Source organism: Erwinia sp. HDF1-3R (assembly GCF_039621855.1).
In the GTDB taxonomy this organism is placed as follows: domain Bacteria; phylum Pseudomonadota; class Gammaproteobacteria; order Enterobacterales; family Enterobacteriaceae; genus Erwinia.
Genome location: NZ_CP155071.1, coordinates 2,931,064 through 3,046,406, shown reverse-complemented (window position 1 = coordinate 3,046,406; position 115,343 = coordinate 2,931,064). Strand labels below are relative to the sequence as shown.

The following is a 115,343-nucleotide window of genomic DNA, read 5'->3' as shown; positions in this document are numbered from 1 at the left end:
CTGGCAGGCCTCAGTCACCCTACGCGATCTGGTGGGTGAAATTCTGGATCTCTCGCGTATTGAGGCAGGAGAATTGCAACTTCAGCCAGACGTGCACAATCTCAATCAATTTCTATCCGCTACCGATGCTATTTTTAACGCGAGTGCTCAGGCTAAAGGGCTACTGTGGCATAGAGAAATTCAGGTAGCGGAGAATACATTTTGCCAGTTCGATCACGTACGCCTGAATCAGGTCCTCGCCAATTTATTAGGTAATGCTATCAAATATACCGAGAAAGGCAGTGTGACGTTCCAGGCCCGCTATGTGGCGCGAAATCTTCACCTGACCATTATCGATACCGGAATTGGTATTCCTCCCGAAAGGTACGAAAACATTTTCCAGCCCTGGTTCCAGCTGGATGCGAACACGCCATACAGCAGTGGGTTGGGGCTGGCTATCTGCAGGCAGTTAATTACTCTGATGCAGGGCACGCTGGAAGTGAAGAGTGAGCCGGGTAAGGGGACGCGTGTAATGCTTTGCCTGCCGCTGGATACGAGCACGCCACCACGGGCCGCGATAACAGAAAAGGGAGAGGCCCGGTCAGATGCACTTACCGGATATCGTGTCATCCTTGTGGATGATTTCCCACCCAACCTTACAGTAATGAGCATGCAGCTTATCCGATTGGGCCATCAGGTCACCGCATGTTCAACGCCAACAGAGGCGCTTGATTTTCTGCGTTATAATCAGGCCGATGTGCTGATAACGGACAGTCAGATGCCAGAAATGGACGGCTATAAACTGGTAGAAAAGCTGATACTGCAAAGCCTGACTGGCGATATCCACTGTCCGGTATTACTGCTGGGATGTACGGCAAATGCTCTGCGTCGCGAAGAGGAGCGTGCGCTCCATGCCGGAATGGATGCTCTGTTGCGCAAACCGCTAAGTGAAGATCGTTTACATCAGGCGCTGTCCCGTTTCCCCCAAGTGGCACGCGAAGAAGCTGATTTACAGGAAATTTACGCACTGGCGGGCCAGCAGCAGGAGATGGTTGAACTGATGTTGCAGCAGCTTATCCATTCGCTGGATGAGGATCTTGAGCAACTTTGCGCCACGCCCGCTGATACTGAAAGCATGGCGCGAGTCGCTCATCGGTTAAAAGCATCCTGGAGTCTTCTGCAGCTGCATCGTGCAGAACGTTATTGTCTCGCGATAGAGAAGCTTCCTTCTATGCTGGCAGCGGGTGAAGTTGACGCAGGTGAAGTACCACGAATACTCACCCACTTTATTGCAGAAATGCGCCACTCTCAGAGGCAATTGCTAAATTCTGACAGGATGAAAGACGCGTAAAAAATCTTAACTTCAGCCAGGTAACATTCACTCCGATATTCTTAACACCCTGTAGATAATCCTTATCTCATTTGATTCCGCAATATTACACTCTAGTCACGTGGCATAAAACATGCTCACTTCAGGTGACTGTGCTGTATAAGCTGATTATTGAAAGTTAGTCAGATGGTCAGTTTGCAATCCTAACCCTGAATAATTTTATAACTGCCAGGATCATAAGATTTATGAAGCTGAATAAAATTGCTATCGCTATTGCCTCACTCGTGGTAAGTAGTGCGGCCTGGTCGCACGGTTTTGTGATGGATCCACCTTCCCGCGCTTTGCTTTGCGATAAAATCACAATGCATAATCCAGGTTATGCGGGCGAAAAAAATAAAAACTGTGGCAATATTCAATATGAGCCTCAGAGCCTGGAAGCTCCGAAAGGTTATCCGGCGTCGGGTCCAAAAGATGGCCAAATTGGTAGCGCGAATAATACTCGTGGGCCTGAGCTGGATGCCGCAGGGAAAGATCGCTGGGTTAAAACAGAAATTTCTGCGGGCAAAAACCAGTTTCACTGGTATTTTACCGCGCCACATCCTACCACTAAATATGAGTATTTCATCACTAAAAATAACTGGAATCCTGAGCAGCCTCTGACACGAGCGAGTTTTGAAAATAAACCTTTCTGTACTATTCAGGCTGACGGCAGCCGCCCTGGTGCGGGAGCATCTGTAACCCATATCTGTGATGTGCCAGAGCGTGAGGGTTATCAGGAAATTCTGGCGGTCTGGACCGTTGATGATACCTCTAATGCGTTTTACAATGTTATCGATGTGGAGTTCGCTGGTCATAATACGCCTGATGAATCCACTCCGGATGTACCAACACCGGATGAAACATTACCAGCACCACCGCCTGTAGAGCCACCATTAAATGACGATGAGGAGGTTGTCAACGCAGCACCCGCTATCCATATTGTTCAGGATCACCTGGCTGTGAATAAGTCTTCAATTAACGCAGGCTATGAAATGGATGCCTCTGGGACTCAGGGTGCGACACTGTATAAATGGGAACGTGTTGAAGGTACTGCTGAATTCCAGTTACAGTCAAAACAGGGATCGCCAACTCACACCAGCCCGCAGATCGGCAAAGAGCTGAAAACCATGCGCGCCTGGGTAAAAGCTGGCGCTACAGGTAAAGCTAAATATCGTTTGACTGCAAGCAATGCTCATGGGAGTACGACGAAGTATATTACCATTGAAGTAAAAGATAATGATGTTGCACAAGACTCATCCGTGCCTGCTTTTGCCGCTAATACCGCTTACAGTATTGGCGACAAAGTAAGTTATAAAGGCCATATCTATATTTGCCTGAACGTTCACACTGGCGCTAACCACTGGAGCCCAGATGTTGCCGTCTCACTATGGAAAATGGTGAAATAGGAATATAAGAAATTATATTTGCGGCCTCCGGCAGGGAGGCTGCAAAATTTCCATTGTATTTGCCTCCTCATTTTTAATTTTGGTGATGACTCCAATCAGGAGTAAATGTATTTTCGATAAAGGATCCGATCGCTGTTTCATGCAATTCTACAGAATGTAAGAAGCAAATGGCTTTACCACTTTTCGGGGCATTATGGAAGTATCCATACCGCTAAAGCATGAGCGCCACTGATAGAAACTGGCATTGCTTATGTCATATTCGCGGCACAATTCAGTTGACCTGCCTCACACAGATCCCCAGGCATTCGCGAGTGTACAGGTCGTTAACCATCAGCAGGCGCAGTCGTCGTCCGTCAAACAGCGCATCAGAGACAAAATCCATGCCCCAGACGTGATTCGGATACAGGCCCTGAGGCTGAGCTTGTCGGCGCTGTGCTGATTTATTGCGGCGTGGCCGTTTAAGCCGCAGCAACAGCCCCTGTTTGCTATATAGCCGGTAAATCCTTTTGTGGTTATCGCGCCAGCCTTCCCGCCTGAGCATCACGTGTACGCGTATGTTTGAGTTCAGAAGGGGAAATTCCGCCGTATTTCTTACGCCACGTGTAAAAAGTGGCATCGGAGATACCGAGTTTGCGGCAGACGTCAGGTACGGACGTCCCCAGCCCGGCCTGCTTCAGGGCAAAGACAATCTGCTCTTCGGTGAATCGTGACTTTTTCATCGGCACCACCTCCGTTCAGGGGAGTGTTTATCATGCCGGAATTCTGTTTCTGAATGGATCAGGGTCAACTGATTTTCAAGCCAGTGCGATGACATTGACCACGATGACACTCAGCGCCACTCCAATAAGAATGACTCCTGAGATACGTTCCAGCCAGGGTAATAACTGCGAAAAGTATTGCAGTACCAGACGATTGCCAATGAAGAGAGCTATCAGTAAATCCCACAACAGCACGATGCTAAACATCCACACCCCATATAAGACCTTCAAACTCATCGTGGTATGAGAACCTTCAATCAGCGTAGCCAGGCTGACATAGAACAGTGCGTTTTTTGGATTGAGAATACCCGACAAAAAGCCCAGGCTGAATACACGGCAGAGACGCAATACATCGGCAGATTCTGTTATAACGTCATGGGTTTTAACATTATTTTCGGCGATGGGACTCGTGCCGGCGAAACGGATGAAAAGTATACCGAGATACAGTAAATAGGCACAGCCTGCGAGCTGAATGGCAACAAAGCTTATGCTGCCAGAGCGAAAAAGCGTAAGACCGCTGAAAGCAGCGAGAATAAACACACCGTTAGCTATCGCTATTCCGAGACAAGCTTGCGCTGCGTGACGCCAGCCAGCTTTGATTGATGTTCGGGCAACCAGAAAGAAATCCGGGCCGGGTGACAGTAGCGCCAGAAAATGCGCTGCTGCCACGATAAAAAATTGTTGCATCATGATATCACCCTTTTAAAAGATATATTTAACAGGGTGTAGATCTGGACCAGCGTTGTATTGAATAAAATTGCATTATTTTCAGGCCCGATAGCAGCCCGGCGTTACGCCAGTATAAGCCTTAAACACGCGCTGAAAGTGGCTTTGATCGGCAAAACCCAGTCGATAAGCAATATCGGTAATTTCATGCCCGGACTGAAGCCAGCGGCGTGCCTGATTAATGCGCACATTGAGTTGGTAAGAATGCGGTGTCATTCCGGTAGCAGCGCGAAACCCCCTGATGAGCTGATATCGACTCATGCCTGCGATATTTGCCAACTCTGCTAATGCCCACGGCTGCCGGTCAGTCTGTTGTAAAACATCGATAACGCTTTGTAGCGCCAACCTGACGCAAGGCGATAATACAGGAAATGTTTCCACCAGTTTAATGCCATAATCACAGTCGCCAATAAACTCTATCAACGCCGTATTTTTGTCTTCTGCACTGGACGTCGAAAACAGGGTGGTATTGAGTTCACAAAACCGGCCATACATATCTTCATTATCAAAGATTCGAATTTCACTTTCACTGATGAAGCCACATGGCGTGGGGCTTATTTCGGCCACTAAAGCAGTTAACCATGCAGCATCGAGATGCAGCATCTGGTAGCTCCAGCACCGGTCGGGCAATGGATTACAGGCATGAACGCAGCCGGCAGGAATGAAAACCATCATTCCCGGCCGTAAAGCGCAAGGGCCACCTGAGGCTCCTGAAAACGTGCTACCGCCTGCATCAACTGCGCCAATTGAAAAGGTCGGGTGACTGTGTGGTTTATAACACGCGCGGCTGTTACAGGCGCGACGACTTTCCACATAACCCGTAGTCGAGTCACGCCAGAAGTCTGCCTGGCTGGGGGAGGTGTTATTGTAACTGCAGTTGAGCAAATCCATAGAGACTGGAGCGGGCCTGATAAACATGTCTGCTTTCATCCTGATGAAAATTGACGTTATCATGCCAGCATGGCGTAAAGTCAAACACGTTGCCATTAATTAAAAAAGAGAAACCTGTGCTAACCACTTTTTATCAGCTTACCGCCACCAGCCCTGGCGGCCAGCTTATCTCTATGGTCGACTACGCTGGTAAGGTCGTTCTTGTAGTGAATACCGCCAGCCATTGTGGCTTCACGCCACAATACGGCGGCCTTGAAGCACTCTACAAGAAATACGCCGGCCAGGGTTTGGTAGTGCTTGGTTTCCCCTGCAACCAGTTCGGTAAGCAGGAACCGGGCGATGCCGACGAAATCGCGCAGACCTGTCACATTAACTTCGGTGTGAGCTTCCCGATGTTCGGGAAAGTAGAGGTCAACGGAGCCGCAGCGCACCCGGTGTTTCGTTATCTGAAAAACGAATTGCCCGGCGTGCTGGGTGGGCGGATCAAGTGGAACTTCACTAAGTTCCTGATCGGACGCGACGGTAAACCGCTCAGGCGTTTTGCACCGATCACCACCCCGGAGAAAATGGAAGCCGCCATCCTTGCTGCACTTGAAATCTAAGTTTTTCGGTAATTCGAACCTTTCATTCTGTAGGATAGGGATGTCTACCCTTGCTGGGGGTTACGGATCCGCCTGTGAAAAACTGCTCAGTGCGGCTCGGATCTTTTTTTACAACCATAGCCTCAAGGGTACCGGCATTGATGGCATCGTGAAACGCGCAGGTGTGGCCAATAAGAACCTGTACGGGCTGTGTTTGGTGCCTGCGGGGGCCAGGCAGCATCTCACGCGCCGGTCTGGAAGGTAACAGTGACTGTGTAACCCAGGCCGACGTCATAGCCGGTAAAATAATGGAGGCATACTGATAGTGGCATCAGGACAACAGTTGAGCGGCATGGCTGGCGTACTTGTCGCGGCAATTCTCTGGGGAACCACCGGTACCGCTGCCACCTATGCGCCCGACCTGAGCCCGCTGGCCGTGGGGGCGGTGGCGATGGGGGTTGGCGGGCTGCTTCAGGGGTTGATTGCCGCAACCACCATCATTCGTCAGCGCCGGCTGATTGCGCGGCACTGGCCTGGTTTGTTGACTGGCGCACTCTCGGTGGCTATCTATCCTCTCGCCTTCTATACCTCGATGCGCTATGCCGGGGTGACGGTTGGCACCGTTATCTCTATCGGCTCGGCGCCACTGTTGTCCGCGCTGATCGAGATCCGTCTTGACGGGCTGCGCCTGACAAAGCAGTGGGCGAGTGGTGCATTGGTTGGCGTAGCCGGAATGGCATTGCTGTGCATTGCAAAAAGCGGTGGCCACAGTTCAGGAAGCGGATCGGCGATGGCCGGCATTGCCCTCGGCCTGCTGGCTGGCTTCACCTATGCCCTTTACTCGTGGTCAGCCAGGCGATTAATGCAGGGCGGTGTGCGCCCACGCGCGGCGATGGGTGCCACGTTTGGGGCAGGTGGTCTGATGCTGATGCCCGTGTTGCTGATGACGGGCGCGCCGCTGCTGGCCGCCTGGAATAATGCCGCCACAGGAATTTACATGGCGCTGGTACCGATGTTTGTAGGGTATGTCTGCTATGGCTTCGGGCTGGCACGCATCCCGGCCAGCATGGCAACGACAATCACCCTGCTGGAACCGGTCATTGCTGCGCTGCTGGCGGTAATGCTGGTGGGAGAAAGGTTGCCGACGTATGGATGGGCCGGCGTTGCCCTGATAGTCGCCAGTCTGGCGGTGATCACCGCGCCTGCCGACATGCTGCGTTTCCTGTCCGGCAGATGCAAATCGGGCACTTATTAAGCGGCTAATAAGAAAACATAAAACAGATAAAGTGTTGATCGCTTCATGGTCAGGGAGTGGGGATAAACATTTCGATTCATCGTGAATTCACGGCCCGGATACATAATTTTGTGCCCAAAAAATTGGATGATGTAGTGGATAAGTGGAAGCGTAAACGGGGACGGTAAGAAGTGTATATCAGTGCCTCGCTCTGCGCCTGACGTGCTCCTGCGCAATGCTGCTTCTTCACAAACGGCCCTGACATATACTACTTTTACCCTGGCAAATCACTGCTATTTCCCTGACCGAAAACAGCGAGTTCCTCCTTCAAATAGCAGCTAATATAATGCTGAAAACGACAGGAGGTATTATGAAATACAGAATTTCCGGGCTGAGTGCCGAGCCGTTTACCCATCTTTATGGACAGAGCGATGCCTATCTAAAAAGATACGGTGCAATCAGACAAACTGTAGTTAGCTGCCCCGGCTTTCCCGACAGAATCTCGTTGTGTGATATACCTGCTGGCGAAACCGCTCTTCTTATCAACCACATCTATCAACCCGCAGAGACACCCTATTTCGGCTCTCATGCAATATATATATGGGAAGGATGTACCAAACAAGGCATTTACATCAACGAATTACCTGAAGTTATGAAAGCCAGAGTTTTGTCATTGCGGGCATATGACGAGACACACTTATTAAGACAGGCAGATATCTGTGAGGGACATTTGGCTGAAAATCTTTTAGGTCTTTTTTTCGCCGATCCGCTGATTAGTTATATCCAGATACATAATGCGAAACAGGGATGCTATGCCTGTTGCGCCGAGCGTTCTGAATGAACCTTCAGAGATAAGCAGGATGCCTCAGGCATATCTGTATCTGTTAACGAACATCACAACTTAACGTCCGCCAGTCGTCGATAAATCGCGCGTAAAAGCAAAAAGCCCGCTTAGTTTCCTAAGCGGGCTTTTCTATGTATGGCTCCTCTGACTGGACTCGAACCAGTGACATACGGATTAACAGTCCGCCGTTCTACCGACTGAACTACAGAGGAATTGTTTCAACGGGGCGCATGTTATCGACCCGGGCGGGGGATGTCAAAGCCTGTTTTCACCTTTTTGATCAACTGCTGAATAAAACAGCATTTTGCTGAATTTTCACGGGTTGACGGGCAAGGACGGGCTTCTGAAGCTATTCGGGCGTTTTCACATTCACTGCTGGCGCTCTCGCAAAGCGGTATTAAGAAACAGCATCCGTTACAGTAACTTTCGCCAGAATGGTCACGTTTATTTCATTTGTTGATTGCTGAGGCTGTTTTTGAAATATACATTCCAGTTTACCCCTTATTAATGCGCAGGAAACTCCGATGGTAAAGGTCAGAATTGGGTTGATTGGTACAGGCTATATTGGACGCTGTCATGCGATAGCCTATGCTCAGGCCCCCACCGTTTTTGCGCTGAAAGGGGAGGTCGTTCGTGAAATGGTCGCGGAGATCGACCCGGAAGTAGCAAAGGCTCAGGCCGCCGCGCTGGGTTTTAACCGTTCCACGGGAGACTGGCACGAGCTGGTGGCCGACCCGAATATTGACGTGGTAGATATCTGTGCGCCTAATTTTCTGCATAAGGAGATGGCGCTGGAGGCGATCCGTCACGGTAAGCATGTTTACTCAGAAAAGCCGCTGGCGCTGAATGCCGCAGATGCGGAAGAGATGACGCGCGCCGCGGAACAGGCCGGTGTGAAAACGCTGGTGGGCTTCAACTATATGAAGAATCCCACCAGCCAGCTGGCAAAAGAGATCATAGCGCGGGGGGAGATCGGGGAGGTGGTGCACTTTTATGGCACCCATAACGAAGATCATCTGGCCAGCCCGCTCACGCCGCTGGACTGGCACTGCCTTAAATCACGGGCGGGACTGGGGGCGCTGGGGGATCTGGCTGCCCATATCGTGAATATGGCGCACTATCTGGTGGGAAGCATCAGCGAAGTTTCCGGCGATATGCAGACGGTGATTAAGCAGCGACCCGACGCTGCTAACCCCTCCCTGATGCGTGAGGTGGAAAATGAGGATCAGGCCAGTGCGCTGCTGCGTTTTGCGAACGGTGCGCACGGCGTGATTGAAACATCGCGTATCGCCTGCGGCAGCAAAATGGGGCTGACCTACGTGGTTACCGGTACACGTGGCGCTTTGCGCTATACCCAGGAGCGTATGGCGGAGCTGGCTGTCTACCGACACGACGATCCGGTCGGGCGGCAGGGGTTCAAAACGCTGCTGACCGGCCCGGCGCATCCGGACTATGCCGCCTTTTGCATTACGGCGGGTCATGGAATTGGCTTTAACGATCAGAAGACGGTGGAAATTCGCGACCTGATTAATGGCGTTGCGGCTAACGATCGCATGTGGCCGGATTTCGCCGAGGGTTTACAGGTATCGCGGGTGCTGGAAGCCATCGCCCTGTCCGCGCAGCAGCGACGCTGGATGAGCGTGTGATAACTTGTGCCGGATATAGCACGAGGGGTATCAAGGCGATGGCTTAAGGGATTAATCCTCTATCCGATTAGAGGATATTATCAAGGAGTATTACCATGAAATTTTTCTGGCCGCTGGTCGCATGCATGGCTGTTATCATTGCATCGGGTTTTTTAAAGGGCGCAGGTGTGGGGTATGGTGCACTGTTCTCATTTCCGCAGGCGCTCTCCAACTTTATTGTCACCCTGTCCACTTTCTACGCTTTCACGCATGTGTCCGTAACGATTATTGCGCTGTTAGCTAAAAAGAGGGGCCTGCACAGGGAGTAAGCGTTGGCAGATGTTCTTGTCTTCATGCAGCCGCGCCGCGGTTGCTAAGCTTACCGAAATCCGCTGACGCTTTGATGTCATTTTGGGATATATTGGTGCACTACGAAAATTTTCTTGATCACAGGTAACATCGTCAATGGCTCTGATCCCTAAAAACTACACGCGTTTGGAAAGCGGATACCGTGAGAAAGCGCTTAAAATCTATCCGTGGGTGTGTGGGCGCTGCTCGCGAGAGTTTGTTTATTCAAACCTGCGGGAATTGACGGTTCACCATATCGATCATGACCATACCAATAATCCAGCAGACGGCAGTAACTGGGAGCTGTTGTGTCTGTATTGCCATGACCACGAACACTCGAAGTACACAGAAGCAGACCAGTACGGCAGTACCGTTGTGGCAGGGGAGGATGCGCAAAACGATGTTGAGGCCGCCACCTACAGTCCCTTTGCCGATTTAAAGTCGATGCTGAATAAGAAGAAATAGCGTTAGAAGGCTGTCCGCTTCTGGGGAAAATCTCGTAGCAACAGTCGCTTAGATTAGCTACGAGCAAGGAGCGGAAGTTATATTAGAGGAGAGATCCAGGATTGAACTGGTTCGCAAGTGTCATGGTTGACCATTACGGTATATTCAGGTTCACCGATTATCACTGACCCTCTCTGTTGTACAGGGCTAGAAAAACTGCATATTTTCATAAGGATGCTGCATGCAAGCATTAAGACGGCTATCTAAATCGCCGGCATGCACTTCCAGCTTATGTCCATCGGGATCTAAAAAGTAAAATGATTTTCCTTCGCTCTGGTTTGTTTTCCACTCCGTAACGCCCGAGGATTTCAGGTGATTAACAAACACATCGAAATCTTCGCTTCGGATGCTGAATGCGTAATGAGTGTAATCTTCTCGTCTATCGACTGAGTCAGCAGAGAGGCACAGCCACAGATTACCCAGAAAAAGGTAAGCCCCACGGCTCCATCTGGCCTTAGGTGTGAAACCAAGTGTTTTGGAGTAAAAAATAAAGCTTCTTGAAACGTCATTTACAGCGATTGTTATGTGGTTCAGCCCGTTCAACATACAGCGTCACCTCAGCAGACTCTATGAAATTACACGTTATCATATTTATACTTTTGCTTACTGCCTGTGCGAGCCGAAAGCGTTATTGTCCGGTTTCGCACTGAGCAGTCTTCATATCCTCCCGGACGACTGAAGGCATCGCGCGATTCATGATATTAAGAATTGGGGCGAACAAAAAGTGTTCACTTTAATAGTAGGCGTATTCCCAGGAATTCAGTAATCGCATCCGTGACGGACTGCGCTGCTTCAGTCGGTGGATGGTGGCCGGCTCCAGCAAGAATGAGCAAATCGGCTTCAGGCATCAGGTCTGCTATCTCCTGACTTAACCCGATAGGTGTTGCCTTGTCCAGCTCTCCGCAAATGATTAATTATACCCTTTTATCAACGCATGCTTACCCACAGTATGCGAACCCGCACATAACCGCTGCATCACATGCGATCCTCCTCGCACTTTTGCACCAGCCGGGTGCGCACCCGGGTAAAGGTGCAACTATGTTGATTATGCGGTCGGCACGGATGCTGGATTTCTCCCTTCGCCACGCAGTGGCAACGTTATTCCCACCGGCTCTGCGCTTACTGCGGGCTGCGGGTTAATTCGGTGCTGGGACGTCACTGCGGTGTGAGCCTGGTCATCAATCGACAATAAAAAGCGCCTGCTGTTAACGACTGGCGGGTTTTTTGCTTAATAAAAGCGTCCCTGGCGCAGCTTATGCCTGTGCAGGGGAAAATAATGACAATGATCTCTCCCATGCCACCCGGTGGCTCAAGGTTTTTTACCGCTGAGGATTATCGCAATGTCTTTTAAATTTAACAGGTTGTCTCTTTCTGTTTTGTTGGCAAGCAGCCTGAGCACGGCGTTTTATGCTCAGGCGGATGTGGTGATTGGCGTGGGAGGCCCCTTTACCGGGCCTAACGCCACGTACGGTGCGCAGTACTGGAAAGGTGCATCGCAGGCGGCGGCGGATATCAACGCTGCGGGCGGTATTAAGGGAGAGAAAATTGTACTGGTACAGGGCGATGACGCCTGTGAACCCAAGCAGGCGGTAGCGGTGGCAAACCGCCTGGTCGATCAGTCAAAAGTCTCTGCCGTGGTCGGCCACTTCTGCTCCTCATCCACCATGCCAGCCTCAGAAGTGTATGACGAGGCGGGCGTGTTAAGCATTACGCCGGGCTCCACCAACCCGCAAATTACCGAACGCGGGATGAAAACGCTGTTTCGCATGTGTGGCCGTGACGACCAGCAGGGAGACGTTGCCGCAAACTATATGCTGGACGTGCTGAAAGCGAAGAAAATCGCGGTGATCCACGATAAGGATACCTACGGCCAGGGCCTGGCGGATGCGACGAAGGCCGCACTGGAAAAGCGCGGTACGAAGGAAGTGCTGTATGAGGGGCTGTCCCGTGGCGAGAAGGACTTTAATGCGCTGGTCACTAAAATCGGCTCCCTGAAGCCGGACGTCGTCTACTTTGGCGGCTGCCACCCCGAGGCTGGGCCGCTGGTACGGCAGATGCGCGAGCAGGGCGTGCAGGCGAAATTCTTCTCCGGCGACTGCGTGGTCACCGAAGAGCTGGTCACGGCAGCGGGCGGCCCGCAGTACACCAACGGCGTGCTGATGACCTTCGGTAAGGATCCCCGCACGCTGCCCAGCGGTAAAGCGGTAATTGATAAATTCCGCGCCTCGGGCTTTGAACCGGAAGGTTACACCCTCTACGCCTATGCATCCATTCAGGCCATCGCGGCGGCCTATAACGGCGCCGGTAAAGACAATGAAAAAGCCAGCGAATGGCTGAAAAGCCACAGCGTGGACACCGTGATGGGGCCGAAGTCATGGGACGGCAAGGGCGACCTGAAGGTCTCTGATTACGTGGTCTATCAGTGGGATGACAAGGGTAAATACCACGCGCTCTGAGCAGGCAAAGGCGATGCGGTATTAATGCTTCAATCAACGTTCCGCCCGTAAAGGGCGGGATATGGCACCCTTTCAGGTGATGCGCTGGAACAGATTTCCGGCGCGGCCTGGCCTTCGGCGAGACCCTTTAAAATGGAAGCATTCTTTCTGCAACAGCTGATCAATGGCCTGACGCTGGGGGCCGTCTACGGCCTCATCGCCATCGGCTATACCATGGTGTACGGCATTATCGGCATGATTAACTTCGCTCACGGCGAGGTCTATATGATCTCGGCCTATCTCTGCGCCATCGGTCTGGCGCTGCTCTCTTACTTTGGCATCCACTCCTTTCCGCTGCTGATCTTCGGGACGCTGCTGTTTACCATCGTTGTGACCAGCGTCTATGGCTGGGCGATTGAGCGCATTGCTTACCGGCCGCTGCGCAACTCCACCCGGCTGGCCCCGCTGATTTCAGCCATTGGTATGTCGCTGATCCTGCAAAACTACGTGCAGATAAGCCAGGGTCCTAACCAGCAGGGGATCCCGACGCTGCTCACCGGCGTGCTGCGCCTGCACGTCGGCGAGGGTCTGGTGCAGATAACCTGGACCAAAGTCTTTATTCTGGCGGCGGCCATCATCGGCATGGCGGTTCTCACCTGGATAATTCAGTACACCCGGCTGGGGCGCATCTGTCGTGCCACGCAGCAGGACCGCCGTATGGCAGCCATCCTGGGAATAAATACCGATCGGGTTATCTCGCTGGTGTTTGTCATCGGTGCGGCGATGGCGGGGCTGGCTGGCGTACTGGTCACCATGAACTATGGCACCTTTGATTTTTATGCCGGATTTATTATCGGCATCAAGGCGTTCACCGCTGCGGTGCTGGGCGGAATTGGATCGCTGCCGGGGGCTATGCTGGGCGGCCTGCTGTTAGGGGTGGCGGAAGCGCAGTTCGCCGGGCTGGTCAACTCTGATTATAAGGATGTGTTCTCATTTGCTCTGCTGGTGGCGATCCTGATATTCCGCCCTCAGGGGCTGCTGGGCCGTCCACTGGTCGCTAAGGTGTAAGGGGATGAGCATGTCTGACGCTTCAATGCATCCAGGGCTGGCCGTCAGGCAGATCCTGACGGAGTCCGTGCTGGCCGGTCTTTGCGCGCTGGTGGTATTTGGTCCGATCGTGGGGATTGTCCTGAAAGGCTACAGCTTCACCCTTGCACCGGGACGCGTGGCGCTGCTGGTCGCCATCGTTATGGCGGGTCGGCTGCTGCTCAGCCTGCTGCTGCAAAGCGCGGCGGGACGTAAATTTGTTATGCGCTTTGAAGGGACAAACGACGGCGTCTACGTGCGTCCGGCCAGCCACCGATCGCCGCTGCGCTGGGCACTACCGCTGCTGCTGGTACTGGCGCTGCTGTTCCCGTTTGTTGCCACAAAGTATCTGCTGACCGTGGCGATCCTGGGGCTTATCTACGTGCTGCTGGGCCTGGGCCTGAATATTGTGGTGGGCCTGGCCGGGTTGCTTGACCTGGGTTACGTGGCCTTTTATGCCATCGGGGCCTACGGGCTGGCGCTGGGCTACCAGTATCTGGGGCTGGGGTTCTGGTCAATGCTGCCGCTGGGGGCTTTAATGGCGGCGCTGGCGGGCGCGCTGCTTGGGTTCCCGGTACTGCGCATGCACGGAGATTATCTGGCAATTGTCACCCTGGGATTTGGTGAAATTATCCGTCTGGTGCTGACCAACTGGGTAAGTTTCACCGGCGGACCAAACGGCGTCTCCGTTCCCGCCCCGACGCTTTTCGGGCTGGAGTTTGGCCGACGGGCGAAGGAGGGCGGTACGCCGATCCATGAATTTCTGCATATTGCGTTTAACCCTAACCTGAAGTTTATCTTCCTCTACACGGTGCTGATTCTGGTGGTACTGCTGGTGTTGTTTATTAAGCACCGACTGACGCGCATGCCGATTGGTCGTGCCTGGGAAGCGCTGCGGGAGGATGAAATTGCCTGTCGGTCGCTGGGGCTGAATCACGTACTGGTGAAGCTGTCGGCCTTTATGATCGGTGCCTCTACCGCCGGTATTGCCGGAGTATTTTTTGCCAGCTATCAGGGGTTTGTTAACCCGACCTCCTTTACCTTTTTTGAGTCGGCGCTGATCCTCGCCATTGTGGTGTTGGGCGGTATGGGATCAACGCTCGGCGTGGTGCTGGCGGCCTTCGTGCTGACCGTGGCACCGGAGCTGCTGCGCAGCTTTGCTGAGTATCGCGTGCTGCTGTTTGGCATCCTGATGGTGCTGATGATGATCTGGCGACCACGCGGGCTGGTGCGCACCAGCCGGGCGGGCGTAGCCGTGCGCAAAGGGGAGGCACCATGAGCAATGCGATTTTGCAGGTGTCGCACCTGAAGATGCACTTTGGCGGGATCAAAGCGCTAAACGACGTCAGCCTTGAGGTGGAGCGGGGGTCGATAACCGCCCTGATTGGCCCGAACGGGGCCGGAAAGACCACGGTATTTAACTGCCTGACCGGTTTTTACCGCGCTTCCGGCGGTTCAATTCGGCTCAACGCGCAGGCAAAGCTGACCGATGTGGTCCAGGTTCTGGGTCAGAAAATCCGTCCGGCCGACCTGATTAATCCGGCACGGCTGGGGTCGCGCATCTGGTACAAAATGTTTGGCGGTGCGCATCTGGTTAATCGCGCTGGCCTGGCGCGAACCTTCCAGAATATCCGCCTGTTTCGCGAGATGACGGTGATTGAAAACCTGCTGGTTGCGCAGCATATGCAGGCCAATCGCAATTTGATCGCCGGTATCTTCAATACCCCCGGCTATCGTCAGGCGGAAAGCCAGGCGCTGGATCGGGCATTTTACTGGCTGGAGGTGGTGGGGCTGGAGGATTGCGCAAACCGGCTGGCGGGCACCCTCTCTTATGGGCAGCAGCGCAGGCTGGAGATCGCGCGCGCCATGTGTACCGGGCCAGAGATTATCTGTCTTGATGAACCCGCCGCCGGGCTGAATCCGATTGAAACCGAGGCGCTCGCCCGTATCGTACGCTTTTTGCGCCAGCAGCATGGCGTAACGGTACTGCTGATTGAGCATGATATGGGGATGGTGATGACGATCTCCGATCGGGTGATTGTGCTTGACCATGGCGAGGTGATTGCCAGCGGCGCGCCGCGTGAAATCCAGGCTGATACTCGGGTCATTGCCGCCTATCTGGGTGCCGATGAAGAGGATCTCAATCCATGAGTCAGACGCTGCTCGAATTCCGCCAGGTGGATGTGTTTTATGGCCAGATTCAGGCGCTGAACGCCGTTTCCCTGACGGTAAACGAAGGGGAAACGGTAGCGCTGATTGGGGCGAACGGGGCCGGAAAATCCACGCTGCTGATGTCGATCTTTGGTCAGCCGCGGATTGCTGGCGGTCAGATCCTCTATCGCGGTGAAGATATCAGCCGCAAATCGACCCACTTTATCGCCAGTAACGGTATTGCTCAGGCGCCGGAAGGGCGGCGGATATTCCCGGATATGACGGTAGAGGAGAACCTGCTGATGGGTACTATCCCGATTGGTAGCCGCTACCAGAACGCCGACAAGGCCCGAATGTATGGGCTGTTTCCCCGGCTGGAGGAGCGGCGCGCCCAGCGGGCGATGACGCTCTCCGGCGGCGAACAGCAGATGCTGGCGATAGCCCGCGCGCTGATGAGCCGACCCAAACTGCTGCTTTTGGATGAGCCGAGCCTGGGGCTGGCACCGATTGTGGTAAAGCAGATTTTCCAGATACTGCGCGATCTCACCCGCGAAGGCATGACGCTGTTTCTGGTGGAACAGAACGCCAGCCACGCGCTGAAGCTCTCCGATCGTGGCTACGTGATGGTTAACGGCCAGATCCAGCTAAGCGGCAGCGGTCAGGCGCTGCTGATGGATCCGGCGGTGCGCAGCGCTTATCTTGGCGGAGTATAGGGGACGCCGCCCGACGTAAAGTCGGGTCGGCACCGCGATCATCAGGTCGGCAGCCAGCCGCCCTGAGCGCCGTTAGCGGAAGGGCGGTTCGTTAAAGGTGCGCAGCTTGCGGGAGTGCAGCTTGTCACCCTCGGCGCGCAGCAGATCGATAGCGTAGATACCGATCTGTAAGTGCTCTGAGATGGCGCCCTCATAGAAGCGATTCGCCTGGCCCGGCAGTTTGATCTCGCCGTGAATTGGCTTATCGGAGACGCAAAGCAGCGTGCCGTAAGGCACGCGGAAGCGATAGCCCTGGGCGGCGATCGTTGCGCTCTCCATATCCACTGCCACCGCGCGGCTAAGGTTAAAGCGCCGCGCCGAAGCCGCATAGCGCAGCTCCCAGTTGCGGTCGTCGGTGGTCACTACCGTGCCGGTGCGCAGCCGCTGCTTAACCTCTTCGCCCGGCCTGCCGCTGACGTGCCGGGTAGCGTCATACAGCGCGCGCTGCACTTCAGCAATGCTTGGGATCGGGATATCCGGCGGCAGCACTGCATCAAGAACGTGGTCATCGCGCAGGTAGGCGTGTGCCAGCACGTAATCGCCCATGCTCTGGCTCTCGCGCAGCCCACCGCAGTGGCCGATCATCAGCCAGGCATGCGGGCGCAGCACCGCCAGATGGTCGCAGATGGTCTTGGCGTTAGACGGGCCAACGCCAATATTGATCAGCGTAATTCCTTTACCCTCCTTCGCAATCAGGTGCCAGGCGGGCATCTGATGATTCTTCCAGGCAAGGCCGGAGAGCGTCTCCTGGGGGTTCGGCGTGTCGGCGGTGAGGTAAACCGTACCCGCGCAGGAGAGCGCCTCATAGGGAGAGTTCGGGTCGGCAATCTGCTCGCAGCTCCAGCGCACAAATTCGTCCACGTAGCGCGTGTAGTTGGTAAACAGCACCCATGGCTGGAAGTGTTCTACCGGCGTACCGGTATAGTGGCGCAGCCGGGCCAGTGAAAAGTCGGTGCGCAGCGCATCGAAATGCGACAGCGGAAACTGTTCGCCGGGCTGATAGAGGCCATCGGCATTTTCATCACCGATCTGTGCCAGCTCGGTATTCGGGAAGTGTCTGGCCAGCCCGGCGCTCATGGATCGATCCAGCGTCATACTGGAGCCATCAATCACATAGGGGTAGGGGATCTCCTGCTGTGAGGGGCGAACGTCAAGCGTGATCGGGTATTCGCTGGCCAGCATTTCCAGCTGTTCGGTCAGATAGTGACGAAACAGCGCCGGACGGGTGACGGTGGTGGTATAGCGGCCTGGCTGGGTAAAGCGGCCAAAGGCGCGCGACAGTCGGTGTCCGGGGCCGTCGCCGTGCCAGCTGACGCGCAGTTCGGGGTAGACAAACAGTCCGCTGGCACGCTGCGCCTCATCCGGCAGCGTGCCGCTGCTGACGTAGTCAACAATCGCCTCGCGCAGCGCGGTTACCGCCTGTTCATAGAGTGAATCGAGTTTATCCAGCGCCTCGTGAACGCTAAGGCCCTGTGGAGCAACAGGCTGAGTCATGGTTTTGTCCCGCTCTTAATTGGTGGCTTTACAGTATGTTAGCTGATAACAGACAGAAACGCCTGACGGATACCGGCTCAGAGAGGGAATTTCAGACAGTACGCCATCCGCCGCTGCCTGCTTAATGAACACCACCTCAACCGCGATCCTGCCTGTGTTATGGTCTACTGGTGCCGGGGGAAAGCGTAGCGCTGAACGGCTCACCCATTCCTGGCTTACCCTCTACACGCCTCGCTTGATGTTTAAAAAGTATGCTATATACTCAATATACACAACATCATCAGGCTATCAGGAGTGGGTTATGCCAGCGAAAGAGAAGAGGGTCGCGCCGACCGTGCGCTATCAGTGGCCCGTACTGGTGGATGCACGCGCCATGCGGATGCTTGAAACCGATACTGACGTGCAGTACCTGGTTATCCCGGTAAGGAACCGTTCCGGGCGTAAGCCTGACGCGCAACTGCCGGATGAAAAGGGTGTTGAAGATAAAACTAACGCCTTCCTGGCCTCGCTGGGGCTGAGCAATGCCTTTGCCAGCGTGAAAGAGGGTGAGGTCAAGGCGACCCCTGACGCGAAGCAAGACGCCGCCTTTGATATTTTTGCCGGGTTTGAGGAGTACCGCGCTGAGAATAACCAGCGTAAGGAGAACCTGAGAAACCAGATCGTCGCGGAAACAGAGTGGCTGGATGCCAGCCAGCTTTCTGATGCCGTGGGGTTTGAAAACAAAAACCGCAGCGCCGGACCGAATACCTGGAAGCGTCGAAACAAAATCTTTGCTATCTCGTGGCGGGGGAAAAACCTGTATCCCCGGTACTGTCTTGACGATGCCTATCAGCCGCTGCCGGTGGTAAAAGAGATACTGGATATTTTTGGCGATGAGAAAAGTGGCTGGTCGCTGGCATACTGGTTCAGCAGCGGTAACAGCTGGCTGGGCGGGCAGGAGCCCAGGGATCTGCTAACCCGCGACAAAGGTCAGGTTATACGTGCAGCCCTGGCGGCTAAGGATGGCATCCAGCATGGCTAAAAAGGGTCTGCCCACACCCTTTCCCAAACCCCATGGCAACCTGGAGATTGAAAGGAAAACTCTTGATGCAGGGAGGCATCTGTTTCGGCTCCATCCCTCCCTCTATCAGGGAAACGGCTTCAATAATACGCTCCACGGCGATGCGCGTTTCAGCCCAATCGGCAACAGCGTTACGCAGCGCGTTATCCCCACCCTCTACGCCGGCGAAAGCACCGCGGTCGCCATCTGTGAAGTCCTCTTTCATGATGTCGACGTCTCACAAAGCAAGATCGTCTTTGCGCAGAAAAACCTGATCGATAAAAGCCACAGCGAGCTTATCCTCCAGCAGGATCTGGTCGTGGCTCGTATTGATCACACCTCGGTGGTGAAAATGCGCGCCGGTAAGAAGCTGATCCACTGTGAGGCCGATGAATATGCCTTTACCCGGGAGTGGGCTGAACACATTTATCAGCAGCATGCGGATATTCAGGGGCTGGAGTGGCCATCACGCCAGCATCAGGGCAATGCCTGGGTGTTCTTTGGCGATCGCATTCAACACGGCGCGCTGGCGATAGTGGACACCCGGGCCGTTATTCATGACCGAAAGACGCTTGAGATCCTCCTGCGCCTGGCCGCCCGCATGAATATCGTCATTGATTAATGCGGCCTGAAGGGGGAACGGGTCTATCCCATTTCACCGCAGAGCGGCTGGCAGACTATCCCAACGTTGATGGGATGGTGTTGCCGACGTATTACTTAGCCGGAACCTGTTCCTTCGGAAACGAGCGTTCTCTATAATGATTCGCATGAATACGAAAACCGCACTGACTCTTCGCCCTGGCCGTCCCCGTGAATTTGACGGGGACGCGGTACTGGATAAAGCCATCATTCGCTTTAGCGAATATGGCTACCATGGCTCGTCCATCTCGGATCTCAATGGCGCGCTGGGGCTGACGTCCGGCAGCATCTATAAGGCCTGGGGCGACAAGCGCGGGCTGTTTCTGGCGGCGCTGGACCGCTATATGCTGCTGCGGGCGGAGGCAATCCGCACCTGCCTGGCGGAGCAAAGCAGCGGCCGTAACAAAATCGAGGCGCTGTTGCAGCACTACTCCCGGGACAGTACCGGGCCGGCGGGCCGGACGGGCTGCATGGTGGTTGAAACCGCCGCTGAGCTGGCCGTGGCCGATGAAGAGATCGCCGGGCGCATTGCGGCCCAGCATCGCAAACGTGAAGCACAGCTCTGCGAACTGGCGGCGGAAGCGCAGCGCGACGGTTCGCTGCACACCGGATTGGAGGCGGCCGTTATCGCTAAGCTGCTGCTCACGCTCCAGCAGGGAATGCGGGTGCTGGGGAAAACGGGCGCGACGCCCGAAGAGATGCAGCCGATGATCGCCGGGCTGATGCAGCTGCTTAGCTAACACGCCACGCTTTGCAGGCGATCACAGAATCCCCTCCTGTCCCTTGTAAAACCCGGCTCGCTTATTACTCTGCATACAGACAGGGGCTGTTTATGCCGCTTTTTCTGTTGCCTGCCGTGAATGTCCGGCATACCCGTAAGCCCCGCAGGAGAGTCCAGCGTGAATCAGAGCCAGCGCGACCATATTGCCACCGTCGTAGACAGCCTCAGCAATACCGCCCTGCGGCGGGGCGGTTTTCAGCAGGATCCTACCATCCGGGAGTCCTGGCAGCGCTGCGTCGAGTCACACGGCCTTGACCCGAGCCGGATGCAGGATGTCCGCATTCTGCCGTGGCATGAGCTGCGCGAGCACCGTGACGATCTCGACGAGTTTCGGCGTATTGCGCATCACGGGCTGAGCGTGCTCTATAAGCAAATCGCCGGGGCCGGGTATGTGGTGTTGCTGAACGATGCCCGGGGCGTCACGGTTGATTACCTTGGCGATTCCGCGGCGGAGGACGGCCTGCGTCGCGCCGGGCTGTACCTCGGGGCGCACTGGTCAGAGGCCTGGGCGGGAACCTGCGCAGTCGGCACCGCGCTGGCAACCGGCAAGGCGCTAACCGTGCATCAGGCCGATCACTTCGACGCCACGCATATTCCTCTGACCTGTAGCGCGGTGCCGCTGTTCGATCCGCAGGGGCAGCTCAACGCCATCCTGGATATCTCCGCGCTTAGCTCGCCGCAGCCAAAAGCGAGCCAGCAGCTGGCGTTGCAGATCGCCAAACTCTACGCTCATCAGATAGAGAACGCCTGGTTCGGGCATCGACACCGCTCAGACTGGGTGTTACAACTCAGCCCGGCCTCACCCTTTGTCGAGGTCAGCCCGGATTTCCTGATCGCCTTTGACGCCAGCGGTCGGGTGGCCGGTCATAATCATCGCGCCCAGCGTATGTTGGAAAAAGAGCTGGGGATCGCGGCGCCATCGCCTCACGCCCGCAGTACGCTACTGGGCATGCCGATTGAGCAGCTGTTTAATACCACCCTTGACTGCCTCCCGGACTGGCTGGCCAGCGCCAGGGGTCAGCAGGGCACGCTGGAGAGGATTAACAGCGGTGAACGGCTCTATGTCACGGCACAGCAGCCTGCGCGACGACCTGCACGACAGGTGATTACCGCGCCAGCACGGCTGCCTGCCCCGCTGGCAGCGCTGAGCGGGGGCGATATGTTGCTGGAGCAGCAGCTACAGCGCGCGGCTCGGCTGCTCGCGGCGCCGCTGAATCTGGTGGTGCACGGCGAAACCGGCTGCGGTAAAGAGGTGTTTGCCCGGGCGTATCACCAGGCCAGCGACCGCCGCGACAGGCCGTTCATTGCGGTCAACTGCGCGGCCATCCCGGCGGCGCTGATCGAAAGCGAGCTTTTCGGCCACCTGCCCGGCAGCTTTACCGGGGCGGGCAGTAAGGCGCGGCGCGGGCTGATCCGCGAGGCCGACGGCGGTACCCTGTTTCTCGATGAGATTGGCGATATGCCGCTGGAGATGCAAACGCGGCTGCTGCGGGTGCTGGCCGAACGGGAAGTGCTGTCCGTGGGTGCCTCACAGCCGGTGGCGGTGGATATCCGGGTATTATCCGCTTCGCATCACGCGCTGGAGAAGCGGGTCGAAGAGGGGCGCTTTCGTGCCGATCTCTACTATCGCCTGCAGGGGGCGCTTATCTCCCTTCCGCCGCTGCGCCAGCGCAGCGATCTTGACTGGCTGATCGACAAAATGCTCGGCGGGAAGGTGCAGCTCAGTGCGGCGGCCCGGGAATGTCTGCGTCAGCACCGCTGGCCCGGCAACCTGCGTGAACTGAGCAACGCGCTTGATTACGCCACGGCGATCTGCGATGGCGAACGTATTGAAGTCCATGATCTGCCGGAAAGCCTCCTCAATCGCGGAGCGAATGCCCCGTCGATAGTGAATGCCCCGTCGATAGCGAGTCATGAGATGGCCTTACGGCATCCGCCTTATCCACTACCGCCCGATATCGCTCCCGCCCCGCTGCCTGAGAAACAGCTGCTGATGCAGTATCTGCGCGCCGCGCGCTGGAACCTCAGCGCGGTTGCCCGCCAGATGGGCATCAGCCGGATGACGCTCTATCGTCGTATGCAGCGTTTTGGCATCCGCTCTCCCAATCGTAACGACGCTCTGCATTAATCCCAGGGTTAACACCTGTCCCGCACATTGTAATCGCAGGCTGTATCAGTCCCGCGGTTAATACCCGTTCAGCACATTGTAACCGCAGGCTGTATCAGTCCCGCGGTTAACACCCGTTCAGCACATTGTAACCGCAGGCTGTATCAGTCCCGCGATTAACACCCGTTCAGCACATTGTAACCGCAGGCTGTATCAGTCCCTGGGGTGACACCTGTCCCTGGGGTGACACCTGTCCCGCTGTGACAGCCTGTACCCGGTGACACCTGTAACACTTCTCGCTGACCCCCTGGTGATGCCCGGTCGATAACCTTCTTATAAACATATATTTAACATGTTATTTACAGTATTGGCACATCCTTTGCGTTGTCTCTGACAGATAACCCCGGAGGAAAGCCGATGACCGCGCCAGATACAGCCCCTTCCGCCCCCTGGGTCGGCATCATTGCCAACCCGGTATCCGCCCGCGATATTCGCCGCGTTACCGGTCATGCGGGCTCGCTGCCGCTGGCCGAGCGGGTCAATCTGCTGCTGCGTATGATGGTCGCGCTGGCAGGCTGCGGCATCCGGGAAGTGCGCATGATGCCGGATCGCGAAGGGCTGCGCGCGCTGCTGCTGCGTGAGCAGGCGCAGCGGCCTGACCGGCGGCTGCCGCAGCTTAGCTGGCTGCCGATGGCGGTCAGCGCCACGGTGCACGACAGCTTCCAGGCCGCCGCAATGCTGTGCGAAACAGGCGCGGCGGCGATTGTGGTGCTGGGGGGCGACGGCACGCTGCGGGCCGTGGCGCGACACTGCGGCAGCGTGCCGATTGTCGGGCTTTCTACCGGCACCAACAACGCCTGGCCGGAGCTGCGCGAGCCGACGGTGCTGGGCCTGGCGCTTGGGCTGTACGCCAGCGGACGCATTCCTGCCGCGCAGGCGCTGGTGTGGAATAAGTGGCTGGATATCACCCTGAGCGATGGCCAGGGTGCCACACAGCGCGATATTGCCCTGGTGGACGCCGCCATCACTGACGAACGGTTTATTGGCGCGCGATCGGTGTGGGGCAGCGGCGGCCTGTCACAGCTGTTCCTTAGCTTTGCCGAACCGCACGCGGTGGGGCTGTCGGCTATCGGTGGCCTGTTACAGCCGGTTGGGCGACGGGAAGCGGGCGGCCTGCAGATCACCTTTGGGCCCGGCGGCGGAGAGCTGCTGGCACCCGTTGCGCCCGGCATCGTCGATCGCGTGGCGATCCGCAGCTGGCAGCGCCTGAATGTGGCGCAGCCTCAGCGCCCCCTGCTCCGTGAGGGCACCCTCGCCGTGGACGGCGAGCGCGAGCTGACCTTCGGCCCGCAGCACCACCTTACGATCGCCCTGCGCGAAAGGGCATTTCGCTCCCTTGATATCAACGCCTGCCTGCATTTCGCCGCCGCGGCCGGATTACTGCGTGCAGGGTTTGGCCCTGCACCCTCTTTACCCTGACCGATCTGGAGACAACGATGAACAACAGAGACGCGAGCAATACCAGCAGCCTGCTCAGTGGTGACCAGCTCCTGAGCGTTTACCGTCGGATGCGCACCATCCGTGATTTTGAGGAGCGCCTGCACGTGGACTTTTCCCGTGGCGATATCCCCGGCTTTGTTCATCTGTATGCCGGAGAGGAGGCCACGGCGGTAGGCATTATCTCGCACCTGAACGACGGTGATCGCATCGCCAGTACTCACCGGGGCCACGGGCACTGCATCGCCAAAGGGGTGGATGTTGTCGCGATGATGAAAGAGATCTACGGCAAAAGCGGCGGGGCCTGCAACGGCAAGGGCGGCTCCATGCATATTGCCGACCTGAGCAAAGGCATGATGGGGGCAAACGGCATTCTCGGGGCGGGTGCACCGCTGATCTGCGGCGCGGCGCTGGCGGCTAAATTTCGCGGCCGGGGGGAGGTGGGGATCACCTTTGCTGGCGATGGTGCCGCCAACCAGGGCACCTTTCTGGAGAGTCTCAATCTGGCGGCGGTGTGGAACCTGCCGGTCATTTTTGTCATTGAAAACAACGGCTACGCCGAGGCCACCTCGCGCAGCTACGGCACGGCGGTGGACAGCTACATTGACCGCGCGGCCGGTTTCGGCCTGCCCGGCGTCACCGTGGACGGCACCGACTTCTTTGCGGTGTATGAAACGGCGGGCGAACTGATCCGCCGGGCGCGGGAAGGCGGCGGCCCCGCGCTGCTGGAGTGCAAAATGGTGCGCTTCTACGGCCATTTCGAGGGCGACGCTCAGACCTACCGTGCGGCGGATGAGCTGGCGTCTGTCCGCGAAAATCAGGACTGCCTGACGCTGTTTCGTTCGCAGGTGGAACGGCGCGGCGTTCTCAGCGCGGCGGCGCTTAACGACGTCGATCGGGAGGTCGCGGCGCTGATCGAGCAGGCGGTCGCCGCGGCAAAAGCCGCGCCGGAACCGGCCGCAGCCGAACTGCTATCCGATGTTTATGTCAGCTACTGAGGGGAACGATGATGGCGAGAAAATTAAGCATGAAAATGGCGATCAACGAAGCGATCGATCAGGAGATGACCCGCGACCCCAGCGTCATCATGCTGGGCGAGGACATTGTGGGCGGTATGGGCGCGGAGGGGGAAAAAGATGCCTGGGGAGGGGTACTCGGCGTCACCAAAGGGCTGTATGCCAAACACGGCGACCGCCTGCTCGACACGCCGCTGTCGGAGTCGGCCTACGTGGGCGCAGCGATTGGCGCAGCGGCCTGTGGCATGCGACCGATTGCTGAACTGATGTTTATCGACTTTATGGGGGTCTGCTTCGATCAGATTTTCAACCAGGCGGCAAAGTTTCGCTATATGTTCGGGGGCAAGGCGGAAACGCCGGTGGTGATCCGGGCGATGGTCGGTGCAGGCTTTCGCGCCGCCGCGCAGCATTCACAGATGCTCACCCCGATATTTACGCATATTCCCGGTCTGAAAGTGGTCTGCCCGAGCACGCCGTACGACACCAAAGGCATGCTGATTCAGGCGATCCGCGACAACGATCCGGTGATCTTCTGCGAGCATAAAAACCTCTATGGTCTGGAGGGGGAGGTGCCGGAAAGCCCTTACGCCATCCCCTTTGGCGAGGCCAGCATCGTACGCGATGGCCGCGATGTTTCCATTGTCACCTACGGCCTGATGGTGCACCGCGCGCTGGATGCCGCACAGCAGCTGGCAAAACAGGGCATTGACGTGGAGGTGGTCGATCTGCGTTCACTCTCGCCGCTCGATCTCGACACGGTACTGGAAACCGTGGAGAACACCGGACGCCTGGTGGTGGTCGATGAGGCGCATCCGCGCTGCAACATCGCCACCGACATTGCCGCGCAGGTCGCGCAGCATGCGTTTGCGGCCTTAAAAGCCCCGATCGAAATGGTCTGCGCGCCGCACACCCCGGTGCCGTTCTCGCCGACGCTGGAGGACCAGTATATTCCCAGCGCCGCCCGCATTATTGAGGCGGTAAAACGTACCATCAGCTACAGGGGGAAACAGTGATGAGCGAAGCCAGGATCATTCCGGTAGTGATGCCCAAATGGGGGCTGTCAATGCGTGAAGGTACGGTCAATGAATGGCTGGTAGCAGAGGGAGCGACTATCGTGCCGGGTATGCCGGTGCTGAATGTGGAAACCGATAAAATCGCCAACGCGGTGGAGGCGACAGACGGCGGCGTGCTGCGGCGCAGGGTGGCGGAAGAGGGGGATGTGCTGCCGGTGAAAGCGCTGCTCGGCGTCCTGGCCGCTGACAGCGTTAGCGAGCAGGAGATTGACCAGTTTATTCAGGCCTGGGTGTTGCCGGTGGGGGAGGAGGAGGAGGACGAGGCGGTTTCCGCCGACCAGTTTGTTGAGGTCAACGGCCTGCGGATACGCTACCAGCGCAAGGGAGAGGGCGAGGAGGTGGTGCTGTTTATCCACGGCTTTGGTGGCGATCTGGATAACTGGCTGTTTAATCTGGATGCCTTTCCCACCTCGACGGTTATCGCGCTGGATCTGCCCGCGCACGGCCAGTCGCAAACCCGGCTGGCGGGCAGTGGACTGGACGAGCTGGCGGATTTTATTGCGGCGTTTATGGATGCGCTGGCGCTGCCCGCCGCGCATCTGGTGGGGCATTCGCTGGGCGGGGCCATTGCTGCCCGGCTGGCGCTGGATGCGCCCCAGCGCGTGCGCACGCTGTCGCTGATTGGCAGCGCCGGGTTTGGGCCGCAGATTAATCAGGCTTACACTCAGGGCTTTATTGATGCGCAGTCGCGGCGTGAGCTGAAACCGGTGATTGAACTGCTTTTCGCCGATCGCAGCCTGGTGAGTCGCCAGATGCTGGATGATTTGCTTAAATATAAGCGGCTGGACGGTGTGACGGAGAGCCTGAACGCGCTTCATCAGGGCCTGTTTGCCGCGGGTCAGCAGTCTGCTCTGCCCGGGCGCGAGCTGGATGGCTGCTCGCCACCGCTGCTGGTGATCTGGGGGGAGGAGGATGCGATTATCCCTGCCGGTGACGCGCAGCATGCGCCTTCCGGCAGTCAGGTCGAGATCCTCAGCGCCGCAGGGCATATGCCACAGATGGAAAAATCTCAGCAGGTTAACCGGCTGCTCCAGCAGCATATCGGGGCCGGATAAGGAACGGAATGGAAAATGATGTCATGGCCGCCGCTCAGGGCGGCCAGTTTTCGCTGCGGCCACCGCAGTTAGGGTTTTATGCCGATCCGACGCTGGCGGAAGCCGGGCTGTTTCAACCCGCCGCTGCGGGCCAGCCGGTGGCACAGGTCTGGCAGGGGCCACAGTCGCTGGTGGTGCCCGCCAGCTACAAACGCTATGCCTCGCTGGCCCCGGTACGTGAGCAATTTGCGGCGGCGGGCTGCCCGGTATTTATGCGCAAATCGGGCGGCGGGCTGGTGCCCCAGGGACCGGGGATCCTCAACCTCAGCCTGGCCTGGTCCACGGATCGCACCCTGGGCGAAGCGGCAGAGGGCGTTTATCACCAACTGTGCGGCGTGCTCAGTGGGGCGCTGGCCGATTCAGGCGTGGCAACCCATTTTCAGGCCGTAGAAGGCTCCTTCTGCGACGGACGCTTTAACCTTGCCTGTGGCGAGGGTGAGCAGGCGCGAAAAATCGCCGGTACCGCCCAGTACTGGCAGGCGATCCCGGGCCAGCCGGTCGGAGAGCCGCGCCGCCACGTGGTGCTGGCGCATGCGGTACTGCTGGTCGACTGCGATCTGGATGCTGTGCATCGCCTCGCCAATCAGTTTGAGGCGGCGATCGGCAGCGGACGCCTGTATCAGGCAGCGAAAACGGTCAGCGTTGCGCAAATGCTGACCCGGCGAAATGACCGTCTGGTCGATAATATCGCCAGGGCATTATTGCGCGCCGTCGCAGCCAGCGGGGTAGATGCCGCCTGACCGGTCCCGGTCAGGCGTTTATTCCCATATTCAACAAAACGATTGTCATTATTGTCGGTTTACATTCATTTCGCCGAATTCTAATAATTTAGCGGTGATGAATTAAGGAAGCGGCAGCTATGAGTCAATCTGTTCAGGTGGCAAAACCCGACGACGCGGAAGAAATATTCGCTTTATTACAACGCGCCTATGCATCACTCCTGCGTGAGAATATCCATTTCACCATTACGCAGGGGACGGTGGCCGAGGTACGCGCCACCATCGAGCAGGAGACGGTGCTGGTATTGCGCAAATGGCAGCGCGCGGTCGCCACCGTAACCGTGCGCCTGCCCTGGGCGCAGGACGCCAGCGCGCCTGCGGCACTGCCGTTTATTCACTGGTTTGCCGTCGACCCGGATTATAAAGGTCAGGGCTATGGCCGAAAAATAATTGACTGGGCCGAACGCCGTTTATTGCAGGAGACACTAAAAGCTCCGGGCGTCTATTTAGCCACGGCCATTAAGCATCCCTGGCTTAGCGAACTTTATTTACGTCGTGGCTACCAGCCTTTCTGTTATCGCACCAATAAATTAGGCGAGGAACTGGTTTTTCTGAAAAAAGAGTTTATCGCCATTGCGCCCCCAGAGGTCGCTGAAATTATACAGCCTGCCTGATTCAGGGCCTTAAAAATAACACCTGCAACGACCGGGAATAATATGAAAGTGAATTCGCTCGCCCTTGCGCTGAGTTTTACCTGCCTGCTGGGCAGTGTCTCTGCCCTTGCCGCCGCACAGCCTCACCGTGGCGGCAGCCTGACCTGGGGCGTCGAGACCGAGCCCGTTCCGTTTAACCCGCAGCTTAACGGCCAGTCGAAGGCGGAAGTGGTGCTGCGCAACGTCTGGGAATCGCTGCTGGCGCGCCGCCCGGACGGCAGCTACGTTCCCTGGCTGGCACAGGGCTATCAGGCCTCGCCGGACGGCAAAAGCTTCACCTTCACCCTGCGCCCCGACGTCACCTTTTCCAACGGCGAGAAGCTGACCGCCAGCGCGGTAGCTGAAAATTTCCGCCATTTGCAGGATGCACAATACTGTGCCGGCAGCAGCCTGTGCGCGATGGGCGTGCGCATTGCCCGCATCGACACGCCGGATGACCACAGCGTGACCATTACGCTGAAACAGGGCTTTGCCCCGTTCCTCGCCTTCGCCGCGAAATTACCGATCCTGGCCCCCGCCAGCTGGCATTCATCGCAGCTCAGGTCGGGAGGTACGGAGATTGCCGGCACCGGGCCATTTATCCTCGAAAGTTATGAGAAAGGCCAGCAGGCGACCTTCGTGCGCAACCCGAACTATCACTGGGCACCGGCCACTGCACAGCATCAGGGACCAGCCTATCTCGACAGCGTGACCTATCGCTTTCTGCCGGAGTCTTCGGTGCGCACCGGCGCGCTGCTTTCGGGACAGGTCGACGTGATTGAAGGGATATCCGGCAACGATGCCGGGGAATTTAAGGACAACGCCGACTTTACCTATCAGCATGCGCTTAACACCGGAACCCCTTACTCGCTGTTCCTGAACGTCGACTACGGCCCGACCCGCGAGCTGAAAGTGCGCCAGGCGCTGCTACAGGGACTGGATATCGATCCGATCCTGAAATCGGTCTATCGCGGCGAGCGCACCCGCGCCTGGGGCATTACCTCACCCGTTGATCCGCTCTATAACAAGGAGCTGGAGGGCAAATATGGCAACCAGCCCGCGCTCGCTAACTCACTGCTGGATGAGGCAGGCTGGACCACGCGCGACAGCCAGGGCTTTCGCAGCAAAAACGGTCAGCGGCTGAGCATCGAGGTGATCCAGGCCCAGGCGACGGTGCGCGATCAGCGCGACGTGCTGCTCCAGGCGCTTCAGGCTCAGGCGCGGCAGCGTCTTGGCGTGGAGCTTAAGCTGCGCTACGTCGACGCAGGCACCTACGTTGAGGTACGCAACAGCGGAAAATTTGGCTCGATAGCCAACTCGAACACCGATACCGACGGCATTGATATTGAAAATCACTATCGCCCGGTCAACGCGGGCGGGGCAATCAACTACAGCCGCGTCAACAGCCCGGAGATCAATGGCTGGCTGGACCGCGCGGCGGCGACGCTCGATGCGGCGCAGCAGCGGCAGAACTACAGCGATCTTCAGCAATACGCACTCATTAAGCAGGCGCTGGCGGTGCCGCTCTATGAGCCGGAAGATCAGATTGCGGCGGCCAGCTATGTCCACGGCGTCGGTTTCCGCAGCTTTAAGCAGATGCCGGAAAATAGCTACGACATCTGGCTGAGCGAACACTAACCGGGAGAGGCGAGCATGAGTCTTGAGAGCATCTTAACCCATCCGCCGCGCGCGCCGCGTCCCGCGCTGTGGCGCAGCCTGCTGGTGCGTCGTATCGCCGGGCGTCTCTCCGGCGGCGTGCTGGTGCTGTGGGCGGCGGTGACGCTGGCGTTTCTTGGCATCCATCTGGCACCGGGCGATACGGTCAGCCTGCTGATTGGTGAACAGGCGCGCACGCCGGCCATTGAGGCGGCTATCCGCAGTGAATGGGGGCTGAATGAGCCGCTGGCGTGGCAGTATCTGCACTATCTGTGGCGCGCGGTGCACGGCGATTTTGGCCGCTCTTACGTCCTGAATACCGAAGTAAGCCAGCTGCTGACCACCCAGCTGTGGCCGACGCTGAAGCTGACCGCGGCGGCGCTGCTGGTCAGCATCCTCTTCGCCGTGGTAATGGCAGTCGCGACGGCAAACCGCCGCTGGGGTCGGCGCGTGGCGGGTGGGCTGGAGCTGCTGCTGGCTTCCACGCCGTCGTTCTGGCTGGGCATCGTGCTGCTGTTTATCTTCAGTTTTAGCCTGCGCTGGTTCCCGGTGGCGGGCGACCGGCATCTCTCTTCGCTGGTGCTGCCGGCGCTGTCGCTTGGGCTTGCCCAGGGTGCGGTGCTGGCACAGGTGCTGCGGCGCGAGCTGGAAAGCGCGCTGGCGGCACCCTTTACCCTGACGCTGCGCGCGTGGGGCGTGGGCGAAACCACGATTCGCCTGCGTCACGCTCTGCGCCATGCCGCCCTGCCGGTCGTCACCCTGACCGGCTGGCTGGTGGGCGGGCTGCTGAGCGGGGCGGTGATCACCGAGCAGGTGTTTGGCCGTCCGGGTCTGGGCAAGCTGACGGTGGATGCGGTGCTGGCGAAGGATCTGCCGGTGGTGCTGGCGGTAGCGATCCTTTCGGCGCTGATCTACGTGGTGATGAGCACGCTGGTGGATATTCTGGCGCTGTGGCTCGACCCACGCCTGCGGGAGGAGAGCCGATGATGAAAGCTCTCTCCGCACGTTTCTCCCCGACGCTGCCCGCCTCCGTCTGGAGCGCCAGCCTGTTTCTGCTGCTGGTCGCGCTGGCCGTGGTGGCGCCTGAGTGGCTGACGCACGGCGATCCGCTACTGGCCGACCCGGTTAACGCCCAGCTACCCCCTTCGGCGCAGCACTGGCTGGGGACCGATCAGCTGGGGCGCGACCTGCTGACGCGGATTATCTATGGCAGCCGCTACTCGCTGCTGATAAGCGTGGCGGCGATGGCGCTGGCGGTGATCTTCGGCACGCTGCTGGGGCTGAGCGCGGCGCTGGCGCGCGGCGTGGTCGATGAGCTGCTGAGCCGCGCGGTAGACGTTATCTCGGCGTTTCCCGACCTGCTGTTGGCGCTGATGCTGATCGCCTTTACCGGTCCCGGCACCGCTAACCTGATTATTGCGCTGGGCGTGGCGTCGGTGCCGCGCTTTGCCCGCGTGGTGCGGGTGCAGACGCGCAGCGTGATGACCTCCGGCTACGTTGAACAGGCCCGCACCTTTGGCCTGTCGCGCTTCCGGCTAACGGTGCGGCATATTCTGCCCCACGCGATGGCGCAGGTTCCGGCGCTGGCGACGCTCGGGCTGGGCACCGTGATTATCGGCACCGCCGGGCTGAGCTTTCTCGGCATGGGGCCGCAGCCGCCTACCGCCGAATGGGGGCTGATGCTGGCGGAAGGGCGTAACTACCTGCGCAACGCCTGGTGGATCGCCGCCTGGCCGGGGGTGTTTATTACCCTGACGGTGGTGGCGGTGAGCACGCTGGGCCGCTACTGGCAGACGCGCTTTGCCGGGAGGTCGCAATGAGTCAGCCGGTAATTGATATTCGCAACCTCTCCATCCGCTTTGGCCCTCAGCAGGTGGTAAAAAACCTCAGTCTACAGGTGTGGCCGGGCGAATCCGTGGCGCTGGTTGGCGAGTCCGGCTCCGGCAAAACCCTTACGGCGCGCAGCCTGCTGGGGCTGCTGCCGGAGGGGGCCACCTTCAGTGCCGATCGCTTTGTTATTGACGGGTGCGACATGTTGCAGGCCAGCCGTCGCGACTGGCAGGCGCTGCGCGGGCGTCGCATCGGCTATGTGCTACAGGATGCGCTGGTCTCGCTCGATCCGCTACGGCGCATTGGGCAGCAGCTGGCCGATGCGCTAACCGCCTCCGGCTACCGGCCGGGCGCCCCGCTGCGGGAGAAAAGCGTGGCGCTGCTCCAGGCGGCGGGCATCGACGATGCCGAAAGCCGCCTCGATCGCTACCCCCATCAGCTTTCCGGCGGCCAGCGCCAGCGCGCGCTGATTGCCACCGCCCTGGCGGGCAGTCCGGCGCTGCTGATCGCCGATGAGCCGACCACGGCGCTGGATATGACGGTACAGCGGCAAATCCTCCAGCTGCTGGCGCAGCGACGGCGCGACGGCCAGGCGCTGCTGCTGATCAGTCACGATCTGGCGGTGGTCTCGGCGCTGGCGGATCGCGTGCTGGTGATGCGCGATGGCGAAGTGGTGGAGCAGGGCCACTGCGGGCCGCTGCTCAGCCAGCCGCAGCATGCCTGGACGCAGCGGCTGCTGCGTGCGGTGCCGACACCCGCCACGCGCGGTCTGCGCCTCAGTTCAGCCGAACCGGTGCCTCTGCCGACGCGACCCCAGCCTGGCGGGGCGCCGCTGCTGGAGGCGATCGGGCTGCATAAGGCTTACGGTGAGCGGCAGGTGCTGAATAACATCAACTTTACCCTGCACGCCGGGGAAACTCTCGGCGTGGTGGGGGAGTCCGGCTCCGGCAAAACCTCGCTGGTCAAACTGGTGATGGGCATCAGCGAGCCGGACAGCGGTACGCTGCTGCTGGAGGGGAGCCGCTGGGATCGCCTCCCGGAGAAAGCACGCCGTGACCGACGGGCGCGTTTACAGCTGATCGCCCAGGACCCGTACAGCTCTTTTGATCCGCGCTACACGGTGGAAAAAATTATTGGTGAAAGCCTGGACTGCGTCGGTATTTACGGCGACGCACGTCGCCAGCGGGTATGCCAACTGCTGGACGAGGTGCAGCTCGGCGACCGCTTTCTTAATCGCTACCCGCAGCAACTCTCAGGCGGTCAGCGCCAGCGCGTCGCTATCGCCCGCGCCTTTGCACCCAATCCGGCGCTGCTGGTGGCCGATGAGCCGGTCAGCGCACTCGACGTCTCGGTGCAGGCGCAGGTGCTCGATCTGCTGGCCGATATGCAGGCCGCGCACGGCACTGCACTGCTGTTTATCTCGCACGATCTTGGCGTGATCCAGCATCTCGCCGACCGCGTACTGGTAATGCAAAACGGTCAGGTGGTGGAGAGCGGCGAACTGTGCCAGGTCTTTACCGCACCGCAGCACCCGTGGACGCAAAAACTGTTACAGGCGCTGCCGGTCCTTCCCGGTCTGCACCCCACAATCGCACAGTAAGGAGTACAGAATGAGTCAGACACAACGCCAGCTGCGGCTGGGCGCGATTATCCAGGGCGTTTCCGGCAATATGTCAGCATGGCGCCACCCGGATGCGGTCGCGGATGCCAGCATCAACGTGGACTATGTCATCGAACTGGCGCGCAGGGCGGAACAGGCGAAAATCGACTTTCTTTTTGTCGCCGATGGCCTGTACATCACGCCGCAGTCGATTCCGCACTTTCTGAACCGCTTTGAACCTGTCACGCTGCTCTCTGCGCTGGCGCTGGTCACCCGGAACATCGGCCTGGTGGGGACGCTTTCAACCTCTTACAGCGAGCCGTTTACCGTGGCGAGACAGTTCGCCAGCCTGGACCACCTGAGCGGCGGTCGGGGAGGCTGGAACGTGGTGACCTCGCCGCTGGAGGGCTCGGCGAAAAACTTCTCGCGCGCCGCGCACCCGGAACATGATGAGCGTTACCGCGTCGCCAGTGAATATCTGCGCGTGGTAACCGGGCTGTGGGACTCCTGGGAGAAAGACGCGTTCGTGCGCGACAAGGCCAGCGGTGAATTCTTCGCTGCCGATAAGCTGCATACCCTTAACCATAAAGGGCAGTACTTCTCGGTGCAGGGACCGCTTAACGTGGGGCGTTCGCCGCAGGGCAGGCCGGTTATCTTCCAGGCGGGCGCATCGGAAGCGGGTAAAGCCTTCGCCGCCGAAGCGGCCGATGCCATCTACACCCGGCATAACAGTCTGGAGCAGGCGAGAGCATTTCGCGAAGACGTTCGCCGCCGCCTGGAAGCGCGCGGACGCAATGCCGACGATATTCGCGTTTTCCAGGGCATCAGCGTGATTATCGGCAATACCCCAGAAGAGGCTGAACGCCGCTATCAGCAGACCGCCGAACTGGTCACCATCGACAAGGCGCTGGAGTACCTTGGCCGCTACTTTGAACACCATGATTTCAGCCAGTACGTGCTGGATGATCCCTTCCCGCAGATTGGCGAGCTGGGGGAAAACAGCTTCCGCAGCACCACTGACAATATCAAGCGCTACGCCCGCGAGCGGGGCCTGACGCTGCGTCAGGTGGCGCTGGAGGAGGCAACGCCGCGGCCCAGCTTTATCGGCACCGCCGCAGAGGTGGCGGACGGCCTGGCGCAGTGGTTCCTCGACGGGGCCGCCGACGGCTTTATCGTGCGCGGCGGCACGCCGACCGCCTTTGAAGACTTTGTGGATCAGGTGATCCCGCTGCTTCAGGCGCGCGGCCTCTACCGTCAGGAGTACGAAGGGAAGACCCTGCGTGAAAACCTCGGGCTGGCTGAGCCGGAGAATCAGTTTGCCCAGCGCCGCCAGCAGGTCGCGTAATGTGTCGCGCAGCTAAGGTGATTTTCAGTGAGCAGCAGGCCCTGGCCGCCGCGCGTGCCGTGGCCGCACTGGCGGTAAGCGATGCGGCAACCCGCGATCGCGATCGTCTCTACCCGCTTGAGGCGCTGTCGCTGTTCAGCCGCTCCGGTCTGGGGAGCATATCAATACCCACGGCCTGCGGCGGTGGCGGCCTGCCCTGGCGTACGGTGGCAGAGGTGTTTCGCCTGATCTCGGCGGCCGACCCGTCGCTGGGGCAGATCCCGCAGAACCACTTCGGCATTATTCAGTTTGTGCGGGATGAGGGTACCCCGGCACAGCAGCGCGCGCTGTTCAGCGCGGTGGTCGCGGGCCAGCGGCTGGGAAACGGTGGCCCGGAGAAAAACAGTCGGCACACCCGCGACGTGCAGGCCCGCCTGCGCCTGCGCGAGGGCGGTCTGTGGCTTACGGGGGAGAAGTTCTACTCCACCGGGGCGCTGTTTGCACACATTGTGGTGACCACCGCCATCACCGATGAGGGTCAGGCGGTCATGGCATTTATTCCGCGCCCGGCCGACGGGCTGGAGGTGATTGATGACTGGTCGGGAATGGGCCAGCGCACCACCGCCAGCGGCACCGTGCGGCTGGAGAATGTTGCGGTTGCGCCGGACCGGGTGATCCCCCTGCCATCGGCAGATAAGCCCACGCTGCGCGGACCGGTGTCGCAGCTGATTCAGGCGGCCATTGACGCGGGCATTGCGCGCGGGGCCTTTGATGAAGCCTGCGAGTTTACCCGTCGCCACGCCCGTCCGTGGATAGATGCGGGCGTGGATCGCCAGGCTGATGACCCCCATTTGCAGGCCGACGTCGGGCGCGTTTATATCGAGCTGCTGGCGGCAGAGGCCCTGCTGCGTAAAGCCGCCCGGGTGCTGGATGAGATTGACCCGGCGGCGCTGAGCGCTGAGCAGGCCGCGCGCGCGTCCATTGCGGTGGCTGAGGCCAAGGTTCTTACCACCCAGGTGGCGCTTAAAGCCAGCGAAAAGCTGCTGGAGTGGGGCGGCAGCCGGGCAACGCTGGCCGAACACGGGCTTGACCGGCACTGGCGTAATGCCCGAACCCACACGCTTCACGACCCGGTGCGCTGGAAATATCATGCGATCGGCAACTATTACCTCAACGGCATCTTCCCGGCGCGCCATGCCTGGATTTAAGGAGGCCAGCATGACCCTGAGCCAGGTTTTCGCCAAAAGAGCGGCCACGATTATTCACTCCCCCCAGCAGGCCCTCAGCGTCGCCCGCGAGCTGGCGCAGACGTTCCGCGCCGAAGCGGCCCGGCGCGACCGCCTGCGCGAACTGCCGTTTGAGCCGCTGGCCTCGCTATTCGCCTCCGGCCTTGGAGCGATAACCGTACCGGCCGCCTTTGGCGGGGCAGACGTTTCCACGCCGGTGCTGGCAGAGGTTATCAGCCTGCTCAGCGAGGCGGATGCGGCGATAGGGCAGATCCCGCAGAACCACTTCTATGCGCTACACGTGCTGCGGGTCAACGGCAGCGAGGCGCAGCAGCGGCGTTTCTTTCAGGAGGTGCTGGAAGGGGTGCATCTGGGTAACGCGCTGGCTGAATTCAGCTCATCCGCCGCGCATCATCGCACCACCTCGCTGCTGCCCGACGGCGAGGGCCTGGTGCTGACGGGCCAGAAATTTTACGCCACCGGCGCGCTGTACGCTGACCGCATTCCCACCGCCGCGCGTGACGCTGAGGGCCGCGAGCAGCTGGTGTTCGTGCCGCGCCATCAGGCAGGCGTCAGCGTGATTGACGACTGGACCGGCTTCGGCCAGCGCACCACTGGCAGCGGCACGGTTATCTTTAACGCGGTGAAGGTGGCGGCGGACGATATCGTGCCGTTTCAAAGCGCCTTTGAGCGCCCGACCACCCTCGGTCCTTTTGCGCAAATAATGCACGCTGCCATTGACCAGGGTATCGCGCGTGCGGCCTTCAGCGACATGCTGGCGTTTATCAACCAGCGCGCACGGCCCTGGCCTGATTCAGGCGTGGAGCGGGCGAATGAGGATCCGCTGATCCTCGATCGGGTGGGGCAGATAGCGGCGCGGCTGGCGGCGGGCGACGCCCTGCTGAGCGAGGCAGGCGAAGCCATAGATGCCGCCGGGCATCACCCTGATGCGGAGGGGGTCGCTGCCGCCTCGGTACAGGTAGCCTGCGCCCGCGCGTGGACCACCGAACTGGCGCTGGAGGCGTCCAGCCTGCTGTTTGAGCTGTCCGGCACCCGCTCGGCGCTGCGGGAGCATAATCTGGATCGCCACTGGCGTAACGCCCGCACCCATACCCTGCATGATCCGGTTCGCTGGAAATATCCGGTTATCGGTAACTACGTGCTGAACGGCGTTCTGCCACCGAGAAGGGGAACGCTGTGAAACCTGCAAAGACGATCCTGCTTAACGCCTTCAATATGAACTGCGTCGGCCATATTCATCACGGTATGTGGACCCATCCCGACGATCGCTCAATCGAGTTTAACCGCCTGGGTTACTGGCTGGATCTGGCGCGAACGCTGGAGCGCGGGCTGTTTGATGGCCTGTTTATCGCCGATATCCTTGGCGTGTATGACGTCTATCAGCAGGGGATTGGCCTGACGGCCAGCGAAGCCATCCAGCTGCCGGTCAACGATCCACTGATGCTGGTCTCGGCGATGGCCAGCGTGACGGAGCATCTGGGCTTTGGTCTGACCGCCAACCTCAGCTATGAGGCGCCTTATCCCTTTGCCCGCCGCTTCTCCACGCTCGATCATCTCACCGGGGGCCGGGTGGGGTGGAACGTTGTTACCGGCTATCTGGACAGCGCCGCCCGGGCGATGGGGCAGACGGAACTCTCCGGCCATGATCGCCGTTACGATCGGGCCGATGAGTTTCTCGACGTCAGCTATCAGCTATGGGAAGGGAGCTGGGAAGAGGATGCGGTGCTGGCCGACCGCCAGCGGCGTATCTACGCCGACGCCAGCAAAATTCACCCCATCCGCCACCGGGGCGAATTCTATCAGCTGGAAGGGGTGCATCTCTCTTCACCTTCCCCCCAGCGCACGCCGCTGCTGTTCCAGGCGGGCAGCTCCGCGCGGGGCATCCGCTTTGCCGCACGCCATGCGGAATGCACCTTTGTGAATGGCAGTACGCCGCAGGCCATGCGGGCGCAGGTGGACAAGCTGCGCCAGGCGGCGCGTGAAGCCGGGCGCGCACCGGAGGATCTGAAAATATTGATGGGCGTGTCGGTGATTGTCGCGGCAACCGAAAAAGAGGCCAGAGAAAAGCATCAGGCCTATCTGCGCTACGCCAGCCCGGAGGCGGGGATTGCTCACTTCTCCAGCTCCACCGGTATTGACCTGTCGCAGTTCGGCCTCGATGAGCCGATCCACACCGGCAGCACCCGGGCGATAGAGTCCGTAACGCAGGCCTACAGCGGCTGGACCCGCCGCCAGCTTCTGGAGCAGCATGCCCTCGGCGGACGCTACGCGCTGATCGTCGGTTCCCCGTCGCAGGTGGCGGAAGCGCTGATCGCCTGGGTGGACGAAGCCGGTATAGATGGCTTTAACCTCACCCGGATCCTGAACCCGCAAAGCTACATCGACTTTATCGACTGGGTGGTGCCGGAGCTACAGCAGCGCGGACGTTATAAAACTGCCTATCAGCCGGGCACGCTCCGGAAAAAACTGTTTAACCATGACCGGCTCCCGTCGCGGCATCCGGCAGCCCGCTGGCGCGTTCAGGGCGCCGATGCTGCACCCTAACAACGCTGAAACCTTAAGGAACTCGCATGCATTTGACGCACCCTTTTAAACATCTGCTGCTGGCCGGGGCGCTGGCGCTTTCCGCTGCCGCTACGGCGGCAGACTACACAGGACCGCTGAAGGTGGGCACCACCTCCGCCTTCGCGCCACCGCTGGAAACCGCCGTGGCAGAAGCAAAAAAGCAGGGCCTGGCGGTGGAACTGATTGAATTTAACGACTGGACCGCGCCCAACGTCAGCCTGGAGAACGGCGATATTGACGTGAACCTGTTCCAGCACCAGCCCTTCCTCGACAATGCCAATCAGCAGGGCGGCTTTCACCTGGTAAAATATGCCCCGGCGATCATCAATAACGTCGGGCTTTATTCTAAAAAACATACCCGCCTGGATCAGATCCCCCAGGGCGGCACCGTCGCCATTGCCAATGACCCGATCAACGGCGCGCGGGGGCTGTTGCTGCTGCAAAAGGCCGGGCTGATAAAGCTGAAATCCGGCACCGGTCTGAAATCGACCGTTGATGACATCGTGGATAACCCGAAAAAGCTGAAGATTATTGAGGTAGAGGCCGTGCAGCTCTCCCGATCGCTGGAAGAGGTCGACCTGGCGGAGGGGTATCCCCACTATTTGCGCCTGTCCGGGGTGATTGATCCGAATAACGCCCTGCTGTTCGACGGGCTGGAGCATCCTGAGTATGTGATTCAGTTTGTGATCCGCGATGGCCATCAGGACGATCCGCGCCTGAAGAAATTTGTCGATATCTATCAGCATTCGCCGGTGGTACGGGCCAGCCTGGATAAATTCTACGGCAAGCTGTATCAGCCCGGCTGGCGTCAGTAAGCATGGTGACGCTCGCCTGGCCTGAACAGGAAACATCACCCGCCGCCGGAACGCTACCCGAGGCCGCCGCGCTGCACATCGTTATTTCCGGGCTGACCAAACGCTATCCGGGGCAGCAGAGCGACGCGCTGCACAACGTCGGGTTGCAGATCGAGCGGGGGGCCATTTTTGGCATTATTGGCCGCAGCGGTGCCGGTAAATCGTCCCTGATCCGCTGCCTGAACCGTCTGGAAGAGCCCACCAGCGGCAGCGTGTGGGTCGATAACGTTGACCTGAGCACCCTTTCTCCCCACAAGCTGGTGAGCTGGCGGCGGACCACCGGGATGATCTTTCAGCACTTCAACCTGCTGTCGGCAAAAACGGTGCGCGAGAATATCGAGCTGCCCATGCGGGTGGCCGGCATTCCCGCTCCGCAGCGGCAGCGTAAAGTCGATGAGCTGCTGGCGCTGGTGGGGCTGCTGGAGCATCAGCACGCCTGGCCTGCCCAGCTCTCCGGCGGCCAAAAGCAGCGGGTAGGCATTGCCCGTGCGCTAGTGCACGATCCGCAACTGCTGCTGTGCGATGAGGCCACCTCGGCGCTGGATCCGGAAACCACGCGCGCCATCCTCGACCTGCTACGCGATATCAACCGGCAGAAGGGCATTACCATTGTGCTGATCACGCATGAGATGAATGTGATCCATGATCTGTGCCATCAGGTGGCCGTGCTGGAGCGGGGAAGGGTGATTGAATCCGGCCCGGTCTGGCAGGTGTATGGCGACCCACAGCAGGCCACCAGCCGCGTGCTGCTCAGGCCCGATCCTGACGGGCTGCCAGCGCGTCTGACGGACCGGCTGCGCGCCCATCCGCTCTCTGCTCAGTCACGGCCGCTGCTGGCACTCAGCTATACCGGCAGAACGGAGGTGCCGCCGCTGACGACCTTAATCCGCCAGCTGGGCGAAGAGGTGCAGCTGCTACAGAGTACGCTGGAATGGGTTCAGGGGCGGCAAATTGGTCAACTGCTGCTGCTGGCGGCGGCCAGTCGGCTGCCCTTTCGCGTGGAGAAGATGCCAGCAGGTCTGGCTGACCGGGTGGAGGTGAGAGGCTATGTTACCGATTGATCGACTCTGGCAGGGGCTGCTGGACACGCTCATGATGGTGGGCTGCTCTTCGCTGGCCGCGCTGCTGCTGGGGCTGCCGCTGGCGGTGGTCCTGGTGATCACCGGTGGTGAGAATCTGTTTGCCAGCCCGCTGCTTAACCGCGTACTGGGCTGGCTGGTTAACCTGTTCCGGTCAATCCCCTTTTTGATCCTGATGGTGGCGCTGATCCCTTTTACCCGGCTGATCGTTGGCACCACCTATGGCGTCTGGGCCGCCGTGGTGCCGCTGACGCTGGCGGCCACGCCGTTCTTCGCCCGCATTGCCGAAGTGAGCCTGCGCGAGGTGGATAAGGGGCTGGTGGAGGCCGCCCAGGCAATGGGATTTCATCGGCGGCATATTATCTGGCACGTCCTGTTGCCCGAGGCGCGTCCCGGCATTGTCAGTGGCTTCACCATTACCCTGGTCACCATGATCAACGCCTCGGCGATGGCCGGTGCCATCGGGGCGGGTGGGCTGGGGGATCTGGCCTACCGCTACGGCTATCAGCGCTTCGATACCCAGGTAATGCTTACAGTGATAGTGGTGCTGGTCGCGCTGGTAACGCTGCTTCAGCTATTTGGCGACAGGCTGTCCCGCCGCCTGAATCATCGCTAGCGCGTCAGCCTTTAGGGCAGTGGAAATTTATAGATAAACCAGGGCGCGGCGGTTTTGTTGACGCCCTGATTCGAGGAGGGGAGATATTCAAGCTGCGGCGCGGGAATATAGATATTCCGGCTGCGGTCAATAAACAGCGCGTCGGCAGAGATCAGGCGGTCATCCTGAATTAACACCTGGCGTTTGCCGCCGGGCAGCAGCCGCTCGACCGAACGGCTTTCGGTGTTGGAGAGATAAAAGTTACCCTGGCTATCCATCGCGGTGCCGCCGATTGAGGGGATATCCGCGTACTTTTCAATGTGCCCCTGCAAGGTCGCGTCATCCAGCGCATCATCCAGCAGGTAGCGCGTGGCAATGCGGCGCATCGGGCCGGTGGGAGTAGAGAAATAGAGCCATTTGCCATCGGGGCTGACCTCCAGCATATCGCTCTCGACCTCGGGCCGTTTGCCCTTTTCATCGCTCAGGATGCGGCCGCCAAACCCCTTTTGCGCCAGCTGCGGCGGCTTTTTCAGCTCGGGCAGAGCGGAAAGTTTTCTTTTGGTCACCCCGGTTTTCAGGTTATGGATGATGATGCCGCCCAGGCCCGAATCGGTGACAAATATCAGGTCGCCATACAGCCGCAAATCGTTGGGCGCACCGCCCGGCGGCAGGCTTTGTGCATCAAAGCGTACGATTTTGCTGACGCGTCCGGTGGCGATTTCAAAGGCGACCAGCTTCGCCGCGCCCGGCGCGGGAGTGCCATCCTCAGGTGCCCCCTGATCAACCACCCATACCAGGTCATCATTGAATATATGCACCGCATTAATATTCACCAGCTGGTCCACGCCGCTGTCGCCCGCCCGCCACTGGTTCCAGGCGTTACCGGGGAAGGGCACCGGGCCGTTTATTGTGACCTTCGCCAGCGCAGGGGAGTTTTCATGGCCTTTAAAACGCGGCAGGTTAATAAATATTGTTCCCTGCGAGGAGACCGCCGCGCCGTTGGTCAGCCAGGGGGAGGTAACCGCGACCTCAAGTGGGGAGGCCGACTTCACTGCCGCCAGGCTTTGACGCGCCAGCGCCGCCGCAGCGAGCCCGCTAATAATGAAATTTCTTCTGTTCAACAGCGACTCCTTAATACCGGGATATAAAACAGAGGAGGTAAAGCAAATTAATGCTCAGCCTGCGTGAAGCGCATTGATTTTCTGGGTATTATTAACTAAACCTTTATTAGGTTTAGATGAATTACTCCATAATGACAAAAAATATTTCACTGGTCACTTTGCGTTATTAATTAATTCAGACCCGTAATAAAAAGGAGAAAAGAATGAGCGGCGATAACGCACCGCAGAATAATGCCGATCAGATTAAAAGCGAGGTGCTGCTGGCGTGTAACGGCGCATGGAATGGGCATCCTTATGACCCCTATCCGGCTGGCAAGCCTCAGCTCTCAATGATAAAGCTCTCGCTTCCGGCTCACACTTCATTACCCTGGCATATTCATCCCATGCCTAATATTGCCTATCTGGTCTCCGGCTCGCTGACCGTTGAGGATAAAGAGAGCGGTGAATGCCATACCTTCTACGCCGGGCAGGTAATCAACGAAACGGTTAACAGCGCTCATCGTGGCTACACCACCGATGAACCGGCCGAGCTGTTAATTACCTATGCGGGCGTTGAGGGGCAGGAATTATCAGAATCGCTGCCGGGTGAACCCGACGAATTCTGACGATTTTAAACGCGTGAATCCTGGCTCCCAGGAAAAGATAAGTGTATTTAAAGGCGAGCTGTCCGGTAAAACAAGTGGGGAGATCATCGCTTTCGCAGGTCGGCTTGTAAAAGAGAAGAACGAGCAACTGGCGCGGCAGGAAAGCTTACTCCGATCGCCTGCCTTACAGTGGACCATCGGAGAGAGCAGGTAATTCACTTAACCTTGCCGCGACAGGGCCAGGTTATTTAGCCAGCAGTTCTCTGCGAACGATTTCTGCCCCTGCGCTTAACGCATTGAGCTTGCCTCTCGCAACCTGACGGGAGAGCGGGATCATGCCACAGTTAGTTGACGGATAGAGCTTATCGGCATCGACAAACTGAAGCGCCTTGCGCAGGGTATTGGCGACCTCCTCGGGGGTTTCAATGGTATTGGTTGCCACGTCAATGGCCCCAACCATCACTTTTTTACCCCGGATCAGTTCAATCAGCTCCATTGGAACATGCGAGTTTTGACATTCCAGGGAGATGATATCGATATCAGAGGCCTGCAGCTTCGGGAAAATCTCTTCATATTGCCGCCACTCTGAACCCAGCGTCTTTTTCCAGTCCGTATTGGCTTTGATGCCGTAGCCATAGCAAATATGTACGGCGGTTTCACACTTAAGCCCTTCGATGGCTCTCTCTAAAGCGGCAATCCCCCAGTCATTCACCTCATCGAAAAATACGTTAAAGGCAGGTTCATCAAACTGGATAATATCAACGCCGGCCGCCTCAAGTTCTTTGGCTTCCTGATTGAGAATTTTAGCGAATTCCCAGGCGAGTTTTTCGCGACTTTTATAGTGGCTGTCATACAGCGTATCAATCATCGTCATAGGACCGGGCAGGGCCCACTTAATGGGTTTATCGGTTTGCTGACGTAAAAAACGGGCATCTTCCACGAAAACGGGCTTTTGGCGACTCACCGGCCCCACAACCGTTGGGACACTCGCATCATAGCGATTACGGATTTTCACGATCTCACGCTTCTCGAAATCCACGCCGCTGAGGTGCTCAATAAAGGTGGTGACAAAATGTTGGCGCGTTTGCTCGCCATCACTGACAATATCGATACCGGCCTGCTGCTGATCTTCCAGACACAAACGCAGAGCATCCTGTTTGCCATCAATCAGTTCCTGACCCTGCAATTTCCAGGGTGACCACAGTGTCTCAGGCTGCGCAAGCCAGGAGGGTTTAGGTAAACTGCCCGCGGTCGACGTAGGTAACAATATTTTCATAACAGATGCCTTGTATTTTTAGTTAATCAAAGAACGTAATTAGCAGACCACTGCTCAAGAATAGTTCGATAAGGTTTAATGAAGTGCTCTTCAGTAAACTTACCCTGCTCAATAGCTAACCGGCTACGCTCTTCTCGATCATAAACAATTTTGGTTAATGCATAATCCTGCTGATCCAAATTCGGCTGATACGCTTTTCCTGCAACAGCATGCGCATTGTAAATCTCAGGTCGGTAAATCTTTTGGAACGTCTCCATCGTACTGATGGTGCTGATAAGCTCAAGATCGGTATAATCACCCGTCAAATCACCCGCAAAATAGAAAGCTAAAGGGGCAACGCTGTTTGCTGGCATAAAATAGCGTGCCTGTAACCCCATTTTATTGAAGTAGTGATCGGTCATGGAGGGTTCATTTTGCTGGTATTCAATGCCCAGGACAGGATGCTGATAATCCGTACGGTGATAGACATTTTTGCTGGAAACGCTCAGGCATATCACCGGCGCTTTAGTAAAGTTTTCTTTGTAAGTTGCTGAGTTAACAAAGCATTTAAATAGTTTTCCGTGCAAATCGCCAAAGTTCTCCGGCGTGCTGAAGGTGGATTTATTCCTGTTGTGCTCTAACAGTACGACGCTAAAGTCATAATCCCGCACGTAAGAAGAAAAATTATTGCCGACAATACCTTCAATGCGTTCATTGGTCTTTTTATCGACGATATTCGTCTTCAGTATTTCAATCACCGGGAAGGTATTACCCTTGCCCTCAACATCCATCTCAACGGAAACGATTTCAAGCTCAACCGAATAACGATCCCCTTTCGGGTTATCCCAATGCGCCAGCGTGTTGAAGCGATTGTCAATCATCGCCAGAGCATTGCGCAGGTTCTCCTGACGTTTTTCGCCTCTGGCTAAATTAGCAAAGTTGGTCGTGATGCGCGTACTTTCTGATGGGTTATAGTTTTCATCAAAATTAATGCTTTTTACAGCAAAGGTGAAATCGTTATTCGTCATAATCTGTGATCCTAATGTCTGATATAAGAACCTGAATTTTTATTATTTCTTCGCTATTTCCCAGCTTCCTTTTCCGGTTTTCTCATTCAGTGGTCTTTATATTGTTGATAATCAATAATGCATATTTTATGCCATCAACACTGGACGAGGGGAAGTGATTTAATTTCACTGCAACATGAGTCATCTTCATGATCTGCCTCGCGCGCAGTACGCCTTTTGCTGCATAAATTTTCTTTTTTCTAGATTATTGATTTAAATCAACATGTTATGTGTTGACGCTCAGGGCGGGCTATTTTATGCAACGCCCGCTTTATGCTCATTGCTGCCTTCGGGTATAGCCGAAAATGGCTTAGCTCAAGCAGCCGACAGGATAGCTAAGCGGTAGCAACATGATCGGTCGCTCTGAGGTGATGTCAGGCCGATAGAAAATGAAAGGGAGCGAATACGCTTAAAGTGACTGTTGTCGCTTATGATCAGCCCTGGCCTGACAGTGCGCTATCGCGACATTTTTAAGAGGGTTGACGCTGCTTTTACCGTCGCCTGTCGCCTTTTTTCAATAAATGCCGCCGTCTGTTCTTTTGCTTTTTGCAGCTGGGCCGGAGATGCCGTCCGGGGGGAGCCACAGGAAAAAGGTGGCGCGGGGTCGTACTCCATGTGTAATTGAATATTCTGAGCAATCTCAATGCCATACAGCTCGGCCACAACGGTAAGCGCAAAATCAATGCCGGATGTTACGCCCGCGCCAGTAATACGATTGCGATCCCGGACGACACGCTCGTTTACGGGTTCTGCCCCCAACAGAGAGAGTTGATCCAGCGAAGCCCAATGCGTCGTTGCCCGATATCCTTTCAGAAGCCCGGCGGCGGCAAGTATCAACGAGCCCGTGCATACGGAAGTCACGAGTCGGGCCTGGTGACTCTGGGCGCGTATAAACGAAAGCACATTCTCATCCGCCATCAGGTCTATCTGTCCGGGTCCTCCGGGAATGCAGATGACATCAAGTTTCGGGCATGTGCTGAAAGTGGTAGTCGGCAGAATTGCCATTCCCCGGTCCGATACGACAGGATCCCGCGTTTTCCAAATGAGATGGACGTTGGTGTCAGGGGCTCTGACAAAAACTTCATACGGACCGGTGAGATCAAGCTGTGTCAGTGCCGGAAACAGTAGCAGCCCGATTGATATGCAAGCGGAATCACTCATGACAGACCCTTTTTGATTTATAGGTGTAAAATGACTTTTTCTCACCCAGAGCAAATTTGCGCGCTGCGGCAGGGTGATCCTCAGGCATCTAAAGGGATAGGTTATCTGGCTGCCCCTCGCATAGCAGAGATTTATCATCCAGACTTAAACCAAAACGTAGTCTACACAGCCGTTGTGCTTTACACTGCGCGCTGTAAAAACTGAGTAGATTAACGATAAAGTAGGCGGTAAAGGCGATGAACGGAACGATCACAACCTGGTTTAAAGAAAAAGGTTTTGGATTTATCAAAGATGAGAACGGTGATAACCGTTATTTTCATGTGATCAAGGTCGCCAACCCCGAGCTGATTGACAAAAATGCGTCGGTGACTTTCGAACCTGGCACCAATAGCAAAGGTTTGTCAGCCTACGCAGTCAAGGTGCTACCGGAAAGCAACTATATTTATATCGCAGGCGAGCGTCTCAAGCTCACGGCGATCAAGTCCTGGCTGGTTTACAGTGAAGAAGTCCCTGTCGATGCCCGCATTGACAAAGAAAATGCAGTGCTCTCTGTGGGCCTGTTGATGAACAGCATCAGGCCGAAATCCTCCACTGAGCCGGGTGAAATGCGCTCGCTGAAAAAACTGGCGATCACCACCTTCCAGGGTACGACATTAATCTTCTCAGAAGATGAGATTGACGTGGATGCCACGGTGAAGATGCTTAAAGTCTGAGTGCGGGCAGCCCATAAGGCTGCCTGATTATTGCTGCGAATGCAGGCAACCACAGCGTTGCCTGGAGTTTTCCGGTTAGCGCAGGCGTCTACAGTACTGCCTCGTTTCTTCCTGCGCTCGCAGTCGCACGGCAATCTATTATGCTTACTGATAATCACCCGCCAGTGGAGAATGTCATGTATACGCTTTATGGCTCGGACCATTCCGGATCGGCCGCAATAGAAATGGCGCTTATCCGCTGTGGCGTGGAATATTGCGTGGTCAAAGCCAGCTCCTGGGAAAAAAACACCGCCGAAGAAGCGTTAAGCCGTCTCAATCCGTTGGTCCAGATACCCACATTAATCCTTCCCGATGGTTCTGTCCTGACCGAAAGCGCAGCAATTATGATCTTCCTCGGGCTTGAATACCCGGACGCGGGAATTTTATCGACGAATGCCTCAGTACGCTCGCAACAACTGCGCGGTCTGATTTATATAGTGACTAACTGTTATGCGTCCATCGGAATGATTGATTATCCAGAGCGATGGCTGGGCTCCAACCAGAAAGCGTCCCTTAAGGCACTGGCTGAAGGCGCAACCCACAAGCTTTATCAGCAGTGGGAGACGTTCAGCGACATTTTCCATGCATCAGCGGCCTGGTGCCCGCAAGCACCGGGTGGTCTCGAAATGCTGGCCTGTGTTGTTACCCGATGGAGTGCGGCGCGTGATTATTTGCGTACCGCCAGAGCAGATTTTTACGCATCGCTGTTAGAGATAGACCATTACCCCCTCATCAATCATGTTGTGCAGAATCACTGGCCGTCAACCTGCTCCGGGCAGCAATAAAGACCGGACAGCCGTGGCTGCAAAAGCGGAGTATGGTTTCGGGAATTGGGGAGAAGAAGGCACAAAAGCAGTGGGCAGAAAGACTACAAAAAATATATACGAAAATGGCTCGTGACAGAATTTTACCAGATGATTTCATTGACTGGTAATGAGCAGTCATAATAATCTATCTTCATCAAGAAACGGAGATAGCTATGGGCTTTGAACTTCACATAATAAGAACAGAAAATTAGTTTGATAGCGCAAGTAACCCAATAAGTAGTGGTGAATGGCTTCAGGTTATTAATGATGATGTAGAACTTTCAGTAGATAAAATGAATGGTGATTTTTTTGCTGTATGGAGCGGTAAGAGTGAACATGATGGACCCTGGCTTGAGTGGAGTGATGGAAGGATCTCAACCAAGCATCCAGACCAGGCGCTTTATTGTAAGATGTTGCAGATAGCTAAAAAGCTAAATGCCGTAGTCGTTGATGATGATGATCATAAATATATATTATCAACCGATCTTTTGAATCCATCATGGGCGAATCAGTCAACTGTTGTTGAAAAATATTCTTTTTGGGGAAAGTTAATATCAAAAGTAAGGGGTTAAAATAAATTATAAAATGGTTATTGGAAATTGCTATAAATAATTTTCATTTCAGTAAAATCTCCTTGAGAAAGCCATTTTTTGATGAGTGACTGAAGAACGCAATCACACTATAATGTCTTTACTTGGTTGAGGATTATTCTATTATTCTAATGTGAAATGATCACAGCTCAATTTCAAATCTATATATTATGCTAAATTAAAAATATAACCTCATGATGTTTTAAACCAGAACCAGATGGCAAAACCAATCATGAACAACCCGAGTAGAATGTTTTCTAGTATTTTGGGGGTGAATGATTTGTCTTTTTTGTAATGGTAAATAAATGGAGCCATCTTGCGATATTCTTTAAATACACCTTTCTTATACGAAGAATAACTATCATAAAGAGTATACAAGCCCAATGCTACAGTAATTACTATTATGCTCATAACACCCATTTTACATCCCTGTAATAAATCTTGTTATGAAAATCATTTTATCAAGTTTTTATTTTATAACCAGAAAAAAATAGAAAATGCTTAAAACAAGGGCGGGTAAATATTTTGGGCAAACTCAAACGGCCTGATCCTACCCAGCAATAGTGGACACGCGACTAAGTGAGTAAACTCTCAACCAGAGGTGACTCATGACAAAACCAACATCGACCAGCAAAAAGCCCCGTAAGCAGCACACGTATGAATTTCGCAACGAAGCGCTGAAGCTTGCTGAGCAAATTGGTGTTGCTGCCGCGGCCCGCGAACTCAGCCTGTATGAATCACAGCTTTATACCTGGCGCAGCAAACAACAGCAGATAGTGACCGCGTCAGAGCGTGAAAGTGAACTGGCCGCTGAAAATGCCCGCCTTAAGCGGCAACTGGCTGAGCAGGCGGAAGAGATTGCCATTCTCCAAAAGGCCGCGACATACTTCGCGAAGCGCCTGAAATGAAGTATGTCTTTGTCGAAAAGTATCAGGCTGAGTTCAGCATTAAAGCCATGTGCCGGGTGCTGCGGGTTGCCCGCAGCGGCTGGTATGCCTGGCGTAACCGGCGCACCGTGATGAATGCCCGGCAGGAGTTCCGGCAGCGCTGCGACCCGGCGGTTATATGAAGCATGAGAATTACCCTGTGTTTTTTATAAGGGTTCGACACCTATATCAAAACCGGTAACTCTCAACCATTCATGGACATGTGTCAGATCAAGTCGCAACTAATACAAATTAGAATTGATATTTAACGCCACCATCGCGCGTGCGCCAGATCATCATAATAATTTTTTTATCAATACAGTTTTTTGGTGGTTTTATATCTGTGAAGCAAAGTCTGTCTTCTTTACCTTCTACTTGATAGCCATCACCAAAGGCATAGACAACAATAAGAAAGGGTGTTTTATCACCAGTTGGAATGTCGTATTTTTTAAGGATTTCATTTTGGTTTCTTTGCCACCAATTAATCTTGTTTGAGTCGGTTAAAGGTAATTTATCAACAATAATTTGTGCTGTACTACCATCATAATGTGCACCAATAACAGAAATATTAGGTTTTCCTGGAAACAGATAACCAATAATACATAAAACCACTGCCAGTGAGAAAATTACTAGTTTACGCATTATCGTTTTCCTTCTATGTCAATCACAGCTTCCATATTTGTCAGAAATGGACGAAAACCAAATTTATCCAACCGTTGAAGAACAAACCATATTCTGAAGAATTGAAACTGATTGAATTTACGCTTGCGTATATCACCGACATCCAGGCCGAAATGATCCTGGCCTGTAAATCTGACACTTGCTTTCCAGCCATGATCATTAACATCAAGACCAAGAATTTCTATTCTAGTTGCATAAAAATCGTGGAAAGTAATTCCCATTCCATTAATTTTATCAAGTATTAAAGAGTCAGATTTTGGAAGTATAGAGAGTTTGATGGCAGAAGTTAAACTTTCCAGTCGTTCATGAGGAAATCCTTTGCTGGTATAATCAATGAATAATCCAATCGTTTCTTGCATGATAGACGTTGTTTTCTTAGCAGCATAATCAGAATGCAGTTTATTCCGATAAGCTCTATCTAATTGAGGATTGTGAAAATCTAATCCCCGTGAAAACCGAAAATTCCTTAGCATCTGATTGATTAAATATCTATGCGGGCCAACGAAAGAAAAAGGTAGCGATGTAACCTGCATTTCCTCGAACAATAGCTGCGTACCTTGCTGGACACTCAGTTTATCGCCACGGTGAATGCTACCATAAGCTCCTGCGAATCTTGATTGCGGATTATCAAATGTTGTCAGTCGGGTTAGGGTATAGGGATCAACCACATTCGATATGTTGTTAAGTCCGAACTCTCTTCTCAGCCTGTCTTCCGGAATGTCGCCATAACGCATATCGTCCGTAGAAAAATCATTGAAACGGCGCTGGGTCGTGAAGATCGTTAAAGGAAATAATGCATTGCTCACTGGGTGGTACTCCGTTACCTGGGTTATCGCAATTGAATTTACAAACCGCCTTTCTAACAAAGCATATCGTAAAACTATGTCGTTGCTAGAGATATCGTCCCGTCATGGACAGAACACTTAGTTGATGCCTTTACCCTATCCGTAATGACAGCATGACTCAACATCATAGTAAGGTGCTTCGGACTCAATGTGTTCAAAGTGCGAGCTTTTTAGGAAAAAATCAGTCAATTAATCACACATTTCATTAACTTATTGATCTGCAAAATCGATCTATATATCTATTTTGATAGATATTAACGATTAAAGGGTCGCCAATCGATCGGTGATTAATTGTTTATATCGATGTATATTAATTATTTGATAGATTATAGCTATTTTTTTGCATATCAATTTGGTCGATAAAAACGGTATGACAGCCTCATTCTTTAGGTCAATAATATCAATTACTTAGAGTGTTCGGGTTGATAAGAAGAATATGTTTGAATATCCGTTTTGCGGTACAGATGTCCAGGAGCATGTTTCGGTATGCAGGGGCTGTGGTGCTGAGAGAGTTAACGGCTACGTCAGTCAGCAGACCATGAAGGGGCTGGTAGCCGTTGGAACGATTATTGGCATTCCTGCGGGATTTTTTATGGCTTATTTGACCAAATCCACGCCGGTAATGGTGATTACTTTGCCCGCTTTAATGCTTGGCCTATTGCTAATTTTGAAATTTAAAACCAAAGATAAAATCAGTTGGGTTCGTCCGACCGCACGTTAATGGCTACGCCAACATCAGGGGAAAAACACCATCACTCACTGTTCTGAATGAAGATATCAGTTCAGTGAGTATTTTATGATCCTGTACAGGTTATTTAAAATGAAAAAAACGATTAAGGCTCTATACGTCTCTGCCACTTTCACCCTCGCAGGCTGTCAGCAACTGAACGACATAACAGGGAAGGTGGGGCAGTCGATTAATTCCTCATTATCTTCTCTGAGTGGGGTTCTAAGCCCATCCAACAGCAAAAGCACAACTCTGACCTCGGATAATCTTGACGTGAACACCGTTACTGGTATTGTCCATAACGATTTTTCAAAATCAATTTCTGACCATCTTGCAAAACGGAGTTCCCTGGAACGAATAAAGGTCAGCAGGGTAAGTTTCACTGCCAGCCGGGTAAGTAATCTTCCACGGCAATTGTCAATGCGTTCTGAAAACTCGTGGTATCCTTCAAATAACCGGAAAAAGATATATTTCCAGAGCGCCGAGGATTTTATTTTTGTACTCTTCTGACCATTTCTAATTGCCCGCATGCCATTGTCTGGCAACTGCTTCAAATAAAAAGGCCCCGCTGTTTTCGCACTTCTCGTCCTGCTTCCTAACCAAAGGGTCGGAACCTTTCGTTTCGCCAGCAGTTTTTTTCGCCACGTCACGGTGTTACATGGCATCAGATAGAGAGAGGGCAGGATGTACGCCTGACGCCAGGGTTTTTTGCTTACCGGCAAAAAGATATTGCATACGCCAGTATTTTGAGCCGTTGGGATGAACAAGCAGGTACATACCAGAACCATCCGTGCGCTTGATGGCTTTCCCGTAATGCTTTGCATTTCTTATTTTTTATATCAGTGAGCGCCACACAGGACCGTTCTCCGTATGAGTGTACAAAACGGAGAACCGGAAGTGCCAGCAAATGCGGGTGGATGGTGCCGCGCTTTGAAGGACGTTGTCGAACAAGGGAGAGAGAATAACTGCCTGACTAAAAAGCAAAAAACCAGACGTCAGTAGACATCTGGTTTCTTTAATATGGCTCCTCTGACTGGACTCGAACCAGTGACATACGGATTAACAGTCCGCCGTTCTACCGACTGAACTACAGAGGAATTGTTTCAACGGGGCGCATATTAACGATGGCCCAGGGGAATGTCAAAGCCCGATTTCACCTTTATGGTGCGTTTGCTGGCAAAATCAACGATCTGCTCTCTTTCTCATCCGTTAGCCCCTTCCTGCCTTCAGGATAACGCGCAATCTCTTGCGCCAGATCTCAATTTAAATCAATTACCGCGCCGATGTTAGAGGTATGTCAAAATTTTGTTGTTTGATTATTTTAAAACGCGCGTTCCAGTGTTTTGATGGTGAAAATTTCAAATAGTCAATTTATGAAATAAATAAACTTATCTTGCTATTAATACCGCGGGTTAACTCGTTAGGTGTCCGCAGATTTGGTTTAACCTTCTAATTCAACAGAAGATGAGGTATGAATGGTTTAAAGAAAACGTGCTGTTTTTCCAGATAGTTTTGGCTGTGAAATTAACTAATGCCGTTGGTGAAGTTGTGTGAATGTAAAAGATATTTTTCATTCGACGTCCGACCCGCCTGCGCATACTAACGATAAAAGGGCTGAGTTATGAAAGTGAAAAAAACGATTTTAGCGTCGCTGTTAGTGTGTATGTTACCGGTCGCGGGCTTTGCCAAAGACCTGCAGATTGGGGTCTCGATGGCGTTATTTGATGACAACTTCCTGACCATCGTGCGCACCGCGATGCAGAAAGAGTTGCAGAAGGATAACGTTAAGGCGCAAATCGAAGATGCCAAAGGCGATGTTTCCCAGCAGCTTCAGCAGGTGCAGAACTTTATCGGCCAGGGGGTAGACGCCATCATCGTTAATCCGGTCGACACCAATGCCGTTAAGCCGATTATGGACCAGGCCAGCAAAGCGGGCGTTCCGCTGATTTTCGTTAACCGCCGTCCCTCCGCAGAGCTAACCGGAAAAATGGCCTATGTCGGCTCTGACTCCGAGCTTGCAGGCCGTCTGCAAATGGAGGCGCTCGCTAAGGACCTGAATTTCAAAGGCAACGTCGCCATTCTGATGGGCGACCTGGCTAATGAATCCACCCGTGAACGCACCAAAGGCGTTAAAGCCGTGATAGCGAAGTATCCCGGCCTGAAGGTGGTGCAGGCGCAGACGGCGAAATTTATGCGCAACGATGCGGTGGACGTGGTCAGCAACTGGCTAACCGCCGGAGACGATATCCAGGCTATCGCCTCAAACAACGATGAAATGGCGATTGGCGCGCTCCAGGCGCTCGGTAAAAATGCCAACCATATCCTTATCGCCGGCGTCGACGGCACCCCCGATGCGCTACAGATGATCAAAAATGGAAAAATGGTGGCGACGGTCTTCCAGGATGCCAAAGGTCAGGGTGAGGGCGCAGTAAAAACGGCTATCAGCCTCGCAAACGGCGAGAAGGTGCAGAAGGTGGTCGACATTCCCTACCAGCTGATCACCAAAGACAATATGGCCAAATTTATCAGCCTCAATCAGAAATAACCCTGTTGTCCGGAGGTGAAAAATGTCCGCATATGCGCTTGAGGCCGAAGGCATCAGCAAGTTTTTCCCCGGCGTGAGGGCGTTAGATAATGTCTCTCTGCGCGTTAAACCGGGAAGCGTCCATGCACTGATGGGCGAAAATGGCGCGGGGAAATCCACCTTAATGAAATGCCTGATCGGGATATATCGTCCCGATAACGGGATTATCCGCGTCAAAGGGGAGCCGGTGCAGTTCAACGATACGCTCGACGCGCTGCGTTCGGGTATTTCGATGATCCATCAGGAGCTAAACCTGGTGCCGCATATGACGGTGGCAGAAAACATCTGGCTGGGCCGTGAACCGATGAAGTATGGCTTCGTCAATCATCGCCAGCTCAATAAGCTGACCCGCGATCTGTTGAGCAAGCTGAATATCCGCCTGACGCCGGAAAAGATGGTGGGTGATTTGAGTATTGCCTCACAGCAGATGGTGGAGATTGCCAGGGCCGTTTCATGGAATGCCGACGTGGTGATTATGGACGAACCCACTTCGGCCTTAACCGAAACGGAGGTGTCGCACCTGTTCACCATCATTCGCGACCTTCGGGCACAGGGTAAGGCCATCATCTATATCAGCCATAAAATGGATGAGATTTTTTCCATTACCGATGAGGTCAGCGTCTTTCGCGATGGCGCCTGGGTGGGCAGCGATACGACCGCCAGCTACAGCCGCCAGTCGCTGATTACGCAGATGGTAGGAAGAGAACTTACCCAGCTCTTTCCAAAATTCAATAACGACATCGGTCAGGATGTGCTGACGGTGCGCAATCTGCAACGTAAAGGCGTGTTTCAGGAGATCAGCTTTAGCGTCCGACGCGGTGAGATCCTCGGCGTTGCCGGGCTGGTAGGGGCAGGGCGCAGCGAGGTGATGGAGAGTCTGTTCGGCATGACGCACATTGACGGCGGCGAAATTCTGATTGATGGCGTACCCGTCACCATTGATTCCCCCTCAACCGCGATTGACAAAGGCCTGGCGTTTCTGACTGAGGATCGCAAAAAATCCGGGCTGTTTTTGGTGCTGTCGGTAATGGAGAACATGAGCATCGTCAATATGCCGGAGTACAGCAGTCGGGGAGGCTTTGTCAGCCATATGCAGATGGCGAAGGACTGTATGGAGCAGATTCGTCGTCTGAATATCAAAACGCCGACGATGGATCAGATTATCAATAACCTCAGCGGAGGCAACCAGCAGAAGGTGCTGATTGCGCGCTGGCTGCTGGCACAGCCAAAGGTGCTGATCCTTGACGAGCCTACGCGCGGCATTGACGTGGGGGCCAAGGCGGAAATTTACCGACTGATCAGTGAACTGGCTAACCGCGGCGTGGCGATTGTCATGGTGTCCTCGGAGCTGCCTGAAATTCTGGGTATGAGTGACCGGGTGATGGTGATGCACGCCGGTCGGATCACCGGCATCCTCAGTAAAGAAGACGCCGATCAGGAAACCATTCTGTCGCTGGCATCCGAATAAGGGTTCAAATTATGAGTGACGTAAAAATGACAACTCCCCGGCTTACTCTGCCCGCGCAGCTCTCCAGGTTCACCTCCCGGCTGCCGAAGGATACCGGCATCTTTATCGTGATGGTGGGGATTGCGCTGATCTTTGAGGGATTCGGCTGGTACGTGCGCGATCAGTCGTTCCTTCTGAATCCAAACCGCCTGGTGCTGATTATTTTACAGGTGGCGATTATTGGCATTATTGCGGTGGGGGTCACGCAGGTGATCATCACTACCGGGATTGATCTCTCTTCCGGCTCGGTGATTGCGCTGACGGCGGTGGTGGCGGCCAGTCTGGCACAAACCTCCGACAGCCTGTCGCCGGTGTATCCTTCGCTGGTGAATTTACCGGCCGTGGTGCCCATCGTTGCCGGGGTGGCGGTCGGGCTGCTTTGCGGGGCGGTAAACGGATTTTTGATCACCAAAACCGGTATTCCACCCTTTATTGCCACCCTGGGGATGATGGTGTCGGCGCGCGGTCTGGCGCAGTATTACACCCAGGGGAATCCAATCAGCTTTCTGTCCGATGGTTTTACTTCGATCGGGCAGGGCGGCATGCCGGTGATTATTTTTCTGGTGGTGGCGTTTGTTTTCCATATTGCGCTGAAGTACACGCGCTACGGAAAGTATGTGTATGCGATTGGCGGCAATATGATTTCGGCAAAGGTGTCGGGGATCAACGTTAATAAGTATCTGGTGATCGTTTATACCTTTGCGGGTGGGCTGTCCGGGCTGGCGGGGGTGGTGTTGGCGGCCCGCGTGAGTAGCGGTCAGTCGAGCATGGGGGTTTCCTACGAGCTGGATGCGATTGCCGCCGCGGTGATCGGTGGCAGCAGTCTGATGGGCGGGGTGGGGCGCATTACCGGGACGCTGATAGGTGCGGTGATATTGGGGCTGATTAAGAGCGGCTTTACCTTTGTTGGCGTCGATGCCTATGTGCAGGACATTATCAAAGGGATCATTATTGTGAGTGCCGTTTCGATTGATATGTACCGTAATCGTAAGAAGCGCTGAGGGGGATGCCTGGTGCGGTAAAGGCTGGTGATGTCGTCAGGGGTTGGTGCGCGGTGCGGCAGGGGCTAGTGATGTCACCAACGGACGGCACCCGGCTAGCTAAAAGGTCTGATGCCGTCGCCAACGGGTGGTGCCCGGTGCCTGGCGGTCCTCGCGCCGCGCGTGGCGCGGTTCCTTCGCTGCGCTCGTCGACTTTCCGGACCGGGCATGACGTGACATCCCTGTCCCGGCATGCCCTTGTGCCAGCCTCCCTGCTGGCCCATCCGGGTCTTCCTCCCTGCGCTCAGCGCTGCGGATTGCCTGTCACCGGGCCCCACCCGCCTGCTCCTTTTACATTGTGCGGGCTGCGGGCAAAGGCGGTTCAAAGAGTGACGGGGGTGTATTGCTATGCTTCAGAACGAACATAAGCATGTCAATACGAAGCCCGCTTTGTTTAGCAGCGGCTCATGTACCTGCGGCCAGATTTACGCGTTTACTAAAAACAACTCGAAAGCCAGAGAGGTGGATAATCCCTGCGGATGACGGGCAATCCGCAGCGCTGCGGCGAAGACGGAAGGCCAGGCGAGGGCAGCAGGGATGCTGCACTCAGGGAGCGGCGGGCAGGGATGCCCGCTCGCGACCGGGCCGTCTGGCCTGGAGTCGGAGCCAAAGGCACCAGGCAAAGCCTGGCGCGAGGACGCCCGGCACCCGCAGGGATTATCCACCGACACAGCAGATGTTGCAGCCCGGACAACTCACCGTCACCCGCAGGGATTATCCACCGACACAGCAGATGTTGCAGCCCGGACAACTCACCGTCACCCGCAGGGATTATCCACCGACACAGCAGATGTTGCAGCCCGGACAACTCACCGGCAACCGCAGGGATTATCCACCGGCTCGTCAGATATCGCAGCCCGGCACCCGCAGGGATTATCCACCCCCACAGCAGATATCGCAGCCCATACAACCCACCAGAAAATAAAGGGCAGCCAACCGATAACGGCCACAATGCCCCCACTCCGTGACGCAGGCTACATTGGAAACGGTTACATGCACACTGATACAGCATATTCCGCACCATTGCAGTGCGTCAGTAAGCAACGCTGCTGCTGGCACTCTATAAATAAAATTGATTAACCCTAAAGGGGTAATCAGATTCTCTTATTTAACCGCCTCTTAGCCAACGTCCATCACAGGGGACAAAGACTAAGACCATTCTGGCATGACGCTTGCAACACCCCCTCGCACCAGAGTGAAAACTTATATTTCTCGCCAGTGACTCTGGCATTCGGGGATCCGTGACGGAGGCAACATGAACTTAAGACGACTCAAATACTTCGTAAAAATCGTCGATATCGGCAGCCTGACCCAGGCGGCTGAAGTCCTGCACATTGCGCAGCCCGCGCTCAGTCAGCAGGTCGCCACGCTGGAGGGCGAACTGGACCAGCAGCTCCTCATCCGCACCAAGCGCGGCGTGACGCCCACGGAAGCCGGGAAAATCCTTTACTCCCACGCCTGCACCATCCTGCGCCAGTGCGAACAGGCTCAGGCGGCGGTGATCAATGCCGGGCAGATGCTCACCGGGCAGGTCTCGATTGGCCTGGCACCGGGAACGGCAGCCTCATCGCTGACCATGCCTCTGCTACAAAGCGTGCGCGAGCAATTCCCCGAGGTGCTGGTCTATCTGCATGAAAACAGCGGGGCTTCACTAAACGAAAAAGTGATGAATGGCCAGCTTGACATGGCGGTACTCTATGACCGTGCGCCAACGGCCGGGATAACCAGCATGCCGCTGATGAAAGAAGAACTCTATCTGGTGGGGGCGACAACCTGTCCGGGGCAAAACATCGATCTTGCCGATGTGGCCCTGATGAATCTGTTCCTGCCGCGAGACTACAGCGCTATTCGTATGCGCGTAGATGAAGCCTTCTCCCTGCGCCGCCTCAGCGCGCGGATAATCGGCGAAATCGAATCCATTGCCACGCTTAGCTCTGCCGTCTCCAGCGGAATGGGCGTCACCGTGCTGCCGGAATCCGCCGCGCGCGCGCTGGTCAGTTCAACCAATGCGTGGATGTCGCGCATCACCAGCCCAACCCTCAATCTGCCGCTGTCGCTGAACGTCTCTGCCCGCCGTCCCCTCTCGCCATCGGCCCAGGCGGTGAAAAATATCCTGCTGTCGCTACTCAATAAACCGATGATTGAAGACCGCGAACTGATGCTGGTGAGCTAATTTCCCGTTAAGGCGCGCGGCTGCGCGCCTGACGCCAGTGATACATCCGCCTGGAGATTACTTCTCAACCAGCGCAATGGAAAATCCGTCCCATCCCTTGGCGCCGACCGTCTGTAGCGCCGTAACCGTCAGGCGGTCGTCCTGCGCCTGCAGCTGCAAAAAGTGACGCAGCCCCTGCAAATGCTCATCATCTGCGGCCGGGTCGGCAATTCTTCCGCTACGCACCACGTTGTCACCGATAATCACCGTCCCCTTACGCGACAGCTTTAACGCCCACTCCAGATAGTGCGGATTATTCTTTTTATCGGCATCAATAAAAATCAGATCGAAAGGCGCGATCGCGGCAAGCGCAGGCAGACTTTCCAGCGCGGCACCGATGCGAATCTCCACCCGATCCTCCAGCCCGGCCCGGCGGATATTTTGTCTGGCGATCTCCGCATGGCGCGGCTCATACTCCAGCGTCACCACCAGGCCGTCGGCGGGCAGGGCGCGCGCCAGCCACAGGGTGCTGTAGCCACCCAGCGTACCAATTTCAAGGATGCGCCTGGCACCGATCATCCGGGCAAAAATATGCAGCATCTTCCCCAGGTTTGGCGTCACATCAATGGCGGGTAACCCCGCCGCTTTATTGTTTTCCAGCGCGGCCAGCAGCGCCTCATCCTGTTCAACCAGGGTATCCACAAAAAAATTATCCACATCGGTCCAGCTAATCTGGCTCATCGCTACGTCCTCTTTGCGGGCAGGTGAAAAAAAGTCTGCCGGAGCATACCAGTCGCCCATTAAGTGGACCGCGAGACGCTGCACAAAAGCATATTTTCCCGAAACGAAATCCTTTTTTGCCCTCCCGAGTAAAAAGGTCGGAGGGAAGTGCAAAAAAACCGCAAGGCCCAGGTTGATTACCCTATTTGATGTTTCGAGCTTGACGCTGTTCTATTGTCCGACTACGCAATTGCATAAAGCTTCCTTCTGACTTAATGGGAATTTAAGCGGGAATATAAAAACAGCCACCTCTGGACCTGAATAAAATAAATACGCCTGGCGAGCGCGCTCTGGGTAAATTCCTAAGGCCCAGGACAAAATATGACGTATCCAGTGGAATGAAAAGAATTTGTTGGCGGCGCTAAGTCAGATACGCAACGGGGAATGAGGATTTTAACTCCCCATATGCCTTGTTAACTCGCCAGGAAAGATCCCATTCAGGCCAGTAATAATAAGGTTTTTTTTAGAATTAAATTTTTATCCTGGCTCTCAAATGTAAAGGAATCGTCAGTTTTTCTTCATTTTTCTTCTTGAAGTTTTCCTGTCCCAGTGCATAATGTGCGCATAAAAGCACACAATACACATTTGTTTACATTTTTTCACAGCCGGGAAGTGTCATGCAGGGAAACAAAATCAGCCGCCTGTCTGCACGGGGTGTCGCCATCCTGATTGCAGCGATCTCCAGCGCCGTCAGCGCCGCGCCGGGCGACGAGCAGATCCAGCATCAGCAGGAACAGCAAAAAGCGCGTAATGAGACCCTGATGCCGCAGGCGCCAGACGTGCGCTTGTCTGAACCGGTGCCTGCTCCCTCGCATCTGGCCTTTCCCGACGAAAAGCCCTGCTTTGTTATTCATCAGGTTACCCTTGAAGGACGGGACGCGCTGCCGCACTGGGTTCCCTTACCGCGACTTGCAAACCAGGCGGTCGGCCACTGTCTGGGCGTTCAGGGCATCAACCTGCTGATGAGTACGCTGCAAAACCGGCTGATAAACCACGGCTGGGTCACCACGCGGGTGCTGGCCCCCCAGCAGGATCTGCGTCAGGGCGAACTGAAGCTGCTGATCGTGCCTGGCAGGGTGCGCAGGGTGATGCTCACGCCTGAATCCTCCTCCTGGGTCAGTCTCTACCCGACCATGCCTGCACATGCAGGCGCGCTGCTGGATACCCTGAAGGTACAGGATGCCGCCCAGGGCCAGACGCTGGCGATAAACAACCTCCAGGGCGTAATGATCAGCGGCAGGGAGGGGCAAATCAACGCCGCCTCGCTGAGCGGCGACGGGCAGGTGCTGTCGCAGGGTGACCTTGGCATCACGCTGGCGAAGGACTTCCACAATCTTGCGGAGGTCAAAGCTAACGGGTCGCTGCGGCTGACCACGCCGGGTACTGTCACCAACGACGGCATTATCACCGGGCAGCAGGCGCTCTGGCTGACCGCGCAGAACGTCAATAACCAGGCCACGGGCGAAATCAGCGGGCAGAGCACTCATATCACCGCGGGCGATACCCTCAACAATACCGGCCTGATTGACGGCGGGCTGACGCATCTGGTCGCCGGGGTACTTAACAACACCGGCACCGGACGCATCTACGGCGACCATATCGCCATTGCGGCGGCGGTGCTGAATAATCTGAGCGAGAATGGCAAAGCGGCGGTGATTGCCGCTCGCGACCGGCTCGACATCGCCGCCGACACGGTCAATAACCGCGATCACGCGCTGATCTACAGCGCCGGGGAGATGCGCTTTGGCGGCCAGCTGGACGAAAACGACCAGGCCACAGGGCAGGGCCGTCAGCTTAATAACCACGGGGCGACCATCGAGGCCGGAGGCAATGCGACCATCGCTATGGCGGAGGTGAACAACACCAACCGCCAGCTTACTACCGAGACGGTGATGACGGAAAACGCCCAGCACCATGAGGCGGTTCTGAAGGGTAAGACCACCCGCTACGACTGGGATAAGGTCGATACCAGCCATAAAAACAAATATGGCGTGCATAGCGCTACCATGCCGGACGGCACCAGCGGCAGCGAATTCTACGAATACAACTACAAGCGCGTGGTCAACGAAACCCAGATCAAAGAGAGCGATCCGGGCAAAATCCTCTCCGGCGGCAACATGACCTTTACCGCCAACCGGCTGGCTAACCAGGATAGCCAGATTGTGGCGGGCGCGACGCTGGGCGGTCAGATAGGCGAACTGGATAACCAGGCGACCAAAGGCGTGCGGGTCACCACCGATGACGGCAAGGTCGTACGCTGGTATTCAAAGAAAAAGAAAAAGAAACTCGGTGGCACCAAGACGTCGCAGGGCAAAAGCAGCAGCAACTATCGCCCGGCGGTGGTCACCGAAACTATCGATCTGAAAACCCTCGCCTGGCAGGCTAACGCGGCCCCGCAGGGGAGCGGCTATCAGACCGGCAGTCGACAACAGCAGACGGTTACCACCCAGGCCAGCGCGGTCGGCGCGGCGGGTGGGCAGCAGGCAACCCAGGCGGTGACGCTGGCGTCTCATGACGTCACGGACGCGGCGCTTCCCGGCGACGGGCTGCGCTACAGCGGCACCATCACCCTAGAAAATCTGGGCAGCATCAAGGATCATCCGCTGGTTCTGCCGCCCGGGCAGCAGTTCACACTGACGCTTCCCGCCACGGTGGTCAACGGGCAGAGCATCACGCCGGTGATCCGCGCGGTTTCGCCGGACACCCGACTGCCGGACAACAGCCTGTTTGCCCTGCAGCCCGCCAGCGACAGCCGTTATCTGGTGGAGACCGATCCGCGCTTCACCAACCAGAAGCAGTGGCTAAGCAGCGACTACATGCAGACGGCCCTGCCGTCGTCCAGCGGGCAGACGCTCAAACGGCTGGGCGATGGCTACTACGAACAGCGCGTGGTGCGCGACCAGATTATTCAGATGACCGGTAATCGCTATATCAGCGGCTACAACAATGATGAAGAGCAGTACCGTGCGCTGATGAATAACGGCGTGGCCTTTGGTCAGCAGTATCAGCTGGAACTGGGCGTGGCGCTGACACCTGCCCAGATGGCGCTGCTGACCAGCGACATTGTCTGGCTGGTTAATCAGACGGTGACGCTGCCGGACGGCACGCAGCAGACGGTGCTGGTGCCGCAGGTCTATGCGAAGGTTAAAGAGGGCGATCTGACCGGTGACGGCGCGCTGATGGGCGGCAATAACGTGGCGCTCAGCGCACAGAACGACATTACCAACAGCGGCACCATTCAGGGTCGCGAGGTGACGCAGCTGACGGCGCAAACGCTGACCAACAGTGGCTATATTAACGGCAACCAGGTCGCGCTGACCGCCCGTCAGGACATCAATAACCTCGGCGGCCAGATTACCGGTGGTGATAGCGTATCGCTGCTGGCCGGGCGCGATATCACCAGCCAGACGACGCTGCGCAGCGACGGTACTGACCGCTGGGTGGATCGTGCCGCCGGGATCTATGTGCAGAACCCGGACGGTGCGCTGACGCTCAGTGCGATGAACAATATCACTCTGAGCGGGAGCGACATCGGTAACGCCGGGAAAAACGGTATCACGCAGCTACAGGCAGGGAACGATCTGACCCTGGGCACCGTTGCCACCCGGCACAGTGAAAACGATAGCTGGGGACGCGACAACTATCGCCACCTCTCTGAGCAGACCGACGTCGGCACCCGTATCACGACCGCAGGCGACCTGCAGCTCAGCGCCGGGCAGGATATCCGCGCCAGCGCGGCGGACGTGGCCGCGGGTGGCGCGCTCACCGCCAGCGCCGGGCGCGATATTGCGCTTAGCACCGGCAGCAGCAGCAGCGATCTGACTGAACACAGTAAGCAGAGCAGCAAAGGGTTTATGTCGGGCAGCAGCGTGGAAACCCACGATGAGGCGCACGACCAGCAGGCGCTCAGCACCACGCTGAGCGGCGACAGCGTGCAGCTACAGGCCGGACGTGATGTCACCATTAGCGGCAGTAACGTCGCGGGTACGCAGGACGTTAACCTCTCGGCGGGTCGCGATCTGACCGTGACCACCGCCGCTGAGGCGCATGATGAAACGCATCTCGTTGACGAGAGAAAGACCGGCCTGATGGGCACCGGCGGCATCGGCCTTACTTACGGCCAGGCGCAGCAGAAGACGACCACCGATACCACCGGCTCGCTCAGTAAAGGCAGCACGGTGGGCAGCAGCGACGGCAGCGTGACCCTGACCGCCAATAACCAGGTGCAGCTGCACGGCAGCGATATTATCGCCGGGAAAGATCTGACGGTCACCGGCAGCGATGTCTCGATCACCGCGGCGGAAAACAGCCACACCGCGCTGACTAAAACCGAACAGAAGCAGAGCGGCTTTACGCTGGCGCTCTCCGGCGCGGCCGGTTCGGCAGTCAACACGGCGGTCCAAACCGCGCATCAGGCCCAGGATACCGACGACAGCCGCCTGCAGGCTCTGCAGGCGACCAAAGCGGCCCTGAGTGGCGTTCAGGCGGCACAGGCCGTGGCGCTGGATGCCGCAAAAGGCGCGGGCGACAATAAAAATAATGACACCGTGGGGATCAGTCTTACCTATGGCAGTCAGTCCTCGCGCAGCGAAACCCTGACGCAGAGCACCCAGGCACAGGGCAGCACCCTGAACGCCGGGAATAATCTGCAAATCACCGCGACCGGCCAGGCAGCGGGCAGCCAGGGGGATATCGCGGTCACCGGCAGCCAGCTGAAAGCCGGGCAGAATCTGGGCCTGGATGCGAAGCGCGATATCACCCTGCTGTCAGCCCAGAACACCGAACGTACCGACGGGAAAAATGAAAGCCACGGCAGCAGCGCGGGCGTCGGGCTGGGTATAGGCTCCGGCGGTGCCAGCGTCAGCGTCTCAGCCAGCATCAACCAGGGGCGGGGCAGTGAGAAGGGCAACGGCCTGACCCACACCAACACCACGCTGGATGCGGGGCAGGCCGTTACGCTCAACAGCGGCCGCGACACCACGCTGAAAGGGGCGCAGGTCAGCGGCGAGAAAGTGACGGCGGACGTCGGGCGCAACCTGACGCTGCAGAGCGAACAGGACAGCGACCGCTATGACAGCAAACAGCAGAGCGTCAGCGCCGGTGGGCAGGTGGGCATCGGGCTGGGCTCAACGGGCGCGGGCCTGAACGGCTCGGTCAACGTCAACCTGAGCCGTGACAAACTGCACAGCAACTACGACAGCGTGACGGACCAGACCGGTCTGTTTGCCGGTCAGGGCGGCTTCGACGTGACGGTGGGCAACCATACGCAGCTGGACGGGGCGGTTATCGGGTCGACGGCTGCGGCAGATAAAAATAAACTTGATACCGGCACGCTGGGCTGGAGCGATATCGACAACAGGGCGGACTTTAAAGCCGAACACCAGAGCGTGGGTATCAGCACCGGCGGTGGCGTTGCCGGGATGCTGGCGGGAAATATGGCGAGCGCGCTGCTGACCGGCGCAAACAACAGCGGCCACGATTCCAGCACCACAAAGGCCGCGATCTCGGACGGCACGGTAGCGATCCGCGATCGGCAGAACCAGCAGCAGGACGTGGCAAACCTCAGCCGTGATGCGGAGAATGCCAATCCGGGCCTGAAGCAAATCTTCGACAAAGAGAAAGAGCAGAAGCGGCTACAGCAGGCGCAGCTGATAGGTGAGATAGGGAGTCAGGTTGGGGATATCGCGCGGACGCAGGGTGAGATAGCCGGTGAGAAAGCGAAGAAAGACCCGTCTGCCCTCCAGTCTGCGAGAGAAAAGCTGGCGAGCGAGGGCAACCTGCGTCCCAGCGCCGATGAAATAGCCAAACAGGCCTATATAACGGCAACGGCTCAATTCGGCACGGGAAGCAGCCTGCAACAGGGTATTCAGGCCGCCACGGCGGCGGTGCAGGGCCTGGCGGGCGGTAACCTGAATGCGGCGATAGCGGGTGCAGCGGCACCGTATCTGGCAGAAGTTATCCATAAAGAAACGATGACAAAGGGCCCTGACGGCAAGGACGTGATAAACGTCGAGGCGAATCTGATAGCGCACGCGGTACTGGGCGCGGTGGTGGCGCAGGCGCAGGGTAACTCAGCGCTGGCGGGCGCCGCAGGTGCAGCGGCGGGAGAATATATTGCCCAGCAGCTTTACCCGGGCGTCCCACATGATAAACTAACCGAAGATGAGAAGCAGAAGATAAGCGCCCTGGGCACGCTGGCCGCAGCACTGGCCGGCGGTATAGCCGGAGACAGTACATCGGCCGCGGTGGCTGGCGGCCAGGCAGGGAAGAATGCGGTTGAGAATAATGCGCTGTCGTCAAAAGATGAGAAACAGCGGCAGGATGCGAAGTGGTCGCTGCCTTATCTTGAGGGTGAGAAAAAGCAGCAGGCTGAGAAACTTATTAGCGACCTGAACGCGAAGGATAAGGCGTTCGATGCGAAGCTGAATGCGGCCTGTCAGGGGCTGTCCTCAGCGGCCTGCCAGGGAATGCGGCAGGAACTGGCGGCGATGGCGAAGAGCTATGATGAGCAGCTTGACGGCCAGTATGTCGGCAATATGGGTAGCGTCTATAAAGAAGGAAAAGGGCAGGTTGACGCCCTGATGTGGCAGTATGCCAGTGCGGATGCAAAAGCGGAGCGTGAAGCGAACGTTAACCGCATTGCTGCAAACTGGGGCGTGAGTAAGGAAACGGCGGACAACCTTTATACCGCGATGGCTGGCGTTCATACCACGGCAGCGATAGGTGGTGCAGTTTATGGAATGAAGGGTGAGAATATCCCAGTAGCTAAGGGGAATGCATCAGAAACTTACTTCAGGGTTGAAGGTGGTGGTAGTGGCACAAAAACTAGCCAAAATAGAATTAGCGCTAATGCTGATGGTAGTGTAACTATCAACTCAGGGTGCAGTGGGCAATTATGCGTCAGTACAAATGGTCCCAATCATGCTTCATATTATCTTACTAATAAAAGAGCTGATGGATCAGTGGTCGTTTTTGAGGTCGATGCTGCATTACATAAACAAATAATGGATGCTGCTGTTCCACAGAAACCTATCCCTGGTATCCCTAAAGACCCAAATGCACCTAAGATAGTAGATCCAAATAAAGGTGAGCCTAGCGTATCGCTGGAGTTACCGAAAGTGTGGGACAGACTCATAGAGCAGAACTCATCAAAATCTCGTGTGCTAACAAAAGAGGAGTTCATGAATGAATTTGGAAAATAATTACCAGGATTTGCTCAGAGAACTTTTTGATGGTGAAAAAGCAATAGCTGTTTTTGTGGTTAAAGGGGTTCATTATTATGTTATTGATAATAAAGAAAACTATTGTATTGATGTGAGGCCGGAATATAAGGCTTACATTGAAAATGGGTTTATGGATAAATCTCTTTATGATGAAGCAATAAGATTGTTTAGGAATGGATTCCCTATTCTGACAGAAGATAATTTTCATGAATATACTATTAAAAATAATGTCGAAACTTATTCAGTTGAAGATATGAAAAGGTTTTTTACACTAGATCGCTCAGCATCTTATTTATATGATTTTTATGATTATGTTGAGAGGTTTTTATCAGTATTAACAGAACCTGTTTCTGATGAGTGGGATCAGTGGAAAATGCGATTGCCTAAGTTCTATATTAATTTTGATAAAAAAATATATCGCCATACTGATTGGGATCGAAGTCATGAAACATCTGTGCCACCAGATTGGAATGCTCAGGCTAATAGTGATTTTGGTTTATTCATTCCAGATAAGGAACAATATTGGTTGATTAATGGTATGAATTTTTGGAAATTACAAATGTAGTAGAATCCCGGCCATAGCGCCGGGATTTTTTGTCTGTCGTTCAGTCAGTTACCGTCCTATCGCTGCGGCTTACTGATCACCTCAATCAGCTCCGTCACCTGCCGCTGCTTGCGGGCTGACAGCTTACAGACCTTCCTCAGCGTCTGCATAATCTCCGGTTCCTGCGGTGTGGCCGGTGCGCGTGCGGTCAGTACCAGACAGCCCGGCATCACCCGGATATCAACCGGCGTGCCGGTCTCAAATCCTGCCTCAGCCAGCCAGCGGCCCTTCAGGGTGACCGACGGTGACGGCTCAAATGTCCGCGAATCCCGGACGTACCCCACAGTATAAGCTCTTGATGTTGAGGATATACCTGTTCCTGACTTATGATGTTGCTCAGCCATAATAACTACCTCTGTTAGTTGCTGTGGTTAGCGGTGATAAAGGGGTGCAACCCGATATCACCGCGTTAAATAATCGCTTCGTTACCCTTCCTTAACTGCCTTCCTTGCCGAATCCCAGCGCCGTGACTGGTACTTGATGATCAGGCTCTCCAGTACTTCACGCACAATCGCTTGTTCGTTCTCCGGCAACTGGCTGACCGCCTCAAACTGAAGTGCCAGCGCATCGCCCGGTCCACGTTCATGTTCATCAAACAGCAGAAAGTCGGTACTGACATGCAGCGTGGTGGCTATCTTCTTCAGCGCATCCAGCGAAGGCATGGCCTGGCCGCTCTCATACTTCTTCCAGCTGTTCACATGCAGGCCAATAGCATCAGCCATTGCCTGCTGTGACAGGCCAAGTTCTTTACGCAGTGAGTTAAGTCTTGCAGGTAATGACATGGTGAGCAGATACCAGTGTGATGATGTACGCATGATATTACTCCCTGTAAAAATCAACCCTTGCTAATAATACATCATGATGTACCATATTAAAACATTATAGTGGTCTTGACAGGTTTTTGACAGGAGTCTGTGATATGCCCCGCATCCCACAAAAGGAACTGGACGAGCTGAAGCGCAGCGTGCCGTTAGCGGCACTCGCTGAATCGCAGGGGCATACGCTGCGTAAACAGGGACGTGACCTTGTGCTGCTGTGCCCGTTCCACGATGAGAAAACCCCCTCACTGGTCATCAGCCCGGATAAAAATCTGTTCCACTGCTTCGGCTGCGGGGCTGCGGGGCTGCGGGGTCGGTGGTTGACTGGATGATGAAAACCGAAGGCTTCTCCCTGCCAAAGGCGGTGCTGCGGCTGCGTGCGTTCGCCGGTTCCTGCTCTTCTTCAGCCGCCGCCGTTCCTTCTTCGCCGCCGTTCCTTCTTCGCCGCCGGTCCGTCAGACGCTCACCGACCTGGACGACGACGGCCAGGCGCTGCTGCATCAGGTGGCGGACTGGTATCATCACAACCTGTTGAACAGCCCGGATGCGCTGGCCTGGCTGGAAAAACGCGGCCTGTCGCATCCTGAACTGGTGAGTCACTTTAAGCTGGGGTTCGCCGGGCCGCACGGCGTGGCGGGGGCGCTGCCGTCCACGTCGTCAAAGGAAGGTAAAGCACTGCGCGCCCGTCTGACCGCGCTGGGCGTGGTGCGGGAAAGCAACCGGCAGGACCACTTCCGGGGCTGTCTGGTGGTGCCGGTTACGGGCTGGTCAGAGAGCTACGATCCGGTACAGCGTGGCCGGGTGTTGCAGCTCTACGGACGGCGAACCATGCCGGATCATCAGATCAAAAAAGGATCGGCCAGACACCTTTACCTGCCGTCACCGCTGACGGGGATCTGGAATGAAGCCGCGCTGAAAGCCTCGTCTGTGGTGATCCTGTGCGAAGCGCTGATCGATGCCATGACCTTCTGGTGTGCCGGGTTCCGCAACGTGATCGCGGCTTACGGGGTGAACGGCTTTACCGGCGGGCATCTGGCGGCGTTGCAGTATCACGGGGTAAAGCGGGTGCTGATCGCCTTCGATCGGGACGACGCCGGGGACAGGGGGGCAGACGCTGTTGCCGTTCAGCTGGCCGGAGCGGAGATCGATGCCTGGCGGGTACGGTTCCCGCAGGGGCTGGATGCGAATGCCTATGCGCTGAAAAGCGGCAGCCCTGAATCCGCGTTCGCGCTGGCGCTGGAACAGGCGGTGCGGATGGGGTCCGGCAGCGACACCGTTGCTGCTGTTGAAACGGTAACGGCCGGCGGTGAAAACTTCCCTTCTTTAGCTGCCCTGCCGGACGTTCAGGCGGCACCGGTGCCAGCGGAAACGTCCCTTATCGCCAGCGACGTGACGCCGTCCGGTGACCTGCTGTTACGTTCCGGTCCGCGTATGTGGCGGGTGCGGGGCTGGCAGAAGAACGCACTGCCGGAGGTGATGAAGGTGAACGTGCAGGTGCTGGATGACAGTACCGGCGCGTTCCACGTGGACAGCTTCGATATGTATCACGCGAAACAGCGGCAGGCGTATATCAGCACGGCGGCAAACGAGCTGGCCTGTGACATCGCAGTGATAAAGCGCGAGTGTGGCCGGGTACTGCTGGCGCTGGAGCAGCAGCAGACGCAGCGGCTGAAAGCGGCGGAAGCAGAGCAGGCATCCGCCGCGGTGACGGTATCGGGTGAGGATGCACAGGCGGCGCTTGCGCTGCTGAAATCCCCGGACCTTGCGGAGCGTATCGTCAGTGACCTGGCGGCCTGTGGCTTGGTGGGTGAGGCGACCAACCTGCTGACCGGGTATCTGGCGGCGACGTCGAGAAAGCTGGATAAGCCGTTAGCGGTACTGATACAGAGCAGCAGCGCGGCGGGCAAGTCGTCGCTGATGGACGCGGTGCTGGGTCTGATACCGGAGGAAGAGCGGGTGCAGTACTCAGCGATGACGGGGCAGAGCCTGTACTACCTGGGCGAAACCTCGCTCTCGCATAAAATCCTGGCAATAGCAGAGGAAGAAGGGGTACGGCAGGCGGCGTATGCGCTGAAACTGTTGCAGTCGGACGGTGAACTGAAAATCGCCTCAACCGGTAAGGATGAATCCTCCGGCGAACTGGTGACGCGGGAGTACCGGGTGCAGGGGCCGGTGATGCTGATGCTGACCACCACGGCGTCGGACGTGGACGAAGAGCTGCTGAACCGCTGTCTGGTGCTGACGGTGAACGAGAGCCGGGAGCAGACGCAGGCGATACATGCGATGCAGCGTAAAGCGCAGACGCTGGAAGGGCTGCTGGCGCAGTCGGAAAAAGGGTATCTGACGCGGTTACATCAGAACGCACAAAGGCTGCTGCGGCCGCTGAAGGTGGTGAACCCGTATGCGGAACAGCTGACGTTCCTGAGCGACAAAACCCGGACGCGGCGCGACCATATGAAATACCTGACGCTGATACAGGCGGTGGCGCTGCTGCATCAGTATCAGCGGGAGGTGAAGCGGGCGGAACATCGTGGGGCGGTGATGGAGTATATCGAGGTACAGCCGCTGGATATCGCGCTGGCAAACCGTCTTGCTCATGAGGTGCTGGGCCGGACGCTGGACGAGATGCCGCCGCAGACGCGCAAGCTGTTACTGCTGATACAGGAGATGGTGAGGGAGAGGGTACAGCGTGAAAGCTGTAAGCCTTGTGAAGTACGCTTCACCCGGCGTGATATCCGTGCCCGGACGAACTGGAGTGACAGCCAGCTGAAGCATCACTGTATCCGCCTGAGTGAAATGGAATATCTGTTAACCCACGGTGGCAGTCGTGGCCACCTGCTGCGCTATGAGCTGCTGTGGGACGGCGGCAGTGGTGATGAAAACCACCTGTGCGGGCTGCTGAACGTGGATGAAAACGAGGGCAGTGAAGGTAAGTTCGGGTCTGAAGGAGGCAGGTCTGCCTCAGGTTCGGGTCAGGTTCGGGCTAATTTCGGGCAGGAAAAACCGGCTTCAGGCCAGATGGCAGAAGGCTCAGAGGGCGAAGTGGTTCGGGTTGATGAAACCGCAGTAATAAGGGCACAAAATAAAACGGTGCTGCTGCCTTCGCCCCCGTCAGTAAACCTCTCTTCTTAGCAGCCGGTTACAGGCAGCGCCAGTCATGACAACGGAGTGTCACCATGAGCAACCGCAGACCCCCGTCAAACCGTAAACCGGGTTCAAACCGTCTGTTAACTGTCGATGATATCTACCGGCAGCCGGTGGGACCGGCCTCCCATCCTAAGAGCCTGTATGCACTGCTGCTGCGGTTCGTACGGTGGCGGCAGGAGCGCAACTGGTCGGAAACGACGCTGAAGGTGCAGACGCATCACAGCTACCGCTTTATCTGCTGGGCGGCAGAGCGGGGTCTGTATCATGCCGGAGATATCACGCGCCCGGTGCTGGAAAGTTACCAGCGGCATCTGTACCACTACCGGAAAGCGAACGGTGAGCCACTGAGCAGCCGGACGCAGCGGAGCACGCTGGCCCCGCTTCAGGTGTGGTTCAGCTGGATGACAAAACAGGGGGCTGTCCTGGCGAATCCGGCGGCCGACCTGGAGCTGCCGAGGCTGGAGAAGCGCCTGCCACGCACCATCCTGAGTGTGGAACAGGTGGAAGAGATAGTGAACCTGTGCGACCTGAGCACGTTGCAGGGCATCCGTGACCGGGCACTGCTGGAATTGCTGTGGTCAACGGGTATCCGGCGCGGTGAGGTGGAAAAACTGGAGATATACAGCGCGGACTTCAGCAGAAAGATACTGACCATCGTACAGGGGAAGGGGAAGAATGACCGGGTTATCCCGGTGGGTGAGCGTGCGCTGTGGTGGTTAGAACGCTATATCGTTCATGTTCGCCCGGAAATCCTGGTCACGCCGGACTGCAAAGCGCTGTTCCTGGCAATGGACGGCGTGGCGGGACTGACGGCGAATGGTATCACGATGGCGGTGGTGCCGTACCTGCGTGCTGCCGGGGTAGAGAAAGGGAGCTGTCACCTGTTCCGACATGCGATGGCGACGCAGATGCTGGAGAACGGCGCGGACCTCAGATGGATACAGGCGATGCTGGGGCACCGGAGCGTGGAGAGCACGCAGATATACACGCAGGTGAGCATAAGGGCGTTACAGGCGGTGCATGCCTCCACACATCCGGCAGAGCAGCGGGAGCCGGAAACCTCAGAGCCGGACGCCGCAGGGGAGCCGCCGGTCAGTCCGCAGAGTTAGCCGGCTCCCTGTGAGTGCGGCCGTTCCGTGCGCGGCAGAGCGCCGCGTCCCTGCGGCGATCTGCCTTCATCACGTTCAGTGGGCGCGGGGGTTAATGGCCGCGCACCAGGCCTTACCGCCAGCGTTCTCTGTAAGCCGGCTCCCGGTGCCCGGCCATTAAACATAATGTGCGGGTATTATACGCAGTCGTCCCGCAGAGCCCCTCAGCCCGGCCCGCCCTCAACGAGCGGGCCGTCTTCGTATAATACACATTATGTCGTGCGCCCCCGCGTTGTACGGCGGGGTGGGGCCGCCATCCCTGGCGGCATCAGCAGCAGTGCAAACCCTCAGCAAACAGCAATAAGGCAGGTCGGCCCCAGGGCCTCCGCTAAAAAGAAGTTCATGCCCGCCCGGCTGCGTCTGGCTGCACGGGGTCGCACTGCGCTTCGCTCCGTTGCTCCTTCCCCGTTCGCCCGCTTCCGCTGCCCGCCCCGGTCCGGTGTGGTCATGCAAAACCGTGCGTTCCCTCCAGCATCGGCGCTTCAGAGCGCTGTCCAGCGCTGCGGGCCTCGCCAGCCCGCGCCCGGCAGACGGTTCACCGGGCCACAGGCAAGCTGTGACCCGGCTCCCGCCGCAATGTAAAAGCGGTAATGACAGACGGTCTGAAGTTGTTAAAATACGCGGGTGCAGGCGTGATGCCACGGCGTGGCGGTAGCGTGTCCGGGGCTGAAAAAGCGCGTCGGGGCAAAAATAGTTGGTTCGGTAAGTGTAGCAGGAAAAATGGGTTGTAACTCACGGAAAGCACAGGGAAAAATGGTGTACGCTGGCTAAGTGAACGTCGGAAAGAGTTGTTGTTGAGAATAACTTCCTGCTCTCGCTGCTGACGCCACCGCCGCCAGTGGCCGGACAGACGACGCCGCAGACGGAAGCCAATGCGGCCATCGCGCAGAAGCTGGATGCAGCGGTGAAAGAGTTCGGTGAGCAGCAGGTGAAGCAGTGTCTGTCCGGGGGAGAGTGCCCGCTGGCCGCGCAGGTTGCGATAACGGCCATCGCTGCGATGATGGGAACCGGAGAGAGTGGCCCTTCGCATACGGGGAACAATAGCGGAAAGGTTGACACCGGATCAAACCATACAGGAAATACTGATGCTGTTAATGTCGGGCCGAATCATACCGGAAATGAAAGCCAGATAAACACCGGTCCGAATCATACAGGCGGAGATCAGTCTGTAGAACAATTACCGAACAATACCGGTAATACTGAAGGTGCTCCTGATTTACCGAATTACATGGAAAGTCAGGGTTATGAGCCAAATAAAAATTCCGTTGGGAATATGGGTGAGTTCTTTAAAAAGCCTGGTTTTGGAAGTGAAATTAAAGATATATCTAAAAAAACCAGTAAGCAATATCAGGGGCAAAGCGTTTACCAGGCAAATAAACCTGTAGGTGATTATATTCAGAAAGGTGATCAATTCTATTTAGATGCTAAACATAAAGACCATATCGAAGTTTTTGATAGTACAGGGACAAAGGTAAGGGCGGTTCTTAATCTTGACGGTTCCTTTAATGACTCAAAAACCAAGGCCGCTAAAGCTGAAGGTAGAAGGTTGCCAAAATGATAGATATTAGTATGTTAGATAAATTTAAAGATGCTTACTTGGAGCTGTTAAAGCAGCGGTCGGGTAAAGAGCTTGATATGGATGACCTTTATTTGGAGAAAGATTATTCAATAGTAGATAGCATCCAAGAGAGCATGAGAAATCTTAATTTAACAATCGAGTTGTTTTTTGATGCGCAAGAAAATAACGATGAATTAGCAATGCAAGCAGCCTTGCTACGTATATCAGCTTTTTTATCTGGGATATACGGGGTTTTTTCTCAGACGACCGAGGATATTGACCGTTTTTTCAAGCTTCCTGATGATATATCTTTCCCGGAAGATTATAAAATCCCTGAGTATTACAACTATCCTATTAAATAGAACCAATCCCGCCCCTGTCGGCGGGATTTTACTATGTAGGCCAGTTACTTATCACTCTTCAGCCAGCCGGATGATCAGCTGTCCCGGTTCCGGGAACACCTCGATCTTCTGCCCGGTCTCAAAGCCAAAATCTGCCATCCAGTGCCCTTTAAGAGTGATCGACGGTGACGGCTGAAACTTCCGCTGATCCCGGATATAGCCCACGGTATAACGCCGGGCTTTGGTTGAAACCTGTTCTGACTTATGAAGCAGCGCCAGGCGTATATCAGCTGTGCGGCAAACGAGCTGGCCTGTGAACTGGCGGTGATAAAACGGGAATGTGGCCGGGTACTGCTGGCGCTGGAGCAGCAGCAGGATGAGCAGCGGCGGACGGCGGACGCGGAGCTGGCTTCCGGGGCGGTCACCGTGTCGGGTGATGACGAACAGGCGGCGCTGGCCCTGCTGCAATCCCCTGAGCTGGCAGAGCGCATCGTCAGTGACCTGGCATCCTGTGGCGTGGTGGGGGAAGCGACCAACCTGCTGACCGGCTATCTGGCGACCACCTCGCGCAAGCTGGATAAGCCGCTGGCGGTGCTTATCCAGTCGTCGTCTGCGGCGGGCAAGTCCTCGCTGATGGATGCCGTGCTGGGTCTGATGCCGGAGGAAGAGCGGGTGCAGTACTCGGCCATGACCGGCCAGAGCCTCTACTATCTAGGCGAAACCAGCCTTCATCACAAAATCCTGGCGATAGCGGAGGAAGAAGGCGTTCGCCAGGCGGCCTATGCGCTGAAGATGTTGCAGTCGGACGGGGAGCTTAAAATCGCCTCAACCGGCAAGGACGAGTCCAGCGGCGACCTGGTGACGCGCGAGTACAGCGTACAGGGGCCGGTGATGCTGATGCTGACCACCACCGCTTCTGACGTGGACGAAGAGCTGCTGAACCGCGGCCTGGTGCTGACGGTCAACGAGTCGCAGGCGCAGACAGAGGCGATACATGCCGCGCAGCGTAAAAGCCAGACGCTGGCCGGGTTGCTGGCATCCAGCGAGAAGCAGTATCTGACCCGCTTACACCAGAACGCCCAGCGGCTGTTACGCCCACTGAAGATGGTCAACCCGTATGCCGAACAACTGACGTTCCTGTCGGACAAGACGCGCACCCGCCGCGACCATATGAAATACCTCGCGCTGATACAGGCCGTGGCGCTGCTGCACCTGTATCAGCGCGAGGTGAAACGGGCGGAGCATCGCGGCCAGGTCATTGAGTATATCGAAGTACATCCGTCCGATATCACCCTGGCCAATCGGCTGGCCCATGAGGTGCTGGGGAGAACGCTGGACGAGATGCCGCCGCAGACGCGGAAGTTACTGGTGCTGCTGCATGACCAGGTGAAGACGTGGGCCGGAAAGCAGGCGGTGAAGCCGGACGAACTGCACTTCACGCGGCGCGAGGTGCGGGCAGCGCTGGGATGGGGAGACACCCAGCTGAAAATCCACCTGGCCCGTCTGCTGGAGATGGAATATCTGCTGCTGCACCGGCGCGGCTTAACGTATGAATATGCGCTGCTGTGGGACGGCGGCGACGGTGACGAGGCGCACCTGTGCGGCCTGCTGGACGTGGCCACATCCGAAACACAGGCGACGGATGACAAAGGCAAAGCGTCCCAGCCGGGGTCTGAGGCTGACCGGTCGGACAAGACAGCCCCTCAGTCGGCCCCCGGTCGGGGTCAGGTCGGGGGGCGGTCGGGCAGCAGAAAAGCCGCTTCAGGCCATGCAGCACAGGGCCCGGAGAGCAAACTAGTCGGAGCTGAACCGGGCGCAGTAATCAGGAAGAAAAAGAAAACGCTGCTGCTGCCTTCGCCTTCGTTACCGCAACCGGCTTCCTCTTAGCCGCCTGAACTCACCCGCCACACCGCCGTCAGGGAGATGACATTATGGCCAGCCGTTACAACCGCAAACTCCGTTCAAACCGCCTGCTTACCGTTGATGAAGTCTACCGCCAGCCGGTCGGTCCGGCAATGCAGCCGAAAAGCCTGTACGCGCAGCTGCTGCGGTTCGTGAAGTGGCGGCGTGAGCGGAACTGGTCGGAGACCACGCTGAAGACCCAGACGCATCACAGCTACCGCTTTATCCTGTGGGCCGCCGAGCGTGGTATCCACTACGCGGCAGAGGTGACGCGCCCGGTGCTGGAGCGTTACCAGCGTTATCTGTACGGCTATCGCAAAACCAACGGTAAGCCGCTCTCCAGCCGGAGGCAGCGCACCACGCTCCAGCCGCTTCAGGTGTGGTTCTCCTGGATGGTAAAACAGGGGCTGATACTGGCGAACCCGGCGGCAGACCTGGAGTTACCGAGACTGGAAAAACGCCTGCCGCGTACCATCCTGAGCGTGAGCGCGGAACAGGTGGAAGAGATAGTGAACCTGTGCGACCTGACCACGCTTTAGGGAATCCGTGACCGGGCGCTGCTTGAGCTGCTGTGGTCAACGGGTATCCGGCGGGGTGAAGTGGCCAGCTTTGAGATATACAGCGTGGACTTCAGCCGGAAGATACTGACCATCGTGCAGGGCAAAGGAAAGCAGGACAGAGTGATACCGGTGGGTGAGTGGGCGCTGTGGTGGCTTAACCGCTGGCTGCATCATGTGCGGCCAGAGCTGCTGGCGGCAGCGGACTGTAAGGCGCTGTTCCTGGCCATGGTCGGTCTGGCAGGTCTGACGGCACACGGCATTACCGGCGCGGTGGTGCCATACCTGAGAGCGGCGGGCATCGACAAAGGGAGCTGCCACCTGTTCCGCCATGCGATGGCGACGCAGATGCTGGAGAACGGCGCGGACCTGCGCTGGATACAGGCGATGCTGGGCCACCGGAGCGCTGAATCAACCCAAATCTACACGCAGGTGAGTATCCGGGCGTTGCAGGCGGTGCATGCGGGTACGCATCCTGCGGAGCAGGGGGAGGCAGATAAACCGAAAGTTGATGGAGAAGAGTAACTCTGAAATACTAACAGTTATTAACTGATAGTAATCCGGGTGGAGAAACGACCATGCCAACCAGCGTAGCACTCAGTCCTTACTTCGAAGCGTTCATCCGCGAACAGATAGAAAGCGGGCGTTACAACAACACCAGTGAAGTGATCCGTGCGGGACTCAGAGCACTGGAAGAACGGGAGCAGCAGATGAAACTTGAAACACTGCAAAAAGCGGTCAGCGCAGGGATAAACAGCGGTGAAAGCAAAAGTGCTGAAGAGGTGTTCGGGCGTCTGTCACGCAAATACCAACGCATGGGCGAAGGTGAGCAGACGAAATGAAACTGGGTATATCACCACTGGCAGAGCAGGATATGGAAGCCATAGGTGACTATATCGCGCAGGATAACCCGGTACGGGCAGTGAGCTTCACGGAAGAGCTGTATCAGCAGTGCCTGCTGATAGGGGAATCACCGGGCATCTACAGAGAAAGACCCGAGCTGGGGCAGTGCGTCAGAAGCTGTGCCTACGGGCGCTATCTCATCGTGTTCAGGGTGCTTGATACTGAAGTGCGTATAGAGAGGCTGCTGCATGGCTCACGGGATATTATAACGCTGTTCACAGAACCGGACGGAGCATCAGAGCCACCGGACAGCCCGTAAAGTTAGCGGAGCCGTCTGTGAGCTGAGTTGTTCGCTGTGCGGCAAAGCGCCGCGTCCGTGCGGGGCTCTGCCTTCATCGCGTCCCGTGTGCGCGAGGGTAAATGGCCATACAGCGGTACAGGCGGCGCACAATATGGCGGTTCAGGCGTGGCCGCTGCCCGGCCATTAAACATGATGTGTGGGTATTATACGCACCCGTCCCGCTCAGCCTCAGCGCCCGGCCCCCGGCCCGCCGTTATCGTGAGGGCCGTATGCTTATAATACACATTATGACGTGCGCCCCCCGTTCCGCGGCGGGGTGGGGCCGCCATCCCTGGTGGCGCTGGCCTGATCATCGTGTTCAGGCAACAGCAATAAGGCAGGCCGGCCTGACGGCCTCCGCTTAAAGGGCTTTATGCTCCCCCGGCTGCGTCTGTCTGCGGCGGCCAGACAAATGTATTCAATCAGTTAAACAGTGGGGGGCTTTTCAGTGCTACGGATGCGCTTATAGCCACAGGTATCAGCGGACTAACTCAGGGTAAAGGATACCGGTTGACTGAAGTAGCAAGTGTTACTGGTGCTTATACAGGCGCTAAATTGCAGGGGAAAGATGCTACAGCTCCGATCCCCGATGCAGGCTTGGGAACCCTGGAGGTGCTACCATAGGAAAAGGTGTGGAGCGACTACAAGCTACAATTCCTCAATTCACTATACCTAAAATAACAGGGGCAGTCGCTGAATCTGCCGGTTCTGAATATCCTGGAAGTTCCGCAAAGAATCCAGCCGAAAAAGTTCAGCAAAAATTGGAGAAAAAGAGTGATGCAAAATAAGAAAATTAAGCCCTTATTATTATTGGTCACTTCGTGGATAGTTGGTCTTTTCATTACTCTTGTAGGTGGTCGATTACTTATATCTCTGGCATCCTATTTTTTAGTGAGTGATTTTGATTTTGATCGAAATCACTTAATCAGAGGCACTGAAATATCAATCGGATGCGGGATTATTATTGGTGTGGGGCAATGCCTCATGTCGAAAGAGAAACCGGCCTCGCCTTTAAATCCCCGGTAACATACGCAAACCCAGGCCACCAGGCCGGGATAGTTTTACCTGCCGCTTACTCCTCAGCCAGCCGGATGATCAACTCGCCCTGCTCACAAATCACCTCAATCTTCCTGCCCGTATCAAAACCCAACGCCCCCATCCAGTGGCCCCGCAGCGTGATCGACGGTGACGGCTGGAGCTTAATGCGAACCCGGCCATAACCCATGGCATAACGGCGGGCTTTGGTTGAAACCTGTTCAGATTTATGATGTTGCGCAGCCATGATAACTATCTCGTAAAGTTGTTGTGGTAAGCGGCGGGATGAGGTGCGAACTCACTCCTGCCGCGTTCAGCCAACGTCTGTTACTGTTAAACCCGAATTATTACCCTAAACTTAAACCACTTCTCAGGCGCTGAGATAAGCACCTTCCTTGTGAAAATGATCTTACCGGGGGCTTCAAACGATGGATAATCGAATAGAAATCATCCAGGGGGATATCACTCGAATTCCCGTTGATGCGATTGTTAATGCAGCTAACAGTTCTCTCCTGGGAGGTGGGGGAGTGGATGGGGCAATCCATCGCGCGGGAGGGAAACAAATACTTGAAGCCTGTCAGGCTATACGGGCCAAACAGGGGGGCTGTAACGTGGGCGACGCCGTGATTACGGTCGCGGGGCACCTGCCTGCCAAATATGTCATTCATACCGTCGGGCCCCACTGGAGTCAGGGTGGAAATAACGAGGATGCACTTTTAGCAAACTGTTATATCAATTGCCTCCGGCTGGCAGAGGATAATCATATAAAGACCCTCTCTTTTCCGAATATCAGCACCGGGATTTACAGATTCCCGAAACAGAAAGCCGCAGAAATCGCCTTAAAAACGATCGCCAGCGGCCTGATAAATTATCATAATATTGAAAAAATAATTATCGTCTGCTTTGAAAGGGAGAATTACGCTATTTATAAGGCATTAGAAAAAAATCATTATTGTTGAGAACGGTATCTCTGCAGGTGGCCCGCCGAAAGCGGCGTAAAAGCGCCTGATACTGCTCCAGCTTATGCATCCTCCCGCCCCACGTGCAGGTTATCGGTATCTCTCCACCAGTCTCTTTACCCACTCCCTTAGCACTAAAAAGCATATAAAACCTCTTTTTATTATTTGTTGCTATGAGTATGCCTCCTTAACATGATGTGAAATATCAGTTAACAGAGGGAGGGACGCGCGTGAATTTTCAACAGCTTAAAATTATTAAGGAAGCGGCACGCTGCGAGTTTAATCTTACCGAAGTGGCAAACGCGCTGTTCACCTCCCAGTCCGGTGTCAGCCGCCATATCCGCGATCTGGAAGATGAACTGGGCGTTGAGATTTTTATCCGGCGCGGCAAGCGCCTGCTGGGCATGACCGAACCGGGTAAGGCGCTGCTTACCATCGCCGAGCGCATCCTGGATGAGGCGGGCAAGGTGCGCCGGCTGGCCGATGTCTTTACCAATGAGTCCAGCGGCGTGTTGACCATCGCCACCACCCATACCCAGGCGCGCTACAGCCTGCCCAGGGTAATTAAAGCTTTCCGTGTGCTCTATCCCAACGTCAGGCTCGAACTGAATCAGGGATCGCCACAGGAAATCGTCTCGATGCTGGTGGCAGGTGAGGCCGATGTGGGGATCGCCAGCGAACAGGTGGTTAATAATCCGTCGCTGGCTGCCTTCCCCTGGTTTAGCTGGCACCATGCGCTGCTGGTACCTAAGGGGCATGAGCTTGAGCAGCAGCAGCCGGTGTCCCTGGCCGCGCTGAGCCGCTATCCACTGATCACCTATCGCCAGGGCATCACCGGGCGTTCCCGGGTTGACCGCGCTTTCCACGGGGCGGGCCTTAAGCCTGATATCGTATTAAGCGCCCAGGATTCAGACGTGGTGAAAACCTATGTGGAGCTGGGTCTGGGCGTCGGCGTGCTGGCCGATCAGGCCTGTCAGCTGGATGAGCATTCGTCCCTGACGCGGCTGGAAGCGAAGCATCTGTTCGAGTCGAATACCGTCTGGCTGGGGCTGAAGCGCGGGCAGCTACAGCGTAACTATGTCTGGCAGTTCCTCGAACTCTGTAATGCCAACCTTTCCCTGGAAGAGATCAAGCGTCAGGCGCTTTCCGCCAGCGAGGAGGAGCCGGTTATAGATTTCCAGATCTGACCCTCACGGCATAAAATTTTGTTTGGGGCTGAAAATGGGCGTTTAGCCCGTTGACCGCCCTGTACATAGCGCAGCATTCGTTCCCGGTCCTCCGCTAGAGTGGAAATAACACTTATAAGGGGACGACATGCTTACTCAACGTTTAAACGATCCATTGCTGCTGCGCCAGCAGGCCTTCTTTGCGGGCGGCTGGCGCGACGCCGATAACGGTGAAACGCTGCCCGTTATTAACCCCTCCACCGGCGAGCGAATAGCTATCATCCCGGCTCTGGGTGCGGAGGAGACTGCCCGCGCCATCGCCTTTGCCGAGGCCGCCCGGCACGAGTGGGCGAAAACGCCCAACGCCCAGCGCGCGCAGCGGCTGGAAGCCTGGCACCAGCTGATCCTCGACCATGCCGATGACCTGGCGGTGATTATGACCGCTGAACAGGGTAAACCGCTGGCCGAAGCGAAAGGGGAGGTGCTGTACGGCGCCAGCTTTGTGAAGTGGTTTGCCGAAGAGGCCCGACGTATCTACGGCGAAACCCTCCCCGCGCCGGGAAACGATCGCCGCATCCTGGTCATCAAGCAGCCGGTCGGCGTGGCGGCGGCCATCACCCCCTGGAACTTCCCGATTGCGATGATTACCCGGAAAGTCGCCCCGGCGCTGGCGGCTGGCTGTCCCATTCTGGTTAAACCCTCTGAACTGACGCCTCTCTCAGCGCTGGCGCTAATGGAGCTGGCCACCCGCGCGGGCATCCCGCCCGGCGTTCTGCAAATCCTTACCGGCCTGCCGCAGGGCATTGGTGGCGAACTCACCGCCAGCCGCACCGTGCGTAAAATCTCCTTTACCGGATCCACCCGCGTGGGCCAGCTGCTGATGCAGCAAAGCGCAGACAGCATTAAGCGTCTCAGCCTTGAGCTGGGCGGTAATGCGCCGCTGATCGTCTTCGATGACGCCGACCTGGAGATTGCCGTCGCCGGAGTGATGGTCAGCAAATTTCGCAACGCCGGACAAACCTGCGTCTGCGCCAACCGGATACTGGTTCAGCGCGGCATCTATCCCCGCTTTGTCCGGCGCCTGCTGGAAGAGGTCAGCCGCCTTACCGTCGGTGATGGCTTTAAGGCAGGCACCACCCTTGGGCCACTGATCAATGCGGCGGCGGTGTGCAAGGTTAATGCCCATATTGAAAATGCTCTCGGCCTGGGTGCCACGCTCCTGACGGGCGGCGTCAGTCATGGGCCTGGCACCTTTGTTGCCCCCACGGTGCTTGGTAACGTCACTCCCGACATGCGCATCGCCAGTGAAGAAACTTTTGGTCCGGTCGCCCCGCTGTTTATTTTTGACACGGAAGATCAGGCGATCGCCATGGCCAATGATACGCCTTATGGGCTGGGGGCCTACTTCTTCACTGAAGATCTGCGCCGCGCGTGGCGCGTGGGTGAGGCGCTGGAATTTGGCATGGTGGGCTATAACACCGGCGCCATCTCCCTGGAAGTGGCGCCCTTTGGCGGCATAAAAATGTCCGGCGTGGGGCGCGAAGGCGCACATCATGGTCTGGACGAATATCTTGAAATTAAGGCCTTTCATTTCGGGAGTTTGAGTTAACGTTAGCCATGAAAAACTATTACGCGCCCGCACTGGTTAACCTGATGCGGGCTTTTTTTTTTATTATATCGCGGCCATGCGTTTCTGATGTTTTCTCATGTCTGGTGCAGCCAAAGGCGCATTTGCTCTGCAATGGTGCGTTTATAAAACAATAAAAATCATCTGCTTACGTATGCGGCTAATCAGTGAGATTTAGCCGCAAATTACGGCATAAAATTTTTTTCAGCCAGGGTTTACGCATTTATATTTTTTTACGGACTGGCATGCTTACTGCATTAGTTAATTCAGGCCAGAACCGCCGGACGGTTATTTAGTTAGCAGGCTAAATACAGGCGGAATCGCATGGGCAACAGGTCCGGTAAATATAGAGGTTTATTAATGCTAAGTTTCGATCCTGAAAAGATTGCACTGCCAGAAGGCCACTATATTAACGGCCAGCACCGACGTGGAGAGGGGGAAGGATTCGCCGTAAAGCGCCCCTCCGACGGGCTGCTGGCCGGCGAACTGGCCGACGCCGACGCCGCGCAGGTAGATGAAGCCGTTGCCATCGCCGATCGGGCCGTCAGGGAGAGTGGCTGGGCCAGCGCGCCTCCCCGCCAGCGTGGCGCGGTACTGCGGCGCTGGGCCGATCTGATAGCAAATGACCTGCCGCTCGCGCAGCTTGAGGCACTGGGTTCCACCCGTCCGATCCATGATGTCGTTAATCACGAAATTCCGTTCACCGCCGAGGCGATTCGGTTCTATGCCGAGTGCGCAGATAAATACAGCGGCGACCTGCTGCCGACCCGGCACGCCAGCCTTGGGATGCTGATCCCGGAACCCTACGGCGTGATTGCCGCGATTACCCCGTGGAATTTCCCGCTGTCGATGGCTTCCTGGAAGTGTGGTCCGGCGCTGGCGGCAGGCAATGCGGTGGTGCTCAAGCCGTCCGAGCTGACGCCTTATTCCAGCGTACGGCTCGCCGAGCTGGCGGTGCAGGCCGGGCTGCCAGCCGGGGTGCTGAACATCGTACAGGGCAGCGGTGCGGTAACCGGCAGCGCGCTGGTGGCGCATCCGCTGGTGCGAAAAATTTCATTTACCGGCTCAACGCAGACCGGCGCACGCATTATGAGCGAGGCCGCCTGGCATGGGATGAAGCCGGTTACGCTGGAGCTGGGTGGCAAAAGCCCGCAGCTGGTCTTTGACGACGCGGGTGATGTGCAGGAGGTTGCGCTGAGGATCCTGCGCGGTTTTACCGCCAACGGCGGTCAGGCATGCGTGGCCGGTACCCGCCTGATCGTCCAGCGTGGCATTGCCGCGGCGCTGATCGAACGGCTGACTGCGCTCTGTCAGGGCTTTACGCCGGGCGTCACCTGGAACGAGAACAGCCGCTATGCCCCCATGATTGATGGCCGTCAGGCCGCGAAAGTGGAGCAGATCGTCACGGAGGCCCGGCGGCTAGGCGGTGAAATCCTGGTGGGCGGCCAGCGATTTGCTGACACGGGTGAGGGCTGTTTCTGGCAGCCGACGCTGATAGCCAACGTCTCGCCCGACAGTCCCGCGGTGCAGGAGGAGATCTTTGGCCCGGTCCTGACCGTGCAGATATTCGATGAGGAAGAGGAGGGGCTGGCGCTGGCAGGCCATGCCACCTACGGCCTGTGTGCGGGTGTACACACCAAAAATCTTGACCGCGCGATGCGGGCGATGCGTGGGATTACCGCGGGTACGGTATGGATTAACCGCTACGGCCGCTCCGGCGACTTCATTATTCCCACCGGCGGCTTTCAGGGATCGGGCATCGGCAAAGATCTGGGCCGACAGGCATTTGAAGCCTGCCAGCGTTACAAAAGCGTGCTGATCGATTTTTAAGCGCCTGCTAAGGGTCGTCGGCGCGTGCTGAACGACTTCTGAGCGCCTGACAAAAGTCGTCGGCGCGTGCTGAACGACTTCTGAGCCCCTGACAAAAGTCTTCGGCGCGTGATGGGCGAGCTTTGCGCGTTCGTGAGCGAAGTCAGCATGTCATTTATCAACCGTTACCGCTTCGTCAGCCGGTCGCACTGTGCCGGGCAACGTTCAACATTCAGTCACTGAAACCCAGGAGGATGCACCATGGCCCTGTTCAAACCGAAATTTATCACCTTTGACTGTTACGGCACGCTGATCAACTTTGATATGGCGGGTGCGGCGGCGGCCCGCTTCGCCAGCCGCGTCAGCCCGGAGAAGATGACCGCCTTCACCACCGATTTTGCTTACTATCGCCGGGACGAAGTGCTGGGCGCATTTAAGCTGTATCCCCAGGTGGTAGGCGATGCGCTCTACCGCACCTGTAACAAGTGGGGCGTGGAGTGCACGGAGCAGGACTGCGCGGCGATCATGACCGCCTGCGCCAGCTGGGGGCCACATGCGGATGTCCCCGCTGGCCTGGCGAAAGTCGCTACTGAATTTCCGCTGGTGCTGCTGACGAACTCGACCGACGAGCTGATTAAGCATCACGTTCCCCGGCTGGGCGCCCCGATCCATATGACGATTACCGCCGAAGAGGTGGGTGCCTACAAGCCGCAGATGAAGGGCTTTGAGTACATGCTCAGCAAGCTCAACTGTGCGCCTGACGAAATCCTTCACGTCTCCAGCAGCCTGCGCTATGACCTGATGACCGCCTTTGACCTGGGGATCACCCATACGGTGTTCGTTAACCGCGGGCACGATCCGGCCAATCCCGCCTATGGCTATACCGAAATCCAGGACATTGGCGGCCTTCCGGCCGTGGTGGGTCTGTAACCCTTTACCAGGAGCAGGGCATGAAACTGGAATCTTTCTGGCAGGTCACGGCCCCGGTATTTACCGGCGCGTCGCAGGGTGAACTACCCGCCACGGCAGATGTGGTGGTGATTGGGGGCGGTTTTACCGGTATCTCTGCGGCGCTCAGTCTGGCGCGCAGCGGACTTAAGGTGGTGGTGCTGGAAGCCGGGGCGGTGATGAGCCAGGCCTCCTCCCGCAACGGCGGCCACTGCAACACCGGCGTATCGCAGAACTTCGCTTCGCTGGTGGCCAGCCGGGGCGTTGAGCAGGCCAGCCGCTACTATCGCGCCTTCGCCAGCGCGGTTGACTACGTGCAGAGCCTGGTGGAAGAGGAGCAGATCGACTGTGATTTTCTGCGCTGCGGCAAAATTAAACTCGCCAGCAAGCCCGCGCACTTTTCCGGGCTGAAGGCCACCTACGAGGCGCTGAAAAGCACCGTCGATCCCGAGGTCGAACTGCTGGGGGCCGATGAGGTGCGGCGTGAGGTCAACTCGACTGCCTTTCACGGCGGGCTGATTCAGCGGCGCGGCGGGCAGATGCATATGGGGAAATTTGGCGTGGGCCTGGCGCAGGCGGCGGTCAGCAGCGGCGCTGAGATTTTCGAGCATACGCCGGTTACCCGACTGACGCGTCTCCAGGGATACCGACATCGGGTCGGCACACCCGGCGGTGAGATCCTCGCCGATAAAGTGCTGATGGCCACCGGCTGCTCGAACGTCGGCCCCTTTGAGTGGTTCCAGCGCCGCATTGTCCCGGTAGGCAGCTTTATCGTGGTCACCGAGCCGCTGCCGCCTGAACAGCTTCACGCGCTGATGCCCACTAACCGCACCTGCGTTACCTCCCTGAATATCGGCAACTATTTCCGCACCACCGCCGATCGGCGCCTGGTGTTCGGCGGCCGCGCCCGCTTCGCCATCAGTAATCCCACCTCCGATGCGCGCAGCGGCCGGGTGTTACAGGCTGGCCTGAGCAAAATTTTTCCTGCGCTCGCGTCGGCAAAAATCGACTACTGCTGGGGTGGCCTGGTGGATATGACGGCAGACAGGCTACCGCATGCGGGCGAACAGGAGGGGGTGTTTTATTCGCTGGGCTACAGCGGTCACGGCACCCAGATGTCGGTATGGATGGGCCGCGTGATGGCCGACATCATTGCCGAAAAAGCGTCCGCTAACCCCTGGCAGCGCGACAGCTGGCCCGCCGTACCCGGCTACTTTGGAAAACCCTGGTTCCTGCCGGTGGCGGGGCTGTATTACAAAGCTCGGGATCTGATCTCCTGAGCCTCTAACGTTCGACTTTGAGGGTGTGCAGATGAGTAAATTTCGCAAAGAATTTGGTCGTGTTAACCCGTCCTTAAGCCAGGCGATTAATGAGGTCTCCCTGTCGCGCCGCAGCATCATGAAGCTGCTGTCGGCGGGGGCGGTAATGAGTACCGGGCTGGTGGCGTTCCCGGCGATAAGCGCCGCGGCTGAGACGCCGGTAAAGGGCGGCAGGCTGCGTGCGGCGGTGGCGAATGCCTCGGCGACCGACACCCTGGACCCGGCAAAGGGCAACAACAGCGGTGACTACACCCGCCAGTTTATGTTCTACAGCGGCCTGACCGAGCTGGATAAAAAGCTGGTCGCCCAGCCCGCGCTGGCCGAATCCATTGAAAGCAGCGACGGTATCAGCTGGCAGATCAAACTGCGGCCGGGCGTCACCTTCCACGATGGCAAAGCGCTGACCGCGCAGGATGTGGTGTTTTCGCTCAGCCGCCATAAAGATCCCGCCGTTGCTTCCACAGCGATTAACCAGGCGAAGCAGTTCAGCAGCATCACCGCCGTCAGCCCCACCGAAGTGAAGCTGGTTTTGACCCAGCCTAATTTCGATATACCTACCGTGCTGGCGACCAGCCCGTTTTTAATCCTTCAGGACGGCACGAAGGATTTCAATAAGGCCGTCGGCACCGGCCCTTATCAGTGCAAATCCTTTACGCCCGGCGTCAGTACGGTCGGGGTGAAGAACCCCCACTACTGGAAGCCTGGCCTGCCGCACCTGGACGAGGTGGAGCTGATGGGCGTTACCGATCAGGCCGCCCGCGTTAACGCCCTGATGTCCGGCGATCTGCATATCGTTGCCACGCTTACCGCTAATGATGTTAAGCGTCTGCGCCAGTCCGGCCAGTTTGGCGTGCTGGAGAGCAAGTCCGGCATGTACACCAACCTGATTGTTCGTACCGATATGAAGCCCGGCAGCAGTGAGGATTTCGTGCTGGGCATGAAGTATCTCCAGCCGCGCGAGATTATGGTGAAAACCGTGATGCAGGGCTTTGGCGAGGTGGCGAACGATACGCCGGTGCCGCCGTGGCATCCGCTGTTTAATAAGGAGATCCCCCAGCGGCCAATGGACGTTGAAAAGGCGCGCTTTCACTTTAAAAAAGCCGGGATGGCGGGCGCCAGCGCCGAGATTATCACCACCCAGAATATCGAGGGATCGGTGGAGGGCGGACAGCTTATTCAGCAGCTCGGCCGTTCGGCCGGGGTGAATTTCCAGGTACGGCGCGTTCCCTACGACGGCTACTGGTCAACGCACTGGACTAAAGATCCGCTCGGCTACGGCTCCATCAACCCGCGCCCGACGCTCGATCTGCTCTTCTCACAGTTTTACCTCTCCGACGCCCCCAATAATGAGTCCGGATGGAAAAACCCGCAGTTCGACCAGCTGGTGGTGGCGGCGCGCGGCGAACGCGACCAGGCAAAGCGCAAACAGATGTACGGCGATATGCAGGCGCTGATTTACAACCACTGCGGCACGATTATTCCCACCTTTATCAGCTCACTGGATGGGCACAGCAGCCGGGTGAAAGGGGTGGAAGCCTGGCCGTCGGGCATGATGATGGGCTATCGCTTCCACGAATTCGCCTGGCTTTCCTGATAACCGCTAATCCATAAAGGAGAACGGCGATGAACCGCTATATGCTCCTCCTGATTGCCCGCCGCTGTGGGGCGGGTGTGCTTACCCTGCTGATTGTTTCGGCGGTGGTGTTTTTTATCACCAGCCTGCTGCCGGGTGACGCGGCGCAGATGGTACTGGGCCAGAGTGCCACCCCGGAAACGGTCGCAGCCCTGCGGCAGCAGCTCGGGCTGGATCAGCCCCTGCTGATGCGCTATCTGCACTGGCTGACCGGTATGCTGCACGGCGATTTCGGCACCTCGTTTGCCAGTCATCTGCCGGTCTCGCAGCTGGTGGCCCAGCGCCTGCCCGCCACCTTTGAGCTGGCCGGGCTGACTACGCTGGTGTCGGTGCCGCTGGCGCTGCTGATTGGGCTGACGGCGGCAATGAAGCGCGGCTCGCGCTTCGATCGCGGGCTGATGATGGCGACCCTGGCGGTGGTGGCGGTGCCGGAGTTTCTGGTGGCGACCGTGGCGGTGATTATCTTTGCCGTCAGGCTGCACTGGGTGCCTGCGATGTCGCCCGGCACGCCCCCGGCTGACCTTCTCAGCTACCTGCGGAATTATGCCCTACCGGTGCTGACGCTCTGCTGCGTGCTGGTGGCACAGATGGCGCGCATGACCCGCTCGGCGCTGATTAACCAGATGGACAGCCCTTATCTGGAGATGACGCTGCTAAAAGGCGTGTCGCCGCTGCGCGCGATACTGCGCCATGCGCTGCCGAATGCGGTCGGGCCGATTGCTAATGCCATCTCTCTCAGTCTCTCTTACCTGTTTGGCGGGGTCATTATTATCGAAAGCATCTTTAGCTATCCCGGCGTAGCCAGCCAGCTGGTGGATGCGGTGAGCAACCGCGATCTGCCGGTGGTGCAGCTCTGCGTCATGCTGTTCGCCGTCTGTTATCTGCTGCTGCTGTTGCTGGCGGATATCCTCACCATTGCTTTTAATCCCAAAGGGAGGGGCTGATGATGTCGGTTCTCACACTTCCCTGGCGTTTCTTTCTGTCGCTCAGCGGCAGCGGGCGGGCGGGTCTGGTGGTGACCCTGATCTGGATATTTCTCGCCCTGTTTGGATCCGCACTGGCCCCGCATAATCTGGAGGACATTGGCGCAGGCCCGATGCTCGGCGGATTCAGCAGGGATTTCTGGTTCGGCACTGATTATCTCGGGCGCGACATGCTGAGCCGCATCCTCTTTGGCGCGCGCTACTCGATTGGCCTGGCGCTCAGCGCGGCGCTGCTGGCCAGCCTGATCGGTACGCTGCTGGCGCTGCTGGCCGCCGTGGCGGGACGCTGGTTAGAGGAGATCCTCGGCAGGATCAACGACGCCATGCTGGTGCTGCCCGGCAAAATCCTCGCACTGATGATCGTGGCGGTCTTCGGCTCCTCGCTGCCGATGCTGATCGTTACCGCCGTCTTTACCTACTGGCCCGGTGCCTACCGTATTGCGTGGGCGATGGCGGCCAACCTGCGCTCAATGGATTACGTTGAGGCGTCGCGGCTGCGCGGTGAGAGCCGCATTTATATTGCGCTTCACGATATCCTGCCCAACATGGTGCACCCGATGCTGACCGACTTCGGCCTGCGCTTTGTTTATATCGTTCTGCTGCTCAGCGGCCTGAGCTTCCTTGGCCTGGGGGTGCAGCCGCCCTATGCGGACTGGGGTACGCTGGTGCGTGAGAATTTACAGGGGCTGTTTGACGGGTCTCCGGCGGTACTGATGCCCGCGCTGGCTATTGCCAGCCTGACCATCGGTGCCAATCTGTTTATCGACAGCCTTCAGGCAATGCGTCCGCTGAGCCAGGCGAAGGGGGTAGCATGACGGTAACGGCACACACGGCACGACCTGTCGTCGCGGTAAACCATCTCCGCGTCACTGCCCGGTCGGATGAGGGGCAGGAGATTTCGCTGGTTTCCGATATCCGCTTTTCCGTGCAGAAGGGCGAGGTGCTGGCGCTGATCGGCGAGTCAGGATCGGGCAAAACCACCATCGCGCTGGCGCTGATGGGCTATGCCCGCCATGGTTGCCGCATCGCGGAAGGGGATATCCACGTGGCGGGAACCGACGTCACCGCGCTGACGGCAAAACAGCTCTGTCAGTTTCGCGGTAATAAAGTGGCCTATATCGCCCAAAGCGCGGCAGCGTCGTTTAATCCGGCGATGAAAATTATGGATCAGGTGGTGGAGCCGGTAGTGATCCATGGGGTGATGAGCCGTGCCAAAGCCGAGGAGAAAGCCATCGCGCTGTTCCGCGAACTGGCGCTGCCTCATCCTGACACCATCGGCAGCCGCTATCCGCACCAGGTCTCCGGCGGGCAGCTACAGCGGCTGATGACCGCGATGGCGCTGATCGGCGACCCCGAGGTGGTTATCCTTGACGAACCCACTACCGCGCTGGACGTGACCACGCAGGTTGAAGTGCTTAAGGCATTCCGGCGCGTGGTGCGCCAGCGCGGCATGACCGCCATTTACGTTAGTCACGATCTGGCGGTAGTGGCTCAGATGGCCGATCGCATCCTGGTGCTGCTGAAAGGCAGGGTTGCTGAATATGCCACCACTGAAGACCTGCTCCGCGCGCCCGGGGCACAATATAGCCAGCAGCTGCTGGAAGCGGCGAGACAGAAGCCCCGGCCCAGCCCGTGGCGACCGGAAGAGTCAGGCATCCAGCCGCTGCTGGAGGTGCGCGACCTGTCGGCGGGCTATGGCCCGCTCAATGCGCAGGGTGAGCCGAAAATCCCGATTCTGCACGACATTAATTTTCGTCTCTATCGCGGGCAGGCGATCGGCATTATTGGCGAATCCGGCTCGGGCAAAACCACGCTGGCGCACGCCATTGCCGGGATGAATCCCCCTTCAAAGGGGCATCTGCTGTTTAACGGTCACTATATTGCCAGCGCGCTGCGGCAGCGCCCGGAGAATGAGCTGCGGCGCATTCAGTACGTGTTCCAGATGGCCGATACCGCGTTGAACCCGGCGCACAGCGTTGAAAAAATTCTCAGCCGACCGCTGAAGCTGTTCCACGGGCTGCGCGGTGCCGCGCTCCAGCAGCGCCTTTTTAGCCTGCTTGAACTGGTCCGGCTGCCGCGCAGCGTATTGTGGCGACGCCCCTGGGCGCTCTCCGGCGGCCAGAAACAGCGGGTGAATCTGGCCCGCGCGCTGGCGGCTGAACCCGACCTGATCCTCTGCGATGAGGTGACCTCGGCGCTGGACACGGTCGTGGCCGCGGCGATCCTCGATCTGATCACCGAGCTGCGCCGCGAGCTGGGGCTGTCGGTGCTGTTTATCAGCCACGATCTGCATGCGGTGCGGTCGGTCTGTGACGAAATTATCGTGGTGAAAAGTGGCCGGATGGTGACGCAGGTGGCGCGGGCCGACTACGATAAGCCTTCCACCGATCTCTATTACGAGCGACTGAAGCGGGCGGTGCCGGAGCTGCGACAGGGCTGGCTGGACGAGCACGATGCCAGCGATATTGCGCTTTAACGGCGGGCAAAATGCCGCAGCTGATGATGAGTTAACACTATGATGCGAAGACGAGGTTAAGAGAAGATGCCCGCACCGATTCGATACGTACAGGACAGCCGATTTTTCCCCGAGTCGGCGGATGTGGTGGTGATTGGCGCCGGTATTGCCGGCACGGCCGCCGCTTACGAGCTGGCAAAGCAGGGCGTCAGCGTAGTGCTGATAGAGAAGGGCCTGGTCGGCGGCGAGCAGTCCAGTCGCAACTGGGGCTGGTGCCGCCAGCAGAACCGCGACGAGCGCGAGCTGCCGCTGATTATCTACGCGCTCCAGCGCTGGCAGGAACTGGGCGAGGAGACCGGCGAGGAGCTGGGCTTTCGCCGCAGCGGACTGGTCTATGCCACCAGCAGCCAGGAGGACATTAACGCATGGGATCGCTGGGGCCAGATGGCGAAAGCCTACGGCGTGCGCAGCGACATCCTTACCGCCGCGCAGGCGAAGGCGATGACTCCTGGCAGCACCAGCCGCTGGCTGGGCGGCGTCTCGTCCCCCACGGATGGACATGCAGAGCCGTCGCTGGCCTCGGCCGGTCTGGCGATTGCGGCGCAGCGGCTGGGCGCAGGTGTTTTTCAGCAGTGCGCGGTGCGCGGGCTGGATATCTCTGCCGGTAAGGTCAGCGGAGTGATCACCGAACGCGGCATGATAAAAACGCCCAGGGTGATCTGCGCGGGCGGAGCCTGGACCTCGATGTTCTGCCGACGGCACGGCATTGACCTGCCGCTCGGCAACGTCATCGGCACGGCGTTTCGCACCACGCCGGTTGAGCAGGCGATCCGCGTGCCGCTTTATACGCCCACCTTTGCCTGCCGCCCCCAGCTGGACGGCAGCTATACCGTCTCCGTCTCCGGTCGCGGTCGCCTGTCACCGGGCGCGCAGGGGCTGCGCTATGCGCGCCAGTTCTGGCCGACCTTTAAATCCCGCCGTAAAAACCTCAGCCTGGAACTGGGGCTGGGGCCTTTTATTAGCGGCCCGGAGTCGCTGGCGCGCTGGCAGTTTGACCGGGTCTCGCCGTTTGAGAAAGTGCGCATTCTCGACCCGGCCGCCGACAGGGCGATGGTGGCGGAAGGCATCGCCGCGATGCGCAAAGAGTACCCGGCGCTGGGCGAGATCCGCGTTGAACAGGCCTGGGGCGGGATGATCGACAATACCCCCGATGCGGTGCCGGTGATTTCAACGGTACCGACGCTACCGGGGCTGATTATCTCTGCGGGTTTCAGCGCGCACGGTTTTGGTATTGGCCCCGGTGCGGGTCGCCTGGCCGCCGATTTGGCGACCGATGCCACCCCGGTGGTGGACCCCACGCCGTTTCGCTATTCACGGCTGATTGACGGATCCGGCCTTAACGCGCCGGGCATGATGTAGGGAGCAGGATGACGATGCAGATTAACGCAATGAATGAGAGCCATCTGGACGCCGCCTTTGGCCTGACCCAGCGGCTGAGCTGGCCGCACCGTCGCGAAGACTGGCGGCAGGCGCTTCAGCTGGGAGAGGGTGTGGTCGCGGAACAGGATGGAGTGCTGCTTGGCACCACGCTTTTCTGGCGCTGGGGCAGCGACGCCGCCACGGTTGGGCTGGTCATTGTCGCCGATGAGGCGCAGGGCAAAGGCATTGGTAAGGCGCTGATGCAGGCGGCGCTGGCAAAGCTGGAAGGGTATCAGGTCCGGCTGCACGCCACCGAGGCGGGCAGGGTGTTGTACCAGAAGCTTGGCTTCGCGGGCGTCGGTGCCGTCGCGCAGCATCAGTGCCGCGCGCTGGAACGGGTGACCCCGCTGTTGCCGGGCGGGGGGCAGCGACGTCGGCCCGCCTGCCCCGATGACGCCCCGGCGCTAATCCGGCTGGATGCGCGCGCCCACGGGCAGCAGCGTGACAGGCTGATTCGGCTGCTGCTGGACGATGCCGCTCTGCGCATAGAGGTGCTGGAAGAGCAGGGTACTGCGACCGGCTTTGCCTGCCTGCGGCGCTTCGGACACGGCTATGCCGTGGGTCCCATTATCTGTCAGGATCTCACCCGCGCGAAGCTGCTGATAAGTGCGCTGCTGGCTGAGTTAAGCGGTGAATTTGTGCGGATTGACACCGATGCGGCCAGCGGGCTGGGAGAGTGGCTCACCACGCTGGGCCTGATCGAAGTCGATCGGCCTGTCACCATGATCCGCGGCGTACCCTGGCAGCCGCAGGAGATGCAGGCATTCGGACTGATGTCCCAGGCGATGGCCTGATGAATATCGTCTATAAATCTGAGCCCGAACGGGGACGCCAGTGGGCGGAACTGGTGGCGAGACTGGCACCGGAGGCGACCTTTCGGGTCTGGCCTGACATTGGGGATGCGCAGGCGGTGGACTATTTAATCGCCTGGCAGCCGCCGGACAACCTGATGCAGCAGTTTCCTCATCTGAAAGCGCTGTTCTCGGTGGGGGCCGGTGCCGACCAGTTCGACTATGCCGGGCTGCCGCCTGAACTGCCGGTGGTGCGGATGATTGAACCGGGCCTGACGCAGGGCATGGTGGAGTACGTCACCTTCGCCGTGCTGGGCCTGCATCGCGGGATGCCCCGCTATCTGGCGCAGCAGCGGGAGCAGCGGTGGCAGGCGCATCCGGTTACCGGGGCGGCGGCCTGTCGGGTGGGCGTGATGGGCGCCGGGACGCTCGGCCTGGCGGTGCTCGGACCGCTGGTGGCGCTGGGCTATGACTGTGCGGTGTGGAGCCGGACGGAAAAAAAGGTTGACGGCGTGCGCAGCTATGCAGGTGATGCGCAGCTGGGCGATTTTCTCGCCCGCAGCGATATCCTGGTCTGCCTGCTGCCGCTCACGGCCCGTACCGAGGGCATTCTTAACGCTGAGCTGTTCAGCCAGCTGCCGCCGGGTGCCGCGCTGGTGCAGGCGGGGCGCGGCAGGCAACTTAACCACGCCGATCTGCTGACCGCACTGGAGCGCCAGCAGTTGAGCGCAGCGGTGCTTGATGTCACCGATCCGGAGCCGCTGTCGCCGGAGCATCCATTCTGGCTGCATCCCGCCATCTGGCTGACGCCGCATATCGCCAGCCAGACGCGGGCAGAAAGCGCGGTGCGGGCGCTGCTGGACAATATTCGCCGCCACCAGCGCGGTGAGCCGATGGTCGGGCGGGTCGATCGGGCGCGGGGGTACTAAAATGCAGAGCGAGGAGCAACGGGTGGAGAGTGACATGCATAATAGCGATGCGGCTGGAATAAATAACGCAGGGCTGAACGGTACGGTTGAGGCAGGCAGCAGGGAGCTGAACGGGGCAGCTGACGCTGAGATCGCAGCGCTGGTCGCCCTGCGCCGCGATCTGCATGCGCACCCGGAGCTGGGGTTTGCCGAGCACCGTACCGCCGGGATAGTGGCCGCATTTCTGAGCGCACGCGGGATTGACGTTTATCGCGGCATCGGCAAAACCGGGGTGGTCGGCGTGCTGCGGCGCGGCAGGGGTACCGGGGTTATCGGCCTGCGCGCCGATATGGATGCCCTGCCGATGGAAGACGCCGGCGGGCAGCCGTGGAAAAGCCAGCATCCGGGCCGCTGCCACGCCTGCGGCCACGATGGGCATACGGTGATGCTGCTGGGCGCGGCCGATCGACTGGCCCGCGAGGCGGATTTCGACGGCACGGTGATTTTTATCTTTCAGCCCGCCGAAGAGGGGCTGGCGGGGGCGAAGGCGATGATCGATGACGGGCTGTTCAGCCGTTTCCCCTGCGATGCCGTGTATGCGGTACATAACTGGCCCGAACTGCCGCTGGGGTCGGCGCAAACCCGCCCCGGCGCGATAATGGCTGCCGCTGACCGCTTTGATATCCGCGTTACCGGCGGCGGCGGCCATGCCGCCCAGCCCCATCTCAGCCCGGATACCCTGCTGGCGACCAGCGAACTGGTGGTGCAGTTGAACACCCTCATCGCCCGCGCGGTGGATCCCTGCGAACCGGCGCTGCTGACGGTCACCCGCATTCAGGGCGGCTTCTCGCACAATATGATCCCCGCCGAGGCCGCCATCACCGGCACGGTGCGCACCTTTAATCCCGGCGTGCAGGACATTATCGAACGCCGCCTGCGCGAAATGGCGACCCACGTTACCGCTGCGCAGGGGCTGAACGCGGAGGTATCCTATCAGCGCTACTATCCGGCGACCCTGAATGCGGCGCCCGAAGCGCAGGTGGCCCTGCGCGCCGCGGAACGTGCCGGGCTGCGCGCGTCGGTGGCGGAGAAGCCTGCGCTGACCTCGGAGGATTTTTCCTTTATGCTGCAGGCGGTTCCCGGCGCCTACCTCTGGCTGGGGTCGGCAGAGAGCCGTCCGCTGCACCATCCCGCCTATGACTTTAACGATGCGCTAATCCCGCTGGGTATCCGCTGGTTTTGCGAAGTGGTCAGGGACAGGCTGGCCCTGAAAACGTAATGCGCTGTTTCGCTCCCCATTTCAACAGGTAATGCTGCTGTCGCGCGCAGTACAGCAGCGGGACAAAAAAGTTTATTGCGATACTTAACCCCATAACGACATGCGATGAGGAAGAGAGATGCACAATTTACTGGCTGAGCAGCAGACATTTTCTGATAACGCCCTGCTGCTGGATAAACGGCAGGAGCAGGTTCCGCGCGGGGTGGTCACGGCGCATCCGGTGGTGATAGCAAAGGGCAAAGGGTCGGAAGTGTGGGACGTGGAGGGGAACCGCTATCTGGATTTTGTTGCCGGGATCGGCGTGTTAAACGTCGGACATAACCATCCGGCGGTGGTGCAGGCGGTCAGCGATCAGCTGCAACAGGTCTCTCACGCCTGCTTTCAGGTCGCAGCCTATCCGGGCTATATCGAACTGGCGACGCGGCTGAATCAGGCCGTCGGTAATGGCGAGGCGTTCAAAAGCGTGCTGTTTACCAGCGGGGCAGAAGCGGTCGAGAATGCGGTGAAAATCGCCCGCGCATGGAGTAACCGCCCCGGCATTATCGCCTTTGACGGCGCATTTCATGGCAGGACGCTGCTGGGCTGTACCCTGACCGGCATGAGCCAGCCCTATAAGCAAAATTTCGGGCCTTTTCCCGGCGACATCTACCGCGTGCCTTTCCCTAATCCCTTCCATCACATCAGCGAGCAGGCCTGCCTTGCGGCGCTGGATACGCTGTTTGCGGTACAAATCAGTCCGGATCGCGTGGCGGCGATCATTATCGAGCCGGTACAGGGCGACGGCGGTTTCCTGCCTGCCTCTCCGGCGTTTATGCAGGCGCTGCGGGAAATTACCCAGCGTCACGGCATACTGCTGATTTGCGATGAGGTGCAAACCGGTTTTGGCCGCACCGGCAAAATGTTCGGCTTCCAGCATACCGGCATCCTGCCCGATCTGATAACCGTAGCCAAGAGCCTCGGCGGCGGCCTGCCGATATCCGGCGTCGTGGGCAGGGCGGAAATCATGGACGCGCCGCTGCCCGGCGGACTGGGCGGCACCTATGGCGGTAATGCGCTGGCCTGCGCGGCCTCGCTGGCGGTAATGGATCTGCTGGAGCAGGGCGACCTGCTGGCGCGGGCCAGTCAGCTGGGTGAACAGCTTAACGCCCGGCTGCATCAGCTGGCAGAAAAGTATGCCTGCATTGGTGACGTGCGAGGCATCGGCTTTATGCGGGCGATAGAGATTATTGACGTCGAAAGCGGTCAGCCTGATGCGGCTCTGACGCAGAAGATCCTCGACTGCGCCTGTGAGGAGGGACTGCTGCTGATAAAATGTGGCGTGCAGCGCAATACCATCCGCTTCCTGGCCCCGCTGGTCACCAGTGATTCTCAGCTGGAAGAGGCGCTGCATATCGTTGATATTGCGCTGGCCCGCGCCACCGGCAGGCTGGGCTGAATCCTCTCTGTTTGTTGATTTATAAGGGATTACAGGCAAGGGGCGACGCCCGCGCCGCGCGGTAAAACGCTGGCGCGGCTGGCGGAAAGCATGCTATACCATCGTATCGGTTAACAATGTTGCTACATTGAGGGTGCTATGAACGGTTTAATGAAACTCGACCGCATTGACATCAATATTCTGGTGCAGCTACAGAAAGATGGCCGCATCAGCAACGTCAATCTCGCCGATGCCGTCGGCCTTTCTCCCAGCCCCTGCCTGCAGCGCGTAAAGCGCCTGGAAATGGCCGGTTTTATTACCGGCTATGAGGCGCATATCAATCTGACCAAAATTACCGACTCGGTCACCGTATTTACCGAAGTTACGCTGGCCGGCCATCGTCGCGAAGACTTTATGCGCTTTGAAGCGGCGCTGAGTGAGGTAGATGAGCTGATGGAGTGCCACCTGATCACCGGCGGCTATGACTATCTGCTGCGCTTTATTACCCGCAGTATTGAGCACTACCAGGAAGTGATAGAAGGGCTGCTGGATGCCAAAGTCGGTATTGATAAGTACTTCAGCTACATTGTGATCAAATCTCCGATTATTAAAAGCAGCGTGCCGCTGCGCTCGCTTATTTCCCGTCATACCCAGGTCGAATACTGACCCTAACCTTTGCGCGCCGGAGCGGATATCGCAGCGCGTCGGGGTGACTCTACTATCATTAACAGCCTGTGCTAAAAAAACACGAGGCTAATAATGAGCAAAAAAACCAGTGACTTCTTCGTTGAGCGCCTCAAAGCCTGGGGCGTGACGCGTATTTATGGCTATCCTGGCGACGGCATCAACGGCGTGCTGGGCGCGCTGCAAAGGGCAGAAAAACGCGGTGAAGGGATAGAGTTTATCCAGGTGCGACATGAGGAGATGGCGGCCTTTATGGCGGTCGGCCACGCCAAGTTTACTGGCGAAATGGGCGTTTGCCTCTCGACCGGTGGACCGGGCGCCACGCATCTGCTGACCGGTTTGTACGATGCGAAAATGGATCATGCGCCGGTGCTGGCCATCGCCGGACAGGCTGAAACCACCGCAAGGGGCTCCAGCTATCAGCAGGAACTGAACCTCGATCGGGTATTTTCCGACGTGGCCAGTTTTGTGCAGGAGACCGCCACGCCCTCACAGCTGCGTCATCTGGTCGATCGCGGCGTGCGCCTGGCGAAAGCGCAAAATGGCGTAGCGGTATTGATTATTCCTAAGGACGTGCAGGATGAACCCTGGGAAGAACCCGCCCACGCCCACGGCTTTACCCACTCGGCGGTGGGCTATCAGCGCCCGCGCGTCATTCCCTACCCGGAAGACCTACAGCGTGCCGCAGAGGTGCTGAATGCCGGTAAGCGCGTGGCGATACTGATTGGCGCAGGCGCACGCGGGGCGGCGGTCGAGGTGGTGCAGGCGGCAAACCTGCTCGGCGCAGGCGTGGCGAAGGCGCTGCTGGGCAAGGACGTGTTACCCGACGATGCGCCTTTTGTCACCGGCGCGGTGGGGCTGCTCGGCACGCAACCCTCGGCGGAGATGATGAAGTCCTGCGATACGCTGCTGATGATCGGTTCCGGCTTCCCCTGGACCGAATTCCTGCCCGAAGAGGGACAGGCGCGCGGCGTGCAGATTGATATCGACCCGGCGATGCTCGGGCTGCGCTATCCGACGGAGGTGAACCTGCACGGTGACGCGGCCGAAACGCTGCGCGCGCTGCTGCCGCTGCTTGAGCAAAAGACGGATCGCAGCTGGCAGGAGGATATCGCCGTACAGGTACAGGCATGGTGGAAGGTGATGGAGGAGCGGGCCATGGCGTCTGCCAGCCCGGTGAATCCACAGCGCGTGGTGTGGGAGATGTCGCCGCTGCTGCCGGACAACGCCATCGTGACCTCTGACTCCGGCTCCTGTGCGAACTGGTTCGCCCGGGACTATCGCGTGAAGCAGGGCCAGCGCGCCAGCCTGTCCGGGGGACTGGCCTGCATGGGGGCGGCGGTACCCTACGCCATTGCGGCCAAGTTTGCCGAGCCTGAAAAGCCGGTGATAGCGCTGGTGGGCGACGGGGCGATGCAGATGAATAATATGGCCGAGCTTATCACCATTCAGAAATACTGGCAGCAGTGGGCCACGCCGCAGCTGGTGGTCTGCGTATTCAACAATCAGGATCTCAATCAGGTCACCTGGGAGCAGCGGGTGATGGAGGGCAATCCGCGTTTCGCCGCGTCGCAGCAGCTTCCTGACGTGCATTACGCTCAGTTTGCTGAATCTCTGGGGCTTAAGGGGATTTTCGTGGACGATCCGGAGCAGCTAGGCGCGGCATGGGCGGAGGCGCTGGCCGCAGACCGTCCGGTGGTGCTGGAAGTGAAAACCGATCCGGAGGTGGCACCGCTGCCGCCGCATATCACCCTGAAGCAGGCAAAGGCCTTTATGGCGTCGATGGTAAAAGGCGATCGCGGCGCGGGCAGGGTGCTGGCAGATACCGCCAGCCAGCTGCTCAATCAGGTTATACCGGGTAAATCGTGATGTACCATTTACGCACAATCATATTAATTGAGGATATCCCATGATCACAAACACCCATCCCGTCTGGTTTATTACCGGTTGTTCCACCGGCTTCGGCCGCGAACTGGCAAAAGAAGTGCTGAAAAAAGGCTTCAACGTCGTGGTCACCGCCCGCGATAAAGCGAAGGTCAGCGATCTGGTTTCCGGTGTGGAAGATCGTGCGCTGGCCGTCTCGCTGGACGTCACCGACAGTGCCGGGATTGAGCAGGCAGTTAAGGCTGCCGTTGATAAGTTCGGCACTATCGACGTGCTGGTTAATAACGCCGGGTATGGCTATCAGTCCTCGGTGGAAGAGGGCGAGGAACATGAAATTCGCGCGCAGTTTGACGCCAACGTATTTGGCCTGTTTGCGATGACCCGCGCGGTGCTGCCCGTCCTGCGCAAGGCGAAAAGCGGCCACATTATTAACATTACCTCCGTCGCCGGACAGATCGGCTTCCCCGGTTCGGGCTACTACTCCGCCAGCAAACACGCTGTTGAAGGCTGGTCAGATGCCCTGCTGGCGGAAGTAGGCCCGCTGGGTATTGCCGTCACCTGCGTGGAGCCGGGGCCATTCCGTACCGACTGGGCGGGTCGCTCGCTGCGCCAGACGCCGAATACCCTCGCTGACTATGCCGAAACGGCAGGCGTGCGCTTGAAAGGCACCTCTGAAGGCAGCGGCAAGCAGCCGGGCGACCCGGTCCGCGCTGCTCAGGCGATGATTGCCCTGACCGAAGCGGAAAATCCGCCGCGCCATCTGGTCATGGGCGCATGGGGTCATGATGCGGTGACCACGAAGCTTCAGTCGCGTCTGAAAGAAATAGAAGACTGGAAAGAGATGTCGGTCGGTACGGACTTCCCGAAATAAGCCACTGAACGCTGGTCTCACGTCAGCAGCGTCTGTTGCGCGCCGTCACAGCCACCGGGCAGGTATGCCGCGGTGGTTTTTTTTATCTTTATTTGCCATAAATTTTTTGGGCACTGACGCTAAATAAAGTCACCTCATCCTGATATACATTCGCTGATAATTAACACTCAGTCAGCAGGCCTGGCATAAAAAATCCGTCATAGCCGATAGAATTTATTGCTTAATATCTTTTTATTTAGGATGGAAACTATTTTTGTTTTTTTATCCGCCAGTACGAAATTTTTTTATTTAGCATTTGGCTTCAGGAGCCTCTGCTGACTGGGCTGCCACCAAATAAGAATGAATTAATATTTTAATGTTTATGATATGTGAAATTATTGCAGTTGAAAATCCCCCTCCCCGCGAGTAATACTTTTCCAGGTGGATGTGCAAAATTTTACTCTGCTGCTAAATACATTTCCTGTTGTTAATAGGTAAAAAATATTTTTTATTCACTCTGTTACTGACCTGGAGGTTTTATGAATCAATCCACTGGAGCGTCGGCATATTCAACCGCTCCTGCTGCATCTAAAAGTGCAAATAAAGTTATTATCGGTTTCTGGCATAACTGGGGGGCAGGTGATGGCATCGGCTATCAGCGTGGCCGTTTCAGTGAGATGCTGCTGTCTCAGGTGCCACTTCAGTACAACGTAATTGCCGTCGCCTTTATGAAGGTGTTGCCGGGAAGCGATAATATTCCTGACTTTAAACCTTATAGAGGGAGCGCGGAGGAATTCCGCCAGCAGGTTGAACTTGTGCATGCCCAGGGGCGTAAAGTCCTTATTTCGTTAGGCGGAGCCGATGCGCATATCGCACTGCGAAAGGCGGATGAAAGCGCCCTGATCGACCGTATTATCTCGCTGACGAATCAGTATGGCTTTGATGGGCTTGATATTGACCTTGAGCAGACGGCGATCGTTGGAGCGGATAATCAGATCGTTATCCCGGCGGCACTTAAGCAGGTAAAAGATTATTTTCGTCGGCAGGGAAAGAATTTCATTATCAGTATGGCACCGGAATTCCCCTACCTGCGCAGAAACGGAAGTTATGTGCCTTATATCAACCAGCTTGAAGGATATTACGATTATGTGGCACCGCAGTTTTACAACCAGGGAGCCGATGGTCTGACCGTCAACGGTTTAGGCTATCTGGCGCAGGATAATGACAGTGTAAAAGAGGATTTTCTCTATTATCTGACGGAAAGCCTCGTCACCGGTAAGGGAGATTTTATCAGGATCCCGCCGGAAAAATTTATTATTGGACTGCCCGCGAATAATGATGCTGCGGCAACCGGCTATGTTGCTGATGCGGGTGACCTTACACGCGCCCTCAGCCGTCTTGATTTAGCCGGTCTGTCGATTGCGGGCTTAATGACCTGGTCGGTCAACTGGGATGAAGGCTACTCAAGTTCCGGCGTGGCTTACGGTGGTGAATTTATTAAGCGCTATGGCTATCTGTCCGGCCCGCTACCGGATCCTGCACCCAATCCCGACCCAACACCCGATCCCACACCCGATCCCACACCCGATCCCACACCCGACCCTACGCCCGATCCAACACCCGATCCTACGCCCGATCCAGACTGGCCGCAGTGGCAGGCAGGCATCCGCTACCAGGATAACGACCGGGTCAGTTGGAACCATCAGCACTACCTCTGTGTGATGCCGCATGAATCCAATAGTTTCTGGCAGCCGAATCTTGCCCACTCGCTCTGGAACCTGATCTGAGCCGTATTTCAACTGAAAGGTAAAATTATGTCTAATACGAATACACCGATCATCAGTACCGCAAAATCGCACGGCAATACGCGTCATGGCCACGTATTTTCACCGGCATCCCGTGCCTGGTTCGCGTGGGAGGAAGGGTTGATCGATAACGGTCAGCTGAATCAGCGCGAAGCGGGAAAATTTTTCCCTGCCGTTCAGTCGGGCCTGACTGATGTTGTTGCATCAACCGATTCAGCCAACGCTACCCCGCCCAAAGACGGTAAAATTGCCAGCGCCAATCAGGGTAATGCTGAATTCCTCGATGCGCCGGGCAGCCACTGGAAAAAACACGCAGTCCTCTCTTCTGAATTATTGACAATATCCTGGGCTTACAGCGCCGTGCATACCACCCGACGCTGGAACTATTTTATCACCCGTGAGGGATGGGACCCGTCTCTACCGCTCAGTCGCGTGCAGTTTGAAAGCCAGCCCTTCTTTAAGGTTGAATTAACCGAACAACCGTACTGGAGCCACGGGGCAGCGCTTACGCCGCCGGAGCCAACGGTTCACGATGTGATGCTTCCCCAGCGGCAGGGCTATCATGTGCTATTGGCGGTGTGGGAAGTGGCGAATACCGGTAACGCTTTTTATCATGTTATCGATCTGGATTTCACCGGCGATAGTCAGCCCGGTGAGGAAGTCCCTGCGGCACCTGCGGGGCTGCGTGCGAATAACATAACCTCTGACAGCGTGACCCTCAGCTGGAATGCCTCATCAACGGCAGCCGCAGCGTATCGGCTCTATCGCGATGGCGAGCTGATTTACAACGGTCCGCAGCTAACCTTTAAGGACACCGAACTCCAGCAGAACAGTCGTTATCGCTATGCCGTCTCTTCGGTGAATCAGGCCGGGGTGGAATCTGCCCAGAGCCAGTCGCTTTCGGTTGATACCAGTGGAACCGTCTTCCCGGATACGCCGCCAACTGCGCCGGCGCATCTGCACAGCATGGCAGTCACGTCAACGCGGGTAGATCTGATGTGGACCGCTTCCACCAGCGTCAACGCGCTGCTGGAGTATATCGTTTATCGCGATGGCCATGAGATTGCACGGGTTCCCCTGTCCCAGCAAAGCTACAGCGACGCCGGTCTGCGGCCTGAAACCTCGCTGCGCTACTTTGTGGCGGCACTCGACGTCAAAGGCCAGCTCTCCGTCCCCAGTAATGTCCTCGCCGTCACCACGCTGGCTGATGAAGATACAGGCGGGGGCAACGTTTATCCTGCCTGGATTCTGGGTGGGCGTTTCAATGCCGGTGATAACGTTTCCCATGGTGGGCGTAACTGGACCTGCCTGCAAACGCATATTGCCTATTCGCCGGAGTGGGCACCCGGTCTGGCACCGACGCTGTGGCGGGAAATTAAATAGGTTTTTTCGGTAATCACTCCGCGTTCTGGCCCTTTGACCGGGCCAGAACGGTATGACTGTTCAGAGGCCGCGATGAATTCCACGATAAATTTTATTCTGGAAGAGTGCGCAAAGTGGATAGTCGAATATTTGCCCACCTTTTTCTCTGCCCTGTCGGGAATGCTGATTGCTTTTTTTATGGGAATTTATGATGGCAAATCATGGTGGAAAATAATTTCCAGCACCTGCATTTGTGGCGTATTTACCCTGGCCGTCTGTAGCTCACTGGAGCATCTGGGGCTACCAGACAGTGCGGCCACGCTGGTGGGAGGAATTATTGGTTTCTCAGGGGTGGAAAGAATTCGCAATGTCATTACGGGCATCTTATATAAACGATTTGGAGCCGACGACGATGAAAATAAGCGATAGAGGTATCAGGTTTATTAAACAGGAAGAGGGCGAGCGGCTGGTAAGTTATCGTGATGTGGTGGGCATCTGGACGATAGGCGTAGGCCACACCGGGAGTGTTGACGGTCTCCCCGTGCATAAAGAGATGAGAATTGATGCCAAAAAATCGACTGAACTCTTACTGATGGATCTGCGCACGGTTGAAAGGGCGATTAATAAAGATGTCAGCGCGGCGATGAATCAAAATCAATACGATGCCCTGTGCAGTCTGATATTTAATATTGGCATTGGTGCTTTTCGTGATTCAACCCTGCGAAAAAGGCTGAACGTCGGGGATTATAAGGGCGCAGCCGATGCTTTCCTGATGTGGAAGCGTGCCGGCAGTGCGAAAGATATTTTGCTACCGCGCCGGGAGCGCGAGCGGGCGCTTTTTATGTCCTGAGAGGTGGAGCGCTAACTTCTCCACCTCATCAACCTCTATTTATCTGTCGTCAACTGGCAGAAATTTCCCACCACAGGGCATTCAACGCAGAATACCGGTCGTTTTTATCCGGCGCTTTTTCCCAGGGCTTATCGAGAATAAAGTGGATATTTTTAACCTCGGCGAGATCCCACATTGCCGCATGCTGGAAAGGCAGCGTCTTTAACGCGTTATAGATATAGGGAAGCGGCTTCCAGCGCTGATGGTAGTAATCGTTGAGGAAGTCCTGCTCGGCAAAGAGATAGCGGGATAAATCATCCAGTTTGGACAAACGGTGTACCATATCATCAAATACCGCCTGGCTGGGTGTGAGCACCAGAAATCCGCCGTTCAGGTAATTGTCGACTTCTGCCGGTTCTTCCGTATGCTCCAGGCCCCGACAGTAGCTGTAAAAGCAGTTTTCAGGCCGCCAGCTTTTTGGATAGCTGGCAATCTTATTGGGGTTGCAGCGACAGGCGTGACAGGCCGCAATCCCTTCTTCTTCCAGCGTTAGCGAGAACAGCTCATCCATATTCTGGGTCACCAGCATATCGGCATCCAGAAAAACAATGCGATCGTAGTCGGTCAGTTTCCAGGCAGCCAGCTTGGTCCACACTTCTGAAAAGCGCGCATTGGCATAGTTGTGCTTCAGGCTGCTGTCCGGGCTGAGCGCCTGCACTTCCTGCACCCGGCAGCCCAGGTCCTCAAGTGACTGCCGGGTCGCGACGTCGATATTCTCGGTCACCATCACCACCAGCGGGTAGATACTGCCGGCCTTTTTCAAAGACGTTGATAGCGCCCTGACGCCGACGGCGTAGCCCGGCTGTGTTAACAGGGTTGCCCATGCCTTCATTGGCCTTCTCCTTTATAATCAGTCAAATAAAGCTGCGGTAAAGTGGTTTTCAAATTTATGCTGCGGATCCAGCGCTTCCCGCGCCTCCAGGAAGGCAGGCCACTCGGGGTAGAGGGCTGGCCAGTCATAGAGCGACGCGTCGAAATATTTTCCCCAGTGCGGTTTGCCCCCCTCTGCGGCCAGCAGCTTCTCCACCGCCTGCAGAAAATTCACGCCCTCTTCAGAGAGGGAACCGTCCTCGGCATAGTAAACCACAAAGCCAAAGAAGCAGGTCGCTTCTGGTGCTGACGGGCTGAGCCATGAGGATGACGGGCCGGTACAGCGTAAAATAATCGGATAGTGCATATGCGGCTGGGTTTCAGTATGCCAGGCCTTAATCTTAGCAATGACCGCAGGCGCTCGCGCCAGTGGAATGCCGATTTCAACGTTAATCTGCGGGGTGGCAATGCCCCGGCAAAAGACCTGATAAACGTCTCCGGTAACGTCGGAAAAATCCTTGAAACGCGTGACGGTACGAAATGGCTTGCCGTTCTCGTCAACGATTTTCGTGTCGCTACGCATATGCTCCAGCGTCTGATCGATAGTTTCATTCATCGCATCGCTGGTTTCTTCCTGGGTTACTAACTCTTCGTTGTTATCACGATACTGGCGGATCTCAACGTCGCTGGCCTCGCGGGCCGTCCAGACGTGGACCTGGTTTTCATTGGGGAACCACCAGGCTTTGCTGAGCGCATAGTCATGATTCCAGTCCAGCAAATCCTGCTCCAGGCTGTCGGCGCTGACGGCGTTTTTGAAACAGGTGTAGATGGTCAGGGGCTGAGTACGCAGCGTGACCTGGGTGACCACACCCAATGCGCCCAGTCCAAGCTGGACCGCCGGGAACCAACGGTGGTCGCGGGTATACTCGGCAATGCTGCCATCGGCCAGCACCATGCGGATGCTTAGCGCCTCATCGGCGATGGAGCTCTGCTGCAAACCCTGCCCGTGGGTACCCGTTGCCAGGGCACCCGCCAGCGTCTGGGAAGCAATCACGCCCGGCGAGGAGGGAAGCATGCGGCCTATACCGGTCAGCATTTCATACACTTCATGTAACGGCGTACCGCCCGCAAAGGTGGCGCTATCGTCGGTAATCGCAATCAGACCGCTCAGGTTGCTCAGGTCAACCAGCGTATCCTGTTGCCCGGCCACCTTTAGCATCCGACTGGGAGACATTTTGCTGCCCGTAACGCGAATCTTTCCTTCGCTCGCCGCCACCAGCGTTTGCAGCTCAGCCTCATTCTGGGGTGATTGCACGGCACGTTTATCAGCAATAGGGCCATTTTGTGCCCAGTTCCACAGCCGGGAATCGTTTTCGCTCAAATGAGGCTTACGGAGTGGGTAACCAGGGTTTTCGCATGTCATTGACAGCTCCTTTGATCTGGACAATATCAGGGGGATTAAGCACAAAGGCGCAGGGGTTGAATTTATATTCACTCCTCTTAAGCGTAGCCGATCCGCCCCCTAAAATACAGCCACGGACAGGTAAAAACTGTACAGGGTTGAATTTATTGTACAGATTTATCCTCGTGGGCGCAGATAGCGAAGCGTGGCATCTACTACCAGCTGGCGATTGCGCGCAATGCTTTGCTCTTCGTTTTCACTGCCGCCAAAGAGCGCGTGAAAAGTGTAACGGTTAGACACGTTGTGGGTGCAGATGCTGCTGATCAGGCGATGAACATCAACGGCGCAGGCCTCGGTATCAAAGACGCCTGCGGCTTTACCCCGCAGGAGAATGGCATCAAGCACCTCAAGCGCGCTCTGGTTCAGTGTTTTAAGGCGCGTGGACTGACTGATATAACGCCCGCGCATCAGGTTCTCGCTACAGACCAGCCGCATAAAATCCGCATGGGAAATGTGATAGTCAAAACTCGCCTCGGCCAGCCTCGCCATCGCTTTTTCAGGGGGTAAATCAGCCAGTTTCAGGCCGGTTTCATGGCTGCGGATCTGCTGATACACCGATTCCAGCACCTGTATGTACAGGTTTTCTTTTGTGGCGAAATGGTACACCACCATTCGTTTGGTGGTCTGGGCAAGGGTGGCTATCTGTTCCATGCGCGCGCCCTGCAGGCCAAATTCCGCAAAGGTGGTGAGCGCACCGGCCAGGATGCGCAGCTTTAACCCCTGCGGGTCATTTTTTCTTTTCTCAGTTGCGGGCATAAAAGATGGGTCAGTCCAGTTTTTGCAGGGCGTAATGGGGTGACAGGGTGGGTAATACTATCACTACTGGCGATTAAAAGTAGGGGTGGGTCCCTTCAATCACGCTCTGGTGGTGGGTTTTAATTCTCTTATTTAGCTGGGCTTCATCCGGCAGGGGGCGACCGCGCAGTACCGCTTCGGTGGTAAAACAGAAAATCAGGATGCTGCGGCTGCACAGCGTAGCGGCATCGCTGTAGCTCTCCAGCGATCGGAAATAGTCGTCTGTCTCCTGCGCACGCTGGTGGCTGGTCTGCATGGCGGTCACCAGCTGCCGATAGACATCCATTGCTTCGCCCAGCACGGGGATTTTACTGATGGAAAAAGCCAGAATTTTCTCAACCCGGACGAACAGCAGGCGGCGATGCTTTGAGGTGAACAGCTCCTCCAGCGTTTCCTGCCACAGGGTGAATGTCGTTGCAAACAGTTCATTTTGTACCCTTTGCAGGCTGGCATACTGCCAGGGGAAGGTGCCGTTCAGCTGAAAAAAGGCGCTCTGGTAGCAAAGGTAAGCAGCCTCATCGGCGGTATCGGTCAATACCAGCTCGTTGCTGGCCAATTCAAAGTGCTGCAACTCCTGCTGGATGCGCAGGCTGTGTTGCTCAATCGGCCTGGCTTTACGCAGCTGGAGGGAGCGCAGCGTTTCCAGGTCATGGAAAGTCGCCATAGCGATTTCGCTGGCCATCAGGGCCTTATTAACCGTTTGTATCACCACCGGAGAGTCTACCACCGAGCGTTCGGCCAGGAGCTCGTTACGTCGGTTCAGGTAAGCGGCGGCGGGGGTGAGGAAGTTACTCATGGAAAATCTCATTATCGGGAAATAGGCAAAGAGCAGACATGGCTCTGCCTGAAAGATCTCAGTATGGCATAAGATGGCGGCAAGATTGCCAGGGGCAGGCCCTTTTCAGGAGAATGCCCAAAGCCAATTTCTGGCTATTCTCCGAACAATAAGATATTTCCCCTATTCTGCCCGTTGAGGTTAAATCAGCTCTACCGCACAGCATGTTACTTGTTACAGCAGGAGCAGAACCATGAAGCGATTTTTACTGACCGTCAGGCGTTCGTTTTCCACTATCCTGAGTCGGGTGTTTTCAGCGGCGCGTTCTGATGAAGGTATAGATGCGTCCCGGATCGCCGAGTCATTACTGCCCGTCAGTCAGCTGTATGGTTTTGAAATGAGCTACTACCGTACGCGGGAGATCTATGAAAAATAGCCGCTACCAGCTGACCGTCAGGTTTTGCTACTGGAATGAACTGTGCACTCTGGCGCAGCATTCGTACGCCGCATAAGTGAGATGCGGTCAGGCTATCGGTATAGCAGCGTGACAGTAAACGACATACTGCTACACCGATTCCCGAAATAGCAATGGGCTTTCAACTTCTACCGTTTTCCGATGCGTCTCACCGTTGATGATATGCAGCGCGCTAAGGCGTCCAATCTCGTAATGGGGCAGCTGCACCGTTGAGAGCGGGGGCAGGAAGAGATGGCCAATACCCACCATATTATCGTAGCCTACTACCGCGACATCCTGCGGGATCCTCAACCTCTGCGACAGCAGTGTCTGATAGACCATAAACGCAATACGATCGTTCCCACACACCACGGAATCGAAATGAGCTCTGCCGTGGTGGATATGCGCCATAAGCATGTCGGGAATATCACGGTAGTGTTCATCGCCATACTCCATGTAACAGTGGTCAAGCTTATCAGGATCGATACCGGCTTCCCTGCAGGCCTTTTCCAGACCTTTACGCCGTCTGGCGGTAGCAAGATGGTTTACGGGCAAGTGTAAACAGAGGGGACGACGATAGCCTGCGGACAGGAGTGCCTGCACCACAGAATATTGCCCTTTTTCATCATCTGGAATATAGCTCGCGACCGGCTGATGCAGGCTTTCGCAGTTGGCCAGCGCGCAGGGGAGGCCTAACAGCTTCTCGGGTAATGGCACCTGTCGCAATCCCATTGTTGTATAGATAATGCCATCCGGCCGATGTGAGAGCAGCAGATCGACGATATTTTCCGGGCTGTCATCAGAAAACATGTTAACCACAAAGCTGTTCCAGCCATGGGCACGAGCCGTTTCTTCGATGGAAAGGGTGATTTCCACGGAAAAAGGGGTGGTGACAGTGTCAAGAGCCAACACGCCGATGGTATTTGGAATGGCGTGAGCGCCACGTATTTTTTTTGCCGATAAATCGGGCACGTATTGCGTCGCGTCGATAGCGGACTGTACGCGAGACAGGGTCTCAGGCTTCAGGCGTTCGGGAGAGTTTAATGCCCTGGAAACTGTCATCAGCGATACGTTTGCCAGTTTTGCCACATCTTTCAGCGATGCCATTCTTTTTGCTCCAAATTTGTCACGACGCAACAGGCTATAAAACTTACCTGGGTTGTAAAAGGATCATACGTAATCCTGGCCTGAGCGTGAGGTTTGCTCTGCGTAAGGAAGGATGATTATAATCTCATAGTGCCATTGTTAACGTTAACTTTTGTGAGTGGTATCCAAAATTACAGTAAAACAGCATGCATTTTATTTCATGTTAACGTTATCATTTACGCATCCCTTTAGTATGAGATTGCCATGATGAAAACCCGCCACTCTCACAGTTATCTGATACTCAGCGCGCTGTTATTCTTTTTCTTTGTGGCCTGGTCTGCTACAGGTTCGCTGCTCTCTATCTGGCTGCATCAGGAAGTCGGTTTGAAAGCAGGGGAGATCGGGATCCTTTTTTCAGTGATCTCGCTGTCCACGCTGTGCGTGCAAGTTTTTTATGGTTTTATTCAGGACAAGCTTGGTCTGCGTAAAAATTTACTCTGGTTTATCACGGCACTGTTGATCTTATCCGGCCCAGCCTATCTGCTTTTTGGCTTCCTGTTGAAACTGAACGTCTTTCTCGGAAGTCTCTTTGGTGGTGTCTATATCGGTCTGACATTCAATGGCGGTGTTGGTGTACTGGAATCCTACACCGAACGTGTCGCGCGTCAGAGCCAGTTTGAATTCGGAAAAGCAAGAATGTGGGGATCGCTGGGCTGGGCCGTGGCAACGTTTTTCGCCGGGCTATTGTTCAATATCAACCCGAAAGTAAACTTCGCAGTCGCCAGCTGTTCAGGCCTGATCTTCTTTATGCTTTTGATACGCTTACGCGTCTCTTCGGCATCACACGCGATGCAGGAGGCGGTGTCAGGCGGGAAAGTCACGCTGAAAGATGCCTTACGGCTGCTAACCCTGCCGCGCTTCAGGGCCCTGATATTCTTCGTGGTCGGGACCTGTATTTACAGCGTCTACGATCAGCAGTTTCCGGCCTATTTTACCTCACAGTTCCCCACGCAGCAGGAAGGTAACGCCATGTACGGCTATCTGAATTCGTTTCAGGTGCTCCTGGAGGCTGCTGGCATGTTCTGTGCGCCATGGCTGGTTAATCGTGTCGGGGCCAAAAATGGCCTGATTTTCGCTGGAATGGTGATGGCAATGCGTATGATCGCTTCCGGGTTAGTGGAAGGTCCGCTGCTTATTTCCATCACTAAGCTGCTACATGCCGTTGAACTCCCAATTCTGTTAATCGCTATTTTCAAATACAACAGCCTTAACTTCGATAAACGACTCTCTGCCACGCTCTATCTGGTGGGCTTTGCCTGTACGAGCTCAGTGGTCGCTACCCTGTTATCGCCCCTGGCAGGCTACAGCTACGAAAAATATGGATTTGCTCAGTCCTATCTGTTTATGGGGCTGATGGTATTCGGTATCACCTTTATTTCCATCTTCTTGTTGCGATCCAGTAAACCCTCCGGGGATCCGCAGGGCCGTAACTTTCTCCTGGCTGAATAAAATAAGTGAAGACTATGACCTACTCAATTGCTGACGCTGAACAGGAACTTCAGGCTAAACACGCGAGGTTAAACCTGCGCTGGTACCCGCGCTATCACCTGGCCGCAAGAGCGGGCTGGATGAACGATCCTAATGGCCTGATCTGGTTTGAGGGTTGGTATCACGCTTTTTACCAGCATCATCCCTATTCCACCCAGTGGGGACCGATGCACTGGGGACATGCGCGGAGCAAAGATTTGCTTCACTGGGAGCACTTACCCGTTGCTCTGGCCCCGGAAGGAACGGAAGACAAAGACGGCTGTTTTTCTGGCTCGGCGGTGGTTGATGGCGATACCCTGGCGCTCATTTACACCGGGCATAAATTTCACGGCGACGCCAGAAACGACGAGAATCTTTATCAGGTACAGTGCCTGGCAACCAGCCGCGATGGTGTTCACTTTAGGCGGGAGGGGATTATCGTGGATACGCCTGCCGGCCTGCATCACTTTCGCGATCCTAAGGTCTGGCGCGAAGGGGATAGCTGGTACATGGTCGTTGGTGCACGCGTTGGCGACACCGGGCAAGTACGGCTATACCGATCGGCCGATCTGCGTGAGTGGCAGGAAGAGGGCATTCTGGACCAGGCGAAAAGCGATATGGGCTTTATGTGGGAGTGTCCTGACTTCTTTCTCCTCGAGGGTAAACGCGTCCTGATGTTCTCTCCACAGGGGCTGGCCGCGAAGGGTTTTGAGAACTGCAACCTGTTCCAGAGCGGCTATCTGGTCGGTGACTGGCAGCCCGGCCAGCCGTTTGTCCGCACGGAAGAATTTGTCGAAATGGATCACGGGCACGATTTCTATGCCCCGCAGAGTTTTCTGACGCCAGATGGCCGGCGTATCGTCATTGGCTGGCTGGATATGTGGGAATCGCCGCTGCCGGAGCAACAGGATGGCTGGGCGGGGATGTTATCTCTACCCCGTGAACTGAGCCTTAATGAGCATAATCGCCTGCAGATGCGGCCAGCGAAAGAGGTGGAAGCTTTGCGTCAGTCCTGGTTCCCCTGGCCGGTGAGTACCCTGAGAAACCAGGCGGTTCTGATGGCGAAGAAAGGGGAGGCCATGGAAGTTGTACTTCACTGGGATTGCGCGAATTGTGATGCGGAACAATTTGGTCTGAGCCTCGGGGAAGGCCTGCGTGTCTATGTCGATAGCCAGATGCAGCGTCTGGTGCTGGAGCGCCGCTACCCTCAGCACGGATTATGTGGCACGAGAAGCGTACCCTTAGTGGCAGGCGCGGCTCTGGCTTTACGTTTATTTATCGACAGCTCTTCAGTAGAAGTGTTTGTTAATGACGGTCAGGCATGCCTGAGTAGCCGAATTTACCCTGATGCTGACCACCGGGAGCTAAGTTTGTTCGCCTGGCAAGGAGCGGCGACATTATCAGATGCAGGCGCCTGGGCGCTGGAGTAAGTAGCATTTGACGTCATACATAACCCGGGCATGAATGATGGACAGTTATTACTGCGTTTATCTGTGGCCTGGGTAGACACAACTTCGGCGCATTAATATAAATATATAAGCACGTCTTTTCTGCCACCACGGCACCCACCCCTCTCACGCTGTTACTTCACGGCCGCCTGCGCTACCGCTTATCTCACGCTGTTACTTCACGGTCGCCTGCGCTACCGCTTATCTCACGCTGTTACTTCACGGCCGCCTGCGCTACCGCTTATCTCACCCTGTTACTTCACGGCCGCCTGCGCTACCGCTCATCATCCAGTACTTATAAAGGGCATTGCGCTTTACCTGAATTCTGAGCAGGGGCGTGGTGGCGATATGGAAATTCTATAAAGGGGGTAAATAACCTTTTTATACAGGGTGAATACCACAATTTTTTATGATCGTTAGCGTATTAATACTGGCTAATATAAAAATCAGGGTCGATAAGCTATTCTGTTTGTGGTTTTAATTGAGGAAATCCTTTTTAATATATTTTTTTATACAATTGGTTAAAATATTGTATAGCTGTTGATATTAAGAATGTGGTTTTAGCTGCGTTTAATATGTTAACGTTAACATAGTGCTCATGGATGAACCAACCCTGCGGTCCACAGCGTCATAGGGGAGGACGAGGCTGATACGCAAAACCTCTATAGGATCATCCCAATTTATCTGGAGGCTAAATATGAATGCACTGTCTGAAAGGGATCGTGATTAAAAACAAGAGGAGATGTGCGTCCTGACGAGCCGGGCAGGTGTTTAAGTTAACTGGATGTGACGATTTTTTTATCTATTGATTACTAAATATTGATTAGTTTCACCTATTGAGCATTGGAGGTTAATTTCTTCGTTAAATTTTTAAATTAGAGAGCTTGGACGAAAATTCTTATTATTAAAATTTATTAAACATTTGTTATCCAGGAAAATCATAGTGCAGTCATATTCATTCTAAGAAAGATCTGAACCATGAGCAGGTAACATGTAAATTTCACATCTGTGTATCTTTGTTTCTGAATTAAAAGCAGCTATATATATTTGAATAATTG

Annotated in this window: 98 protein-coding genes, 2 tRNA genes and 7 pseudogenes (1 of these 107 running past the window's edge); 80 read left to right on the top strand and 27 right to left on the bottom strand. The window is 56.6% G+C overall.

The window, feature by feature from the left end; all coding sequences use genetic code 11:
* Window positions 1-1,330 carry the end of an ATP-binding protein gene (locus AAGR22_RS13940; RefSeq protein WP_345828051.1) on the top strand. 1,934 nt of this gene lie to the left of the window's left edge, so only the last 1,330 of its 3,264 coding nucleotides appear in the window; its start codon lies off the left edge, out of view; its stop codon occupies window positions 1,328-1,330.
* A 224-nt stretch (window positions 1,331-1,554) separates the two neighbouring features.
* Entirely contained in the window at window positions 1,555-2,754 is a 1,200-nt protein-coding gene (locus AAGR22_RS13935) for a lytic polysaccharide monooxygenase (protein ID WP_345828050.1), read from the top strand.
* A 183-nt stretch (window positions 2,755-2,937) separates the two neighbouring features.
* Here the strand turns inward: AAGR22_RS13935 and AAGR22_RS13930 are convergent.
* The 4 genes and pseudogenes from AAGR22_RS13930 to AAGR22_RS13915 all read right to left on the bottom strand — a co-directional run.
* A pseudogene (locus AAGR22_RS13930) lies at window positions 2,938-3,027 on the bottom strand (hypothetical protein); the annotation flags it as partial.
* A gap of 13 nt (window positions 3,028-3,040) precedes the next feature.
* A pseudogene (locus AAGR22_RS13925) lies at window positions 3,041-3,473 on the bottom strand (transposase); the annotation flags it as partial.
* A 75-nt stretch (window positions 3,474-3,548) separates the two neighbouring features.
* Window positions 3,549-4,202 (bottom strand): LysE family translocator, encoded by a 654-nt coding sequence (locus AAGR22_RS13920; protein ID WP_345828049.1) that lies wholly within the window; start codon window positions 4,200-4,202, stop codon window positions 3,549-3,551.
* A gap of 78 nt (window positions 4,203-4,280) precedes the next feature.
* Window positions 4,281-5,129 carry an AraC family transcriptional regulator gene (locus tag AAGR22_RS13915; protein WP_345831609.1) on the bottom strand — a complete coding sequence of 283 codons (849 nt, stop codon included), beginning with the start codon at window positions 5,127-5,129 and terminating at the stop codon, window positions 4,281-4,283.
* Window positions 5,130-5,302: 173 nt separating this feature from the next.
* On the opposite strand from AAGR22_RS13915, the gene AAGR22_RS13910 reads away from it, so the two are divergent.
* From AAGR22_RS13910 to AAGR22_RS13900, 3 genes are all read left to right on the top strand, one after another.
* The gene (locus AAGR22_RS13910; protein WP_345831608.1) at window positions 5,303-5,731 is read left to right on the top strand and encodes a glutathione peroxidase; all 429 of its coding nucleotides are present in this window, start codon (window positions 5,303-5,305) and stop codon (window positions 5,729-5,731) included.
* A 331-nt stretch (window positions 5,732-6,062) separates the two neighbouring features.
* Window positions 6,063-6,965, top strand: coding sequence for a DMT family transporter (locus AAGR22_RS13905; RefSeq protein WP_345831607.1), 903 nt, complete (start codon window positions 6,063-6,065; stop codon window positions 6,963-6,965).
* Window positions 6,966-7,314: 349 nt separating this feature from the next.
* Window positions 7,315-7,785 carry a DUF1203 domain-containing protein gene (locus AAGR22_RS13900; protein WP_345828048.1) on the top strand — a complete coding sequence of 157 codons (471 nt, stop codon included), beginning with the start codon at window positions 7,315-7,317 and terminating at the stop codon, window positions 7,783-7,785.
* Between the two features lie 139 nt (window positions 7,786-7,924).
* Here AAGR22_RS13900 and AAGR22_RS13895 read toward each other — a convergent pair.
* Window positions 7,925-8,000: transfer RNA gene (locus AAGR22_RS13895), tRNA-Asn, on the bottom strand.
* Between the two features lie 312 nt (window positions 8,001-8,312).
* On the opposite strand from AAGR22_RS13895, the gene AAGR22_RS13890 reads away from it, so the two are divergent.
* The 3 genes from AAGR22_RS13890 to yajD all read left to right on the top strand — a co-directional run bounded on the left by AAGR22_RS13890 (window position 8,313) and on the right by yajD (window position 10,226).
* A complete protein-coding gene (locus AAGR22_RS13890) occupies window positions 8,313-9,434 on the top strand; it encodes a Gfo/Idh/MocA family oxidoreductase (RefSeq protein WP_067707252.1) in 1,122 nt (373 codons plus the stop codon).
* A 95-nt stretch (window positions 9,435-9,529) separates the two neighbouring features.
* Window positions 9,530-9,742 carry a hypothetical protein gene (locus tag AAGR22_RS13885; RefSeq protein ID WP_345828047.1) on the top strand — a complete coding sequence of 71 codons (213 nt, stop codon included), beginning with the start codon at window positions 9,530-9,532 and terminating at the stop codon, window positions 9,740-9,742.
* A 136-nt stretch (window positions 9,743-9,878) separates the two neighbouring features.
* Complete coding sequence (yajD, locus tag AAGR22_RS13880; RefSeq protein WP_067707249.1) at window positions 9,879-10,226, top strand: HNH nuclease YajD; 348 nt, start codon at window positions 9,879-9,881, stop codon at window positions 10,224-10,226.
* A gap of 186 nt (window positions 10,227-10,412) precedes the next feature.
* Here the strand turns inward: yajD and AAGR22_RS13875 are convergent, their stop codons facing one another.
* Together AAGR22_RS13875 and AAGR22_RS13870 are read right to left on the bottom strand one after the other, a co-directional pair.
* Window positions 10,413-10,811 carry a VOC family protein gene (locus AAGR22_RS13875; protein WP_345828046.1) on the bottom strand — a complete coding sequence of 133 codons (399 nt, stop codon included), beginning with the start codon at window positions 10,809-10,811 and terminating at the stop codon, window positions 10,413-10,415.
* Between the two features lie 182 nt (window positions 10,812-10,993).
* Window positions 10,994-11,125, bottom strand: coding sequence for a hypothetical protein (locus AAGR22_RS13870; protein WP_345831606.1), 132 nt, complete (start codon window positions 11,123-11,125; stop codon window positions 10,994-10,996).
* A 480-nt stretch (window positions 11,126-11,605) separates the two neighbouring features.
* Between AAGR22_RS13870 and AAGR22_RS13865 the strand changes: the two genes are divergently transcribed.
* The 5 genes from AAGR22_RS13865 (at window position 11,606) to AAGR22_RS13845 (ending at window position 16,650) form a co-directional block, all read left to right on the top strand.
* The gene (locus tag AAGR22_RS13865) at window positions 11,606-12,721 is read left to right on the top strand and encodes a branched-chain amino acid ABC transporter substrate-binding protein (RefSeq protein WP_345828045.1); all 1,116 of its coding nucleotides are present in this window, start codon (window positions 11,606-11,608) and stop codon (window positions 12,719-12,721) included.
* Between the two features lie 132 nt (window positions 12,722-12,853).
* Complete coding sequence (locus AAGR22_RS13860; protein ID WP_067707238.1) at window positions 12,854-13,768, top strand: branched-chain amino acid ABC transporter permease LivH; 915 nt, start codon at window positions 12,854-12,856, stop codon at window positions 13,766-13,768.
* 10 nt (window positions 13,769-13,778) lie between these two features.
* Window positions 13,779-15,065, top strand: a complete 1,287-nt coding sequence (livM, locus tag AAGR22_RS13855) for a high-affinity branched-chain amino acid ABC transporter permease LivM (protein ID WP_067707235.1) — start codon at window positions 13,779-13,781, stop codon at window positions 15,063-15,065.
* On the top strand, window positions 15,062-15,937 hold the full coding sequence (locus AAGR22_RS13850; RefSeq protein ID WP_067707230.1) for an ATP-binding cassette domain-containing protein: 876 nt from the start codon (window positions 15,062-15,064) through the stop codon (window positions 15,935-15,937). The genes livM and AAGR22_RS13850 overlap by 4 nt, the downstream gene beginning before the upstream one ends.
* Window positions 15,934-16,650 (top strand): ABC transporter ATP-binding protein, encoded by a 717-nt coding sequence (locus tag AAGR22_RS13845; RefSeq protein ID WP_067707227.1) that lies wholly within the window; start codon window positions 15,934-15,936, stop codon window positions 16,648-16,650. The genes AAGR22_RS13850 and AAGR22_RS13845 overlap by 4 nt, the downstream gene beginning before the upstream one ends.
* Before the next feature lie 72 nt (window positions 16,651-16,722).
* On the opposite strand, the gene AAGR22_RS13840 is transcribed toward AAGR22_RS13845, so the two are convergent.
* Window positions 16,723-18,183: an AMP nucleosidase gene (locus AAGR22_RS13840; RefSeq protein ID WP_067707223.1), complete on the bottom strand. Its 1,461-nt coding sequence runs from the start codon at window positions 18,181-18,183 to the stop codon at window positions 16,723-16,725.
* Between the two features lie 301 nt (window positions 18,184-18,484).
* Between AAGR22_RS13840 and AAGR22_RS13835 the strand changes: the two genes are divergently transcribed.
* The 21 genes from AAGR22_RS13835 to AAGR22_RS13735 all read left to right on the top strand — a co-directional run bounded on the left by AAGR22_RS13835 (window position 18,485) and on the right by AAGR22_RS13735 (window position 41,611).
* The gene (locus AAGR22_RS13835; RefSeq protein WP_345828044.1) at window positions 18,485-19,204 is read left to right on the top strand and encodes a hypothetical protein; all 720 of its coding nucleotides are present in this window, start codon (window positions 18,485-18,487) and stop codon (window positions 19,202-19,204) included.
* Entirely contained in the window at window positions 19,197-19,844 is a 648-nt protein-coding gene (locus AAGR22_RS13830) for an RES family NAD+ phosphorylase (protein ID WP_345828043.1), read from the top strand. Before AAGR22_RS13835 ends, AAGR22_RS13830 begins: the two co-directional genes overlap by 8 nt.
* Before the next feature lie 145 nt (window positions 19,845-19,989).
* Window positions 19,990-20,601 carry a TetR/AcrR family transcriptional regulator gene (locus AAGR22_RS13825; RefSeq protein ID WP_067707444.1) on the top strand — a complete coding sequence of 204 codons (612 nt, stop codon included), beginning with the start codon at window positions 19,990-19,992 and terminating at the stop codon, window positions 20,599-20,601.
* 159 nt (window positions 20,602-20,760) lie between these two features.
* Window positions 20,761-22,770, top strand: coding sequence for a sigma-54-dependent Fis family transcriptional regulator (locus AAGR22_RS13820; protein ID WP_345828042.1), 2,010 nt, complete (start codon window positions 20,761-20,763; stop codon window positions 22,768-22,770).
* Between the two features lie 396 nt (window positions 22,771-23,166).
* Window positions 23,167-24,228: an NAD(+)/NADH kinase gene (locus AAGR22_RS13815; protein ID WP_345828041.1), complete on the top strand. Its 1,062-nt coding sequence runs from the start codon at window positions 23,167-23,169 to the stop codon at window positions 24,226-24,228.
* Between the two features lie 50 nt (window positions 24,229-24,278).
* Window positions 24,279-25,244 (top strand): thiamine pyrophosphate-dependent dehydrogenase E1 component subunit alpha, encoded by a 966-nt coding sequence (locus AAGR22_RS13810; protein ID WP_345831605.1) that lies wholly within the window; start codon window positions 24,279-24,281, stop codon window positions 25,242-25,244.
* Between the two features lie 11 nt (window positions 25,245-25,255).
* Entirely contained in the window at window positions 25,256-26,275 is a 1,020-nt protein-coding gene (locus AAGR22_RS13805) for an alpha-ketoacid dehydrogenase subunit beta (RefSeq protein WP_345828040.1), read from the top strand.
* A complete protein-coding gene (locus tag AAGR22_RS13800) occupies window positions 26,275-27,390 on the top strand; it encodes an acetoin dehydrogenase dihydrolipoyllysine-residue acetyltransferase subunit (RefSeq protein WP_345828039.1) in 1,116 nt (371 codons plus the stop codon). Before AAGR22_RS13805 ends, AAGR22_RS13800 begins: the two co-directional genes overlap by 1 nt.
* Before the next feature lie 23 nt (window positions 27,391-27,413).
* Entirely contained in the window at window positions 27,414-28,169 is a 756-nt protein-coding gene (locus tag AAGR22_RS13795) for a lipoate--protein ligase family protein (RefSeq protein WP_231877640.1), read from the top strand.
* 119 nt (window positions 28,170-28,288) lie between these two features.
* Window positions 28,289-28,822, top strand: coding sequence for a GNAT family N-acetyltransferase (locus AAGR22_RS13790; RefSeq protein ID WP_067707191.1), 534 nt, complete (start codon window positions 28,289-28,291; stop codon window positions 28,820-28,822).
* Window positions 28,823-28,864: 42 nt separating this feature from the next.
* Window positions 28,865-30,478, top strand: a complete 1,614-nt coding sequence (locus AAGR22_RS13785; protein WP_345828038.1) for an ABC transporter substrate-binding protein — start codon at window positions 28,865-28,867, stop codon at window positions 30,476-30,478.
* A gap of 15 nt (window positions 30,479-30,493) precedes the next feature.
* A complete protein-coding gene (locus AAGR22_RS13780; RefSeq protein WP_345828037.1) occupies window positions 30,494-31,483 on the top strand; it encodes an ABC transporter permease in 990 nt (329 codons plus the stop codon).
* Window positions 31,483-32,316, top strand: coding sequence for an ABC transporter permease (locus AAGR22_RS13775; RefSeq protein WP_067707437.1), 834 nt, complete (start codon window positions 31,483-31,485; stop codon window positions 32,314-32,316). Before AAGR22_RS13780 ends, AAGR22_RS13775 begins: the two co-directional genes overlap by 1 nt.
* Window positions 32,313-33,926: an ABC transporter ATP-binding protein gene (locus tag AAGR22_RS13770; RefSeq protein ID WP_345828036.1), complete on the top strand. Its 1,614-nt coding sequence runs from the start codon at window positions 32,313-32,315 to the stop codon at window positions 33,924-33,926. The genes AAGR22_RS13775 and AAGR22_RS13770 overlap by 4 nt, the downstream gene beginning before the upstream one ends.
* Before the next feature lie 10 nt (window positions 33,927-33,936).
* Window positions 33,937-35,271: an LLM class flavin-dependent oxidoreductase gene (locus tag AAGR22_RS13765; RefSeq protein WP_067707179.1), complete on the top strand. Its 1,335-nt coding sequence runs from the start codon at window positions 33,937-33,939 to the stop codon at window positions 35,269-35,271.
* Complete coding sequence (locus AAGR22_RS13760; protein ID WP_345828035.1) at window positions 35,271-36,458, top strand: SfnB family sulfur acquisition oxidoreductase; 1,188 nt, start codon at window positions 35,271-35,273, stop codon at window positions 36,456-36,458. The genes AAGR22_RS13765 and AAGR22_RS13760 overlap by 1 nt, the downstream gene beginning before the upstream one ends.
* Before the next feature lie 10 nt (window positions 36,459-36,468).
* Window positions 36,469-37,677: an SfnB family sulfur acquisition oxidoreductase gene (locus AAGR22_RS13755; RefSeq protein ID WP_345831604.1), complete on the top strand. Its 1,209-nt coding sequence runs from the start codon at window positions 36,469-36,471 to the stop codon at window positions 37,675-37,677.
* On the top strand, window positions 37,674-39,041 hold the full coding sequence (locus tag AAGR22_RS13750; RefSeq protein ID WP_345828034.1) for an LLM class flavin-dependent oxidoreductase: 1,368 nt from the start codon (window positions 37,674-37,676) through the stop codon (window positions 39,039-39,041). Before AAGR22_RS13755 ends, AAGR22_RS13750 begins: the two co-directional genes overlap by 4 nt.
* Window positions 39,042-39,067: 26 nt before the next feature.
* A complete protein-coding gene (locus AAGR22_RS13745; protein ID WP_345828033.1) occupies window positions 39,068-39,877 on the top strand; it encodes a MetQ/NlpA family ABC transporter substrate-binding protein in 810 nt (269 codons plus the stop codon).
* A 2-nt stretch (window positions 39,878-39,879) separates the two neighbouring features.
* Window positions 39,880-40,977 carry an ATP-binding cassette domain-containing protein gene (locus AAGR22_RS13740; RefSeq protein WP_345828032.1) on the top strand — a complete coding sequence of 366 codons (1,098 nt, stop codon included), beginning with the start codon at window positions 39,880-39,882 and terminating at the stop codon, window positions 40,975-40,977.
* A complete protein-coding gene (locus AAGR22_RS13735) occupies window positions 40,964-41,611 on the top strand; it encodes a methionine ABC transporter permease (protein ID WP_345828031.1) in 648 nt (215 codons plus the stop codon). The genes AAGR22_RS13740 and AAGR22_RS13735 overlap by 14 nt, the downstream gene beginning before the upstream one ends.
* Window positions 41,612-41,622: 11 nt before the next feature.
* Here the strand turns inward: AAGR22_RS13735 and AAGR22_RS13730 are convergent, their stop codons facing one another.
* Window positions 41,623-42,711 carry a hypothetical protein gene (locus AAGR22_RS13730; RefSeq protein WP_345828030.1) on the bottom strand — a complete coding sequence of 363 codons (1,089 nt, stop codon included), beginning with the start codon at window positions 42,709-42,711 and terminating at the stop codon, window positions 41,623-41,625.
* 203 nt (window positions 42,712-42,914) lie between these two features.
* On the opposite strand from AAGR22_RS13730, the gene AAGR22_RS13725 reads away from it, so the two are divergent.
* Window positions 42,915-43,316 (top strand): cupin domain-containing protein, encoded by a 402-nt coding sequence (locus AAGR22_RS13725; protein WP_345828029.1) that lies wholly within the window; start codon window positions 42,915-42,917, stop codon window positions 43,314-43,316.
* Window positions 43,317-43,539: 223 nt separating this feature from the next.
* Here the strand turns inward: AAGR22_RS13725 and AAGR22_RS13720 are convergent, their stop codons facing one another.
* The 3 genes from AAGR22_RS13720 to AAGR22_RS13710 form a co-directional block, all read right to left on the bottom strand.
* On the bottom strand, window positions 43,540-44,571 hold the full coding sequence (locus AAGR22_RS13720) for a methionine synthase (protein ID WP_345828028.1): 1,032 nt from the start codon (window positions 44,569-44,571) through the stop codon (window positions 43,540-43,542).
* A gap of 26 nt (window positions 44,572-44,597) precedes the next feature.
* A complete protein-coding gene (locus AAGR22_RS13715) occupies window positions 44,598-45,578 on the bottom strand; it encodes a DUF1852 domain-containing protein (protein WP_345828026.1) in 981 nt (326 codons plus the stop codon).
* A gap of 495 nt (window positions 45,579-46,073) precedes the next feature.
* Entirely contained in the window at window positions 46,074-46,778 is a 705-nt protein-coding gene (locus AAGR22_RS13710) for a DJ-1/PfpI family protein (RefSeq protein ID WP_345828025.1), read from the bottom strand.
* Window positions 46,779-47,014: 236 nt separating this feature from the next.
* Between AAGR22_RS13710 and AAGR22_RS13705 the strand changes: the two genes are divergently transcribed.
* The 4 genes and pseudogenes from AAGR22_RS13705 to AAGR22_RS13690 all read left to right on the top strand — a co-directional run.
* Window positions 47,015-47,491, top strand: coding sequence for a cold shock domain-containing protein (locus AAGR22_RS13705; protein WP_067707099.1), 477 nt, complete (start codon window positions 47,015-47,017; stop codon window positions 47,489-47,491).
* 176 nt (window positions 47,492-47,667) lie between these two features.
* On the top strand, window positions 47,668-48,315 hold the full coding sequence (locus AAGR22_RS13700) for a glutathione S-transferase (protein ID WP_345828024.1): 648 nt from the start codon (window positions 47,668-47,670) through the stop codon (window positions 48,313-48,315).
* A 254-nt stretch (window positions 48,316-48,569) separates the two neighbouring features.
* The gene (locus AAGR22_RS13695; RefSeq protein WP_345831603.1) at window positions 48,570-48,908 is read left to right on the top strand and encodes a hypothetical protein; all 339 of its coding nucleotides are present in this window, start codon (window positions 48,570-48,572) and stop codon (window positions 48,906-48,908) included.
* A gap of 626 nt (window positions 48,909-49,534) precedes the next feature.
* Window positions 49,535-49,980: pseudogene (locus AAGR22_RS13690) on the top strand (transposase); the annotation flags it as partial.
* 124 nt (window positions 49,981-50,104) lie between these two features.
* Here the strand turns inward: AAGR22_RS13690 and AAGR22_RS13685 are convergent.
* Together AAGR22_RS13685 and AAGR22_RS13680 are read right to left on the bottom strand one after the other, a co-directional pair.
* A complete protein-coding gene (locus AAGR22_RS13685) occupies window positions 50,105-50,494 on the bottom strand; it encodes a DUF943 family protein (protein WP_345828023.1) in 390 nt (129 codons plus the stop codon).
* A complete protein-coding gene (locus AAGR22_RS13680; protein ID WP_345828022.1) occupies window positions 50,494-51,339 on the bottom strand; it encodes a DUF3289 family protein in 846 nt (281 codons plus the stop codon). The genes AAGR22_RS13685 and AAGR22_RS13680 overlap by 1 nt, the downstream gene beginning before the upstream one ends.
* 475 nt (window positions 51,340-51,814) lie before the next feature.
* Here AAGR22_RS13680 and AAGR22_RS13675 point away from each other — a divergent pair, with 475 nt between their 5' ends.
* Window positions 51,815-52,099, top strand: coding sequence for a hypothetical protein (locus AAGR22_RS13675; RefSeq protein ID WP_345828021.1), 285 nt, complete (start codon window positions 51,815-51,817; stop codon window positions 52,097-52,099).
* A 293-nt stretch (window positions 52,100-52,392) separates the two neighbouring features.
* On the opposite strand, the pseudogene AAGR22_RS13670 reads toward AAGR22_RS13675, so the two are convergent.
* A pseudogene (locus tag AAGR22_RS13670) lies at window positions 52,393-52,958 on the bottom strand (integrase family protein); the annotation flags it as partial.
* Between the two features lie 168 nt (window positions 52,959-53,126).
* Window positions 53,127-53,202: transfer RNA gene (locus AAGR22_RS13665), tRNA-Asn, on the bottom strand.
* A 524-nt stretch (window positions 53,203-53,726) separates the two neighbouring features.
* Here AAGR22_RS13665 and AAGR22_RS13660 point away from each other — a divergent pair.
* Genes AAGR22_RS13660 through AAGR22_RS13650 form a run of 3 tightly spaced genes read left to right on the top strand, consistent with a single transcriptional unit; the run spans window position 53,727 to window position 57,197 of the window.
* Window positions 53,727-54,650, top strand: a complete 924-nt coding sequence (locus tag AAGR22_RS13660) for a sugar ABC transporter substrate-binding protein (RefSeq protein WP_345828020.1) — start codon at window positions 53,727-53,729, stop codon at window positions 54,648-54,650.
* A gap of 22 nt (window positions 54,651-54,672) precedes the next feature.
* The gene (locus tag AAGR22_RS13655; protein ID WP_345828019.1) at window positions 54,673-56,157 is read left to right on the top strand and encodes a sugar ABC transporter ATP-binding protein; all 1,485 of its coding nucleotides are present in this window, start codon (window positions 54,673-54,675) and stop codon (window positions 56,155-56,157) included.
* Between the two features lie 26 nt (window positions 56,158-56,183).
* Window positions 56,184-57,197 (top strand): ABC transporter permease, encoded by a 1,014-nt coding sequence (locus AAGR22_RS13650; RefSeq protein WP_345831602.1) that lies wholly within the window; start codon window positions 56,184-56,186, stop codon window positions 57,195-57,197.
* Window positions 57,198-57,661: 464 nt separating this feature from the next.
* Here AAGR22_RS13650 and AAGR22_RS13645 read toward each other — a convergent pair whose 3' ends face one another.
* Window positions 57,662-57,901, bottom strand: coding sequence for a hypothetical protein (locus AAGR22_RS13645; protein ID WP_345828018.1), 240 nt, complete (start codon window positions 57,899-57,901; stop codon window positions 57,662-57,664).
* Between the two features lie 590 nt (window positions 57,902-58,491).
* Between AAGR22_RS13645 and nac the strand changes: the two genes are divergently transcribed.
* The gene (nac, locus tag AAGR22_RS13640; RefSeq protein WP_345828017.1) at window positions 58,492-59,409 is read left to right on the top strand and encodes a nitrogen assimilation transcriptional regulator NAC; all 918 of its coding nucleotides are present in this window, start codon (window positions 58,492-58,494) and stop codon (window positions 59,407-59,409) included.
* 57 nt (window positions 59,410-59,466) lie between these two features.
* Here the strand turns inward: nac and AAGR22_RS13635 are convergent, their stop codons facing one another.
* Window positions 59,467-60,129 carry an O-methyltransferase gene (locus tag AAGR22_RS13635; RefSeq protein ID WP_345831601.1) on the bottom strand — a complete coding sequence of 221 codons (663 nt, stop codon included), beginning with the start codon at window positions 60,127-60,129 and terminating at the stop codon, window positions 59,467-59,469.
* A 656-nt stretch (window positions 60,130-60,785) separates the two neighbouring features.
* Between AAGR22_RS13635 and AAGR22_RS13630 the strand changes: the two genes are divergently transcribed.
* Together AAGR22_RS13630 and AAGR22_RS13625 are read left to right on the top strand one after the other, a co-directional pair.
* The gene (locus AAGR22_RS13630; protein ID WP_345828016.1) at window positions 60,786-67,370 is read left to right on the top strand and encodes a hemagglutinin repeat-containing protein; all 6,585 of its coding nucleotides are present in this window, start codon (window positions 60,786-60,788) and stop codon (window positions 67,368-67,370) included.
* The gene (locus AAGR22_RS13625; RefSeq protein WP_345828015.1) at window positions 67,354-67,956 is read left to right on the top strand and encodes a hypothetical protein; all 603 of its coding nucleotides are present in this window, start codon (window positions 67,354-67,356) and stop codon (window positions 67,954-67,956) included. Before AAGR22_RS13630 ends, AAGR22_RS13625 begins: the two co-directional genes overlap by 17 nt.
* A 56-nt stretch (window positions 67,957-68,012) precedes the next feature.
* Here the strand turns inward: AAGR22_RS13625 and symE are convergent, their stop codons facing one another.
* Both symE and AAGR22_RS13615 read right to left on the bottom strand, forming a co-directional pair.
* Window positions 68,013-68,339 carry an endoribonuclease SymE gene (gene symE, locus AAGR22_RS13620; RefSeq protein WP_345828014.1) on the bottom strand — a complete coding sequence of 109 codons (327 nt, stop codon included), beginning with the start codon at window positions 68,337-68,339 and terminating at the stop codon, window positions 68,013-68,015.
* A gap of 81 nt (window positions 68,340-68,420) precedes the next feature.
* Window positions 68,421-68,777, bottom strand: a complete 357-nt coding sequence (locus tag AAGR22_RS13615) for a helix-turn-helix domain-containing protein (protein ID WP_345831600.1) — start codon at window positions 68,775-68,777, stop codon at window positions 68,421-68,423.
* A gap of 137 nt (window positions 68,778-68,914) precedes the next feature.
* Between AAGR22_RS13615 and AAGR22_RS13610 the strand changes: the two are divergent.
* The 4 genes and pseudogenes from AAGR22_RS13610 (at window position 68,915) to AAGR22_RS13595 (ending at window position 75,028) form a co-directional block, all read left to right on the top strand.
* Window positions 68,915-71,945: pseudogene (locus AAGR22_RS13610) on the top strand (CHC2 zinc finger domain-containing protein).
* Window positions 71,946-71,989: 44 nt separating this feature from the next.
* Window positions 71,990-73,069, top strand: coding sequence for a site-specific tyrosine recombinase XerC (xerC, locus tag AAGR22_RS13605; RefSeq protein ID WP_345828013.1), 1,080 nt, complete (start codon window positions 71,990-71,992; stop codon window positions 73,067-73,069).
* 877 nt (window positions 73,070-73,946) lie between these two features.
* The gene (locus AAGR22_RS13600; RefSeq protein ID WP_345828012.1) at window positions 73,947-74,666 is read left to right on the top strand and encodes a hypothetical protein; all 720 of its coding nucleotides are present in this window, start codon (window positions 73,947-73,949) and stop codon (window positions 74,664-74,666) included.
* Window positions 74,663-75,028: a hypothetical protein gene (locus AAGR22_RS13595; RefSeq protein WP_345828011.1), complete on the top strand. Its 366-nt coding sequence runs from the start codon at window positions 74,663-74,665 to the stop codon at window positions 75,026-75,028. The genes AAGR22_RS13600 and AAGR22_RS13595 overlap by 4 nt, the downstream gene beginning before the upstream one ends.
* Window positions 75,029-75,079: 51 nt before the next feature.
* On the opposite strand, the gene AAGR22_RS13590 is transcribed toward AAGR22_RS13595, so the two are convergent.
* Entirely contained in the window at window positions 75,080-75,232 is a 153-nt protein-coding gene (locus tag AAGR22_RS13590) for a SymE family type I addiction module toxin (protein ID WP_345828010.1), read from the bottom strand.
* 42 nt (window positions 75,233-75,274) lie between these two features.
* Between AAGR22_RS13590 and AAGR22_RS13585 the strand changes: the two are divergent.
* The 5 genes and pseudogenes from AAGR22_RS13585 to AAGR22_RS13565 all read left to right on the top strand — a co-directional run.
* Window positions 75,275-76,894, top strand: a pseudogene (locus AAGR22_RS13585) (DNA primase); the annotation flags it as partial.
* Window positions 76,895-76,938: 44 nt separating this feature from the next.
* Window positions 76,939-77,991, top strand: a pseudogene (gene xerC, locus AAGR22_RS13580) (site-specific tyrosine recombinase XerC).
* 53 nt (window positions 77,992-78,044) lie between these two features.
* A complete protein-coding gene (locus AAGR22_RS13575; RefSeq protein ID WP_067710087.1) occupies window positions 78,045-78,308 on the top strand; it encodes a type II toxin-antitoxin system ParD family antitoxin in 264 nt (87 codons plus the stop codon).
* The gene (locus AAGR22_RS13570) at window positions 78,305-78,628 is read left to right on the top strand and encodes a type II toxin-antitoxin system RelE/ParE family toxin (protein WP_067710085.1); all 324 of its coding nucleotides are present in this window, start codon (window positions 78,305-78,307) and stop codon (window positions 78,626-78,628) included. The genes AAGR22_RS13575 and AAGR22_RS13570 overlap by 4 nt, the downstream gene beginning before the upstream one ends.
* Window positions 78,629-79,281: 653 nt before the next feature.
* Window positions 79,282-79,437 carry a hypothetical protein gene (locus AAGR22_RS13565; RefSeq protein ID WP_345828009.1) on the top strand — a complete coding sequence of 52 codons (156 nt, stop codon included), beginning with the start codon at window positions 79,282-79,284 and terminating at the stop codon, window positions 79,435-79,437.
* 284 nt (window positions 79,438-79,721) lie between these two features.
* Here the strand turns inward: AAGR22_RS13565 and AAGR22_RS13560 are convergent, their stop codons facing one another.
* Window positions 79,722-79,931, bottom strand: coding sequence for a SymE family type I addiction module toxin (locus tag AAGR22_RS13560; protein ID WP_345828008.1), 210 nt, complete (start codon window positions 79,929-79,931; stop codon window positions 79,722-79,724).
* Window positions 79,932-80,112: 181 nt separating this feature from the next.
* Between AAGR22_RS13560 and AAGR22_RS13555 the strand changes: the two genes are divergently transcribed.
* The 22 genes from AAGR22_RS13555 to AAGR22_RS13450 all read left to right on the top strand — a co-directional run bounded on the left by AAGR22_RS13555 (window position 80,113) and on the right by AAGR22_RS13450 (window position 105,889).
* The gene (locus AAGR22_RS13555) at window positions 80,113-80,643 is read left to right on the top strand and encodes an O-acetyl-ADP-ribose deacetylase (RefSeq protein ID WP_345828007.1); all 531 of its coding nucleotides are present in this window, start codon (window positions 80,113-80,115) and stop codon (window positions 80,641-80,643) included.
* A gap of 230 nt (window positions 80,644-80,873) precedes the next feature.
* A complete protein-coding gene (gene cbl, locus AAGR22_RS13550) occupies window positions 80,874-81,830 on the top strand; it encodes an HTH-type transcriptional regulator Cbl (RefSeq protein WP_345828006.1) in 957 nt (318 codons plus the stop codon).
* A gap of 127 nt (window positions 81,831-81,957) precedes the next feature.
* Window positions 81,958-83,418, top strand: a complete 1,461-nt coding sequence (locus tag AAGR22_RS13545; RefSeq protein ID WP_345828005.1) for an NAD-dependent succinate-semialdehyde dehydrogenase — start codon at window positions 81,958-81,960, stop codon at window positions 83,416-83,418.
* Between the two features lie 378 nt (window positions 83,419-83,796).
* The gene (locus AAGR22_RS13540; RefSeq protein ID WP_345828004.1) at window positions 83,797-85,266 is read left to right on the top strand and encodes an aldehyde dehydrogenase family protein; all 1,470 of its coding nucleotides are present in this window, start codon (window positions 83,797-83,799) and stop codon (window positions 85,264-85,266) included.
* Between the two features lie 240 nt (window positions 85,267-85,506).
* Window positions 85,507-86,175 carry a haloacid dehalogenase type II gene (locus AAGR22_RS13535; protein ID WP_067710075.1) on the top strand — a complete coding sequence of 223 codons (669 nt, stop codon included), beginning with the start codon at window positions 85,507-85,509 and terminating at the stop codon, window positions 86,173-86,175.
* 20 nt (window positions 86,176-86,195) lie between these two features.
* Window positions 86,196-87,473 (top strand): FAD-binding oxidoreductase, encoded by a 1,278-nt coding sequence (locus AAGR22_RS13530; RefSeq protein WP_345828003.1) that lies wholly within the window; start codon window positions 86,196-86,198, stop codon window positions 87,471-87,473.
* Window positions 87,474-87,504: 31 nt separating this feature from the next.
* The gene (locus AAGR22_RS13525) at window positions 87,505-89,106 is read left to right on the top strand and encodes an ABC transporter substrate-binding protein (protein WP_345828002.1); all 1,602 of its coding nucleotides are present in this window, start codon (window positions 87,505-87,507) and stop codon (window positions 89,104-89,106) included.
* Window positions 89,107-89,135: 29 nt separating this feature from the next.
* Window positions 89,136-90,089, top strand: coding sequence for an ABC transporter permease (locus AAGR22_RS13520; RefSeq protein WP_345828001.1), 954 nt, complete (start codon window positions 89,136-89,138; stop codon window positions 90,087-90,089).
* Between the two features lie 2 nt (window positions 90,090-90,091).
* Entirely contained in the window at window positions 90,092-90,943 is an 852-nt protein-coding gene (locus tag AAGR22_RS13515; RefSeq protein WP_345831599.1) for an ABC transporter permease, read from the top strand.
* Entirely contained in the window at window positions 90,940-92,604 is a 1,665-nt protein-coding gene (locus AAGR22_RS13510; protein ID WP_067710067.1) for an ABC transporter ATP-binding protein, read from the top strand. The genes AAGR22_RS13515 and AAGR22_RS13510 overlap by 4 nt, the downstream gene beginning before the upstream one ends.
* 66 nt (window positions 92,605-92,670) lie before the next feature.
* Window positions 92,671-94,002: an FAD-binding oxidoreductase gene (locus AAGR22_RS13505; RefSeq protein ID WP_345828000.1), complete on the top strand. Its 1,332-nt coding sequence runs from the start codon at window positions 92,671-92,673 to the stop codon at window positions 94,000-94,002.
* Window positions 94,003-94,010: 8 nt separating this feature from the next.
* A complete protein-coding gene (locus AAGR22_RS13500; RefSeq protein WP_345827999.1) occupies window positions 94,011-94,856 on the top strand; it encodes a GNAT family N-acetyltransferase in 846 nt (281 codons plus the stop codon).
* A complete protein-coding gene (locus AAGR22_RS13495) occupies window positions 94,856-95,782 on the top strand; it encodes a glyoxylate/hydroxypyruvate reductase A (protein WP_345827998.1) in 927 nt (308 codons plus the stop codon). The genes AAGR22_RS13500 and AAGR22_RS13495 overlap by 1 nt, the downstream gene beginning before the upstream one ends.
* A gap of 130 nt (window positions 95,783-95,912) precedes the next feature.
* Window positions 95,913-97,040: a M20 aminoacylase family protein gene (locus AAGR22_RS13490; RefSeq protein WP_345831598.1), complete on the top strand. Its 1,128-nt coding sequence runs from the start codon at window positions 95,913-95,915 to the stop codon at window positions 97,038-97,040.
* Between the two features lie 118 nt (window positions 97,041-97,158).
* On the top strand, window positions 97,159-98,475 hold the full coding sequence (gabT, locus tag AAGR22_RS13485) for a 4-aminobutyrate--2-oxoglutarate transaminase (protein WP_067710059.1): 1,317 nt from the start codon (window positions 97,159-97,161) through the stop codon (window positions 98,473-98,475).
* A 138-nt stretch (window positions 98,476-98,613) separates the two neighbouring features.
* Complete coding sequence (locus AAGR22_RS13480) at window positions 98,614-99,120, top strand: Lrp/AsnC family transcriptional regulator (RefSeq protein ID WP_067710057.1); 507 nt, start codon at window positions 98,614-98,616, stop codon at window positions 99,118-99,120.
* Window positions 99,121-99,213: 93 nt separating this feature from the next.
* Window positions 99,214-101,007, top strand: coding sequence for a thiamine pyrophosphate-requiring protein (locus tag AAGR22_RS13475; RefSeq protein WP_345827997.1), 1,794 nt, complete (start codon window positions 99,214-99,216; stop codon window positions 101,005-101,007).
* A gap of 40 nt (window positions 101,008-101,047) precedes the next feature.
* Window positions 101,048-101,893, top strand: a complete 846-nt coding sequence (locus AAGR22_RS13470; RefSeq protein ID WP_345827996.1) for an oxidoreductase — start codon at window positions 101,048-101,050, stop codon at window positions 101,891-101,893.
* A 518-nt stretch (window positions 101,894-102,411) separates the two neighbouring features.
* Window positions 102,412-103,659 (top strand): glycosyl hydrolase family 18 protein, encoded by a 1,248-nt coding sequence (locus AAGR22_RS13465; RefSeq protein ID WP_345827995.1) that lies wholly within the window; start codon window positions 102,412-102,414, stop codon window positions 103,657-103,659.
* Window positions 103,660-103,686: 27 nt separating this feature from the next.
* The gene (locus AAGR22_RS13460) at window positions 103,687-105,060 is read left to right on the top strand and encodes a lytic polysaccharide monooxygenase (RefSeq protein ID WP_345827994.1); all 1,374 of its coding nucleotides are present in this window, start codon (window positions 103,687-103,689) and stop codon (window positions 105,058-105,060) included.
* A 72-nt stretch (window positions 105,061-105,132) separates the two neighbouring features.
* A complete protein-coding gene (locus AAGR22_RS13455; protein WP_345827993.1) occupies window positions 105,133-105,468 on the top strand; it encodes a phage holin, lambda family in 336 nt (111 codons plus the stop codon).
* Complete coding sequence (locus AAGR22_RS13450; RefSeq protein ID WP_345827992.1) at window positions 105,452-105,889, top strand: lysozyme; 438 nt, start codon at window positions 105,452-105,454, stop codon at window positions 105,887-105,889. The genes AAGR22_RS13455 and AAGR22_RS13450 overlap by 17 nt, the downstream gene beginning before the upstream one ends.
* A gap of 49 nt (window positions 105,890-105,938) precedes the next feature.
* Here AAGR22_RS13450 and AAGR22_RS13445 read toward each other — a convergent pair whose 3' ends face one another.
* From AAGR22_RS13445 to AAGR22_RS13430, 4 genes are all read right to left on the bottom strand, one after another.
* Complete coding sequence (locus AAGR22_RS13445) at window positions 105,939-106,760, bottom strand: glycosyltransferase family 8 protein (protein ID WP_345827991.1); 822 nt, start codon at window positions 106,758-106,760, stop codon at window positions 105,939-105,941.
* Window positions 106,761-106,778: 18 nt separating this feature from the next.
* Entirely contained in the window at window positions 106,779-108,161 is a 1,383-nt protein-coding gene (locus tag AAGR22_RS13440; RefSeq protein ID WP_345827990.1) for a D-arabinono-1,4-lactone oxidase, read from the bottom strand.
* 156 nt (window positions 108,162-108,317) lie between these two features.
* Window positions 108,318-108,956 carry a TetR family transcriptional regulator gene (locus tag AAGR22_RS13435; RefSeq protein ID WP_345827989.1) on the bottom strand — a complete coding sequence of 213 codons (639 nt, stop codon included), beginning with the start codon at window positions 108,954-108,956 and terminating at the stop codon, window positions 108,318-108,320.
* A gap of 73 nt (window positions 108,957-109,029) precedes the next feature.
* Complete coding sequence (locus tag AAGR22_RS13430; RefSeq protein ID WP_345827988.1) at window positions 109,030-109,791, bottom strand: hypothetical protein; 762 nt, start codon at window positions 109,789-109,791, stop codon at window positions 109,030-109,032.
* 232 nt (window positions 109,792-110,023) lie between these two features.
* Here AAGR22_RS13430 and AAGR22_RS13425 point away from each other — a divergent pair, with 232 nt between their 5' ends.
* Window positions 110,024-110,206 carry a hypothetical protein gene (locus tag AAGR22_RS13425; RefSeq protein ID WP_345827987.1) on the top strand — a complete coding sequence of 61 codons (183 nt, stop codon included), beginning with the start codon at window positions 110,024-110,026 and terminating at the stop codon, window positions 110,204-110,206.
* Between the two features lie 129 nt (window positions 110,207-110,335).
* Here AAGR22_RS13425 and AAGR22_RS13420 read toward each other — a convergent pair whose 3' ends face one another.
* Complete coding sequence (locus AAGR22_RS13420) at window positions 110,336-111,331, bottom strand: LacI family DNA-binding transcriptional regulator (protein WP_345827986.1); 996 nt, start codon at window positions 111,329-111,331, stop codon at window positions 110,336-110,338.
* 243 nt (window positions 111,332-111,574) lie between these two features.
* On the opposite strand from AAGR22_RS13420, the gene AAGR22_RS13415 reads away from it, so the two are divergent.
* Together AAGR22_RS13415 and AAGR22_RS13410 are read left to right on the top strand one after the other, a co-directional pair.
* On the top strand, window positions 111,575-112,819 hold the full coding sequence (locus AAGR22_RS13415) for an MFS transporter (RefSeq protein WP_345827985.1): 1,245 nt from the start codon (window positions 111,575-111,577) through the stop codon (window positions 112,817-112,819).
* 14 nt (window positions 112,820-112,833) lie between these two features.
* Window positions 112,834-114,267, top strand: a complete 1,434-nt coding sequence (locus AAGR22_RS13410; protein ID WP_345827984.1) for a glycoside hydrolase family 32 protein — start codon at window positions 112,834-112,836, stop codon at window positions 114,265-114,267.
* Window positions 114,268-115,343: the final 1,076 nt, after the last annotated feature.

Excerpts from the sequence above, each read along its gene's own strand:
- AAGR22_RS13835 (WP_345828044.1), top strand. The coding sequence starts at position 18,485 with ATGCCAGCGAAAGAGAAGAGGGTCGCGCCGACCGTGCGCTATCAGTGG.
- AAGR22_RS13435 (WP_345827989.1), bottom strand. The coding sequence starts at position 108,956 with ATGCCCGCAACTGAGAAAAGAAAAAATGACCCGCAGGGGTTAAAGCTG.
- AAGR22_RS13675 (WP_345828021.1), top strand. The coding sequence starts at position 51,815 with ATGTTTGAATATCCGTTTTGCGGTACAGATGTCCAGGAGCATGTTTCG.
- AAGR22_RS13865 (WP_345828045.1), top strand. The coding sequence starts at position 11,606 with ATGTCTTTTAAATTTAACAGGTTGTCTCTTTCTGTTTTGTTGGCAAGC.
- AAGR22_RS13850 (WP_067707230.1), top strand. The coding sequence starts at position 15,062 with ATGAGCAATGCGATTTTGCAGGTGTCGCACCTGAAGATGCACTTTGGC.
- AAGR22_RS13515 (WP_345831599.1), top strand. The coding sequence starts at position 90,092 with ATGTCGGTTCTCACACTTCCCTGGCGTTTCTTTCTGTCGCTCAGCGGC.
- AAGR22_RS13470 (WP_345827996.1), top strand. The coding sequence starts at position 101,048 with ATGATCACAAACACCCATCCCGTCTGGTTTATTACCGGTTGTTCCACC.
- AAGR22_RS13480 (WP_067710057.1), top strand. The coding sequence starts at position 98,614 with ATGAACGGTTTAATGAAACTCGACCGCATTGACATCAATATTCTGGTG.
- AAGR22_RS13500 (WP_345827999.1), top strand. The coding sequence starts at position 94,011 with ATGACGATGCAGATTAACGCAATGAATGAGAGCCATCTGGACGCCGCC.
- AAGR22_RS13900 (WP_345828048.1), top strand. The coding sequence starts at position 7,315 with ATGAAATACAGAATTTCCGGGCTGAGTGCCGAGCCGTTTACCCATCTT.
- AAGR22_RS13920 (WP_345828049.1), bottom strand. The coding sequence starts at position 4,202 with ATGATGCAACAATTTTTTATCGTGGCAGCAGCGCATTTTCTGGCGCTA.
- xerC (WP_345828013.1), top strand. The coding sequence starts at position 71,990 with ATGAGCAACCGCAGACCCCCGTCAAACCGTAAACCGGGTTCAAACCGT.
- AAGR22_RS13740 (WP_345828032.1), top strand. The coding sequence starts at position 39,880 with ATGGTGACGCTCGCCTGGCCTGAACAGGAAACATCACCCGCCGCCGGA.
- AAGR22_RS13780 (WP_345828037.1), top strand. The coding sequence starts at position 30,494 with ATGAGTCTTGAGAGCATCTTAACCCATCCGCCGCGCGCGCCGCGTCCC.
- AAGR22_RS13725 (WP_345828029.1), top strand. The coding sequence starts at position 42,915 with ATGAGCGGCGATAACGCACCGCAGAATAATGCCGATCAGATTAAAAGC.
- AAGR22_RS13875 (WP_345828046.1), bottom strand. The coding sequence starts at position 10,811 with ATGTTGAACGGGCTGAACCACATAACAATCGCTGTAAATGACGTTTCA.
- AAGR22_RS13575 (WP_067710087.1), top strand. The coding sequence starts at position 78,045 with ATGCCAACCAGCGTAGCACTCAGTCCTTACTTCGAAGCGTTCATCCGC.
- gabT (WP_067710059.1), top strand. The coding sequence starts at position 97,159 with ATGCACAATTTACTGGCTGAGCAGCAGACATTTTCTGATAACGCCCTG.
- AAGR22_RS13715 (WP_345828026.1), bottom strand. The coding sequence starts at position 45,578 with ATGACGAATAACGATTTCACCTTTGCTGTAAAAAGCATTAATTTTGAT.
- AAGR22_RS13630 (WP_345828016.1), top strand. The coding sequence starts at position 60,786 with ATGCAGGGAAACAAAATCAGCCGCCTGTCTGCACGGGGTGTCGCCATC.
- AAGR22_RS13530 (WP_345828003.1), top strand. The coding sequence starts at position 86,196 with ATGAAACTGGAATCTTTCTGGCAGGTCACGGCCCCGGTATTTACCGGC.
- AAGR22_RS13685 (WP_345828023.1), bottom strand. The coding sequence starts at position 50,494 with ATGCGTAAACTAGTAATTTTCTCACTGGCAGTGGTTTTATGTATTATT.
- AAGR22_RS13420 (WP_345827986.1), bottom strand. The coding sequence starts at position 111,331 with ATGGCATCGCTGAAAGATGTGGCAAAACTGGCAAACGTATCGCTGATG.
- AAGR22_RS13785 (WP_345828038.1), top strand. The coding sequence starts at position 28,865 with ATGAAAGTGAATTCGCTCGCCCTTGCGCTGAGTTTTACCTGCCTGCTG.
- yajD (WP_067707249.1), top strand. The coding sequence starts at position 9,879 with ATGGCTCTGATCCCTAAAAACTACACGCGTTTGGAAAGCGGATACCGT.
- AAGR22_RS13890 (WP_067707252.1), top strand. The coding sequence starts at position 8,313 with ATGGTAAAGGTCAGAATTGGGTTGATTGGTACAGGCTATATTGGACGC.
- AAGR22_RS13455 (WP_345827993.1), top strand. The coding sequence starts at position 105,133 with ATGAATTCCACGATAAATTTTATTCTGGAAGAGTGCGCAAAGTGGATA.
- AAGR22_RS13885 (WP_345828047.1), top strand. The coding sequence starts at position 9,530 with ATGAAATTTTTCTGGCCGCTGGTCGCATGCATGGCTGTTATCATTGCA.
- AAGR22_RS13535 (WP_067710075.1), top strand. The coding sequence starts at position 85,507 with ATGGCCCTGTTCAAACCGAAATTTATCACCTTTGACTGTTACGGCACG.
- AAGR22_RS13445 (WP_345827991.1), bottom strand. The coding sequence starts at position 106,760 with ATGAAGGCATGGGCAACCCTGTTAACACAGCCGGGCTACGCCGTCGGC.
- AAGR22_RS13570 (WP_067710085.1), top strand. The coding sequence starts at position 78,305 with ATGAAACTGGGTATATCACCACTGGCAGAGCAGGATATGGAAGCCATA.
- AAGR22_RS13845 (WP_067707227.1), top strand. The coding sequence starts at position 15,934 with ATGAGTCAGACGCTGCTCGAATTCCGCCAGGTGGATGTGTTTTATGGC.
- AAGR22_RS13825 (WP_067707444.1), top strand. The coding sequence starts at position 19,990 with ATGAATACGAAAACCGCACTGACTCTTCGCCCTGGCCGTCCCCGTGAA.
- AAGR22_RS13840 (WP_067707223.1), bottom strand. The coding sequence starts at position 18,183 with ATGACTCAGCCTGTTGCTCCACAGGGCCTTAGCGTTCACGAGGCGCTG.
- AAGR22_RS13655 (WP_345828019.1), top strand. The coding sequence starts at position 54,673 with ATGTCCGCATATGCGCTTGAGGCCGAAGGCATCAGCAAGTTTTTCCCC.
- AAGR22_RS13410 (WP_345827984.1), top strand. The coding sequence starts at position 112,834 with ATGACCTACTCAATTGCTGACGCTGAACAGGAACTTCAGGCTAAACAC.
- AAGR22_RS13650 (WP_345831602.1), top strand. The coding sequence starts at position 56,184 with ATGACAACTCCCCGGCTTACTCTGCCCGCGCAGCTCTCCAGGTTCACC.
- AAGR22_RS13800 (WP_345828039.1), top strand. The coding sequence starts at position 26,275 with ATGAGCGAAGCCAGGATCATTCCGGTAGTGATGCCCAAATGGGGGCTG.
- AAGR22_RS13720 (WP_345828028.1), bottom strand. The coding sequence starts at position 44,571 with ATGAAAATATTGTTACCTACGTCGACCGCGGGCAGTTTACCTAAACCC.
- AAGR22_RS13540 (WP_345828004.1), top strand. The coding sequence starts at position 83,797 with ATGCTAAGTTTCGATCCTGAAAAGATTGCACTGCCAGAAGGCCACTAT.
- symE (WP_345828014.1), bottom strand. The coding sequence starts at position 68,339 with ATGGCTGAGCAACATCATAAGTCAGGAACAGGTATATCCTCAACATCA.
- AAGR22_RS13815 (WP_345828041.1), top strand. The coding sequence starts at position 23,167 with ATGACCGCGCCAGATACAGCCCCTTCCGCCCCCTGGGTCGGCATCATT.
- AAGR22_RS13430 (WP_345827988.1), bottom strand. The coding sequence starts at position 109,791 with ATGAGTAACTTCCTCACCCCCGCCGCCGCTTACCTGAACCGACGTAAC.
- livM (WP_067707235.1), top strand. The coding sequence starts at position 13,779 with ATGTCTGACGCTTCAATGCATCCAGGGCTGGCCGTCAGGCAGATCCTG.
- AAGR22_RS13635 (WP_345831601.1), bottom strand. The coding sequence starts at position 60,129 with ATGAGCCAGATTAGCTGGACCGATGTGGATAATTTTTTTGTGGATACC.
- AAGR22_RS13910 (WP_345831608.1), top strand. The coding sequence starts at position 5,303 with ATGGTCGACTACGCTGGTAAGGTCGTTCTTGTAGTGAATACCGCCAGC.
- AAGR22_RS13700 (WP_345828024.1), top strand. The coding sequence starts at position 47,668 with ATGTATACGCTTTATGGCTCGGACCATTCCGGATCGGCCGCAATAGAA.
- nac (WP_345828017.1), top strand. The coding sequence starts at position 58,492 with ATGAACTTAAGACGACTCAAATACTTCGTAAAAATCGTCGATATCGGC.
- AAGR22_RS13450 (WP_345827992.1), top strand. The coding sequence starts at position 105,452 with ATGAAAATAAGCGATAGAGGTATCAGGTTTATTAAACAGGAAGAGGGC.
- AAGR22_RS13915 (WP_345831609.1), bottom strand. The coding sequence starts at position 5,129 with ATGGATTTGCTCAACTGCAGTTACAATAACACCTCCCCCAGCCAGGCA.
- AAGR22_RS13440 (WP_345827990.1), bottom strand. The coding sequence starts at position 108,161 with ATGACATGCGAAAACCCTGGTTACCCACTCCGTAAGCCTCATTTGAGC.
- AAGR22_RS13830 (WP_345828043.1), top strand. The coding sequence starts at position 19,197 with ATGGCTAAAAAGGGTCTGCCCACACCCTTTCCCAAACCCCATGGCAAC.
- AAGR22_RS13710 (WP_345828025.1), bottom strand. The coding sequence starts at position 46,778 with ATGAGTGATTCCGCTTGCATATCAATCGGGCTGCTACTGTTTCCGGCA.
- AAGR22_RS13460 (WP_345827994.1), top strand. The coding sequence starts at position 103,687 with ATGTCTAATACGAATACACCGATCATCAGTACCGCAAAATCGCACGGC.
- AAGR22_RS13775 (WP_067707437.1), top strand. The coding sequence starts at position 31,483 with ATGAAAGCTCTCTCCGCACGTTTCTCCCCGACGCTGCCCGCCTCCGTC.
- AAGR22_RS13790 (WP_067707191.1), top strand. The coding sequence starts at position 28,289 with ATGAGTCAATCTGTTCAGGTGGCAAAACCCGACGACGCGGAAGAAATA.
- AAGR22_RS13905 (WP_345831607.1), top strand. The coding sequence starts at position 6,063 with ATGGCTGGCGTACTTGTCGCGGCAATTCTCTGGGGAACCACCGGTACC.
- AAGR22_RS13805 (WP_345828040.1), top strand. The coding sequence starts at position 25,256 with ATGGCGAGAAAATTAAGCATGAAAATGGCGATCAACGAAGCGATCGAT.
- AAGR22_RS13860 (WP_067707238.1), top strand. The coding sequence starts at position 12,854 with ATGGAAGCATTCTTTCTGCAACAGCTGATCAATGGCCTGACGCTGGGG.
- AAGR22_RS13760 (WP_345828035.1), top strand. The coding sequence starts at position 35,271 with ATGTGTCGCGCAGCTAAGGTGATTTTCAGTGAGCAGCAGGCCCTGGCC.
- AAGR22_RS13735 (WP_345828031.1), top strand. The coding sequence starts at position 40,964 with ATGTTACCGATTGATCGACTCTGGCAGGGGCTGCTGGACACGCTCATG.
- AAGR22_RS13545 (WP_345828005.1), top strand. The coding sequence starts at position 81,958 with ATGCTTACTCAACGTTTAAACGATCCATTGCTGCTGCGCCAGCAGGCC.
- AAGR22_RS13525 (WP_345828002.1), top strand. The coding sequence starts at position 87,505 with ATGAGTAAATTTCGCAAAGAATTTGGTCGTGTTAACCCGTCCTTAAGC.
- AAGR22_RS13935 (WP_345828050.1), top strand. The coding sequence starts at position 1,555 with ATGAAGCTGAATAAAATTGCTATCGCTATTGCCTCACTCGTGGTAAGT.
- AAGR22_RS13475 (WP_345827997.1), top strand. The coding sequence starts at position 99,214 with ATGAGCAAAAAAACCAGTGACTTCTTCGTTGAGCGCCTCAAAGCCTGG.
- AAGR22_RS13520 (WP_345828001.1), top strand. The coding sequence starts at position 89,136 with ATGAACCGCTATATGCTCCTCCTGATTGCCCGCCGCTGTGGGGCGGGT.
- AAGR22_RS13595 (WP_345828011.1), top strand. The coding sequence starts at position 74,663 with ATGATAGATATTAGTATGTTAGATAAATTTAAAGATGCTTACTTGGAG.
- AAGR22_RS13425 (WP_345827987.1), top strand. The coding sequence starts at position 110,024 with ATGAAGCGATTTTTACTGACCGTCAGGCGTTCGTTTTCCACTATCCTG.
- AAGR22_RS13770 (WP_345828036.1), top strand. The coding sequence starts at position 32,313 with ATGAGTCAGCCGGTAATTGATATTCGCAACCTCTCCATCCGCTTTGGC.
- AAGR22_RS13660 (WP_345828020.1), top strand. The coding sequence starts at position 53,727 with ATGAAAGTGAAAAAAACGATTTTAGCGTCGCTGTTAGTGTGTATGTTA.
- AAGR22_RS13755 (WP_345831604.1), top strand. The coding sequence starts at position 36,469 with ATGACCCTGAGCCAGGTTTTCGCCAAAAGAGCGGCCACGATTATTCAC.
- AAGR22_RS13795 (WP_231877640.1), top strand. The coding sequence starts at position 27,414 with ATGGCCGCCGCTCAGGGCGGCCAGTTTTCGCTGCGGCCACCGCAGTTA.
- AAGR22_RS13560 (WP_345828008.1), bottom strand. The coding sequence starts at position 79,931 with ATGGCTGCGCAACATCATAAATCTGAACAGGTTTCAACCAAAGCCCGC.
- AAGR22_RS13705 (WP_067707099.1), top strand. The coding sequence starts at position 47,015 with ATGAACGGAACGATCACAACCTGGTTTAAAGAAAAAGGTTTTGGATTT.
- AAGR22_RS13765 (WP_067707179.1), top strand. The coding sequence starts at position 33,937 with ATGAGTCAGACACAACGCCAGCTGCGGCTGGGCGCGATTATCCAGGGC.
- AAGR22_RS13615 (WP_345831600.1), bottom strand. The coding sequence starts at position 68,777 with ATGTCATTACCTGCAAGACTTAACTCACTGCGTAAAGAACTTGGCCTG.
- AAGR22_RS13510 (WP_067710067.1), top strand. The coding sequence starts at position 90,940 with ATGACGGTAACGGCACACACGGCACGACCTGTCGTCGCGGTAAACCAT.
- AAGR22_RS13505 (WP_345828000.1), top strand. The coding sequence starts at position 92,671 with ATGCCCGCACCGATTCGATACGTACAGGACAGCCGATTTTTCCCCGAG.
- AAGR22_RS13625 (WP_345828015.1), top strand. The coding sequence starts at position 67,354 with ATGAATTTGGAAAATAATTACCAGGATTTGCTCAGAGAACTTTTTGAT.
- AAGR22_RS13745 (WP_345828033.1), top strand. The coding sequence starts at position 39,068 with ATGCATTTGACGCACCCTTTTAAACATCTGCTGCTGGCCGGGGCGCTG.
- AAGR22_RS13555 (WP_345828007.1), top strand. The coding sequence starts at position 80,113 with ATGGATAATCGAATAGAAATCATCCAGGGGGATATCACTCGAATTCCC.
- AAGR22_RS13465 (WP_345827995.1), top strand. The coding sequence starts at position 102,412 with ATGAATCAATCCACTGGAGCGTCGGCATATTCAACCGCTCCTGCTGCA.
- AAGR22_RS13495 (WP_345827998.1), top strand. The coding sequence starts at position 94,856 with ATGAATATCGTCTATAAATCTGAGCCCGAACGGGGACGCCAGTGGGCG.
- AAGR22_RS13415 (WP_345827985.1), top strand. The coding sequence starts at position 111,575 with ATGATGAAAACCCGCCACTCTCACAGTTATCTGATACTCAGCGCGCTG.